101 protein-coding genes, 2 tRNA genes and 3 rRNA genes are annotated in these 106,674 nt (G+C 62.6%); 52 read left to right on the forward strand and 54 right to left on the reverse strand.

Annotated elements, in window-relative coordinates; genetic code table 11:
• Nucleotides 1–38: 38 nt before the first annotated feature.
• The 4 genes from trkA to def all read right to left on the reverse strand — a co-directional run bounded on the left by trkA (nt 39) and on the right by def (nt 4,294).
• Entirely contained in the window at nt 39–1,412 is a 1,374-nt protein-coding gene (trkA, locus tag ACTJKT_RS17320) for a Trk system potassium transporter TrkA (RefSeq protein ID WP_440787922.1), read from the reverse strand.
• A 24-nt stretch (nt 1,413–1,436) separates the two neighbouring features.
• The gene (rsmB, locus tag ACTJKT_RS17325) at nt 1,437–2,762 is read right to left on the reverse strand and encodes a 16S rRNA (cytosine(967)-C(5))-methyltransferase RsmB (RefSeq protein ID WP_440787923.1); all 1,326 of its coding nucleotides are present in this window, start codon (nt 2,760–2,762) and stop codon (nt 1,437–1,439) included.
• Nucleotides 2,759–3,718: a methionyl-tRNA formyltransferase gene (gene fmt, locus ACTJKT_RS17330; RefSeq protein WP_440787924.1), complete on the reverse strand. Its 960-nt coding sequence runs from the start codon at nt 3,716–3,718 to the stop codon at nt 2,759–2,761. Before fmt ends, rsmB begins: the two co-directional genes overlap by 4 nt.
• A gap of 69 nt (nt 3,719–3,787) precedes the next feature.
• Nucleotides 3,788–4,294: a peptide deformylase gene (gene def, locus ACTJKT_RS17335; protein WP_440787925.1), complete on the reverse strand. Its 507-nt coding sequence runs from the start codon at nt 4,292–4,294 to the stop codon at nt 3,788–3,790.
• Between the two features lie 152 nt (nt 4,295–4,446).
• Here def and ACTJKT_RS17340 point away from each other — a divergent pair, with 152 nt between their 5' ends.
• The 3 genes from ACTJKT_RS17340 to ACTJKT_RS17350 all read left to right on the forward strand — a co-directional run bounded on the left by ACTJKT_RS17340 (nt 4,447) and on the right by ACTJKT_RS17350 (nt 7,452).
• Nucleotides 4,447–5,472, forward strand: coding sequence for a LysM peptidoglycan-binding domain-containing protein (locus ACTJKT_RS17340; RefSeq protein WP_440787926.1), 1,026 nt, complete (start codon nt 4,447–4,449; stop codon nt 5,470–5,472).
• Between the two features lie 80 nt (nt 5,473–5,552).
• Complete coding sequence (gene dprA, locus ACTJKT_RS17345) at nt 5,553–6,662, forward strand: DNA-processing protein DprA (RefSeq protein ID WP_440787927.1); 1,110 nt, start codon at nt 5,553–5,555, stop codon at nt 6,660–6,662.
• 232 nt (nt 6,663–6,894) lie between these two features.
• Entirely contained in the window at nt 6,895–7,452 is a 558-nt protein-coding gene (locus tag ACTJKT_RS17350) for an L-threonylcarbamoyladenylate synthase (protein WP_097306356.1), read from the forward strand.
• Between the two features lie 50 nt (nt 7,453–7,502).
• On the opposite strand, the gene ACTJKT_RS17355 is transcribed toward ACTJKT_RS17350, so the two are convergent.
• Nucleotides 7,503–8,480, reverse strand: a complete 978-nt coding sequence (locus ACTJKT_RS17355; protein ID WP_440787928.1) for an NADPH:quinone reductase — start codon at nt 8,478–8,480, stop codon at nt 7,503–7,505.
• A 168-nt stretch (nt 8,481–8,648) separates the two neighbouring features.
• Between ACTJKT_RS17355 and hemF the strand changes: the two genes are divergently transcribed.
• Complete coding sequence (hemF, locus tag ACTJKT_RS17360; RefSeq protein WP_440787929.1) at nt 8,649–9,566, forward strand: oxygen-dependent coproporphyrinogen oxidase; 918 nt, start codon at nt 8,649–8,651, stop codon at nt 9,564–9,566.
• Between the two features lie 114 nt (nt 9,567–9,680).
• A complete protein-coding gene (gene aroE / locus ACTJKT_RS17365) occupies nt 9,681–10,502 on the forward strand; it encodes a shikimate dehydrogenase (RefSeq protein WP_025806858.1) in 822 nt (273 codons plus the stop codon).
• A gap of 72 nt (nt 10,503–10,574) precedes the next feature.
• On the opposite strand, the gene ACTJKT_RS17370 is transcribed toward aroE, so the two are convergent.
• From ACTJKT_RS17370 to betC, 3 genes are all read right to left on the reverse strand, one after another.
• Nucleotides 10,575–12,143, reverse strand: coding sequence for a SulP family inorganic anion transporter (locus tag ACTJKT_RS17370; protein WP_440787930.1), 1,569 nt, complete (start codon nt 12,141–12,143; stop codon nt 10,575–10,577).
• A 196-nt stretch (nt 12,144–12,339) separates the two neighbouring features.
• Entirely contained in the window at nt 12,340–13,272 is a 933-nt protein-coding gene (gene choX, locus ACTJKT_RS17375; protein WP_440787931.1) for a choline ABC transporter substrate-binding protein, read from the reverse strand.
• Nucleotides 13,273–13,287: 15 nt separating this feature from the next.
• Entirely contained in the window at nt 13,288–14,802 is a 1,515-nt protein-coding gene (betC, locus tag ACTJKT_RS17380) for a choline-sulfatase (RefSeq protein ID WP_440787932.1), read from the reverse strand.
• 114 nt (nt 14,803–14,916) lie between these two features.
• Between betC and ACTJKT_RS17385 the strand changes: the two genes are divergently transcribed.
• Nucleotides 14,917–15,867, forward strand: coding sequence for a choline sulfate utilization transcriptional regulator (locus ACTJKT_RS17385; RefSeq protein WP_440787933.1), 951 nt, complete (start codon nt 14,917–14,919; stop codon nt 15,865–15,867).
• Between the two features lie 95 nt (nt 15,868–15,962).
• Here the strand turns inward: ACTJKT_RS17385 and ACTJKT_RS17390 are convergent, their stop codons facing one another.
• Nucleotides 15,963–16,613, reverse strand: coding sequence for an NAD(P)-dependent oxidoreductase (locus ACTJKT_RS17390; RefSeq protein ID WP_440787934.1), 651 nt, complete (start codon nt 16,611–16,613; stop codon nt 15,963–15,965).
• Nucleotides 16,614–16,693: 80 nt separating this feature from the next.
• Between ACTJKT_RS17390 and ACTJKT_RS17395 the strand changes: the two genes are divergently transcribed.
• Nucleotides 16,694–17,020 (forward strand): DOPA 4,5-dioxygenase family protein, encoded by a 327-nt coding sequence (locus ACTJKT_RS17395; RefSeq protein WP_440787935.1) that lies wholly within the window; start codon nt 16,694–16,696, stop codon nt 17,018–17,020.
• Between the two features lie 121 nt (nt 17,021–17,141).
• Here ACTJKT_RS17395 and ACTJKT_RS17400 read toward each other — a convergent pair whose 3' ends face one another.
• The 3 genes from ACTJKT_RS17400 to trpB all read right to left on the reverse strand — a co-directional run bounded on the left by ACTJKT_RS17400 (nt 17,142) and on the right by trpB (nt 19,763).
• Nucleotides 17,142–17,609: an anti-virulence regulator CigR family protein gene (locus ACTJKT_RS17400; RefSeq protein ID WP_440787936.1), complete on the reverse strand. Its 468-nt coding sequence runs from the start codon at nt 17,607–17,609 to the stop codon at nt 17,142–17,144.
• 121 nt (nt 17,610–17,730) lie between these two features.
• Nucleotides 17,731–18,543, reverse strand: coding sequence for a tryptophan synthase subunit alpha (gene trpA, locus ACTJKT_RS17405; RefSeq protein WP_440787937.1), 813 nt, complete (start codon nt 18,541–18,543; stop codon nt 17,731–17,733).
• Entirely contained in the window at nt 18,543–19,763 is a 1,221-nt protein-coding gene (gene trpB, locus ACTJKT_RS17410; RefSeq protein ID WP_440787938.1) for a tryptophan synthase subunit beta, read from the reverse strand. The genes trpA and trpB overlap by 1 nt, the downstream gene beginning before the upstream one ends.
• A 128-nt stretch (nt 19,764–19,891) precedes the next feature.
• On the opposite strand from trpB, the gene ACTJKT_RS17415 reads away from it, so the two are divergent.
• The gene (locus ACTJKT_RS17415; RefSeq protein WP_053276818.1) at nt 19,892–20,785 is read left to right on the forward strand and encodes a LysR family transcriptional regulator; all 894 of its coding nucleotides are present in this window, start codon (nt 19,892–19,894) and stop codon (nt 20,783–20,785) included.
• On the opposite strand, the gene ACTJKT_RS17420 is transcribed toward ACTJKT_RS17415, so the two are convergent.
• Nucleotides 20,782–21,108: a DUF883 family protein gene (locus tag ACTJKT_RS17420; protein WP_053276819.1), complete on the reverse strand. Its 327-nt coding sequence runs from the start codon at nt 21,106–21,108 to the stop codon at nt 20,782–20,784. The genes ACTJKT_RS17415 and ACTJKT_RS17420 overlap by 4 nt on opposite strands.
• A 159-nt stretch (nt 21,109–21,267) precedes the next feature.
• On the opposite strand from ACTJKT_RS17420, the gene ACTJKT_RS17425 reads away from it, so the two are divergent.
• Nucleotides 21,268–21,483, forward strand: coding sequence for a dodecin (locus ACTJKT_RS17425; protein WP_025806847.1), 216 nt, complete (start codon nt 21,268–21,270; stop codon nt 21,481–21,483).
• Between the two features lie 130 nt (nt 21,484–21,613).
• On the forward strand, nt 21,614–21,838 hold the full coding sequence (locus ACTJKT_RS17430; protein ID WP_025806846.1) for a DUF1161 domain-containing protein: 225 nt from the start codon (nt 21,614–21,616) through the stop codon (nt 21,836–21,838).
• 154 nt (nt 21,839–21,992) lie between these two features.
• Here the strand turns inward: ACTJKT_RS17430 and ACTJKT_RS17435 are convergent, their stop codons facing one another.
• Nucleotides 21,993–22,994: an LLM class flavin-dependent oxidoreductase gene (locus ACTJKT_RS17435; RefSeq protein WP_440787939.1), complete on the reverse strand. Its 1,002-nt coding sequence runs from the start codon at nt 22,992–22,994 to the stop codon at nt 21,993–21,995.
• 242 nt (nt 22,995–23,236) lie between these two features.
• Here ACTJKT_RS17435 and ACTJKT_RS17440 point away from each other — a divergent pair, with 242 nt between their 5' ends.
• Both ACTJKT_RS17440 and ACTJKT_RS17445 read left to right on the forward strand, forming a co-directional pair.
• The gene (locus ACTJKT_RS17440; RefSeq protein ID WP_009046246.1) at nt 23,237–23,668 is read left to right on the forward strand and encodes an OsmC family protein; all 432 of its coding nucleotides are present in this window, start codon (nt 23,237–23,239) and stop codon (nt 23,666–23,668) included.
• Between the two features lie 215 nt (nt 23,669–23,883).
• Entirely contained in the window at nt 23,884–24,123 is a 240-nt protein-coding gene (locus ACTJKT_RS17445) for a DUF1161 domain-containing protein (protein ID WP_025806843.1), read from the forward strand.
• A 4-nt stretch (nt 24,124–24,127) separates the two neighbouring features.
• On the opposite strand, the gene ACTJKT_RS17450 is transcribed toward ACTJKT_RS17445, so the two are convergent.
• Together ACTJKT_RS17450 and ACTJKT_RS17455 are read right to left on the reverse strand one after the other, a co-directional pair.
• Nucleotides 24,128–24,547, reverse strand: a complete 420-nt coding sequence (locus ACTJKT_RS17450; RefSeq protein ID WP_440787940.1) for a PA0061/PA0062 family lipoprotein — start codon at nt 24,545–24,547, stop codon at nt 24,128–24,130.
• A 42-nt stretch (nt 24,548–24,589) separates the two neighbouring features.
• Entirely contained in the window at nt 24,590–25,003 is a 414-nt protein-coding gene (locus ACTJKT_RS17455; protein WP_440787941.1) for a PA0061/PA0062 family lipoprotein, read from the reverse strand.
• Between the two features lie 59 nt (nt 25,004–25,062).
• Between ACTJKT_RS17455 and ACTJKT_RS17460 the strand changes: the two genes are divergently transcribed.
• Nucleotides 25,063–26,142, forward strand: coding sequence for an aminopeptidase (locus ACTJKT_RS17460; RefSeq protein ID WP_440787942.1), 1,080 nt, complete (start codon nt 25,063–25,065; stop codon nt 26,140–26,142).
• Between the two features lie 100 nt (nt 26,143–26,242).
• Here the strand turns inward: ACTJKT_RS17460 and ACTJKT_RS17465 are convergent, their stop codons facing one another.
• The 3 genes from ACTJKT_RS17465 to ACTJKT_RS17475 form a co-directional block, all read right to left on the reverse strand.
• Complete coding sequence (locus ACTJKT_RS17465) at nt 26,243–26,701, reverse strand: REP-associated tyrosine transposase (RefSeq protein WP_440787943.1); 459 nt, start codon at nt 26,699–26,701, stop codon at nt 26,243–26,245.
• A gap of 179 nt (nt 26,702–26,880) precedes the next feature.
• Entirely contained in the window at nt 26,881–27,531 is a 651-nt protein-coding gene (locus ACTJKT_RS17470; protein ID WP_440787944.1) for an HAD family hydrolase, read from the reverse strand.
• 28 nt (nt 27,532–27,559) lie between these two features.
• On the reverse strand, nt 27,560–28,105 hold the full coding sequence (locus ACTJKT_RS17475) for a gamma carbonic anhydrase family protein (RefSeq protein ID WP_124323176.1): 546 nt from the start codon (nt 28,103–28,105) through the stop codon (nt 27,560–27,562).
• Nucleotides 28,106–28,207: 102 nt separating this feature from the next.
• Here ACTJKT_RS17475 and prlC point away from each other — a divergent pair, with 102 nt between their 5' ends.
• Together prlC and ACTJKT_RS17485 are read left to right on the forward strand one after the other, a co-directional pair.
• Nucleotides 28,208–30,259: an oligopeptidase A gene (gene prlC / locus ACTJKT_RS17480; protein WP_440787945.1), complete on the forward strand. Its 2,052-nt coding sequence runs from the start codon at nt 28,208–28,210 to the stop codon at nt 30,257–30,259.
• The gene (locus ACTJKT_RS17485) at nt 30,256–30,543 is read left to right on the forward strand and encodes a YheV family putative zinc ribbon protein (RefSeq protein ID WP_025806836.1); all 288 of its coding nucleotides are present in this window, start codon (nt 30,256–30,258) and stop codon (nt 30,541–30,543) included. Before prlC ends, ACTJKT_RS17485 begins: the two co-directional genes overlap by 4 nt.
• Nucleotides 30,544–30,667: 124 nt before the next feature.
• Here ACTJKT_RS17485 and ACTJKT_RS17490 read toward each other — a convergent pair whose 3' ends face one another.
• Nucleotides 30,668–31,324 carry a phosphatase domain-containing protein gene (locus ACTJKT_RS17490; protein WP_440787946.1) on the reverse strand — a complete coding sequence of 219 codons (657 nt, stop codon included), beginning with the start codon at nt 31,322–31,324 and terminating at the stop codon, nt 30,668–30,670.
• A gap of 306 nt (nt 31,325–31,630) precedes the next feature.
• Between ACTJKT_RS17490 and ACTJKT_RS17495 the strand changes: the two genes are divergently transcribed.
• From ACTJKT_RS17495 to ACTJKT_RS17520, 6 genes are all read left to right on the forward strand, one after another.
• Entirely contained in the window at nt 31,631–32,374 is a 744-nt protein-coding gene (locus ACTJKT_RS17495; RefSeq protein ID WP_440787947.1) for a gluconate 2-dehydrogenase subunit 3 family protein, read from the forward strand.
• A gap of 2 nt (nt 32,375–32,376) precedes the next feature.
• Entirely contained in the window at nt 32,377–34,161 is a 1,785-nt protein-coding gene (locus ACTJKT_RS17500) for a GMC family oxidoreductase (RefSeq protein WP_025806833.1), read from the forward strand.
• Nucleotides 34,162–34,173: 12 nt separating this feature from the next.
• Nucleotides 34,174–35,499 (forward strand): c-type cytochrome, encoded by a 1,326-nt coding sequence (locus tag ACTJKT_RS17505; RefSeq protein WP_440787948.1) that lies wholly within the window; start codon nt 34,174–34,176, stop codon nt 35,497–35,499.
• 163 nt (nt 35,500–35,662) lie between these two features.
• Nucleotides 35,663–36,721, forward strand: coding sequence for a PA0069 family radical SAM protein (locus ACTJKT_RS17510; protein ID WP_440787949.1), 1,059 nt, complete (start codon nt 35,663–35,665; stop codon nt 36,719–36,721).
• Between the two features lie 399 nt (nt 36,722–37,120).
• Nucleotides 37,121–37,855, forward strand: coding sequence for a carbonic anhydrase (locus ACTJKT_RS17515; RefSeq protein ID WP_124307333.1), 735 nt, complete (start codon nt 37,121–37,123; stop codon nt 37,853–37,855).
• Nucleotides 37,856–37,945: 90 nt separating this feature from the next.
• Nucleotides 37,946–39,514, forward strand: a complete 1,569-nt coding sequence (locus ACTJKT_RS17520) for a SulP family inorganic anion transporter (RefSeq protein WP_440787950.1) — start codon at nt 37,946–37,948, stop codon at nt 39,512–39,514.
• Nucleotides 39,515–39,639: 125 nt separating this feature from the next.
• Here the strand turns inward: ACTJKT_RS17520 and ACTJKT_RS17525 are convergent, their stop codons facing one another.
• Nucleotides 39,640–40,290, reverse strand: coding sequence for a hypothetical protein (locus tag ACTJKT_RS17525; RefSeq protein ID WP_025806830.1), 651 nt, complete (start codon nt 40,288–40,290; stop codon nt 39,640–39,642).
• 372 nt (nt 40,291–40,662) lie between these two features.
• Between ACTJKT_RS17525 and coxB the strand changes: the two genes are divergently transcribed.
• The 4 genes from coxB (at nt 40,663) to ACTJKT_RS17545 (ending at nt 45,095) form a co-directional block, all read left to right on the forward strand.
• Nucleotides 40,663–41,790: a cytochrome c oxidase subunit II gene (gene coxB, locus ACTJKT_RS17530; protein ID WP_440787951.1), complete on the forward strand. Its 1,128-nt coding sequence runs from the start codon at nt 40,663–40,665 to the stop codon at nt 41,788–41,790.
• 82 nt (nt 41,791–41,872) lie between these two features.
• Nucleotides 41,873–43,474, forward strand: a complete 1,602-nt coding sequence (gene ctaD, locus ACTJKT_RS17535; protein ID WP_007924322.1) for a cytochrome c oxidase subunit I — start codon at nt 41,873–41,875, stop codon at nt 43,472–43,474.
• A gap of 144 nt (nt 43,475–43,618) precedes the next feature.
• Entirely contained in the window at nt 43,619–44,173 is a 555-nt protein-coding gene (locus ACTJKT_RS17540; RefSeq protein ID WP_009046265.1) for a cytochrome c oxidase assembly protein, read from the forward strand.
• Between the two features lie 34 nt (nt 44,174–44,207).
• Nucleotides 44,208–45,095, forward strand: coding sequence for a cytochrome c oxidase subunit 3 (locus ACTJKT_RS17545; RefSeq protein ID WP_025806828.1), 888 nt, complete (start codon nt 44,208–44,210; stop codon nt 45,093–45,095).
• Nucleotides 45,096–45,103: 8 nt separating this feature from the next.
• Here ACTJKT_RS17545 and ACTJKT_RS17550 read toward each other — a convergent pair whose 3' ends face one another.
• Nucleotides 45,104–45,307, reverse strand: coding sequence for a twin transmembrane helix small protein (locus tag ACTJKT_RS17550; RefSeq protein WP_007924318.1), 204 nt, complete (start codon nt 45,305–45,307; stop codon nt 45,104–45,106).
• Nucleotides 45,308–45,376: 69 nt separating this feature from the next.
• On the opposite strand from ACTJKT_RS17550, the gene ACTJKT_RS17555 reads away from it, so the two are divergent.
• Genes ACTJKT_RS17555 through ACTJKT_RS17575 form a run of 5 tightly spaced genes read left to right on the forward strand, consistent with a single transcriptional unit; the run spans nt 45,377 to nt 49,285 of the window.
• The gene (locus ACTJKT_RS17555; RefSeq protein ID WP_440787952.1) at nt 45,377–46,117 is read left to right on the forward strand and encodes an SURF1 family protein; all 741 of its coding nucleotides are present in this window, start codon (nt 45,377–45,379) and stop codon (nt 46,115–46,117) included.
• Entirely contained in the window at nt 46,083–46,676 is a 594-nt protein-coding gene (locus ACTJKT_RS17560) for a hypothetical protein (RefSeq protein ID WP_440787953.1), read from the forward strand. Before ACTJKT_RS17555 ends, ACTJKT_RS17560 begins: the two co-directional genes overlap by 35 nt.
• Before the next feature lie 10 nt (nt 46,677–46,686).
• The gene (locus tag ACTJKT_RS17565) at nt 46,687–47,766 is read left to right on the forward strand and encodes a COX15/CtaA family protein (protein WP_007924313.1); all 1,080 of its coding nucleotides are present in this window, start codon (nt 46,687–46,689) and stop codon (nt 47,764–47,766) included.
• Entirely contained in the window at nt 47,754–48,653 is a 900-nt protein-coding gene (cyoE, locus tag ACTJKT_RS17570) for a heme o synthase (protein ID WP_009046269.1), read from the forward strand. Before ACTJKT_RS17565 ends, cyoE begins: the two co-directional genes overlap by 13 nt.
• On the forward strand, nt 48,650–49,285 hold the full coding sequence (locus ACTJKT_RS17575; RefSeq protein WP_440787954.1) for an SCO family protein: 636 nt from the start codon (nt 48,650–48,652) through the stop codon (nt 49,283–49,285). Before cyoE ends, ACTJKT_RS17575 begins: the two co-directional genes overlap by 4 nt.
• A gap of 158 nt (nt 49,286–49,443) precedes the next feature.
• Here the strand turns inward: ACTJKT_RS17575 and ACTJKT_RS17580 are convergent, their stop codons facing one another.
• The 7 genes from ACTJKT_RS17580 to zur all read right to left on the reverse strand — a co-directional run bounded on the left by ACTJKT_RS17580 (nt 49,444) and on the right by zur (nt 55,052).
• Nucleotides 49,444–50,217, reverse strand: coding sequence for a MetQ/NlpA family ABC transporter substrate-binding protein (locus ACTJKT_RS17580; protein WP_440787955.1), 774 nt, complete (start codon nt 50,215–50,217; stop codon nt 49,444–49,446).
• Nucleotides 50,218–50,272: 55 nt separating this feature from the next.
• Nucleotides 50,273–50,947, reverse strand: a complete 675-nt coding sequence (locus tag ACTJKT_RS17585) for a methionine ABC transporter permease (protein ID WP_007924307.1) — start codon at nt 50,945–50,947, stop codon at nt 50,273–50,275.
• Nucleotides 50,947–51,954 carry a methionine ABC transporter ATP-binding protein gene (locus ACTJKT_RS17590; RefSeq protein ID WP_440787956.1) on the reverse strand — a complete coding sequence of 336 codons (1,008 nt, stop codon included), beginning with the start codon at nt 51,952–51,954 and terminating at the stop codon, nt 50,947–50,949. Before ACTJKT_RS17590 ends, ACTJKT_RS17585 begins: the two co-directional genes overlap by 1 nt.
• A 298-nt stretch (nt 51,955–52,252) precedes the next feature.
• Nucleotides 52,253–52,966 carry a PA5502 family lipoprotein gene (locus ACTJKT_RS17595; protein ID WP_053276842.1) on the reverse strand — a complete coding sequence of 238 codons (714 nt, stop codon included), beginning with the start codon at nt 52,964–52,966 and terminating at the stop codon, nt 52,253–52,255.
• A 37-nt stretch (nt 52,967–53,003) separates the two neighbouring features.
• Entirely contained in the window at nt 53,004–53,792 is a 789-nt protein-coding gene (gene znuB, locus ACTJKT_RS17600) for a zinc ABC transporter permease subunit ZnuB (protein WP_009046274.1), read from the reverse strand.
• Complete coding sequence (gene znuC / locus ACTJKT_RS17605) at nt 53,785–54,570, reverse strand: zinc ABC transporter ATP-binding protein ZnuC (RefSeq protein ID WP_007924302.1); 786 nt, start codon at nt 54,568–54,570, stop codon at nt 53,785–53,787. Before znuC ends, znuB begins: the two co-directional genes overlap by 8 nt.
• Nucleotides 54,570–55,052: a zinc uptake transcriptional repressor Zur gene (zur, locus tag ACTJKT_RS17610; protein ID WP_007924301.1), complete on the reverse strand. Its 483-nt coding sequence runs from the start codon at nt 55,050–55,052 to the stop codon at nt 54,570–54,572. The genes znuC and zur overlap by 1 nt, the downstream gene beginning before the upstream one ends.
• Nucleotides 55,053–55,109: 57 nt before the next feature.
• Here zur and ACTJKT_RS17615 point away from each other — a divergent pair, with 57 nt between their 5' ends.
• Nucleotides 55,110–56,039, forward strand: a complete 930-nt coding sequence (locus ACTJKT_RS17615; RefSeq protein WP_440787957.1) for a zinc ABC transporter substrate-binding protein — start codon at nt 55,110–55,112, stop codon at nt 56,037–56,039.
• A 35-nt stretch (nt 56,040–56,074) separates the two neighbouring features.
• On the opposite strand, the gene ACTJKT_RS17620 is transcribed toward ACTJKT_RS17615, so the two are convergent.
• Both ACTJKT_RS17620 and ACTJKT_RS17625 read right to left on the reverse strand, forming a co-directional pair.
• Entirely contained in the window at nt 56,075–57,025 is a 951-nt protein-coding gene (locus ACTJKT_RS17620; RefSeq protein WP_440787958.1) for a homoserine kinase, read from the reverse strand.
• A 62-nt stretch (nt 57,026–57,087) separates the two neighbouring features.
• Nucleotides 57,088–57,375 (reverse strand): DUF2782 domain-containing protein, encoded by a 288-nt coding sequence (locus ACTJKT_RS17625; RefSeq protein WP_440787959.1) that lies wholly within the window; start codon nt 57,373–57,375, stop codon nt 57,088–57,090.
• 74 nt (nt 57,376–57,449) lie between these two features.
• Here ACTJKT_RS17625 and polA point away from each other — a divergent pair, with 74 nt between their 5' ends.
• Nucleotides 57,450–60,257 (forward strand): DNA polymerase I, encoded by a 2,808-nt coding sequence (polA, locus tag ACTJKT_RS17630; RefSeq protein WP_440787960.1) that lies wholly within the window; start codon nt 57,450–57,452, stop codon nt 60,255–60,257.
• Nucleotides 60,258–60,671: 414 nt separating this feature from the next.
• Here polA and yihA read toward each other — a convergent pair whose 3' ends face one another.
• Complete coding sequence (yihA, locus tag ACTJKT_RS17635) at nt 60,672–61,313, reverse strand: ribosome biogenesis GTP-binding protein YihA/YsxC (RefSeq protein WP_023967622.1); 642 nt, start codon at nt 61,311–61,313, stop codon at nt 60,672–60,674.
• Between the two features lie 191 nt (nt 61,314–61,504).
• Between yihA and ACTJKT_RS17640 the strand changes: the two genes are divergently transcribed.
• The 7 genes from ACTJKT_RS17640 (at nt 61,505) to ACTJKT_RS17670 (ending at nt 68,973) form a co-directional block, all read left to right on the forward strand.
• A complete protein-coding gene (locus tag ACTJKT_RS17640) occupies nt 61,505–61,795 on the forward strand; it encodes a c-type cytochrome (RefSeq protein WP_009041528.1) in 291 nt (96 codons plus the stop codon).
• Between the two features lie 45 nt (nt 61,796–61,840).
• Nucleotides 61,841–62,446 (forward strand): c-type cytochrome, encoded by a 606-nt coding sequence (locus tag ACTJKT_RS17645; RefSeq protein ID WP_009041529.1) that lies wholly within the window; start codon nt 61,841–61,843, stop codon nt 62,444–62,446.
• Between the two features lie 194 nt (nt 62,447–62,640).
• Entirely contained in the window at nt 62,641–63,270 is a 630-nt protein-coding gene (locus ACTJKT_RS17650; RefSeq protein WP_009041530.1) for a thiol:disulfide interchange protein DsbA/DsbL, read from the forward strand.
• Between the two features lie 13 nt (nt 63,271–63,283).
• Complete coding sequence (locus ACTJKT_RS17655; protein WP_440787961.1) at nt 63,284–64,162, forward strand: endonuclease/exonuclease/phosphatase family protein; 879 nt, start codon at nt 63,284–63,286, stop codon at nt 64,160–64,162.
• Entirely contained in the window at nt 64,159–66,393 is a 2,235-nt protein-coding gene (locus ACTJKT_RS17660; protein WP_440787962.1) for a diguanylate cyclase, read from the forward strand. The genes ACTJKT_RS17655 and ACTJKT_RS17660 overlap by 4 nt, the downstream gene beginning before the upstream one ends.
• Nucleotides 66,394–66,498: 105 nt before the next feature.
• Entirely contained in the window at nt 66,499–67,278 is a 780-nt protein-coding gene (locus tag ACTJKT_RS17665) for an N-acetylmuramoyl-L-alanine amidase (RefSeq protein WP_440787963.1), read from the forward strand.
• 72 nt (nt 67,279–67,350) lie between these two features.
• Nucleotides 67,351–68,973 carry an EAL domain-containing protein gene (locus tag ACTJKT_RS17670; RefSeq protein WP_440787964.1) on the forward strand — a complete coding sequence of 541 codons (1,623 nt, stop codon included), beginning with the start codon at nt 67,351–67,353 and terminating at the stop codon, nt 68,971–68,973.
• Here ACTJKT_RS17670 and ACTJKT_RS17675 read toward each other — a convergent pair.
• Together ACTJKT_RS17675 and algB are read right to left on the reverse strand one after the other, a co-directional pair.
• Nucleotides 68,970–70,757, reverse strand: coding sequence for a KinB sensor domain-containing domain (locus ACTJKT_RS17675; RefSeq protein WP_440787965.1), 1,788 nt, complete (start codon nt 70,755–70,757; stop codon nt 68,970–68,972). The two genes, ACTJKT_RS17670 and ACTJKT_RS17675, sit on opposite strands and share 4 nt — an antisense overlap.
• Nucleotides 70,758–70,767: 10 nt before the next feature.
• Nucleotides 70,768–72,114, reverse strand: a complete 1,347-nt coding sequence (gene algB / locus ACTJKT_RS17680; protein ID WP_440787966.1) for a sigma-54-dependent response regulator transcription factor AlgB — start codon at nt 72,112–72,114, stop codon at nt 70,768–70,770.
• A gap of 433 nt (nt 72,115–72,547) precedes the next feature.
• On the opposite strand from algB, the gene ACTJKT_RS17685 reads away from it, so the two are divergent.
• From ACTJKT_RS17685 to ACTJKT_RS17705, 5 genes are all read left to right on the forward strand, one after another.
• Nucleotides 72,548–72,835, forward strand: a complete 288-nt coding sequence (locus ACTJKT_RS17685; protein ID WP_440787967.1) for a hypothetical protein — start codon at nt 72,548–72,550, stop codon at nt 72,833–72,835.
• Nucleotides 72,836–72,908: 73 nt separating this feature from the next.
• On the forward strand, nt 72,909–73,073 hold the full coding sequence (locus tag ACTJKT_RS17690) for a DUF1328 domain-containing protein (RefSeq protein ID WP_003177151.1): 165 nt from the start codon (nt 72,909–72,911) through the stop codon (nt 73,071–73,073).
• A 2-nt stretch (nt 73,074–73,075) separates the two neighbouring features.
• Nucleotides 73,076–73,540, forward strand: a complete 465-nt coding sequence (locus tag ACTJKT_RS17695; protein ID WP_440787968.1) for an inhibitor of vertebrate lysozyme family protein — start codon at nt 73,076–73,078, stop codon at nt 73,538–73,540.
• Nucleotides 73,541–74,152: 612 nt separating this feature from the next.
• Entirely contained in the window at nt 74,153–75,484 is a 1,332-nt protein-coding gene (gene gltP / locus ACTJKT_RS17700; protein ID WP_007924276.1) for a glutamate/aspartate:proton symporter GltP, read from the forward strand.
• Nucleotides 75,485–75,690: 206 nt separating this feature from the next.
• Nucleotides 75,691–76,920 (forward strand): nucleoside recognition domain-containing protein, encoded by a 1,230-nt coding sequence (locus tag ACTJKT_RS17705; protein WP_440787969.1) that lies wholly within the window; start codon nt 75,691–75,693, stop codon nt 76,918–76,920.
• Between the two features lie 71 nt (nt 76,921–76,991).
• On the opposite strand, the gene ACTJKT_RS17710 is transcribed toward ACTJKT_RS17705, so the two are convergent.
• The 9 genes from ACTJKT_RS17710 to ACTJKT_RS17750 form a co-directional block, all read right to left on the reverse strand.
• Nucleotides 76,992–77,624, reverse strand: a complete 633-nt coding sequence (locus ACTJKT_RS17710) for an ABC-type transport auxiliary lipoprotein family protein (protein WP_440787970.1) — start codon at nt 77,622–77,624, stop codon at nt 76,992–76,994.
• Nucleotides 77,621–78,559, reverse strand: coding sequence for an MlaD family protein (locus ACTJKT_RS17715; protein WP_440787971.1), 939 nt, complete (start codon nt 78,557–78,559; stop codon nt 77,621–77,623). Before ACTJKT_RS17715 ends, ACTJKT_RS17710 begins: the two co-directional genes overlap by 4 nt.
• A gap of 1 nt (nt 78,560) precedes the next feature.
• Nucleotides 78,561–79,364: an ABC transporter ATP-binding protein gene (locus tag ACTJKT_RS17720; RefSeq protein ID WP_440787972.1), complete on the reverse strand. Its 804-nt coding sequence runs from the start codon at nt 79,362–79,364 to the stop codon at nt 78,561–78,563.
• Nucleotides 79,361–80,509 carry an MlaE family lipid ABC transporter permease subunit gene (locus ACTJKT_RS17725; RefSeq protein ID WP_440787973.1) on the reverse strand — a complete coding sequence of 383 codons (1,149 nt, stop codon included), beginning with the start codon at nt 80,507–80,509 and terminating at the stop codon, nt 79,361–79,363. Before ACTJKT_RS17725 ends, ACTJKT_RS17720 begins: the two co-directional genes overlap by 4 nt.
• Nucleotides 80,510–80,578: 69 nt before the next feature.
• The gene (locus tag ACTJKT_RS17730; RefSeq protein WP_440787974.1) at nt 80,579–81,610 is read right to left on the reverse strand and encodes a DUF5924 family protein; all 1,032 of its coding nucleotides are present in this window, start codon (nt 81,608–81,610) and stop codon (nt 80,579–80,581) included.
• Nucleotides 81,611–81,672: 62 nt separating this feature from the next.
• Nucleotides 81,673–83,058 carry a M16 family metallopeptidase gene (locus tag ACTJKT_RS17735; protein ID WP_440787975.1) on the reverse strand — a complete coding sequence of 462 codons (1,386 nt, stop codon included), beginning with the start codon at nt 83,056–83,058 and terminating at the stop codon, nt 81,673–81,675.
• Nucleotides 83,059–83,257: 199 nt separating this feature from the next.
• Nucleotides 83,258–84,916 (reverse strand): Na/Pi cotransporter family protein, encoded by a 1,659-nt coding sequence (locus tag ACTJKT_RS17740; protein WP_025806799.1) that lies wholly within the window; start codon nt 84,914–84,916, stop codon nt 83,258–83,260.
• A gap of 215 nt (nt 84,917–85,131) precedes the next feature.
• Complete coding sequence (locus ACTJKT_RS17745) at nt 85,132–85,899, reverse strand: TerC family protein (RefSeq protein ID WP_063433628.1); 768 nt, start codon at nt 85,897–85,899, stop codon at nt 85,132–85,134.
• 87 nt (nt 85,900–85,986) lie between these two features.
• On the reverse strand, nt 85,987–87,294 hold the full coding sequence (locus tag ACTJKT_RS17750; RefSeq protein WP_097306305.1) for a CitMHS family transporter: 1,308 nt from the start codon (nt 87,292–87,294) through the stop codon (nt 85,987–85,989).
• Between the two features lie 352 nt (nt 87,295–87,646).
• On the opposite strand from ACTJKT_RS17750, the gene ACTJKT_RS17755 reads away from it, so the two are divergent.
• Nucleotides 87,647–88,048 carry a GFA family protein gene (locus ACTJKT_RS17755; RefSeq protein WP_440787976.1) on the forward strand — a complete coding sequence of 134 codons (402 nt, stop codon included), beginning with the start codon at nt 87,647–87,649 and terminating at the stop codon, nt 88,046–88,048.
• A 54-nt stretch (nt 88,049–88,102) separates the two neighbouring features.
• Here ACTJKT_RS17755 and ACTJKT_RS17760 read toward each other — a convergent pair whose 3' ends face one another.
• The 11 genes from ACTJKT_RS17760 to ACTJKT_RS17810 all read right to left on the reverse strand — a co-directional run bounded on the left by ACTJKT_RS17760 (nt 88,103) and on the right by ACTJKT_RS17810 (nt 98,263).
• A complete protein-coding gene (locus tag ACTJKT_RS17760) occupies nt 88,103–90,064 on the reverse strand; it encodes a DUF7844 domain-containing protein (protein ID WP_440787977.1) in 1,962 nt (653 codons plus the stop codon).
• Nucleotides 90,061–90,381: a DUF2388 domain-containing protein gene (locus ACTJKT_RS17765; RefSeq protein WP_009046300.1), complete on the reverse strand. Its 321-nt coding sequence runs from the start codon at nt 90,379–90,381 to the stop codon at nt 90,061–90,063. The genes ACTJKT_RS17760 and ACTJKT_RS17765 overlap by 4 nt, the downstream gene beginning before the upstream one ends.
• Nucleotides 90,382–90,408: 27 nt before the next feature.
• Complete coding sequence (locus ACTJKT_RS17770; RefSeq protein WP_440787978.1) at nt 90,409–90,714, reverse strand: DUF2388 domain-containing protein; 306 nt, start codon at nt 90,712–90,714, stop codon at nt 90,409–90,411.
• Between the two features lie 107 nt (nt 90,715–90,821).
• Nucleotides 90,822–91,139 (reverse strand): DUF2388 domain-containing protein, encoded by a 318-nt coding sequence (locus ACTJKT_RS17775; protein ID WP_009046302.1) that lies wholly within the window; start codon nt 91,137–91,139, stop codon nt 90,822–90,824.
• 165 nt (nt 91,140–91,304) lie between these two features.
• Entirely contained in the window at nt 91,305–91,514 is a 210-nt protein-coding gene (locus tag ACTJKT_RS17780) for a DUF1127 domain-containing protein (RefSeq protein WP_440787979.1), read from the reverse strand.
• A gap of 277 nt (nt 91,515–91,791) precedes the next feature.
• The gene (locus tag ACTJKT_RS17785) at nt 91,792–92,007 is read right to left on the reverse strand and encodes a DUF1127 domain-containing protein (protein ID WP_440787980.1); all 216 of its coding nucleotides are present in this window, start codon (nt 92,005–92,007) and stop codon (nt 91,792–91,794) included.
• A gap of 319 nt (nt 92,008–92,326) precedes the next feature.
• On the reverse strand, nt 92,327–93,820 hold the full coding sequence (locus tag ACTJKT_RS17790) for an acetyl-CoA hydrolase/transferase family protein (protein ID WP_440787981.1): 1,494 nt from the start codon (nt 93,818–93,820) through the stop codon (nt 92,327–92,329).
• 180 nt (nt 93,821–94,000) lie between these two features.
• Nucleotides 94,001–95,452, reverse strand: a complete 1,452-nt coding sequence (locus tag ACTJKT_RS17795; RefSeq protein WP_440787982.1) for an NAD(P)(+) transhydrogenase (Re/Si-specific) subunit beta — start codon at nt 95,450–95,452, stop codon at nt 94,001–94,003.
• Complete coding sequence (locus tag ACTJKT_RS17800) at nt 95,452–95,775, reverse strand: NAD(P) transhydrogenase subunit alpha (protein WP_440787983.1); 324 nt, start codon at nt 95,773–95,775, stop codon at nt 95,452–95,454. The genes ACTJKT_RS17795 and ACTJKT_RS17800 overlap by 1 nt, the downstream gene beginning before the upstream one ends.
• Before the next feature lie 15 nt (nt 95,776–95,790).
• Complete coding sequence (locus ACTJKT_RS17805; RefSeq protein ID WP_440787984.1) at nt 95,791–96,912, reverse strand: Re/Si-specific NAD(P)(+) transhydrogenase subunit alpha; 1,122 nt, start codon at nt 96,910–96,912, stop codon at nt 95,791–95,793.
• Nucleotides 96,913–97,363: 451 nt separating this feature from the next.
• The gene (locus ACTJKT_RS17810; RefSeq protein WP_097306300.1) at nt 97,364–98,263 is read right to left on the reverse strand and encodes a LysR family transcriptional regulator; all 900 of its coding nucleotides are present in this window, start codon (nt 98,261–98,263) and stop codon (nt 97,364–97,366) included.
• Nucleotides 98,264–98,420: 157 nt separating this feature from the next.
• Between ACTJKT_RS17810 and ACTJKT_RS17815 the strand changes: the two genes are divergently transcribed.
• From ACTJKT_RS17815 to rrf, 7 genes are all read left to right on the forward strand, one after another.
• Nucleotides 98,421–99,602, forward strand: a complete 1,182-nt coding sequence (locus ACTJKT_RS17815) for an acyl-CoA dehydrogenase (RefSeq protein ID WP_025806792.1) — start codon at nt 98,421–98,423, stop codon at nt 99,600–99,602.
• A 14-nt stretch (nt 99,603–99,616) separates the two neighbouring features.
• Nucleotides 99,617–100,837, forward strand: a complete 1,221-nt coding sequence (locus ACTJKT_RS17820; RefSeq protein WP_016703894.1) for a CaiB/BaiF CoA transferase family protein — start codon at nt 99,617–99,619, stop codon at nt 100,835–100,837.
• 643 nt (nt 100,838–101,480) lie between these two features.
• Nucleotides 101,481–103,017 (forward strand): 16S ribosomal RNA (locus ACTJKT_RS17825).
• Nucleotides 103,018–103,082: 65 nt separating this feature from the next.
• Nucleotides 103,083–103,159: transfer RNA gene (locus ACTJKT_RS17830), tRNA-Ile, on the forward strand.
• Nucleotides 103,160–103,185: 26 nt separating this feature from the next.
• Nucleotides 103,186–103,261, forward strand: a tRNA-Ala gene (locus tag ACTJKT_RS17835).
• Between the two features lie 250 nt (nt 103,262–103,511).
• Nucleotides 103,512–106,403 (forward strand): 23S ribosomal RNA (locus tag ACTJKT_RS17840).
• A gap of 146 nt (nt 106,404–106,549) precedes the next feature.
• Nucleotides 106,550–106,665 (forward strand): 5S ribosomal RNA (gene rrf, locus ACTJKT_RS17845).
• The 16S, 23S and 5S rRNA genes sit together here with 2 tRNA genes alongside, the layout of an rRNA operon.
• Nucleotides 106,666–106,674 lie beyond the last annotated feature (9 nt).

Consider the following 106,674-nt stretch of genomic DNA (forward strand, 5'->3'; position numbering starts at 1 on the left):
CCCGCGATGACGCCAGGACCAACGACGCAGATTGCGGGTCAGAAGAAAGTCAGCCCCACGTGGAACAGCTTCTCCACATCGCGGATATGTTTTTTATCCACAAGGAACAGAATCACGTGGTCGCCGGCCTCGATCACCGTATCGTCGTGGGCGATCAGCACTTCCTCGTCGCGGATGATCGCGCCGATGGTGGTGCCTGGCGGCAGCGCGATGTCCTCGATGGCGCGGCCGATCACCTTGCTCGATTTGGCATCGCCATGGGCAATCGCCTCGATGGCTTCCGCCGCGCCACGGCGCAGCGAGTGCACGCTGACGATATCGCCGCGGCGCACGTGGGCCAGCAGGGTGCCGATGGTGGCCAGCTGCGGGCTGATGGCGATGTCGATATCGCCGCCCTGGATCAGGTCGACATAGGCCGGGTTGTTGATGATGGTCATCACCTTCTTCGCCCCCAGGCGCTTGGCCAGGAGCGAGGACATGATGTTGGCCTCGTCGTCGTTGGTCAGGGCCAGGAAGATATCGGCGTCGGCGATATTCTCTTCCATCAGCAGGTCGCGGTCCGAGGCGCTGCCTTGCAGGACCACGGTGCTGTCTAGGTTGTCCGAGAGGTAGCGGCAACGCGCCGGGTTCATCTCGATGATCTTCACCTGGTAACGGCTTTCGATGGCTTCGGCCAGGCGTTCGCCGATCTGTCCGCCACCGGCGATGACGATGCGCTTGTAGGATTCGTCGAGGCGGCGCATCTCGCTCATCACCGCGCGGATGTTGGCCTTGGCGGCGATGAAGAACACTTCGTCGTCGGCCTCGATCACCGTATCGCCCTGGGGCAGGATCGGCCGGTCACGGCGGAAGATCGCCGCGACGCGGGTGTCGACGTTGGGCATGTGCTCGCGCAGCTGACGCAGTTGCTGCCCCACCAGCGGCCCGCCGTAATAGGCCCTGACCGCCACCAGCTGGGCCTTGCCTTCGGCGAAGTCGATCACCTGCAGGGCGCCGGGGTGTTCGATCAGGCGCTTGATGTAGTTGGTCACCACCTGTTCCGGGCTGATCAGCACGTCGACCGGAATCGCCTCGTTGTCGAACAGGCCGGCGCGGGTCAGGTAGGCCGCCTCGCGGACCCGGGCGATCTTGGTCGGGGTGTGGAACAGGGTGTGGGCGACCTGGCAGGCGACCATGTTGGTTTCGTCGCTGTTGGTCACCGCCACCAGCATGTCGGCATCGTCGGCGCCGGCCTGGCGCAGCACCGTCGGGAACGAACCGCGGCCCTGCACGGTGCGGATGTCCAGACGGTCGCCGAGATCGCGCAGGCGTTCGCCATCGGTGTCGACCACTGTAATGTCGTTGGCTTCGCTGGCCAGATGCTCCGCCAGCGTGCCGCCCACCTGCCCTGCTCCGAGGATGATGATCTTCATCCAGTCACTCCCTTCGAACCTTTCTTAACCGCGCGTGGCGGCAATCTTGATCAGCTTGGCGTAGTAGAACCCGTCATGGCCGCCTTCTTGCGCCAGCAACTGGCGACCGTGGGGCTGCTTCAGGCCGGCCGGAGGCTGGCCCAGTTGCCCGGCGATGTCCAGTTCGCGAGCGCCTGGGGTCCGGGCCAGGAAAGCCTCGATCACCTCGGTGTTTTCGGTTGGCAAGGTCGAGCAGGTGGCGTACAGCAGGATGCCGCCGACTTCCAGGGTCGACCACATGGTGTCCAGCAGTTCGCCTTGCAGCTGCGCCAGGGCGGCGATGTCGTCGGCCTGGCGGGTGAGCTTGATGTCCGGGTGGCGACGGATCACCCCGGTGGCCGAACACGGCGCGTCCAGCAGGATGCGCTGGAACGGCTTGCCGTCCCACCAGGCGGCAGTGTCGCGGCCGTCGGCGGCGATCAGCTCGGCGTTCAGCCCCAGGCGGTCGAGGTTTTCCTGGACGCGCACCAGGCGCTTGGCTTCCAGGTCCACCGCGACCACGCCGGCCAGCGCGGGCTCGACTTCGAGGATGTGACAGGTCTTGCCGCCGGGGGCGCAGCAGGCGTCCAGCACCCGTTGTCCCGGCGCCAGCTCCAGCAGCTCGGCGGCCAGTTGCGCGGCCTCGTCCTGCACGCTGATCCAGCCTTCGGCGAAGCCCGGCAGGCTGCGCACGTCGGTGGCTTCATCGAGGACGATGCCGTCCTGGCTGTAGACGCAAGGCTTGGCGGCGACGCCGGCCTCGCTCAGCAGCTGGAGGTAGGCCGCGCGGGAATGATGGCGACGGTTGACCCGCAGGATCATCGGCGGGTGGGCGTTGTTGGCGGCGCAGATGGTTTCCCATTGCTCGGGCCAGAACGCCTTGAGGGACTTTTGCAGCCAGCGCGGATGGGCGGTACGCACCACCGGGTCACGCTCCAGCTCGGCGAACAACGCCTCGCTCTCGCGTTGGGCGCGGCGCAGCACGGCATTGATCAGCGCCTTGGCCCAGGGCTTTTTCAGCTTGTCGGCGCAGCCCACGGTTTCGCCGATGGCGGCGTGCGCCGGGACGCGGGTGTAGAGCAATTGATAGAGGCCCACCAGCAGCAGCGCCTCGACGTCGGCATCGGCCGCCTTGAACGGCTTCTGCAACAGCTTGGCCGCAAGCGCCGTCAGCCGGGGCTGCCAGCGCGCGGTGCCGAAAGCCAGGTCCTGGGTGAAGCCGCGATCGCGTACTTCGACCTTGTCCAGCAGGGTCGGTAGCGAGCTGTTGAGCGAGGCCTTGCCATTGAGGACCGAGGTCAGGGCCTTGGCGGCGGCCAGACGCGGGTTCATTGGGCGTCCGCCGCTTGTCCGAGCACGGTGCCGGTGGCGAACTTCTCGCGACGGCTGTTGAACAGGTCGCTGAAGTTCAGCGCCTTGCCGCCGGGCAATTGCAGGCGGGTCAGGCACAGCGCCTGCTCACCGCAGGCGACCAGCAGGCCGTCCTTGCTGGCGCCGAGGATCGTCCCCGGTGCGCCCTTGCCTTCGGCGAGGCTGGCGGCCAGCACCTTCAGGGCTTCGCCGTTGAGGGTGCTGTGGCAGATCGGCCAGGGGTTGAAGGACCGTACCAGGCGCTCCAGTTCCACCGCCGGGCGGCTCCAGTCGATCCGTGCTTCGTCCTTGTTCAGCTTGTGGGCGTAGGTGGCCAGGCTGTCGTCCTGCACTTCGCCTTGCAGGGTTCCGGCAGCGAGGCCGGCGATGGCCTGCACCACGGCTGGCGGGCCCATTTCGGCGAGACGGTCATGCAGGCTGCCGCCGGTGTCTTCGGCGCTGATCGGGGTGCTGACCTTGAGCAGCATCGGCCCGGTGTCCAGGCCGGCTTCCATGCGCATCACGGTCACGCCGCTCTCGGCGTCGCCGGCTTCCACGGCGCGCTGGATCGGCGCTGCCCCGCGCCAGCGTGGCAGCAGCGAGGCGTGGCTGTTGATGCAGCCCAGGCGCGGAATATCCAGCACCACCTGCGGCAGGATCAGGCCGTAGGCGACCACCACCATCAGGTCCGGCGCGAGGGCCGCCAGTTCGGCCTGGGCCTCCGCGTTGCGCAGGGTTGGCGGCTGCAGCACGGGGATGTCGTGTTCCAGCGCCAGCTGCTTGACCGGGCTCGGCATCAGCTTTTGCCCGCGCCCGGCCGGACGGTCCGGCTGGGTGTAGACCGCAACGATCTCGTAGGGGCTGTCGAGCAGGGCCTTGAGGTGTTCGGCGGCAAATTCCGGGGTGCCGGCAAAGACGATGCGCAGTGGCTCAGTCATGGGAATTCTCGCAAATAAATACGCAGAAAAGAAAAAGGCTTGCCGCTGCAAGCCTTTGGAAGAAGGGGATCAAGCCTGCTGACGATGCTGCTTTTCCAGCTTCTTCTTGATCCGGTCGCGTTTGAGCGTGGACAGGTAATCGACGAACAATTTGCCGTTGAGGTGGTCGCATTCGTGCTGGATGCACACCGCGAGCAGGCCTTCGGCGATCAGTTCGTAAGGTTGGCCGTCACGGTCCTGGGCCTTGATTTTCACGCGTTGCGGACGATCGACGTTCTCGTAGAAGCCCGGTACCGACAGGCAGCCTTCCTGATACTGGCCCATCTCGTCGGTGAGCGCTTCGAACTCGGGGTTGATGAACACCCGTGGCTCGCTGCGGTCTTCGGACAGGTCCATGACCACGATGCGCTTGTGCACGTTGACCTGGGTAGCGGCCAGGCCGATGCCGGGCGCCTCATACATTGTTTCAAACATGTCGTCGACCAACTGACGCACTTCGTCGTCCACTACGGCCACTGGTTTGGCGATAGTGCGCAGGCGCGAGTCGGGGAATTCGAGGATGTTTAAAATGGCCATAAGCGTAATTGCTACACGTGTGAAGTAAGTTCGGAGTCGGAGGCCTTGCGGGTTCTGGAAGGGCAACCGTTGTAAAACGTGCTCGATCAGGAGCAGGGAGCGCACAGGCGCTGGCGTTTCACGCGAGTACACATAATAAAGGGATTCACCGCATGAGGAAATCACTACTCGCCTTGCTGCTCGTGGGCTGGGCCGGTTTCGGCCAGGCGCAGGTGCCGCTCCGGGAGGGTTATCCACAGCGCTACACCGTGGTGGCGGGCGATACCTTGTGGAGCATCGCCAACCGCTTTCTGCGCGATCCCTGGCAATGGCCGGCGCTCTGGCAGGCCAATTCCAGCCTCGCCGACCCCAATTTGATCTACCCCGGCGACTCCCTGGCGCTGGTACAGATCAATGGCGAACCACGCCTGACCCTGGAACGCGGCGCCTCCCGGGGCACCCTCAAGCTGTCGCCCCAGGTGCGCCGCATGCCGCTGGTCGAGGCGATCCCGACCATTCCGCTGCAGGCCATCGACAGCTTTCTGCTGAGCAACCGCATCCTCGACCGGGCCGACTCCTTCGACAGTGCGCCCTACATAGTCGCCGGCGATGCCGAACGGGTGCTCAGCGGCACCGGCGACCGGATCTTCGCGCGCGGCCGCTTCGACCCGGAACAGTCGGCCTACGGCATCTTCCGCCAGGGCAAGACCTACACCGACCCGCAGAGCGGCGAACTGCTGGGCATCAACGCCGACGAGATCGGCGGCGGCGAGGTGGTCGCGGTCGAGGGCGATATCGCCACCCTGCAACTACAGCGCACCACCCAGGAAGTGCGCCTGGGCGACCGCTTGTTCAGCGGCGAGCCGCGGGTCATCAACTCGACCTTTGTCCCCAGTCCGCCGAGCCGGGCGGTCGAGGGCCTGATCATCGACGTGCCACGGGGCGTCACCCAGATCGGCGCGCTGGACGTGGTGACGCTGAACAAGGGGCGGCGCGATGGCCTGGCTGAAGGCAATGTGCTGGCGGTGCTGAAAACCGGTGAAACCGTGCGCGATCGGGTGGCTGGCGGCCAGGTGAAGATGCCGGATGAGCGGGCCGGCCTGCTGATGGTTTTCCGCACCTACGACAAGCTCAGCTACGGCCTGGTGCTCAACGCTTCCCGCTCCCTGGCGATCATGGACAAGGTGCGTAACCCGTAAAACCCTCAACAAGTTACCAACAGAGTTATCCACAGCTTATTCCTGCTTCAGCTGGGCTTATAACGATCAAGGATGATCCTATGTCACTGCCTGCCCAGGCTCCGGTTTCCCCCGCGGAACTGGAAGCCCGTCTACGTTTGCACCGTTTGCCGGACCTTGGCCCGAAGCGTTTTCAGCTGCTGCTCGAAGCCTTCGGTTCGGCCTCCAAAGCCATCAGTGCGCCGGCCAGTGCCTGGCATGCGCTGGGCCTGCCGACGGGCGCGGCCGAGGCCCGGCGCAACGCCGAGGTGCGTGATGGCGCCAGCCGTGCATTGGCCTGGCTGGAGCGTCCGGGCCAGCATTTACTAATGTGGGACCAGCCTGACTACCCGCCACTGCTGAATGAAATTGCCGATGCGCCGCCGCTGCTGTTTGTCGCCGGCGATCCGCGGATCCTGGAAAAGCCGCAGTTGGCGGTGGTCGGCAGCCGTCGCGCTTCGAGGCCCGGCATGGACACCGCTGCGGCCTTTTCCCGCAGCCTGGCCGCGGCCGGTTTTGTCATCACCAGTGGCCTGGCGCTGGGGATCGACGGCGCGGCGCACCAGGCCGCCCTGGAGGTCGGCGGGCAGACCGTCGGCGTGCTGGGCACCGGCCTGGAAAAATTTTATCCACAGCGCAACCGGCGTCTGGCCGACGCCATGATCGCCCAGGGCAGCGCGGTGGTTTCCGAGTTCCCGCTGGAGACCGGGCCCCACGCCAGCCACTTTCCCCGACGCAACCGGATCATCAGCGGCCTGTCCCTTGGCGTGCTGGTGGTGGAGGCCAGCGTCGCCAGCGGTTCGCTGATCACCGCCCGGCTTGCCGCCGAGCAAGGCCGCGAGGTGTATGCGATACCGGGGTCGATCCATCACCCCGGAGCCCGAGGCTGTCATCAGCTGATTCGCGATGGCGCAGTGCTGGTGGAGACCATCGAACATATCCTCGAAGCCTTGCGTGGCTGGCAACGGCTGCCGTTATCCACAGCCCCGCCACAAACCGCGCCCGCTCACCCGTTGCTGGCGCTGTTGCACGCCGCGCCGCAGACCAGCGAGGGCCTGGTGCAGGCCAGTGGCTGGAGCCTGCCCAGGGTGTTGGCGGCGCTCACCGAACTGGAGCTGGAAGGCCATGCGGTATGCGAAGGAGGTTGCTGGTATGCCCGAGCAAAAGGCTAGGCTCTGTACAAAAAGTGGCTGCGCGCTGGGCGCCTTCGGCGCTACGCAGGCCATGCTGCGTTAAAAACAGGCTCGGAATGCTCATTTAGGCCCCTACAGTCGAGCGCGACCCCGGCCGTTCCTCGCCTGTTTTTGCCTTGCCTGACCTTCGCTCGCCGACTTTTCGTACAGACCCTAGGCTTTATAGGCAGGATCGGTAAACTGCGCACAGCCTTAATCCGGAGAGTCAGCAATGGTCAGCAGTTGGCGTGTGCAACAAGCCGCACGAGAAATTCGCGCAGGGGCGGTGATTGCCTATCCAACCGAAGCAGTCTGGGGGTTGGGGTGCGACCCGTGGAACGAAGAGGCGGTGGATCGGTTGCTGGCCATCAAGTCGCGCTCCGTGGACAAGGGCCTGATCCTGATCGCCGACAACATTCGCCAGTTCGATTTTCTCTTCGAGGACTTCCCCCAGGAATGGCTCGATCGCATGGCCAGCACCTGGCCTGGCCCGAACACCTGGCTGGTGCCCCATCAGAATCTGTTGCCGGAATGGGTCACCGGGGTCCATGACACCGTGGCCTTGCGGGTCAGCGATCATCCACTGGTGCGTGAGTTGTGCGCGTTGGTGGGGCCGCTGATTTCCACTTCGGCCAACCCCCAGGGGCGCCCGGCCGCGCGCACGCGGATTCGTGTCGAGCAGTATTTCCGCGGGCAACTGGACATGGTCCTGGGCGGCAACCTGGGCGGGCGCAGGAACCCGAGCCTGATCCGTGATCTGGTGAGCGGCAGGATCGTGCGTCCGGCCTGAAACCGCGTCATCGTTTATCGCGGGNGAGCGAGGCTTGCCCGCGATGCATTTCAAGGCAGCAGAATGGTCGAACCCGTGGTGCGTCGCGCCGACAGTTCGGTCTGCGCCTTCGCCGCGTCCGCCAGTGGATAACGCTGGCCGATCTCGATCTTCAGCTGGCCGCTGGCGATCATGCCGAACAGATCGTCGGCCATGGCCTGCAGGTTCTCGGCGTTGTTGGCGTAGGTGCCCAGGGTCGGACGGGTGACGTACAGCGAGCCCTTGGCCGCCAGGATGCCCAGGTTGACCCCCTCCACCGCGCCGGAGGCGTTGCCGAAGCTGACCATCAGGCCCCGTGGCTGCAGGCAGTCCAGCGAGGTCAGCCAGGTGTCCTTGCCCACGCCGTCGTAGACCACCGGGCATTTCTTGCCGTCGGTCAGCTCCAGCACGCGCTTGGCCACGTCTTCATGGCTGTAGTCGATGGTTTCCCAGGCGCCGAGGGATTTCGCCAGCGCGGCTTTTTCCGGCGAACTGACGGTGCCGATCAGCTTCACCCCCAGGGCCTTGGCCCACTGGCAGGCGAGCAGCCCGACGCCGCCGGCGGCCGCGTGGAACAGCACGGTTTCGCCGCCCTTGAGCTCATAGGTCTGGCGCAGCAGGTACTGCACGGTCAGGCCCTTGAGCATCCCCCCTGCGGCCTGTTCGAAGCTGATGCTGTCTGGCAGGTGCACCAGATTGTCCGCGGGCAGTACATGCACCTCGCTGTAGGCGCCCAGCGGGCCGCTGCCATAGGCCACGCGATCGCCGACCTTGAAGCGGGTCACGGCGCTGCCCACCGCCTCGACCACCCCGGCCCCTTCGGCGCCCAGGCCCGATGGCAAGGCCGGTGGCGCGTAGAGACCGCTGCGGTAGTAGGTGTCGATGAAGTTCAGGCCGATGGCCTTGTTGCTCACCCGGACCTGCTGCGGGCCCGGTTCGGCGGGTTGATAATCCACATACTCGAGTACTTCCGGGCCGCCATGGGCCCGGAACTGGATACGTTTGGCCATCTGCAATCTCTCCTCGGTCGTGTCGTGAAAGTGCCTTATCGGACTCCTATGCTTGACCGCCGTCAACTGCGACCGGCCCCTGCGCAGTGTTATGCTACGCGCCCATTTGCGCAGGCCCCCTGCTGTATCCCTGGCGCCGCGTAGCTTTGCCCGATTCAAGGTGATGCCATGACTACCCGCACCGAGGCTGTAAAAGCCTACCTGCTCGACCTGCAAGACCGCATTTGCGCTGCCCTGGAAGCCGAAGACGGCGGTACGCGCTTCGTCGAAGACGCCTGGACCCGACCGGCCGGCGGTGGCGGGCGCACCCGGGTGATTGCCGAGGGTACGGTGATCGAGAAAGGCGGCGTCAACTTTTCCCACGTGTTCGGCAGCGGCTTGCCGCCGTCCGCCAGCGCCCACCGGCCCGAACTGGCCGGCCGTGGCTTCGAGGCGCTGGGCGTGTCGCTGGTGATCCATCCGCACAACCCCCACGTGCCGACTTCCCATGCCAACGTAAGATTCTTCATCGCCGAAAAAGAAGGCGAAGAGCCGGTCTGGTGGTTCGGCGGCGGTTTCGACCTGACCCCCTACTACGCCAACATCGATGACTGCGTGCACTGGCACCGCGTCGCGCAAAAGGCCTGTGCGCCCTTTGGCCCGGACGTCTACCCGCGCTACAAGGCCTGGTGCGACAGCTATTTCCACATCAAGCATCGCAATGAACCGCGCGGCATCGGTGGCCTGTTCTTCGACGACCTCAACGAGTGGGACTTCGACACCAGCTTCGCCTTCATGCGCGCCATCGGCGATGCCTACCTCGAGGCTTACCTGCCGATCGTCCAGCGCCGCAAGGCCCTGGCTTATACCGAGAAGCAGCGCGAGTTCCAGGAATACCGTCGCGGCCGCTATGTCGAGTTCAACCTGGTCTACGATCGAGGCACCCTGTTCGGCCTGCAATCGGGCGGGCGTACCGAATCGATCCTCATGTCCCTGCCGCCGCAGGTCCGTTGGGGCTACGACTGGAAAGCCGAGCCGGGCAGCGAAGAAGCGCGCCTGACCGAATATTTCCTGCAGGATCGCGACTGGCTGGCGGGCTCCGCGTAAAGCGTTGCAGCCGGTTGGCCGGCGCTGGACGATAATGCGATTGAACAGAACAGCGCAGCGCCCCTGTCGCCAGCAAGCTGGCTCCTTCAGGGGCGTGCATGAGGGTTTTATTGGATGGATCAGTACGTCGTTTTTGGTAACCCGATCGGCCACAGCAAGTCGCCGCTGATTCATCGGCTGTTCGCCGAGCAGACGGCGCAGCGGCTGGTCTACACCACCCTGCTGGCGCCCCTCGACGATTTCGCCGGCTGCGCCCGCGGGTTCTTCGTCGACGGGCGTGGCGCCAACGTCACGGTGCCGTTCAAGGAAGACGCCTACCGCCTGGCCGACAGCCTGACCGCCCGCGCCCAGCGCGCCGGCGCGGTGAACACCTTGAGCAAACTCGCCGATGGCAGCCTGCTGGGCGACAACACCGACGGCGCCGGCCTGGTGCGCGACCTGAAGGTCAACGCCGGCTTCAGCCTCAAGGGCAAGCGCATTCTGCTGCTGGGTGCCGGTGGTGCGGTGCGCGGGGCGCTGGAACCCTTGCTGGCGGAGCAGCCGGCGTCGGTGATCATCGCCAACCGCACGGTGGAAAAGGCCGAGCTGCTGGCCGAGCTGTTCGGCGATCTGGGGCCGGTGTCCGCCAGCGGTTTCGACTGGCTGCGCGAGCCGGTGGACCTGATCATCAACGCCACCTCGGCCAGCCTCACCGGCGATGTGCCGCCGATCGCCGCCAGCCTGATCGAGCCGGGCAAGACGGTTTGCTACGACATGATGTATGGCAAGGAGCCGACCGCCTTCTGTCGCTGGGCCAGCCAATACGGCGCGGCGATTTCCATGGATGGCCTGGGCATGCTCGCTGAACAGGCGGCGGAAGCCTTCTTCCTGTGGCGCGGCGTGCGCCCGGACACCGCGCCGGTGCTGGCGGAGCTGCGGCGCCAGCTGGCGCTCTGACAGATCGCGTCATCGTTCATCGCGGGCAANCCCGCGATGGGATCGCCGCTATAACCGCGCTGCAACCGGCGATCAATCCTCAAAGCGGATCGGGCATCTCTCCGCGCCTTCGAGCTTGCGCAATTCTTCGATCACCGAGGCCCGCGCGCGGCGCAGGGTCAGGCTGCGGTTCTGCCGCAGCAGGCGGCGGGCTTCCTGGTGCAGCATGGCCACCCCGGAATAGTCGATGAAGTTGATCTGCCGGGCGTCGATCACCAGGCGTGGCGCATGGCAGCGCTGCATGCGCACTTGCAGGTAGTGGCTGGCGCCGAAAAAGATCGAGCCGCCGACCCGCAGGATGTCCTCGTCGCCTTCCCGGCCATGCTGCACGCGCGGTTGCGAGGTGCGCTTGAGGTAGAAGAACAGCGACGCCAGGACCCCGGCATAGATCGCCGTCTGCAACTCCAGCAGCAAGGTGGCGACACAAGTCAGGCTCATCACCACGAACTCGGCGCGGCTGACCCGGAACAGCGCGCGAATGCCGCGATGGTCCACCAATCCCCAGCAGATCAGCAGGATGCTCCCGGCCATGGCCGGGATCGGGATATGGGCGATCAGCGCCGCGCCGGCCACGGCGAACAGGGCCACCCACAGCGCCGAGAACACCCCCGCCAGCGGCGAACAGGCGCCGGCTTCGTAGCTCAGGCCAGAACGGGTAAAGGAGCCGGACGACAGATAGCCGGAGAAGAACGCGCCGGCGATATTCGACAGGCCTTGGGCGCGGACTTCCTGGTTGGCATCGAGCAACTGCTCGGAGCGTGCCGACAGCGAGCGGGCGATCGACAGGCTGGTCACCAGCCCCAGCATGCCCACCGCCACGGCGCTGGGCAGCAGGCGCAGGATCATGTCCAGGTCCAGCGGCAGCGGGCTGAACGGCGGCAAGCGCCCGGTAAAGGCGCTGACCAGCTTCACTTGGCCGAACAGCGCCGGCCACAGCCACACCACCAGAGCGCTGAGGATCAGGCTGATCAGCAGCGACGGCCAGCGCGGTACCAGCAGCTTCAGGGCCAGGCCAACGACCAGCGTGCCCAGGCCGAGGATCAGCGAGGGCTTATCCACGGCATCGAGATGGGCGAACAGCGAGGTCAGGCTGTTCAGCGCGGTAGCCTCGCTCGGCAAGTCCAGGCCCAGCAGGTTGGGCAACTGCCCCAGGGCGATCACCACTGCGGCGCCGAGGGTGAAGCCGAGCACCACCGAGTGGGACACGAAGTTCACCAGCGCGCCGAAGCGCAACAGCCCCAGCAGCCACTGGAACAGGCCGGCGAGCAGGGTCAGCAGCAGGATCAGGGTGATGTAGTCCTGGGACGCCGGCACCGCCAGGGGGCTGACGCTGGCGTAGAGGACGATGGAAATCGCCGCGGTCGGGCCACAGATCAGGTGCCAGGAAGAACCCCAGAGGCAGGCGATCAGCACCGGGACAACGGCGGCATACAGGCCGTATTCCGGGGGCAGGCCGGCGATCAGGGCATAGGCGATGGATTGCGGCAGGGCGAGGATGGCGCCGCTCAGGCCCACCAGCAGGTCGCGCCCGACGCTGGCGCGGGTCTGCCGGGGCAGCCAGCTCAGGAAGGGCAAGAGTGAATGGCGATTGGGCCAGGCCATGGGTCCTCGCGGTCAGCTTGTTCAGAGGCGTCAGGGTAAAGCATTACCAGAGGGCTGGCCCCATTCCGAAAGGTTCTCTGTAGGAGCGAAGCTTGCTCGCGATGCGGGCGACGCGTTCTCCCAGATGGAACGCGTGCGCAGGTTCTGGGGCTACTGCGTAGCCCATCGCGGGCAAGCCTCGCTCCTACCATGGGCGTTAGAGTTTGGCCTGCACCGCCGGCAGCGCATCCTTGCCGTCGAGGGTCTTCACCCCGTCCAGCCACTTGTCCAGCACCGCCGGGTTGGCCTTGATCCAGGCCCTGGCTGCATCCAGGTTGCTGAGCTTCTTGTTGGCCACCTCGGCCATGATGCTGTTCTCCATGTCCTGGGTGAAACTCAGGTTGCTCAGCAGTTTGCCGACGTTCGGGCAGGCCTGTGCATAACCCTTGCGGGTCAGGGTGTAGACGCTGCCGGTGTCGCCGAAGTACTTCTCGCCTCCCTTGAGGTAATGCATCTTCAGCTGCACGTTCATCGGGTGCGGGGTCCAGCCGAGGAAGGTGACGAACTTCTGCCTTTTCACCGCCCGCGAGACTTCGGCGAGCATCGCCTGTTCGCTGGACTCGATCAGCTTCCACTGGCCGAGCTCGAAGTCGTTCTTCTTGATGATCTCTTGCAACGACAGGTTGGCCGGGGCCCCGGAGCCGATGCCGTAGAGTTTCTTGTCAAACTTGTCGGCGTATTTGTTCAGGTCGTTGAAGTCATGCACGCCGGCGTCCCAGACGTAATCCGGCACCGCCAAGGTGAACTCGGTGCCGTCCAGGTTCTTCGCCAACTGGGTGACATCGCCATTGGCCACGAACTTGTCGTAGAAGCCCTGCTGCGCCGGCATCCAGTTGCCCAGGAACACATCCACCTGGCCGTCCTTGAGCCCGCCGAAGGTGATCGGCACCGCCAGGGTATCGACCTTGGCCTTGTAGCCCATGCCGTCCAACAGAAAGCTGGTGATGGCGTTGGTGGCAGCGATGTCGCTCCAGCCCGGGTCGGCCATCTTCACGGTCTCGCACCCCTGTTCGGCCCAGGCCAGGGCCGGGATCGAAGCACTGCCCAGCGCCAGAAGCGCGGCCGTCACTGCTGTGGATAACCTTTGCATGCTCTTCCCCTTACGTTATTGGTTTTGGCAGGGTTGTGGATAACGAGCCTTGCGCTCCAGATCGTCGAGGTCGATGTGGTTGCGCATGTATTGCTGGCTGGCGTCGACCAGTGGCTGGTGGTCCCAGCTCTTCAGCTTGCCGAGGCTCAAGGCGCCTGCGACGAAACGACGGCGGCGCTGGCTGGCGAGTACCTGTTGATGAATGTGCGGGATATCCCATTTGGCCCGCGCTTCGCGGAGAAAATCCTCGAATAGCTGGCGATGTTGCGGCGATTGGCTGAGTTCTTCCTGCTCGCGGGGGTCGTTGGCCACATCGAACAGCAGGCAGGGGTCGTCTTCGCTGTAGATGAACTTGTAGCGGCCGCGGCGAATCATCATCAGCGGACTGATGGTGCCTTCGGCCATGTATTCGCCGAAGACTTCGTCATGCCCGCCCTGCCCTTGCAGGTGCGGCACCAGGGAACGGCCATCCAGCGGCAGATCCGCTTGCAGTTGGCCACCGGCCAGTTCCACCAGGGTCGGCAGCAGGTCGGCGGTCGAGACCGCCTGGGCTACCCGGCCGGCGGCGAACTGCCCCGGCGCGCTGACCAGCAGCGGCACCCGCGCGGCCATTTCGAACCAGTGCATTTTGTACCAGAGGCCGCGCTCGCCGAGCATGTCGCCGTGATCGCCGGAGAAAACAATGATGGTGTCGTCGATCAGCCCGGTTTCCTCCAGGGTTTCCAGGAGTTTGCCGACGTTGCTGTCGATATAGCTGCATGCGCCGAAATAGGCGCGACGCGCGTCGCGAATCTTATCCACAGGCAGCGGCTTGTCCCACAGGTCGTAGACCTTGAGCAGGCGCTGGGAATGGGGGTCAAGCTCGCCTTGGGCCGGGGTCTGCGGCAGCGGAATATCCTCGTCGCGGTACAGGTCCCAGAAGGCTTTGGGAATGGTGTAGGGATCGTGGGGGTGGGTCATCGACACGGTCAGGCAGAACGGCTGGTCGCCGTCTTCGCGAACGTGATCGAACAGGTACTGGCGGGCCTTGAACACCACTTCTTCGTCGAAATCCAGCTGATTGGTGCGCACGCATGGCCCGGCCTGTAGCACCGAGGACATGTTGTGGTACCAGCTCGGGCGCACGTCCGGCGCGTCCCAGTTCACTGCCCAGCCATAGTCGGCCGGGTAGATATCGCTGGTCAGGCGTTCTTCGTAACCGTGCAACTGGTCCGGGCCGCAGAAATGCATCTTGCCCGACAGCGCGGTGCGGTAGCCCAGGCGGCGCAGGTAGTGGGCGTAGGTCGGGACGTCGGCGGGGAAGTCGGCGGCGTTGTCATAGGCGCCGATCTTGCTCGGCAACTGGCCGCTGACCAGGGTGAAGCGCGAGGGCGCGCACAGCGGGCTGTTGCAGTAGGCGGCGTCGAACACCACGCCTTGCGCGGCGAGACGGCTCAGATGCGGCAGCTTGATGGGTGATGGACCGTAGAACGGCAACATTGGCGCGGCCATCTGATCGGCCATGATGAAAAGAATGTTCTTGCGCTTCATGTATTCGCGGCATTCCATAGTGGGCAGTTATGCGAAAGTGCTGCGATTGAGCATGTAATCCGTGGCTTTCGCGGTAAAGCCCATGTGCGGCAATGACTAGGATAAGTACAGCTTATGTATGAAGCGCTTGGCGATCTGTCCCTGGACCTGTTCCGCGTATTCGAGGCGGCGGCGCGCCAGCGCAGCTTTACCGCCGCAGCGGTGGAGCTGGGCACCACCCAACCGGCCATCAGCCAGCAGATCAAGCGGTTGGAGGAGCAGCTCGGCACCCGGCTGTTCGACCGCATCTACCGTGGCATCCAACTGACCGAGGCCGGCAGCCAGTTGTTCGAACAGGTGCAGGCCGGCTTGCAGAGCATCGACAGCGGCCTGAGCGCCATCACTGCCCAGCACCAGCACGAGGTGCTGCAGGTGGCCACCGACTTCGCCTTTGCCGCCTATTGGCTGATGCCTCGGCTGCACCGCTTCCACACCGCCAATCCACAGGTGGACGTGAGCCTGGTCACCAGCGAGCGTAGCCACAACATGCTGCGCAGCGATATCGACGTGGCGGTGCTGTTTGGCGATGGCCGTTTCAAGCAGGGGGAAAGCCATTGGCTGTTCAACGAGGAAGTGTTTCCGGTGTGCAGCCCGCTCTTGCTCAAGGAACGGCCACTGCCCCTCGGCGCCCAGTCGCTGCTGGAGTTTCCGCTGTTGCACCTGAAGGGGGAAAACAGCAGCCACTGGTTCGACTGGAGCGGCGTGTTTCGCGAGTTGGGGATCGCCACCCCGCCGGCGCCGGGGCAGTTGCGTTTCGACAACTACACCCTGCTGATCCAGGCGGCGATCGGCGGCCAGGGCGTGGCCATCGGCTGGCGCCACCTTGTGGATAACTTGCTGGCGCAAGGTCTGTTGTGCCGGCCGATCAGCGAAACGGTGATTTCCCGCTACGGCTATTACGTGGTCCTGCCCCAGCGCAAACGTCGAGGGGCGCTGATCCAGCGGTTTTTCGACTGGCTGATGGCCGAGCAGGCCGACAGTGCGCAATCCCTGACCGGGCTGGCTTTGCCTTCGATTGCTATCTGAGGTTTAGGGTTGGCGCGCAAGCCATCGCGAGCAAGCTCGCTCCTACATGGGATCGCATAACCTTCAGTAGGAGCCAGCTTGCTCGCGATAAGGATTCAACACACGAAGTTCACATGCTCGCCCACATGCAGGTTCAGCTGCTGTTCATCGGCAATGCCGGCGGCCACTCGCGCCAGTCGCTGCACTGGCTCGTCCAGTTTCGGCGGGAGGCTGCCGGCGGGCTGGCTGAAATGTTCCAGGGTCAGCCCGGGGACGCTCTGCGGCGCATTCACCAGGGTCCAGCGCAAGCTGCTACCTTGCAGCGCATCGAGGATGGCTTCGGCCGCCTGGCGGTCTGGGTAAGCTTCCATCTCCGGCTGGTCCAGCACCTCGAAATTCCCCACCAGAAACAGGCGTCGGACGCCTGCAGTCTGCATGCCGGCGATCAGCGCTTCGACCGCGCGGACTTGCTCCCGGGGTTCGAGCAGCAGGTTTTCCTGCTGTTCGAGGCCCATGGGCAGCCCCGGGGCGTCCAGCAGGCAGGCCACCACATCGCCCCCGGCCACGCTTTGCCTGACCCGCGGGGCGTCGAACAGGTCACCGCATTTGGTACGCAAACCGGGAAGGGGCTCGAGGGCCGTCAGGTCGTCGAGGATGGCGATGACCTCATGCTGGCGCCGCATGAATTCCGCCATCAGCGCGCTGCCCAGGCTGCTCATGGCACCATAGAGCACCAGCTTGACCACCGGGGTTTCGGCATTTTTCATGGCGCGGCTCGTTTCTTTACACTGGTGATATTTTGACCCGTAGGCAGTCGCCAGGGTTCGACTTCAGTCACGAGGTTTCCATGCAACGCATCAAGGGCTATCACGCCCACGTGTATTTCGACGCCAGCACCATCGACCAGGCGCGGGCCCTGTGTGAACAGGCGGCGCAATTGTTTCCGTTGAAGATGGGGCGGGTGCATGAACGGCCGGTCGGCCCGCACCCGGACTGGAGCTGCCAGCTGGCGTTCGAGCCGCAGTACCTGGGTGTGGTGCTGCCGTGGCTGGCGCTCAATCGCAACGGGCTGGTGGTGTTTCTGCACCCGGATACCGGGGACGACCTGAAGGATCACACGGAGCATGCGATCTGGATGGGGGCGATCAGGCCGCTGGATCTGTCGATTTTTTGAGCTTTTCGTAGGAGTGAGCGGGCGGCGATCCGACTTGCCCGCGATGAACGATAGCGCGTTGTGACAGATGCACCGCATCGCTTTCATCGCACGCAAGCTGTGCTCCTACAGGAGCGAGCGGTCAATACAGCACGCCGTCGAGGATCTCGTAGACGATCCCGCTGCCCACCGCGATCAGCACGATATCGGCGCCCATGCGCCGCCATTCGTAACCCTGGTAGTACGGCAGGTGTGCCAGGGCGCGGTTGTCCAGGCGTTCGCCGTAGTAGCCGCGAGGCAGCGGCTGGCCGCGCACCAGATGGATGCCGTGGGGCGGCGGCGCGCCGCGTACGAAGTAGGCGTGATTGTCGCGAATGGTCTCGCGCACCGGGCCGAAATCCCGGGGCGGGCCGCCACGCCGATCGGCCTGGGGACCGCGATACTCATCGCCCCGATTGTCCGCGCGATTGTCTCCTCGATTGTCGTAGCGACCCTGTTGCGGGCCGCCGCGATCCTGGTCGTCGCGTGGGTCGGCGACCGCGTGCAACAGCGGGCTGGCGCTGAGCATCAGCACGCCGAGACCGGCAATCAGGCGTTTGGGCATTTTCATCGGGTCTTCCTCAGAACACGAACAACAAAAAGGGGTTCAGAACCTGGTCCTGAACCCCTTGGTCTTGCTGGCTTAGTCTGTGGATCCCGAGGCTAATTCCTCTGTATCAGGAACTTTACCCTCAGCTGACACGGGCTTGACGCACCCCTTCGGCGAGGGAAGCGCACAGGCTCAGCACGCCGTCCACAGCCTGCTCGGAGCTGGTGGCATTGGCGATCTGGTCGATCAGCGCCGAACCCACCACCACGCCGTCGGCCAGGCGGGCGATAGCCGCGGCCTGCTCCGGGGTGCGGATGCCGAAACCGATGCTGATCGGCAGGTCGGTGTGGCGACGCAGGCGGGTCACCGCCTCTTCCACGTGCTCCAGGGTGGCGGAACCGGCACCGGTGACACCGGCCACGGAGACGTAGTAGACGAAGCCCGAGCTGCCGTTCAATACCTTCGGCAGGCGCACGTCGTCGGTGGTCGGCGTGGTCAGGCGGATGAAGTCGATGCCGGCGGCCTGGGACGGGTCGCACAGCTCGGCGTTGTGCTCGGGCGGCATGTCGACCACGATCAGGCCGTCGACGCCGGCTTCCTTGGCTTCGGCAATGAAGCGCGGCACGCCGTAGTGGTGGATCGGGTTGAAGTAACCCATCAGCACCAGCGGCGTGTCGTTGTTGCTAGCGCGGAACTCGCGAACCATCTGTAGGGTTTTCGCCAGGTTCTGCTTGGCCTCCAGGGCGCGGATGTTGGCCAGCTGGATCGCCGGGCCGTCGGCCATCGGGTCGGTGAAGGGCATGCCCAGCTCGATCACGTCGGCGCCGGCTGCCGGCAAGCCTTTGAGGATCGCCAGGGAAGCGTCGTAGCCCGGGTCGCCGGCGGTGACGAAGGTCACCAGGGCGGCGCGGTTCTGTTGCTTAAGCTCGGCAAAGCGAGTTTGCAGGCGGCTCATCAGTGTTTCTCCTGCTTGGACTGTTGCATGTGGTGCATCACGGTTTGCATGTCTTTGTCGCCGCGGCCCGAGAGGTTGACCACCATCAGGTGATCCTTGGGCAGGTTCGGCGCGCGCTTGAACACTTCGGCCAGGGCGTGGGCGCTTTCCAGGGCCGGGATGATGCCTTCCAGGCGGCAGCACTGGTGGAACGCGGCCAGGGCTTCGTCGTCGGTCACCGAGGTGTATTCGACGCGGCCGATATCGTGCAACCAGGCGTGCTCAGGGCCGATGCCCGGGTAGTCGAGGCCGGCGGAAATCGAGTGGGCGTCGATGATCTGGCCATCCTCGTCCTGCAGCAGGAAGGTGCGGTTGCCGTGCAGCACGCCTGGCAAGCCGCCGTTCAGGCTGGCCGCGTGCTTGCCGGTCTCGATGCCGTAGCCGGCGGCTTCGACGCCGATGATCTGCACGCTCTTGTCGTCGAGGAACGGATGGAACAGGCCCATGGCGTTGGAACCACCGCCGATGCACGCCACCAGGCTGTCCGGCAGGCGGCCTTCCTGGGCTTGCAGCTGCTCGCGGGTTTCCTTGCCGATCACCGCCTGGAAGTCGCGGACCATGGCGGGATAAGGGTGCGGACCGGCCACGGTGCCGATCAGGTAGAAGGTGCTGTCGACGTTGGTCACCCAGTCACGCAGGGCTTCGTTCATCGCGTCCTTCAGGGTGCCGGTGCCGGCGACCACCGGGATCACTTCGGCGCCCAGCAGCTTCATGCGGAACACGTTGGCCTGCTGGCGCTCGATGTCGGTGGTGCCCATGTAGATCACGCAGTCCAGGCCGAAACGCGCTGCCACGGTGGCGGTGGCCACGCCGTGCATGCCGGCGCCGGTCTCGGCGATGATGCGTTTCTTGCCCATGCGCCGCGCCAGGAGGATCTGGCCGATGCAGTTGTTGATCTTGTGCGCGCCGGTGTGGTTCAGCTCTTCGCGCTTGAGGTAGATCTTGGCGCCGCCGCAGTGTTCGGTCAGGCGCTCGGCGAAATACAGCGGGCTTGGACGGCCGACGTAGTCGCGCTGGAAGTAGGCCAGTTCCTTGAGGAACTCCGGATCTTCCTTGGCCGCTTCGTATTCGCGGGCCAGGTCGAGGATCAGCGGCATCAGGGTTTCGGCGACGTAACGGCCGCCGAACGCGCCGAACAGGCCGTTGGCATCAGGACCGTTGCGCAGGTTGGTCTGGGTCATGGGGCGCTCCCGGTGATTCGTCAAAAGGGTGAATGCGTGGACAGGCAATGGCGTTCACTCTACCCCTGACGCCCCAGGCTGAAAACCGATAAGATCGCCACAACCTGTCAGGAAAACTCACATATCCCATGAGCCACGACCTGCCCCCGCTGAACGCCCTCCGGGCCTTCGAAGCCACCGCCCGCCTGAACAGCGTCAGTCAGGCGGCCGAACAGCTGCACGTCACCCATGGCGCGGTCAGCCGCCAGTTGAAGGTGCTCGAGGAGCATCTTGGGGTGAGCCTGTTCGTCAAGGAAGGGCGCGGCCTGAAACTCACAGATGCCGGGGTGCGTCTGCGCGATGCCAGCAGCGATGCCTTCGAGCGCCTGCGCACGGTCTGCGCCGAGCTGAGCCAGAGCACCGCCGATGCGCCCTTCGTGCTCGGTTGTTCCGGCAGCCTGCTGGCGCGCTGGTTCATTCCGCGCCTGGGGCGGTTGAATGCCGACCTGCCGGACCTGCGCCTGCACCTGTCGGCCGGCGAAGGCGACCTCGATCCGCGCCGGCCGGGGCTGGATGCCTTGCTGGTATTCGCCGAGCCGCCGTGGCCGGCGGACATGCAGGTCTATGAACTGGCCAGCGAACGCATCGGCCCGGTGCTCAGCCCGCGTTACAGCCGCTACGAGCAACTGCGCGAGGCGCCGGCCAGTGCGCTGCTCGGCGAGGCACTGCTACAGACCACCTCGCGCCCGCAGGCCTGGCCCAGCTGGGCCCGCCAGAACGGCATCGACGCCGGGGCGCTGAAGTTCGGCCAGGGTTTCGAGCATTTGTATTATTTGCTGGAGGCCGCGGTGGCCGGGCTGGGCGTGGCGATCGCGCCGCAGCCGCTGGTGGCCGAGGACCTGCGTGCCGGGCGCCTGGTTGCCCCCTGGGGTTTCTGTGAAACCCCGGGGCAACTGGCGTTGTGGCTACCCAAGCGCGCCGCGGATGGGCGCGCCCGGCAACTGGCGCAGTGGCTTAGCAACGAGCTGCGCCAGACGCCTTAATTGCCGCGCTTGCACAGCAGGTAAGCGGCCAGCAGGCCCAGCGCGCCCACGGCGACGCCGGCGGTGGTCCAGGGGTGTTGCTGGGCATAGTCGCGGGTGGCGATCCCGGTTTCGCGGGTTTTCACTTTGACGTCTTCATAGGCATCGCTGAGCAGGCTGCGCGAATGTCTCAGCGCATTCTCGGCGTTGCTTTTCAGCGTCTTGAGGGTTTTGCGCGACTCGTCCGAAGCGTCGTCCTTGAGGCTTTCCAGGGACTTGAGCAGACTTTCGATCTCGGCTTCCATGCTTTCCAATGAGGCTTTGCGTAATGAAGTGTTGGCCATGGCGGCTCTCCTGCATTGTTGATTGAGGGGTCTGTAAGGGTCCGACTGCGTGGCCTGGCGAAAGTGCATTAAATCTGAGCGCCGATCGGCCGGGGCTTGCCCAAGTATTGCCGGTAATCGCTGCTAGGCTTTGATCTACCTCATCAAGGAGAGAACGCCATGTCTGATCATCACACCTACAAGAAAGTCGAACTGGTCGGCTCGTCCCCTACCAGCATCGAAGACGCCATCAACAATGCGCTGGCCGAAGCCAACAAAAGCATCAAGCACCTGGAATGGTTCGAGGTCACGGAAACCCGCGGGCACATCCGCGATGGCAAGGCCGCGCATTTCCAGGTGACGCTCAAGGTCGGCTTCCGGATTGCCAACAGCTGAACCTGGGCTAGGCTGTTGAACTTGGGCGCTGGCCGATTGCCATAGGGAATGGCGAAGCGCTATATCTGCCTCGAAGCCGAGCAGGCCGAGGCTTGACGCTTATTTTTGACTCGACCAGAGAATGTGACCGATGAAAAAACTGGTAATGGCTTTAGCGTTGTTGAGTGTCGCGGGAACAGCCCTTGCTGCCGGCAAGCCATGCGAAGAGCTGAAAGGCGAAATCGCCGCGAAGCTCGATGCCAAAGGCGTGTCGGGTTATTCGCTGGAAATTGTCGACAAAGGCAGCGCGGCTGGCGGCAAAGTGGTCGGTACCTGCGAAGGCGGTACCAAGGAAATCGTCTACAAGCGCGGCTGAGCCCTTGTAGCAATGAACAAGCCGACGCGATGCGTCGGCTTTTTTGTGCCCTCAGGCCAGGCGTGCCCCCTGTAGCCGCTGCCGCAGGCTGCGATCGCGCCCGAAGGGCGCGCCACGCCTCTGGATCACACAGCCCTTCAGCCCGATTGCAGACTCAACCCTTCATCACTTGCGCCAGCAACTCGTAGGAATGCAGGCGGTCGGCGTGTTCGTACAGGTCGCAGGTGAAGATCAGCTCATCGGCGCCGGTCTGTTCGATCAGCACTTCGAGCTTGGCGCGGATCTTCGCCGGGCTGCCGATCATGGCCAGGCCGAGGAAGCTGCCCACGGCGTCTTTTTCATGGGGCAGCCACAGGCCGTCCATGCTCTTCACCGGTTTGCGCTGCACCAGGCTCTGGCCGCGCATCAGCGCGAGGATCCGCTGGTACACCGAGGTCGCCAGGTAATCGGCCTGTTCGTCGGTATCGGCCGCCACCAGCGGCACGCCGAGCATCACATAAGGCTTGTCGAGCACGGCCGAGGGCTTGAAGTGATTGCGGTACACGCGAATCGCCTCGTGCATGTAGCGCGGTGCGAAATGCGAGGCGAAGGCGTAAGGCAAGCCGCGCTCACCGGCCAGTTGCGCACTGAACAGGCTGGAACCCAGCAGCCACACCGGCACCTGGGTGCCGGTCCCTGGTACCGCGATCACCCGTTGCTCCGGGGTGCGTGGGCCGAGGTAGGCCATCAGTTCGGCCACGTCTTCAGGGAAGTCGTCGGCGCTGCCGGAACGTTCTCGGCGCAGGGCGCGGGCGGTCATCTGGTCGGAACCCGGCGCGCGGCCCAGGCCCAGGTCGATGCGCCCCGGATACAGGCTTTCCAGGGTGCCGAACTGCTCGGCGATCACCAGCGGCGCATGATTGGGCAGCATCACGCCACCGGAGCCGACGCGAATGCTTGAGGTGCCGCCGGCCAGATAGCCCAGCAGTACCGAGGTCGCGGAGCTGGCGATACCGTCCATGTTGTGGTGCTCGGCGACCCAGAAGCGGGTGTAGCCGAACTTCTCTACATGGCGGGCCAGGTCCAGGGAATTGCGCAGCGATTGCGCCGGGCTGCCGTCCTCGCGCACGGGGACCAGGTCGAGGGTGGAAAACTTAACGTCGGACAGTGGTTTCATAAGCCTGCTTCTCCAGTGGTGTGCAGGCCTTTGTCATGAGCCAAAACCTGCCGAATGCTGTAAGCCTGTTTCATGCAATGTGGGCATATACCCGAGTTTCAATAGCCAAGCTGAATTTGCTGTCCGGATAAACGGTGGATTCAGGCAGGATGAACTTCGCCGGGCCTTCTATCCTCTAGAACCCTGAGTAGCAGAAAACCACAAGGGCGCGGCCTTTCGCGCCCGTTCTCGAGGAGACAGACATGAGCATCACCAAGAAAGCATCGGCTCACTGGGAAGGGGATCTGAAAACCGGCATCGGCTCGATTTCCACTGAAACCGGGGTGCTGCGCGATGCGCCCTACGGCTTCAAGGCACGTTTCGAAGGCGGCAAGGGCACCAACCCGGAAGAACTGATCGGCGCCGCGCACGCGGGATGTTTTTCCATGGCCTTCTCGATGATTCTCGGCGAGGCCGGGCTCAAGGCCGACAGTATCGATACCAACGCCGAAGTGACGCTGGACCAGGTCGATGGCGGTTTTGCGATCACTGCGGTGCACCTGATCCTCAAGGCGAAGATTCCTGGCGCCAGCCAGCAGCAGTTCGATGAACTGAGCAAGAAGGCCAAGGAAGGTTGCCCGGTATCCAAGGTGCTGAACGCGAAGATCAGCCTGGATGCGACGCTGGTCAGTTGATGGTGCCTTAACCTGTTGCATCGCTTCGCGAGCAAGCTCGTTCCTACAGGGCCTGTGTCGTTCGGTAGGAATGGGCTTGCCCGCGATGGCGTTTGCGCTGACATCCCCGTGCCAGATATGCGTGGTATCAGAACTCGCTTCATGAAAATGTGGTCGAATGCATGACTGCAGGCTCAGCCCATGACCTTGGGCGCTGCATCAAGGGAGCTCCACACATGAAACGTTTTGCCCTGGCAGTTGTTTGTTGCGCGCTGGCCACCTCGGCCCTGGCGGACCCGAAGGACTGCGAAGAACTCAAGAAAGAGATTGAAATCAAGATCCAGGCCAACGCCGTGCCCTCCTACACCCTGGAGATTGTCAGCAAGGAGGAAGCCGAGAAACATGACGTGGCCATGGTGGTCGGTACCTGCGAAAACGGCACCAAGGCGATCATCTATCAGCGAAACGACAGCTGATCGATCAGATCACGCAGTTGACCATATGGTCTTCGGCCAGCAGCTCACGCTTGGCGTTGTACAGCCGGGCACTGGGAGAGAAACCCAGCGAGCGGGCTTCCAGCAGGTAACGCTGGCCGGCTTCGAAATGGTCGTAGCGTATGCTCAGGTAGCACAGACGCTCGGCCGGATCGTTCATCATGCCGATGCGCCCGCTGAACACCTCGAAATCGAAACGCACCATCAACTCATGACTGCCCGGGGTGACCTGGAAGTAGCGGCCGTCGGTCAGGCGCTGGTTGTCCAGGCGCTCGGCCATCAGCAGCTTGCCGCCCGGCGTCGGGGTGGCGAAATCGACCCAGGCCTGTTGCGGGTCCACCGCCGGCAGGGGGCTGGAGCAGGCAACGAGGCCGGTCAGGGCAAGCAGCAGCAAGGGTTGGCGCATGAGGTCGGGCCGTCCGGGGAAAGGCCTCAAGCATAGCGCCGATCAGGTGCGCTGGCAGCCCGCCGGTTGGCCGGTACCCACCAGATTGCGCTGCTGGTCATAGAGCTTGGCCCAGGGGCGGAAGCCGATATTGCCGGTCTGCAACTGGTAGCGCTGGCCGGCGTTGAAGTCCTTGTACTTCACGCTCAACTGGCAGTCGCGCCACAGGGGTTCGCTGTCCGGGCCGATATTGGTGGGCTCCACGGCGAACTGGTAGCGCACCTTCAGCTCATGGTTGCCGGGCTGAACCTCGAAATATCGGCGGTCCACCCAGGCCTTTTCGTCGACCTCCAGCGCCTGCAGCGCGGTGTCCTGGTGGCTGTCGAGGTCGATCCAGGCTTGCGTCGGATCGGGGGCGGGCAATCCGGCACAACCGCTCAGGGTCAAGAGTCCGGTGGTCAGCAGCAACACGCGCATAGCGAAACTCCAGGCAGGCGAGATAGTCTTGGGGACAGACTCTCGAAGGATGATTCGATTTGATTAGGCCGCGTTCAAGCCATGGGTTACTTGATCATCTTTTACACTTTTTGTTTCCGGGCCTGGCGCTTTTGCTGCTCAACGGTTGTTCCAGCCTGGGTTACTACGGCCAGCTGGCCAGCGGCCAGTGGCAGCTGTTGCAGGCCCGCACGCCCGTCGAGCAGGTGATCGCCGACCCGACCCGCGACCCGCTGTTGCGCGCCCATCTGGCCCAGTCGCAGAAGGCCCGGCGCTTCGCCAGCCAGCACCTGCACCTGCCGGACAACCAGAGCTACCGCCTCTACGCCGACATCGGCCGGCCCTACGTGGTGTGGAATGTATTCAGCACCCCCGAGTTTTCCCTGAGCCCCAAGACCCACTGCTTCCCGATTGCCGGCTGCGTGGCCTATCGCGGTTACTACAGCCAGGGCGCGGCCCGCGGCGAGGCGGCCTTGCAGAAGCAGCAGGGCATGGATGTGGCCATCGGCGGGGTGGAGGCCTATTCGACCCTGGGCTGGTTCAACGACCCGATCCTCAGTTCGATGCTGCATTGGGGCGACGAACGCCTGGCGACCCTGATCTTCCACGAGCTGGCCCATCAGCGCTTTTATGTGAAGGACGACACCGAGTTCAACGAGTCCTTCGCCACCTTCGTCGAGCAGGAAGGCACCCGGCAATGGCGCGCGGCCCGGGGCCTGGCGCCGGCCAGCGATGCCCTGGTCAAGCAGAAGGACCAGTTCATCCAGTTGATCCTCGATACCCGCCAGCGCCTGGAACGCCTGTATGCCCTGCCGCTGCCCGCCGAGCAGATGCGCCAGCGCAAGGCCGCCGAGTTCGAACGGCTGCGCCGGGATTACCGACAGCTGAAGGACAGCCAATGGCACGGCGACTCGCGCTACGACTTCTGGATCAACACCCCGCTGAACAATGCCAGGCTGCTGCCTTTCGGTCTGTACGACCAGTGGGTGCCGGCGTTTGCCGCCTTGTTCAAGCAGGTGAAGGGGGATTGGCCGGCGTTTTACCAGGCTGTGGAGAAACTCGGTGTGTTACCGGTTGAAGAGCGCAAGGCGGCGTTGCAAGCATTGATGGATGGCGCCTGAAAGGACGCCATCGCGGGCAAGCCTCGCTCCTACAAGGGGCCTGCGTGCTTCTGTAGGAGAGGCCGGTCGACGCTCGATTGCCCGCGATGAGGCCGGATCGTCAAACCCATATCGCATCCCAAAGCGAATAATCCCCCACCCGCTTCACCAACCCCGCGCGTAACGGGTTGGCCACGATATACCTTGCGACAGCCTGTAAATCCTCTTCCTTGCGAATGCCCCGATCATGGTAACCACGTTGCCAGACTGCCCCTTTGCGCCCCCGCTGGCGATTCACCGATACGCAAATGCGCGAGCGAGTCCTGCCCATCAGCACTGGCAAGGTGGCGCCATGCAGTTCGACCAACCAGTGAAAATGATCGGGCATGACGACAAAGGCCAGTGAGTGGGCGAGTTGCTCCTGCTCGGCCTGTTTGAACGCAGCCACTACCAGGCGGCCCGAGTGGAAGTCGTTGAATAGCGGTTCCCGGTTCTGGGTGACGGAGGTGAGGACGTAGATTTGACCGGGCTGCGAGTAACGCCCGGTACGCAGGCGATGGGAATGGGGTTTGCTGGGCATGGGAGATCCTCCTTGATCGTGTTTTTCAGGCTAGATCGAAGAAGGACGGGACGGGGTTTGTCTGTTGTGCGGGATGTGTCTGGGGGGACGCCATCGCGGGCAATCGAGCGTCGACCGGCCTCTCCTACAGAAGCACGCAGCCCTTGTAGGAGCGAGGCTTGCCCGCGATAGCGATCGGCTCAGCGCTGCAGGAACGCCTGATGCAGCTCATCCAGGGTCTGGAAGTGATAGGCCGGTGCCTCGGCGCTCAGTTCTTCGTGGCTGCCGAAGCCATACCCCACCGCCGCCGCATCCAGCCCGTTGTTTCGGGCGCCGATCAGGTCGTGTTTGCGGTCGCCGATCATCAGGGTGTCGCCTGGGTCCAGGCCTTCTTCGCTGATCAGGTGGCGGATCAGCTCGACCTTGTCGGTGCGGGTGCCGTCCAGTTCGCTGCCGTAGATCACCTTGAAATGCCGGGCGAAATCGAAATGCCGGGCGATTTCGCGGGCGTACACCCAGGGTTTGGACGTCGCGATGTACAGCTGGCGGCCCTGCCCGCTTAGGGTTTCCAGCAGCGGCGTGACGCCATCGAACACGCGGTTTTCATACAGGCCGGTGACCTTGAAACGCTCGCGGTAGAAATTCACCGCCTCCCAGGCCTTGGCTTCGTCGAACCCGTAGAACTGCATGAACGCCTGCAACAGCGGCGGGCCGATGAAGTGTTCCAGCTTGCTCAGATCGGGTTCGTCGATGCCCAGCTTGCCGAGGGCGAACTGGATCGAGCGGGTAATGCCTTCGCGCGGGTCGGTCAGGGTGCCATCGAGGTCGAACAGAAGGGTTTGGTAATGCATGGGGATTCCTGGGCAGTGGGTCGGGGGCTCAAGCCTGGTCGTAGCCTTCGGCCAGGTGCAGGTCCTTGAGCTTCACGTAGTTGGCGGCGCTGTAGGTGAAGAACGCACGCTCCTTGTCGGTCAGCGGGCGGGCCTGTTTCACCGGGCTACCCACGTAGAGAAAGCCGCTTTCCAGGCGTTTGCCAGGCGGTACCAGGCTGCCGGCGCCGACGATCACCTCGTCTTCCACCACCGCGCCGTCCATGACGATGCTGCCCATGCCGATCAGCACCCGGCTGCCGACGCTGCAACCGTGCAGCATCACTTTGTGGGCGATGGTCACGTCGTCGCCGATCAGCAGCGGGAAGCCGTCCGGGTTGAAGGGGCCTGCGTGGGTGATGTGCAGCACGCTGCCGTCCTGCACGCTGGTGCGGGCGCCGATGCGGATGCGGTGCATGTCGCCGCGGATCACCGTCAGTGGCCAGACTGAGCTGTCGGCGCCGATTTCGACGTCACCGATCACCACCGCCGAACTATCGACGAAGGCCCGCGGGCCAAGGATGGGCGTGTGGTTCTGATAGCTGCGAATGGCCAAGTTGGATACCTGCTCTGACATTTATTAATGGGGGCGATAGCTGCGGTGTGCGTCGATTGTAATTAAGATGGGGCCACGTTTCTTCCAGCCAAGGTGCCAACCGTGAGTGTGAACAACCCTCTTCTGCAGCCCTACGACCTGCCGCCGTTTTCGGCGATCCGCGCCGAGCACGTACAGCCGGCCATCGAACAGATCCTGGCTGACAACCGCGCCGCCATCGCTGAAATCCTCAAGAACCAGGGCACGCAACCGACCTGGGCCGGCCTGGTATTGGCCATGGACGAACTCAACGACCGCCTGGGCGCGGCCTGGAGTCCGGTCAGCCACCTCAATGCCGTGTGCAACAGCGCCGAACTGCGCGAGGCCTATGAGTCCTGCCTGCCGGCCCTGAGCGCCTACGCCACTGAGCTGGGGCAGAACCCTGAGCTGTTCCAGGCCTTCGAAGCCCTGGCCAGCAGCCCGGAAGCCGCCGGTTTCGAGGTGGCGCAGAAAACTATCCTGGAACACTCCCTGCGTGACTTCCGCCTGTCGGGTATCGACCTGCCGCCCGAGCAGCAGCAGCGTTACGCCGAAGTGCAGAGCAAGCTCTCCGAGCTGGGCAGCCGCTTCTCCAACCAGTTGCTCGACGCCACCCAGGCCTGGACCAAGCACGTCACCGACGAAGCGGCCCTGAACGGCCTGACCGCTTCGGCCAAGGCGCAGATGGCTGCCGCGGCCCAGGCCAAGGATCTGCAAGGCTGGCTGATCACCCTGGAATTCCCCAGCTACTACGCGGTGATGACCTACGCCCAAGACCGCGCGCTGCGCGAAGAAGTCTACGCCGCCTACTGCACCCGCGCCTCGGACCAGGGCCCGAATGCCGGCCAGAACGACAACGGCCCGGTCATGGAAGAAATCCTCGACCTGCGCCAGGAGCTGGCCCAGCTGCTGGGCTACGCCAACTTCGCCGAGCTGAGCCTGGCCACCAAGATGGCCGAGTCCAGCGATCAGGTGCTGAGTTTCCTGCGGGACCTGGCCAAGCGCAGCAAGCCGTTCGCCACCCAGGACCTGCAACAGCTCAAGGCCTACGCCGCCGAACAGGGCTGCCCGGACCTGCAAAGCTGGGACAGCGGTTTCTACGGCGAGAAGCTACGCGAGCAGCGCTACAGCGTGTCCCAGGAAACCCTGCGCGCCTACTTCCCGATCGACAAGGTGCTCGGCGGCCTGTTCGCCATCGTCCAGCGCCTGTACGGCATCGAGATCGCCGAACTGAAAGGCTTCGACACCTGGCACCCGGACGTGCGCCTGTTCGAGATCAAGGAAAACGGCCAGCACGTGGGCCGCTTCTTCTTCGACCTGTATGCCCGCGCCAACAAGCGTGGCGGTGCCTGGATGGACGGCGCCCGCGACCGTCGCCGCACTTTCGAAGGCGTGCTGCAAAGCCCGGTGGCCAACCTGGTGTGCAATTTCACCCCGGCTGACAGTGGCAAGCCTGCCCTGCTGACCCACGATGAAGTCACCACCCTGTTCCACGAATTCGGCCATGGCCTGCACCACCTGCTGACCCGTGTCGAGTACTCCGGCGTTTCCGGTATCAACGGCGTGGCCTGGGATGCGGTGGAGCTGCCGAGCCAGTTCATGGAGAACTGGTGCTGGGAGCCGGAAGGCCTGGCGCTGATCTCCGGTCACTATGAAACCGGCGAGCCGCTGCCCCAGGATCTGCTGGAAAAAATGCTCGCGGCGAAGAACTTCCAGTCCGGCCTGATGATGGTGCGCCAGCTGGAGTTCTCGCTGTTCGACTTCGAACTGCATGCCACCCACGGCGACGGCCGTGCCGTGCTGCAAGTGCTCGAAGGCGTGCGCGACGAGGTCTCGGTGATGCGTCCGCCGGCCTACAACCGCTTCCCCAACAGCTTCGCGCATATCTTCGCCGGCGGTTACGCGGCGGGTTACTACAGCTACAAGTGGGCCGAAGTGCTGTCGGCCGATGCCTTCTCGAAGTTCGAGGAAGAAGGCGTGCTGAATGCCGAGACCGGTCGCGCGTTCCGCGAAGCGATCCTGGCTCGCGGCGGTTCCCAGGAGCCGATGGTGCTGTTCGTCGACTTCCGCGGACGCGCACCGTCGATTGACGCACTCTTGCGTCACAGCGGCCTGAGCGAGGACGCAGCGGCATGAGCGAGGGGCCAGTGAAGACGAAAAAACGCTTTATCGCCGGGGCGGTCTGCCCGGCGTGCAGCGAGCAGGACAAGTTGATGATGTGGAGCGAAGACGAGGTTCCCCATCGCGAGTGCGTGGCCTGCGGTTATTCCGACACCCTGAATGAACAGGGCCTGTCGGTGCCCAAGGAGCTGGGCACGCGGGTCAACACCACGGCCCTCAAGGTGCCGGATGCCAAGGTCCAGTCGGTGCAGTTTTTCCCCAACCCCAAGTTGAAGAAAAAGACCGACGAGCCCAAGTAGTTCCACGTTCCTGTAGGAGCCAAGCTTGCTGGCGATCAAGGCGCCGCGGTAGGTCTGGCACACCGCTATCGCGAGCAAGCTTCGCTCCTACAGAGGGCATCAAGCCAATTTCCCCACCTCGCGATCAATTCGCCGGCTTGCTGGCGCTCACCGTCTCGAACCAGCTCTTCACCGAACAGGTGGCGAACACGCTGGTGCTGCAATCACCATTGGCCAGGGCGGTGCGCAACTTGTCGACATCGGCCTGCATCATGTAGCGAATGCCGTCCTTGAAGTGGGAACTGTCGCCAAACCCGCCTTCGGTCATTTCATTCAGCGCCTCCTCCTTGCTCCAGCCCTGAACCACCACCCGGTACATCGCCGACATCAGGCCGGTGCGGTCCGAGCCGTGCTTGCAGTGCATCAGCACCGGCCCGTCGCTTTCGGCGCTCTGGATCGCGCGCAAGGCCGCCAGCACGTCGGCGTCATCCACGTGATTGGTCCGGTAAGGCAGTTGCACCTGCTTGATTCCCGGGGCCCGCAGCCAGCTGGAATCGGACTCCGGCAGGAAGTTGATCACCGTGCCCACCTTGAGCTTTTCCAGCAACGGCACGGCGCGGCTGTCCGGCAAGGCGCTGCGGTACAGCGTCGGCGACATCTGATACAGGTTGTAGTGGGTTTCCACGGGCTGGGCCCACTGGGCCGGGCGGGTCGCGCCGGTTTCGGTGGCTTGCGCCTGGGGCCAGGCGAGCAGCGTCAGCAGGGACAGGCAGAGGGCGGGAAGGATACGAAAGTTGTGCATGCAAAAGGCCGTGACCGGAAAGGGGGATGGAGGGAGCCTAGCTTCCATCCGGGCCGGTCAACGCCCTGTGAGGGGCTCGTCAAAGAAACGTGAAGCAGACGCGATGCAGTTTTTTTCCCGCTAATCGGTACTTTTTTCCTACTGAAGCGATTCATTTGAATGCTTAGCCTGCTACCATTTGTAACCAAAGTTTGCTGAACTGTGCTTTTCCCGGCGTCGGGATCGACCCGTTGCGCCGCCAGAACGACAAGCCACGCCATGACGCGGCTGCCCAACCCGTGAATGCCTAGTGTGAGGTGTCCCCCCATGTCTGATCACGATCAAGACAACCCGCGGCGTGAGTTTTTGCGCAAATCCCTGACCTTGATCCCGGTGGTCACGGTCGCCAGTACCGGCCTGGGCAGCTCGATGCTGATGGCCGCCCCCGAAGCGCCCAAGCCGGTGGAGCCTGCCCGAACCCCGGCCAGCACCGAGGCTTACCAGCCGACCTACTTCACCGCCGAAGAATGGGCCTTTGTCCAGGCCGCGGTAGAGCGCCTGATCCCGGCCGACGAACAAGGCCCGGGCGCCCTGGAAGCCGGCGTGCCGGAATACATCGACCGGCAGATGAACACCCCTTACGCCGCAGGTGCCCTGTGGTACATGCAAGGCCCGTTCAACGCCGACGCCGCGCCGGAGATGGGCTGGCAGAGCAAGCTGGTACCCAAGGAGATCTATCGCCTGGGCATTGCCGCGACGGATGCTTGGTCGAAAGCCTTCAACGGTAAAACATTTGCCGCGCAAGACAGCGCTACCCGAGACGATTTGCTCAAGCAGCTCGAAGCGGGAAAACCCCAGTTCGACAGCGTTCCGCCGAAGATTTTCTTCAATCTTTTGCTGCAAAACACCAAGGAAGGGTTCTTCTGCGACCCGATCCACGGCGGCAATAAAGGCATGGTCGGCTGGACGTTGATCGGCTTCCCCGGCGCGCGCGCCGATTTCATGGACTGGGTGGAACGCAACGAGCAATACCCTTTCCCGGCAGTGTCGATTCGCGGCGAGAGGGCTTGAGCATGGCAACGGTAATGAAGAAGGTCGACGCGGTGATCGTCGGGTTTGGCTGGACCGGCGCGATCATGGCCAAGGAGCTGACCGAGGCCGGGCTCAACGTGCTGGCGCTGGAGCGCGGGCCGATGCAGGACACCTACCCGGACGGCAATTATCCGCAGGTGATCGACGAGCTCACCTACAGCGTGCGCAAGAAACTCTTCCAGGACATCTCCCGGGAGACGGTGACCATTCGCCACAGCGTCAACGACGTGGCCCTGCCGAACCGCCAACTGGGCGCGTTCCTGCCGGGCAATGGCGTCGGCGGCGCCGGCCTGCACTGGTCCGGCGTGCATTTTCGCGCCGACCCGATCGAGCTGCGCATGCGCAGCCACTATGAAGAGCGCTACGGCAAGAACTTCATCCCCAAGGACATGACCATCCAGGACTTCGGCGTCACCTACGAAGAGCTGGAGCCGTTCTTCGACTACGCGGAAAAAGTCTTCGGCACCTCGGGCCAGGCCTGGACCGTGAAAGGCCAACTGGTCGGCGAAGGCAAGGGCGGCAACCCTTACGCGCCGGACCGCTCGGACCATTTCCCGCTGGAGTCGCAGAAGAACACCTACTCCGCCCAGCTGTTCCAGAAAGCCGCCGGCGAAGTCGGCTACAAGCCGTACAATCTGCCGTCGGCCAACACCTCGGGGCCCTACACCAACCCCTATGGCGCGCAAATGGGGCCGTGCAATTTCTGCGGGTTCTGCAGCGGCTACGTCTGCTACATGTACTCCAAGGCTTCGCCGAACGTGAACATTCTGCCGGCCCTCAAGCCGCTGCCGAATTTCGAGCTGCGCCCCAACTCCCACGTGCTCAAGGTCAACCTCGACAGCACCAAGACCAAGGCCACTGGCGTCACCTATGTCGACGGCCAGGGCCGCGAGATCGAGCAGCCGGCGGACCTGGTGATCCTCGGCGCTTTCCAGTTCCATAACGTGCGCCTGATGCTGCTGTCCGGCATCGGCAAGCCATACGACCCGATCACCGGCGAAGGCGTGGTGGGCAAGAACTTCGCCTACCAGAACATGGCCACCATCAAGGCCTACTTCGATAAGGACGTGCACACCAACAACTTCATCGGCGCCGGCGGCAATGGCGTGGCGGTGGACGACTTCAACGCCGACAACTTCGACCACGGCCCCCACGGCTTCGTCGGTGGTTCGCCGTTCTGGGTTAACCAGGCCGGCAGCCGGCCGATCGCCGGCACCTCCAACCCGCCGGGCACCCCGGCCTGGGGCAGCGCCTGGAAGAAGGCCACCGCCGACTACTACACCCACCAGGTGTCGATGGACGCCCACGGCGCCCACCAGTCCTACCGCGGCAACTACCTCGACCTCGATCCGGTGTACCGCGACGCCTATGGCTTGCCGCTGCTGCGCATGACCTTCGACTGGCAGGAAAACGACATCAAGATGAACCGCTTCATGGTCGAGAAGATGGGCAAGATCGCCGAGGCGATGAACCCCAAGGCCATCGCGGTGCTGGGCAAGAAGGTCGGTGAGCACTTCAACACGGCGTCCTACCAGACCACCCACCTCAACGGTGGCGCGATCATGGGCACCGACCCGAAAACCAGTGCCTTGAACCGTTACCTGCAGAGCTGGGACGTGCACAACGTGTTCGTCCCGGGCGCTTCGGCCTTCCCCCAGGGCCTGGGCTACAACCCGACCGGCCTGGTGGCCGCGTTGACCTACTGGTCGGCCCGCGCGATCCGCGAGCAGTACCTGAAGAACCCCGGCCCGCTGGTCCAGGCATAAGGAGCGATGACCATGAAAACCCTCGTTATCGCGACCCTGGCCCTGCTCGGCAGCGCTTCCCTCAGCGCCGCCGAAACCGATCAGCAAGCCTTGATCAAACAGGGCGAATACCTGGCCCGCGCCGGTGACTGCGTGGCCTGCCACACCGCCAAGGACGGCAAGCCGTTCGCCGGCGGCCTGCCGATGGAAACCCCAATCGGCACCATCTATTCCACCAACATCACCCCGGACAAGACCGGCATCGGCGAGTACAGCTTCGACGACTTCGACAAGGCCGTGCGCCATGGCGTGGCCAAGAGCGGCAGCAGCCTGTACCCGGCCATGCCCTATCCGTCCTATGCGCGGGTCAGCGACGCCGACATGCAGGCGCTGTATGCCTACTTCATGCAAGGCGTGGCGCCGGTGGTCCAGGAGAACCGCGACAGCGACATCCCCTGGCCGCTGAGCATGCGCTGGCCGTTGGCGGGCTGGCGCTGGATGTTCGCGCCGAGCGTGGCGGGCCTGCAAGGCAACGGCCAGGCCAAGGTCGGCGAAGACCCGGTGGTCAGCCGCGGTGCCTACCTGGTGGAAGGCCTCGGCCACTGTGGCGCCTGCCACACGCCGCGCGCCCTGACCATGCAGGAGAAAGCCCTGAGCGCCAGCGAAGGCAGCCATTTCCTGGCCGGCAGCGCGCCGCTGGAAGGCTGGATTGCCAAGAGCCTGCGCGGCGACCACAAGGACGGCCTCGGCAGCTGGAGCGAAGAGCAGCTGGTGCAGTTCCTCAAGACCGGTCGCAGCGACCGTGGCGCGGTGTTCGGCGGCATGAGCGACGTGGTGGTGCACAGCATGCAGTACATGTCCGCGGAGGACCTGACGGCCATCGCCCGTTACCTCAAGTCGTTGCCGGCGGTGGATGCCAACGACCAACCGCACCAGTACGACAAGGCGGTGGCCGAGGCGTTGTGGAAAGGTGACGACAGCAAGCCGGGGGCGTCGGTGTACATCGACAACTGCGCGGCGTGCCACCGTACCGACGGCCATGGCTATACCCGGGTGTTCCCGGCGCTGGCGGGCAACCCGGTGCTGCAAAGCGCCGATGCCACGTCGCTGATCCATATCGTGCTCAAGGGCGGCACCTTGCCGGCCACCCACACCGCGCCATCGACCTTCACCATGCCAGCCTTCGCCTGGCGCCTGTCGGACCAGGAGGTGGCCGATGTGGTCAACTTCATTCGCACCAGCTGGGGCAACCAGGGCTCCGAGGTGAAAGCCGCGGATGTGGCGGGGCTGCGCAAGGGCGACCTGCAAAGCACCTCGAATGACGATCTGGGGCAGATGACCAAGCACAGCGGTGGCTGACCGGCCTTTTTCGCGAGCAAGCTCGCTCCTACAGGGATGCATGTGTTCTCTGTAGGAGCGAGCTTGCTCGCGATCAGCGCCGAAGGCGCGCTCCGCCCGACGGCGCTTTGCAGAAATTCGAAGCTCCGATACTGTATATGAATACAGTATCGGAGCGCCTCCCATGTTCAGCCCCCTGCCCCCACGCGGCCGTGGCACCGCGACCAACCCGCACAACCGTTTTGCGCCCCAGCGCTCGGTGGCCTTCGACGACGGCTGGTACCAGGAAGCCCCGCTGACCCAGGGCACCGAGGTGCGCCTTGAGACGGCGAAATCCATCATCACCCGCAACAGCTCGCCGGACCTGCCCTTCGATCGCTCCATCAACCCCTATCGCGGCTGCGAGCATGGCTGCATCTATTGTTATGCGCGGCCCAGTCACGCCTATTGGGATATGTCGCCGGGGTTGGATTTCGAGACCAAGCTGATCGCCAAGACCAATGCCGCGGCGATGCTGGAACAGCAGCTGTCCAAGCCCGGTTACAAGTGCGCGCCGATCAACCTGGGTTCCAACACCGACCCCTACCAACCTATCGAACGCGAGCACCAGCTGACCCGCCGGACCCTGGAGGTGCTGCTGCGCTACCGGCACCCGGTGACCATCGTCACCAAGGGCTCGCTGATCCTGCGCGATCTCGATCTGTTGGTCGAACTGGCCGAGCAGCGGCTGGTGGCGGTGATGATCAGCCTGACCACCCTGGACGACGAGCTCAAGCGCATCCTCGAACCCCGGGCGGCGGCGCCCAAGGCGCGGTTGCGGGCGATCCGGGTGATGCGCGAGGCGAGGATTCCCGTGGGGGTGCTGTGTTCGCCGATGATCCCGATGATCAACGACAGCGAGCTGGAAAGCCTGCTCGCCGAGGCCCATGCCGCGGGTGCGCAAAGCGCGGCCTACATGATGCTGCGCCTGCCCCTGGAAGTGGCGCCGCTGTTCGAGGAATGGCTCAATGCCCATTACCCGCAGCGGGCGACCCATGTCCTGAGCCTGATCCGCCAGTGTCGCGGCGGCGAGCTGTACGACAGCCGTTTTGGTGCACGGATGCGCGGCGAAGGCCCCTTCGCGGCCCTGCTGGCGCAGCGTTTCGCCAAGGCCAGCAAACGCCTGGGGCTCGATCGGCGCGAAGGCTACAACCTCGACTGCACGGCCTTCTGTCCGCCGGGTGGGCAGATGTCGTTGCTGTAGGGGTTATTGGCCTATGGTGGAGTAGTGTCGGTGCACCCGCTTCTATAGGCTGGTCACCTTTTTGCATCGCCAATAGTGGCGTTTTAGAGCGCTCCGTTCAGTTTGAGTTAAGTTTGGAAGGCTACTTTGTTCATCGAGTGACCTTTGGGTCGCTGTCAGCGGGCTGGTTGTTTTTTAATCAATCGCTGGCGTCGTGCCGGATAAAACTGGAAAATTCACCTAAGGGTCTGAGCGAAAAGTCGGCGAGCGAAGGTCAGGCAAGGCAAAAAAAGGCGAGGAACGGCCGGGGTCGCGTTCGACTTTAGGGGCCTACATGAGCATTCCGAGCCTGTTTTTAACGCAGCATGACCGAGTGCAGCCACTTTTCGACAGAGCCTAATCCGTCGAAGAGGATGAATCATGAGTGACAAGGATAAACAGCCGTTGGCTGCGTCGGCTTCAGCGCCCACAGAGGTCGCCGAAAGCGCCGACGCAGCGCTGCAGATAATAGTTGACGGCTTTTTGCATTTTCATCACGAGGTCTTCCCGCAGCAGGAAGAACTGTTCAAGAAACTCGCCACGGCCCAGCGGCCGCGGGCGATGTTCATTGCCTGCGCGGATTCGCGCATCGTTCCCGAACTGATTACCCAGAGCGCCCCGGGCGACCTGTTCGTGACCCGCAACGTCGGTAACGTGGTTCCACCTTACGGGCAGATGAACGGCGGCGTGTCCACGGCCATCGAATACGCGGTCATGGCCCTGGGCGTGCACCACATCATCGTTTGCGGCCATTCCGACTGCGGCGCCATGCGTGCGGTGCTCAACCCGCAGAGCCTGGAAAAGATGCCGACGGTCAAAGCCTGGCTGCGCCACGCCGAAGTGGCCAAGACCATGGTCCAGGAGAACTGCGACTGCGCCGACGAGAACGCCAGCATGCATGTGCTGACCGAAGAGAACGTCATCGCCCAGTTGCAGCATTTGCGCACCCACCCTTCGGTGGCTTCGCGCATGGCCAACGGCCAGTTGTTCATCCATGGCTGGGTGTACAACATCGAAACCAGCGAAATCAAAGCCTACGACGCGGATCAAGGGTGTTTCCTGCCGTTGGACGGACGCCATCCGATCCCGGTTGCGACGCCTAAAGCGCGCTTCTAAATCCTCCTAAATCCCAGTGGGGTTCAGCCATGACTGCCGTCAGCGCGGTCAGGCTTTGCCACGCCTGAAGAAAGCTTCGGGAGAATCATCATGCGTGCAGCACAACTGAAAGCTGTTTTGCCACGGGAGCTGCTCGCTTCCGTGGTGGTGTTTCTGGTGGCCCTGCCCTTGTGCATGGGTATCGCCATCGCTTCCGGCATGCCGCCGGCCAAGGGTTTGATCACCGGGATCATCGGTGGCCTGGTGGTGGGCTGGCTGGCCGGCTCGCCCTTGCAGGTCAGCGGTCCGGCCGCGGGGCTGGCGGTGCTGGTGTTCGAACTGGTGCGCCAGCACGGTATCGCCATGCTCGGGCCGATCCTGTTGCTGGCGGGTTTCCTGCAACTGGTGGCCGGGCGCCTGCGCCTGGGCTGCTGGTTTCGGGTCACGGCGCCGGCGGTGGTCTACGGCATGCTTGCCGGGATCGGGGTGTTGATCGTGCTCTCCCAGGTGCATGTGATGCTCGACGCCCAGCCCCAGGCGTCCGGCCTGGATAACCTCGCGGGCTTCCCCGAGGCGCTGGCCCAGGCCCTGCCGAGCCTGGGCGGCGGCTTTGGCTGGCAGGCCGGGTTGCTCGGCCTGTCGACCATGGCGGTGATGTTCCTGTGGGAAAAACTGCGCCCGCATTCGCTGCGCTTTATCCCTGGCGCCCTGCTGGGTGTCGGCCTGGCGACCTTTGCCAGCCTGGTCCTGGCGCTGCAGGTCAAGCGGGTCGAGGTGCCGGAAAACCTCGCCGAGGCGATTGACTGGCTGCGTCCGGCCGACCTGCTCAACCTGGCGGACCCGACGCTGCTGATCGCGGCCTTTGCCGTGGCCTTTATCGCCAGCGCCGAAACCCTGCTGTCCGCCGCCGCGGTGGATCGCATGCACAGCGGAACACGTTCGGATTTCGACCGTGAACTGTCGGCGCAAGGGATCGGCAACATGCTCTGCGGGTTGCTCGGCGCCTTGCCGATGACCGGGGTGATAGTGCGCAGCTCGGCCAACGTCCAGGCGGGCGCGACCACGCGGCTGTCGGCGATCTTCCATGGCCTGTGGCTGTTGGCGTTCGTGCTGTTGCTGTCCAGCGTGCTGCAAAGCATTCCGGTGGCCAGCCTGGCGGGCGTGCTGGTGTACACCGGCTTCAAGCTGGTGGACCTCAAGTCGTTCCGCAAGCTGGGCCGTTATGGGCCGATGCCGATGCTGATCTACGGCGTGACCGCGCTGGCGATTGTCTTCACCGACCTGCTGACCGGTGTGCTGATCGGTTTTGGCCTGACCCTGGTGAAGCTGGCCTGGGGCGCTTCGCGGCTGAAGATCAGCCTGGTGGACCTGCCGGCCGCAGGCGAAATGGAGCTGCGCCTGGTGGGCGCCGCGACCTTCCTCAAGGTGCCGGCCCTGACCCAGGCCCTGGGCAACATCCCGCCGGGCACTACGGTGCATGTGCCGCTCAATAACCTGGGCTACATCGACCATGCCTGCCTGGAGTTGCTCGAGGAGTGGGGACGGGCCAATGCGGCCAAGGGCTCGAAGCTGGTGATCGAGTCGCGCGGGTTGAAGCGCCGGCTGGAGGGGCGCTTGCACACCAACGTGGGCGTGAGTCCGGCATCGAAACTGGAGGCCAAAGGCCTGAGCCGGGCGTAAGTTTTGTAGCCGCTGCCGAAGGCTGCGATAAGGTCCGAAGGGCCTTCAGCGTCGGTGATATCGCTGCGACCGTGCCGGTCGATCGCAGCCTGCGGCAGCGGCTACAGGGCCGCCACCTGCAATCCTCAGGCCGCCGGCTGGTCGAGTTCCAGCTCCACGCCCAACTGGCGCGACAGGCACGGCCAGCGTTTCCAGGCGGCGTCGGTGTCGGGGCTGTTGAGCTTCTCACGGTAGGCCTCGACCGACTCCAGGGCGAAGCTTTCTTCATTGAGCATCGCGTCGACCGCATGGTGCACCGCTTCGTCCAGCTGGTTGGCGAAGGTTTCGCCGATCAACTGGTGGGCGATCAGGTTGGCCACCGTGGTGTCCAGCGGGATCAGCGGCTGGCCGAAATGGGTGATGTACAGGTCGTTGACCTCTTCCACCAGGCGATGGGCCAGATAGGCTTCGTCCAGCAGGCCGTCCAGGCCTTCGTGGCCGGCCATGATGGCGGGCGGCTGGAGGAAGAACTGCTCGGCGATCTTCAGCACCGGCTTGATCTGCGACTCGATGCCGGCTTCGCGCGCGACTTCGTTGGCGGCGTCCAGCAGGTCGGGAACCTGATCTATATACGCGGCGACAAAACGGGTCATCACCCCCTGGGCGTCCACTTCGGGGAGCAGGATGGCGGGGTGCAGGTGCGGCAATTGGGTTTCCAGCTGGCGGCGCAAATGCCCGGTGCTGGACTCATGTTGATGGGCTCGTTGGATCTGCTCGCGCAATGCGGCGGTGTTCATGAATACTCCAGGAAACAAGGGCAATTAATTAGGGAAGACATAAGTTAGCCTGCTCACGAAATCGATTAAGACGTATTTCTCATAATTATTTCATGGTTAGTCGTCTGAGTTATATCGCTTCGCCATCATTCATCCCCTATCCCTTTCCAACCGTGGCCTATAAGGACGCGGCAAACTGTTTCAGTGGATTTACGGCACCGCGTTGCGAGGTCGAAGTCGCTGTCTATACTCGGGTCTGTATGAAGTTAGCTGATGACGCCCGACTGCATGTGCAGCGAAGGCTCGGCGGTTTAAGTTCGTAGTCTGGGCAGCCGATCCCTTGGCCGCAGGTGAAAGCCGGCGGGATAACAAGAACGATAAGGGGAACCCGCAATGATGCGACATCCACAAGTCTGGATGGGCCTCCTGTTGTGGTCGGTATTCAGCCAGGCGCATGGCGCCTGGACCGTGAATATGGCGCCTGGAGCGACTGATATAAGTCACGCGGTATTCGACCTGCACATGACCATCTTCTGGATCTGTGTGGTGATCGGCGTCATTGTCTTCGGCGCCATGTTCTGGTCGATGATCGTGCACCGCCGCTCCACCGGCCAGGTGGCCGCCAAGTTCCATGAAAGCACGACGGTGGAGATCCTCTGGACGGTGGTGCCGCTGCTGATCCTGGTGGCCATGGCCGTTCCCGCTACCGCGACCCTGATCAAGATGTACGACGCCAGTGAGCCGGATGTGGACATCCAGATCACCGGCTATCAGTGGAAGTGGCACTACAAATACCTGGGTCAGGATGTCGAGTTCTTCAGCAACCTGACCACCCCCGCCGAACAGATTCATAACCAGAGCGCCAAGGGCGAACATTACTTGCTGGAAGTCGATCAGCCGCTGGTGCTGCCGATCGGCGCCAAGGTGCGCTTTCTGGTGACCTCCGCCGACGTCATCCATTCCTGGTGGGTCCCGGCCTTCGCGGTCAAGCGCGATGCGATCCCCGGTTTCGTCAACGAAGCCTGGACCCGGGTCGACAAGCCCGGCCTGTATCGCGGCCAGTGCGCCGAACTGTGCGGCAAGGACCACGGCTTCATGCCGATCGTGGTCGATGTGAAGACCCAGGCCGACTACGACACCTGGCTGGGCGAACGCAAGGCCGAAGCCCTCAAGCTCAAGGAACTGACCAGCAAGGAATGGACCCTCGAAGAGCTGGTGGCCCGCGGCGACAAGGTCTACCACACCACCTGCGTGGCCTGTCACCAGGCCGAGGGCCAGGGCCTGCCGCCGATGTTCCCGGCGCTCAAGGGCTCGAAGATCGCCACCGGGCCGGTGGCGGATCACCTGAACATCGTCTTCCACGGCAAGCCTGGCACCGCCATGGCGGCCTTCGGCAAGCAGCTGTCGGAAGTCGACCTGGCAGCGGTGGTCACCTACGAACGTAACGCCTGGGGCAACAACAAGGGCGACATGGTGGCGCCCAAGGATGTCCTGGCTCTGAAACAGGCGGAAAGCAAATGACCCGGTCCATTGCGTGTTCCCGCAGCCGCTCGGGGCGTGCCGCCCTCGATCGTCCAGCCCAACCGTTTACAGGAGACAGGCCATGAACGCTGTGAGCGATGAGCACGGTCATGCAATCGTGGGCGATCACGACCACACCCACGGCCCCGCCAAGGGCCTGATGCGCTGGGTGCTGACCACCAACCACAAGGACATCGGCACCCTGTACCTGTGGTTCGCCTTCTCCATGTTCCTGCTCGGCGGCTCGTTCGCCATGGTGATCCGCGCGGAGCTGTTCCAGCCCGGCCTGCAGATCGTGCAGCCGGAATTCTTCAACCAGATGACCACCATGCACGGCCTGGTGATGGTCTTCGGCGCGGTGATGCCGGCCTTTGTCGGCCTGGCTAACTGGATGATCCCGCTGATGGTCGGCGCGCCGGACATGGCCCTGCCACGGATGAACAACTTCAGTTTCTGGTTGCTGCCGGCGGCGTTCCTGCTGCTGGTCTCGACCCTGTTCATGCCCGGTGGCGGACCCAACTTCGGCTGGACTTTCTACGCCCCGCTGTCCACCACCTACGCGCCGGAAAGCGTGACCTTCTTTATCTTCGCCATCCACCTGATGGGCATCAGCTCGATCATGGGCGCGATCAACGTGATTGCCACCATCCTCAACCTGCGCGCCCCCGGCATGACCCTGATGAAGATGCCGCTGTTCGTCTGGACCTGGCTGATCACCGCCTTCCTGCTGATCGCGGTGATGCCGGTGCTGGCTGGCTGCGTGACCATGATGCTGATGGACATCCACTTCGGCACCAGCTTCTTCAGCGCGGCCGGCGGCGGTGATCCGGTGCTGTTCCAGCATGTGTTCTGGTTCTTCGGCCACCCCGAGGTGTACATCATGATCCTGCCGGCCTTCGGCGCCGTCAGCGCAATCATCCCGGCCTTCTCGCGCAAGCCGCTGTTCGGCTACACCTCGATGGTCTACGCCACGGCATCGATCGCTTTCTTGTCGTTCATCGTCTGGGCGCACCACATGTTCGTGGTCGGCATTCCGCTGGTGGGCGAGCTGTTCTTCATGTACGCCACGATGCTTATCGCGGTGCCGACCGGGGTCAAGGTCTTCAACTGGGTCAGCACCATGTGGCAGGGCTCGCTGACCTTCGAGACGCCGATGCTGTTCGCCGTGGCCTTCGTGATCCTGTTCACCATCGGCGGTTTCTCCGGGCTGATGCTGGCCATCGCCCCGGCGGACTTCCAGTACCAGGACACCTATTTCGTGGTCGCGCACTTCCACTATGTGCTGGTGCCGGGTGCGATCTTCGGCATCTTCGCCTCGGCCTATTACTGGCTGCCGAAGTGGACCGGGCACATGTACGACGAAACCCTGGGCAAGTTGCACTTCTGGCTGTCTTTCATCGGCATGAACATGGCGTTCTTCCCGATGCACTTCGTCGGCCTGGCGGGGATGCCACGGCGGATCCCGGACTACAACCTGCAGTTCGCCGATTTCAACATGGTGTCGTCCATCGGCGCGTTCACCTTCGGCGCGACGCAGATCTTCTTCCTGTTCATCGTCATCAAGTGCATCCGTGGCGGCCAACCCGCACCGGCCAAGCCCTGGGATGGTGCCGAAGGGCTGGAGTGGAGCGTGCCGTCGCCGGCGCCGTACCACACCTTCACCACGCCGCCGGAAGTGAAATGAACAGCCTGCCGCGATACCCGCTGACCTCCTCCTGTAGGAGCGAGCTTGCTCGCGATAGCCACGAAGTGGCGCTCCGTCAGCCACATCGCGTCATCGTTGGTGAATTTTTCGCGAGCAAGCTCGCTCCTACAGGGGGGCGCGCTCATGGCTGAGATCTCGATGAAGAAGCTGGTCACCCGCCTGTTGCTGGTGGTGGCGGCGATGTTCGTCTTCGGTTTTGCCCTGGTGCCGATCTACGACGTGATGTGCAAGGCGCTGGGCATCAACGGCAAGACCGGCGGGCAGTATTCCGGCGAGCAGCAGGTGGATGTCTCGCGCCAGGTGCGGGTGCAGTTCCTGTCGACCAACGCGATCGACATGGTCTGGGATTTCTATCCCAAGGCCGACGACATCGTGGTTCATCCAGGCGCGGTGAACGAGATGATCTTCATCGCGCGCAATCCCAGCGATCGCCCGATGAGCGCCCAGGCGATCCCGAGCATCTCGCCGAGCAGCGCCGCGATGTATTTCCACAAGACCGAATGTTTCTGTTTCACCCAGCAAGTGCTGCAGCCCGGTCAGCAGATCGAGATGCCGGTACGTTTCATCGTTGACCGCGACATGCCCAAGGATGTGAAGCACCTGACGCTGGCTTACACGCTGTTCGATATCACCGCGCGTCATCCACCGGTGGCCGTGAGCACCAACACCGGCGGTTAAGACGTTCAAGCGTGCCCGATAAGGAGAACAATAAATGGCAACTCATGAGCATTATTACGTTCCCGCCCAGAGCAAGTGGCCGATCATCGCCACGGTGGGCATGTTCGTTACCGTGTTCGGCCTGGCCACCTGGTTCAACGACCTCAAGGCCGCGCGCCCGGAATCCCATGGCCCGCTGATTTTCTTCGTCGGTAGCCTGCTGCTGGCCTACATGCTGTTCGGCTGGTTCGGCGCGGTGATCAAGGAAAGTCGCGCCGGCCTGTACAGCGCCCAGCTGGATCGCTCGTTCCGCTGGGGCATGAGCTGGTTCATCTTTTCCGAAGTGATGTTCTTCATCGCCTTCTTCGGCGCGCTGTTCTACGTGCGCCATATCGCCGGCCCGGCCCTGGGCGGCGAAGGCAGCAAGGGCATCGCGCACATGCTCTGGCCGAACTTCGAGTTCGTCTGGCCATTGCTCGAAAACCCCGACTCGAAGCTGTTCCCGCCGCCCAAGGAAGTCATCAGCCCCTGGGGCCTGCCGTTGCTCAACACCGTGCTGCTGGTGAGTTCCAGCGTCACCGTGACCATTGCCCACCACGCCCTGAAGAACGGCCATCGCGGCGCGCTGAAAATCTGGCTGGTGATCACCGTGTTGCTGGGCTGTGCCTTTCTCGGCTTCCAGGCCGAGGAATACCTGCACGCCTACCACGAGCTGGGGCTGACCCTGGGCTCGGGCATCTACGGCGCCACCTTCTTCATGCTCACCGGCTTCCACGGCGCCCACGTGACCATCGGCACGCTGATCCTGTTCGTGATGCTGATGCGCATCATGAGGGGGCACTTCGACGCCGAGCATCAGTTCGGTTTCGAGGCGGCCAGTTGGTATTGGCACTTTGTCGATGTGGTGTGGATCGGCTTGTTTGTCTTCGTCTACGTGCTCTGAGCGCGGCGTTACCAGGGCGCGTGGGACACCAGCTGGCCGCTGAAGAAGCCCCAGGCGATCAAGCCGACGGTGAGCGCGGCCAGGCACACCCGAACGGTCAGCGACCTGAGCAGGCGATGGGAGCTGCTGTCGTCCTTGACCAGAAAGAACAGGCCGCTGAACAGGCTGATGAGCGTGGCTATCAGCAACAGGACGATTGCCGCTTTAAGCATGGTGGGCTCCAGGGGAAACGCGATGCGCTTGAGTATAGCCAGTCGATCTCGCCACTTTCGGGCGCTGCCATGAGCGGCTTTCGCCCGGGCGTGCTGCCGACTCTGGTGGTGCTGGCGTTGCTGCCGGTGCTGGTGACGCTCGGGTTCTGGCAACTGGGCCGGGGCGAACAGAAGCGCGAGCTGCTGGCCAGCTACGCCGAACGGCGAGTGGCCGAGCCGCTGACCCTGGATGAGCTGCAGGCTGCCAGCGATCCGGCGTTCCGCCGGGTGCAAGTGCATGGCCGCTTCGATGCGGCCCACAGCCTGCTGCTGGATAACCGCATGCATGAGGGCAAGGTCGGGGTCGAGCTGCTGCAACCCTTTCTCGACCAGGCCAGCGGCCAATGGCTGTTGCTCAACCGTGGCTGGCTGCCCTGGCCGGACCGGCGCACGCCACCCGCATTCAACACCCCGGAACAGTCCCTGAGCCTCGACGCCTGGGTCTATGTCGCCCCCGGCGCGACCTTTCAACTGCATGCCGATCCGCTGAATGCCCAGTGGCCGCGGCTGGTGACGAGGGTCGATCCGGCCAGGCTCTGGAGCGAGCTGGGGCGCAGCGGTTTTGCCTACGAGCTGCGCCAGGAGGCTGGCCCGGGCGCCTACATGACCGCATGGCCGGTGGTGGCCATGGGGCCGGAAAAACATCTGGGCTACGCCGTGCAGTGGTTCGCCATGGCGCTGGCCCTGTGCGCTTTGTACCTCTATCTCGGATGGCATAACGCAAGGGAGAAACAGCATGGGAGCGGCCATGAATCCACCCAACATTACTGAGGCCCAGGCGCCGCACAACCGGCGCCGCGGACGCTGGCAACTGCTGCTGATCGTGGCCATGGTGATCGGCCCGATGATCCTCGCCACCGGTATGTACAAGTTGCAGTTCTGGGTGCCGGAAAGCCGCAGCTACCACGGTGAGCTGATCGGCAACGGCCAGAGCCGCGCCGACATCGGGGTCCAGGCTGATGAGAAGCGCTGGCAGATCCTGGTCACGGCACCCAGGGACTGCTCCGTGGATTGCCAGCAGCTGGTGTACCTGGCGCGGCAGATCCAGATCTCCCTGGGCCGCGACGCCTCCCGGGCCAGCCACGCCCTGGCCGCCGCCCAGCCGCTGGACGCCGACTACCAGGCCAAGCTGCAGCGCGAGTACCCGCAACTGCAACGCTACCCACTGGACCTGCCGACCTTCACCAAAGGCGCCAGCGACCAGAGCGCGCCGCTGCTGTGGATAGTCGACCCGCACGGCAACCTGGTCCTGCGCTACGACGCCCGGGTCAAGGGCAAGGATCTGCTCAACGACCTGCGCCATCTGCTGAAACTGTCGAACATCGGATAAGGGCATCGTCATGGCCAAACCTGGATTTCGCCTCGCCTTGTTTGCCACCTTGCTGGCGCTGATCGTGGTGCTGCTCGGCGCCTATACCCGGCTGACCCACGCCGGCCTCGGCTGCCCTGACTGGCCGGGTTGCTACGGTTTTATCAGCGTGCCGAAAAGCGAAGCCCAGCTGGCCCATGCCGAGCTGCATTTTCCCGACACCCCGGTGGAAGCCCACAAGGGCTGGAACGAGATGATCCACCGCTATTTCGCCGGCACCTTGGGCCTGCTGATCGTGCTGCTGGCGGCACGCTCCTGGACCCATCGGCATCATCCCGGACAACCGCTGAAACTGCCGCTGTTCCTGCTCTCGGTGGTGTTCGCCCAGGCCTTGTTCGGCATGTGGACGGTGACCCTCAAGCTATGGCCGCAGGTGGTCACCGCGCACCTGCTGGGCGGCTTCGCCACCCTGAGCCTGCTGTTCTTGCTGACGCTGCGCCTGTCCGGGGTGCTGCCGGCGCTGATCGTGCCGCGCCGCCTGCAATACTGGGCCACGGCCGGGCTGGTGCTGGTGATCGGGCAGATCGCCCTGGGCGGCTGGGTCAGCTCCAACTACGCGGCGGTGGCCTGCATCGACCTGCCGACCTGCCACGGCCAGTGGTGGCCGGCGGCGGATTTCGCCAACGGCTTTCACCTGACCCAGCACATCGGCCCCAACTACCTGGGCGGGCAGCTCGACAGCGACGCCCGCACGGCCATCCACCTGACCCATCGCATCGGCGCGCTGCTGGTGACCCTGGTGTTGCTCGGCCTGGCCTGGCAACTCAAGCATGTGGGCATGACCCGCCTCGCCGGGCTGGTGCTGGTGGCGCTGGCAGCGCAGATCGGCCTCGGCATCAGCAATGTGCTGTTCCACCTGCCACTGCCGGTGGCCGTGGCGCACAACGCGGGCGGCGCGGCGCTGCTGCTGACCCTGGTGCTGGTCAACTATCACGCCCGCACCAGCCTGGTCCGCGCCCGCTCGCACCTGCCGCTGGGCTGGCGCCTGAGCCCGCGTAAACACGCCGCCGGGCCCATAACCATAAAAGGAGAGATGCCATGGCGACTCTGATCGGCGAGCGTCACCGCCAGGCGATCTGGCGTGACTACCTGGAGCTGACCAAGCCCAAGGTGGTGGTACTGATGCTCATCACTTCGCTGGTGGGCATGTTCCTCGCCACCCGCGCCGGGGTGCCGTGGACGGTGCTGGTGTTCGGCAACCTGGGCATCGCCCTGTGCGCCGGCGCGGCGGCGGCGGTGAACCATGTGGTGGACCGGCGGATCGATGCAGTCATGGCGCGCACCCATAAACGGCCGCTGGCCGAGGGCCGGGTATCGCCGCCGGCGGCGCTGGGTTTCGCCCTGCTGCTGGCCATCGCCGGGCAAGCCTTGCTGCTGGCGTTCACCAATCCGCTGACCGCCTGGCTGACCCTGGCGTCGCTGCTCGGTTATGCGGTGATCTACACCGGCTTCCTCAAGCGGGCGACCCCGCAGAACATCGTGATCGGTGGTTTGGCCGGGGCCGCGCCACCGCTGTTGGGCTGGGTTGCGGCCACCGGGCATGTGACGGCCGAACCGCTGTTGCTGGTGCTGATCATCTTCGCCTGGACCCCGCCGCACTTCTGGGCCCTGGCCATTCACCGCAAGGAGGAGTACGCCAAGGCCGATATCCCGATGCTGCCGGTGACCCATGGCGAGCACTACACCAAGGTGCATATCCTGCTCTACACCTTCGCCCTGCTGGCGGTCAGCCTGCTGCCCTATGCGATCCACATGAGCGGCCTGCTCTACCTGATTTGTGCCCTGGGCCTGGGCGCGCGCTTTCTGCAATGGGCCTGGGTGCTGTACCGTGGCAGTCGGCCGCACGCGGCGATCAACACCTTCAAGTACTCTATTTATTACTTGTTCCTGCTGTTTATCGCGCTGCTCGTAGACCACTACCTATTGTTGAACCTATGACTCGAACTCAGAAAACCGTCTTTATTCTCGTGGCGCTGGTGGCCCTGGTGCTGGGGCTCACCGTCAACAAAGTGCTGACCGGCAAGAACCAGGGGGACCCGACCGCGTTGATCGACGCCGGGATCATCCTGCTGCCCCAGAGCCGCAACCTGCCGGACGTGAAAATGACCGACCAGGAAGGCCAGCCGGTGGTGCTCAATGAGCTCAAGGGCAAATGGAGCCTGCTGTTCTTCGGCTACACCTTCTGCCCGGACATCTGCCCGACCACCCTCGCCCAGCTGCGCCAGATCAAGAGCGAGCTGCCCAAGGAGGCGGTGGACAACCTGCAGGTGGTGCTGGTCAGCGTCGACCCGAACCGCGACACGCCGCAGCAGCTGAAGCAGTACCTGGGCTACTTCGACAAGGACTTCAAGGGCCTGACCGCGACCTCGGTGGCGGACGTGCAGAAGCTCGCCAATGCGGTGAGCATCCCCTTCATTCCGGCGGACACCAGCAAGCCCAACTACACCGTGGACCACAGCGGCAACCTCGCGGTGATCGGCCCGGACGGCACCCAGCGCGGCTTCATCCGCGCGCCGCTGAACAACCAGAAACTGGTGGTCCAGCTGCCGGTGATGTTGCAGCGCAAGTAACCTGAACCCTGTAGCCGCTGCCGCAGGCTGCGATCGGCTCCGCAGGAGACGTGCTTTTGAGGGCCTCGGAAGGCGCTTCGCGCCTTATCGCAGCCTGCGGCAGCGGCTACAACGAAACGGGGCGCCTTGAGGCGCCCCGTTTGTGTTTCTGCAACCGATCAGAACGCTGGAACCACGGCGCCTTTGTACTTCTTGAGAATGAATTGCTTCACTTCCGGGCTGTGCAGGGCGGCAACCAGCTTCTTCATGGCGTCCGAATCCTTGTCGTCAGGACGGGCCACCAGGATGTTCACGTAAGGCGAGTCCTTGCCTTCGATCACCAGGGCGTCCTTGGACGGGTCCAGCTTGGCTTCCAGGGCGTAGTTGGTGTTGATCAGCGCCAGGTCGACCTGGGTCAGCACGCGCGGGATGGTCGCGGCTTCCAGCTCACGGAATTTCAGGTCCTTGCTGTTCTCGGTGATGTCTTTGACCGTGGACAGGATGTTGTTGGAATCCTTGAGCTTGATCAGGCCGGCCTTGGCCAGCAGCAGCAAGGCACGGCCGCCGTTGGTGGCGTCGTTGGGGATCACCACGGTGGCGCCGCCTGGCAGTTCTTCGAGTTTCTTGAACTTGTTGGAGTAGGCGCCCAGCGGCTCCAGGTGCACGCCGGCAACGCTTACCAGGTGGGTGCCCTTGGCCTTGTTGAACTCATCCAGGTACGGCTGGTGCTGGAAGAAGTTGGCGTCCAGGCGCTTTTCGGCGACCTGCACGTTCGGCTGGATGTAGTCGGTGAAGACCTTGACCTTCAGGTCCACGCCTTCCTTGGCCAGCGCCGGCTTCACGAATTCGAGGATCTCGGCGTGGGGCACCGGGGTGGCGGCCACGGTCAGGGTGTCAGCGGCGTGCGCGGAGAACGCGGCAACGGCGGCGAAAGCGACGAGTAGTTTTTTCATCCAGCTAGCTCCTTGTGAGGCGCCCGGTGCCGGACGCCTGCCGGCCAGGGCCGACTTATTTTCGGGAAAAGTGCACCACCAGCTTGTCGCCGACGGTTTGCAGAACTTGAACCAGCACCAGCAACAGCACCACGGTGACCACCATCACATCGGTCTGGAAGCGCTGGTAGCCGAAGCGGATCGCCAGGTCGCCGAGACCGCCCGCGCCTACCACGCCCGCCATGGCGGTGTAGGAAACAAGGGTAATCGCTGTCACGGTAATTGCCGCGAAAATACCCGGACGGGCTTCCGGCAGCAAAGCGTTGGTGATGATCTGCCGGGTGGTAGCGCCCATCGATTGGGTGGCTTCGATGATGCCGCGGTCCACTTCGCGCAGGGCGGTTTCCACCAGGCGGGCGAAGAACGGCGTGGCGCCGACCACCAGAGGCGGAATCGCCCCGGCGACACCCAGCGAGGTGCCGGTGATCAGCACGGTGAACGGGATCATCACGATCAGCAGGATGATGAACGGCAGCGAGCGCAGGATGTTCACCAGCAGCGACAGCAGGGCGTAGAGGCTCTTCTGCTCCAGCAGCTGGCGCGGGCTGCAGAGGAACAGCAGCACGCCCAGGGGCAGGCCCAGCAGCACGGTGAACAGCAGCGAGCCACCGAGCATCAGCAGGGTGTCGCCGGTGGCCAGCCAGATTTCGTACCAGTCGATATTGGCGAAGAAACTTGTCAGCAGTTCCATTAGCGCAGCACCTCCATGTGGACATCCGCCGCGGTGAAGTGGGCAAAGGCCGCCTCCATGTCACCGCCGGTGATGGCCAGGGTCAGTTGCCCGTAAGGGACGTCTTTGATGCGGTCGATGCGGCCGGCGAGGATGCTGTAGTCCACCCCGGTTTCGCGGGCCACGGTGCCCAGCAGCGGTGCGTAGGTGGCATCGCCCTGGAAGGTCAGGCGCACGATGCGGCCTGGTACATGGGCGAAGTCGTCGCGCTGTTCGCTTTCGTCGATCTGCTCGTCTTCCTGGACGAAACGCTTGGTGGTCGGGTGCTTGGGATGCAGGAACACCTCGGCCACCGAACCCTGCTCGACGATCACTCCGGCATCCATCACCGCCACCTGGTCGCAGACGCGACGGATCACGTCCATCTCATGGGTGATCAGCACTATGGTCAGGTTCAGTTCGCGGTTGATCTCGGCCAGCAGTTGCAGGACCGACGCGGTGGTCTGCGGGTCCAGGGCGCTGGTGGCTTCGTCGCACAGCAGGATCTTCGGTTTGGTTGCCAGGGCGCGGGCGATGCCGACGCGCTGTTTCTGTCCGCCGGACAGCTGGGCTGGGTACTTCTTGGCGTGATCGGACAGACCGACGCGGGCCAGCAGCTCGGCCACGCGCTGGTCGATCGCGCTGCGCGACAGCTCGCCGGCCAGGGTCAGCGGCAGCGCGACGTTGTCGGCCACGGTCTTGGAAGCCAGCAGGTTGAAGTGCTGGAAGATCATCCCGACCTGCTGGCGGAAGCGGCGCAGGCCGTTGGCGTCCAGGGCGGTGACTTCTTCGTCGTCGACGATGATCTTGCCGCCGCTGGGGTTTTCCAGGCGGTTGATCAGGCGCAGCAGGGTACTTTTGCCCGCGCCGGAATGGCCGATCAGGCCAAATACCTGGCCATTCTCGACCTTCAGGCTGGTCGAATGCAGGGCGGGAATATCCTTACCGGCGACCCGGTAGGTTTTATGGACGTTTTGAAACTCGATCACGTAGCGAACCTTGTGGGGCGCGTTAGAAAAGGATCAGCGGTTAGCCGGGCGCGCATTTTAGCCTGTCCGTATAGAGGTTCTTAGCATTTATTTTGTATTCATCCTTCGATTTGGCAATAACGCGATCAAAGGTCATGGCATCGGCTCTGGGAGCGGGAGCCCAAGGCGATTGCGGCGAGATGTTTGTGTAGGAGCACAGCTTGCGTGCGATGGGGGTGCCGCGGTCTATCTGTAGTACCGCGTTAGCGTTCATCGCGGGCAAGTCGGACGCCGCCCGCTCGCTCCTACGGGAGCGGGCTCATTGGGGTTTGCGCGGGCTCAACACCATCTGTGCCGGGACGTGGCGCAGGATCTGCCGTTCGATTGTCAGGTCGTAGTCGGCATCGAGCTTCTTCACCCGCTTGCTCAGCAGGGTCTTCAGCCAGGGGTAGTCCTCGGTGCGTGGCGCCTGGATGCTCACGTCGCACTGGTAATTCACCACATCGGCGGCGATCCCATCGAGTTGCCGGCGCAATTGCTTGATATCGCTGAGGTTCAGCGCAATGGTGGTGCTCTCGGCGGCCGGGTCGATCAGCTTGGCCGGCGGCCGGGCTTCAGCGGCCTTGAGCGCTGCTTCGGCTTTTTCCAGTTCGGCTTTACGGGCCTGGGTGATGGCGCCATCGACGCCACCGGTCAGGGCCGGTGCCTTGGGCATCAGCGCGCGGGCGCGGCTCAGGGCCGTGGCGGCGGCGTTGACATCACCCTTTTGCAGCACGATCTGGCTGCGCTGCAGGTAGGCTTCGGCCAGCTGGCGCTGGTATTGCTCGAGCTGCGGGTCGTTGGGCGACTGGGCCTGCAAGGCGCTCAGCTGGTCTTCGGCGGTGGCCAGCTCGCTGCTGGCGATGTTTTGTTGCAGCTGTGCGATGGCCGTGGCGCGGGCGTCGGGAACTTCCGCCGGCGGCGTGCTCTGGCAGGCGCCCAGCAGCAGGGAAAATGCGACAAGGAGCAGATAACGGGAGGCGAACGGCTTCATTCCTGCGACTCTCTAATTGCGCAAAAAGCGAGCAAGTCTACACCCCTCGACGGGGCAGGACAAAACTCAGCAGAAACAATGCGGCCGCCGTGACCACAATCGACGGCCCCGCGGGGGTGTCCTTGAACCAGGACAACGCCAGCCCGCCACAGACCGCGAGTATGCCCAGCAGGCTTGCGCCCAGTGCCATCTGCTCCGGGGAGCGGGCGTGACGTTGAGCCGCAGCCGCGGGGATGATCAGCAGCGAGGTGATCAACAATACTCCGACGATCTTCATCGCCACCGCGATCACCACTGCGATCAACAGCATCAGCGCCAGGCGCAACGATGCCACCGGCAAGCCTTCGACCCTGGCCAGCTCCTCGTGCACGGTGATCGCCAGCAACGGTCGCCACAGGGCCACCAACAGCAGCAGGACCGCGGCGCTGCCGCCGAGAATCCACGCCAGGTCGCCGGGGCTGATCGCCAGCAGATCGCCGAACAGATAGGCCATCAGGTCGATCCGCACGTCATGCATGAAGCTTAGTACCACCAGCCCGAGGGAGAGCGTACTGGGGGCGAGAATCCCCAGCAGCGTGTCGGAAGCCAGCGGCTGGCGCTGTTGCAGGGTGACCAGCAGCACCGCCAGCAGCAGGCAGCCGACGGTCACCGCCACCGCCGGGCTGACATCCAGCAGAAAGCCCAGGGCCACGCCGAGCAAGGCGGCATGGGACAGGGTGTCGCCGAAATAGGCCATGCGCCGCCAGACCACGAAGGATCCCAGGGGACCTGCCACCAGCGCCAGCGCCAGACCTGCGAGCAGGGCGTAGAACAGAAAATCAGCCATGCTTGCAGCTATCTCCGTGGACATGAACGTGGCCGGCCGCGGCCCCGGTGACTACCGAGCCGTGCAGGTCGTGGGCGTGGTCGTGATGGTGGTGGTAGATCGCCAGGCTTGGCGCGTTCTGGCCGAACAGCTCGACGAAGGCCGGGTCGCCGCTGACCTGTTCCGGGTGGCCGGAGCAGCACACGTGGCGATTGAGGCAGACCACCTGGTCGGTGGTGCTCATCACCAGGTGCAGGTCGTGGGAGACCATCAGCACGCCGCAGCCGTGGCGGTCGCGCAAACGAGTGATAAGGCTGTACAGCTCGGCCTGGCCGGCGACGTCCACGCCTTGTACCGGCTCGTCGAGTACCAGCAGTTCCGGCTCGCGCAGCAGGGCGCGGGCCAGCAGCACACGCTGCATCTCGCCGCCGGAAATGCTCTGCACCGGGCTGTCGATCACCTGTTCGGCGCCGACTTCGTTCAGCGCGGCCAGGGCTGTCGCGCGGTCCACGCCGGGAACCAGGCGCAGGAAGCGCAGCACCGACAGTGGCAATGTCGGATCGACGTGCAGCTTCTGCGGCATATAGCCGACCCGCAGCTTCGGCTTGCGCCAGACGCTGCCGCTGTCGGGCTTGAGCAGGCCGAGCACGGCGCGCACCAGGGTGGTCTTGCCGGCGCCGTTGGGGCCGATCAGAGTGACGATCTGCCCTGGCTCGACACTGAGCTGGATGTTGTCCAGCACGGTCTGCCCGGCAAAGGTCACCGCGACCTGATCGAGGCGGATCAAGGCATTGCTCATCAAGCCCCCTGGCAACCCGAGCAGAGGCCGACCACTTCGACGGTCTGGCCTTCGACGACGAAGCCGACATCGCGGGCGCTGCTGATGATCGCGTCGCTGATGGACTTCTGTTCAAGCTCGATGGCGGCGTGGCACACGCGGCAGATCAGGAACTGGCCCTGGTGCGCGTGTTCCGGGTGGTTGCAGCCGACGAAGGCGTTGAGCGAGGCGATGCGGTGCACCAGGCCGTTTTCCAGGAGGAAATCCAGGGCGCGGTACACGGTGGGCGGCGCGGCGCGGCGACCGTCCTGTTCGCTGAGCACGGCGAGGATGTCGTAGGCACCCAGCGGCTTGTGGCTTTGCCAGACCAGCTCCAGCACCCGCCGACGCAGGGCGGTCAGGCGCAGGCCTTGGCGCGCGCACAGGGCATCGGCCTCGGACAATGCGCTGTGCACGCAGTGAGAGTGGTCGTGGGGGCGACTGGCGAGAGGGGTTTTAGGCATGAGCGGCGACGATAATTGTGAGAGACGTTATTATGTTACCCGTTCTCGCCTCTTCGAGTGGTCATCGTGTCCCGACTTTTTGCCCTTTTTGTCGCTTTTACCGCCAGTTTGTTCGTGATCAGCTCGGCCCAGGCCGAAGTCCGGGTCCTGACCAGCATCAAACCCCTGCAATTGATCGCCGCCGCCGTCCAGGATGGCATCGCCGTGCCCGAGGTTCTGTTGCCGCCGGGTGCCTCGCCGCACAACTATGCGCTGCGTCCTTCCGATGTGCGCAAGGTGCAGTCAGTGGAGTTGCTGTACTGGATCGGCCCGGACATGGAGAGCTTCCTGCCGCGGGTGCTCAAGGGCCGCACGCTGCCATCGCTGGCGATACAGGACTTGCCAGGCCTGAAACTCCGTCATTTCGCCGAAGATAACCACTCGCATGCCGAAGAAGCCGACGAGCATGACCACGATCACCGTCCGGGCAGCCTCGATGCGCACCTGTGGCTGTCGCCGGTCAACGCGCGAGTCATCGCCGACCGCATGGCGGCCGACCTGAGTGCCGCGGACCCGGCCAACGCCGCGCGTTACCAGAGCAACGCCAAGGCTTTCGACGCACGCCTGGATGCCCTGGATGCCCGTTTGAAAGCCCGCCTGGCCCCAATCGCCGGCAAGCCTTATTTCGTCTTCCACGAAGCCTTCGATTACTTCGAAGAGGCTTATGGCCTCAAGCACGCAGGCGTATTCAGCGTCGCCGCCGAAGTGCAGCCGGGCGCGCAGCACGTAGCGACGATGCGCAAGCGCTTGCAGGAAGTCGGCAAGACCTGTGTGTTCAGCGAACCGCCATTGCGCCCACGCCTGGCCGAAACCCTGGTGGCGGGCTTGCCGGTGAAGCTGGCGGAACTCGATGCGTTGGGCGGCTACACCCCGGCTACCGCGCAGGGTTACGAGCAGGTGCTGGAGAAGCTGGGCAACGATCTGGCGGGCTGCCTGGAATCGTTGTAACGGCTGCTGATGCTATCGCGGGNCCCGCGATGCGTTCAGATGGCGAACGGCAATGGTGCGCTGACCTGCTGGCGCTGGGCCAGGCGCAGCTGGAACTCCATCGGGTCGTGAATCAGCACGTCTTGCCCGGCGAAGGACTCGGCGGCGATCAGGCGTGACAGCCAGAAGCGCACGCAGGCCACCCGCAGCATGGTTGGCCACAGCTCGGCTTCGGTGGCGGTGAACGGGCGCAGGGTCGCGTAGGCGCCCAGCAGGGCCCGGGCCCGCGGACCGTCGAGCAGGCCGTCGGCGTCGGAGCACCAGTCGTTCAGGGCAATCGCCACGTCATACAGCATCGGCCCGGAGCAGGCGTTGTAGAAGTCGATCAGTCCGGTCAGGTGCGTGCCTTCGAACATCGCGTTGTCGCGGAACAGGTCGGCGTGGATATTGGCCCGCGGCAGTGCGAGGATCCTGGTCTTCTGCTCGGCGATTTCATCCAGCGCCCGCTGCAGCAGATCCCGCGCCTGCGGGTCGAGATGGGACAGCATCTGCGCGCCTTCTTCCTGCATCCAGTCCAGGCCACGATCGGTCTTGCGCTTGATCATGTTGTCCCTGGTGGCCAGGTGCAGATGGCCCAGCAACTCGCCGACCTGCGCGCAATGCTGGGCATTGGCTTGCTTGATGTGCTTGCCGGCCAGGCGCGGCTGCAGCAGTGCCGGCTTGCCGGCCAGCTCGCGCAGGGCCACGCCGTCGGTGGTGCGCAGGGCGTAAGGCACTGGCAGGTTGGCGTCGTGCAGCACGTCCAGCAGTTCGATGAAGAACGGCATTTCCTGGACCGGGCCACGCTCGACCAGGGTCAGGACGAACTCGCCCTGTTCCAGGCTGATGAAGAAGTTGGTGTTTTCGCTACCAGCGGCAATCCCCTGGAAGTCAAGCAGGCGGCCGAGCCCGTAGGGGGCGAGAAAGGTTTCCAGCTCGGGCCGAGCCAGGGGAGTAAACACAGACATGGTTAAAAACTGCCAGTACGGGCGCCGCTGTCGAGCCAGCGCCGATTGAAGTTAGGAGCGGCTTACCACTCGAAAATTTTCCACGCCGGAATCAGCATATCCGGCTGGTCCGAACGAATGAAATTGCCATCGGAACCGTCGGCGCGCACCAGAAAGTAGGGTTTGCCGACCTTCGGTGTGACCTTGATGGCGTACAGGAAACCGTTCTGCCGGTATTCCTGGATGGTCTTGTCGCCTTCCGTGCGAATGGTCACTTCCGGATCCGCCGACGGCGCATCCTCCGCGGCAATCACGGCCATCGGCGTGATTGCAATCAAGCTGGCCAGCAGCAAGCGATTTAGTGTGCGCATGATAACCTTGTCCCTTTGTCGTCAACGGTCCCGCTATTCTAGCGCCGGACCCGCCGAAAAGGTTGATCCTGCTCATGAGCCAAGCCCCCCTCGTCCTGGTGGACGGTTCGTCCTACCTGTACCGCGCCTTCCACGCGCTGCCACCTTTGACCACTTCCAAAGGCATGCCGACCGGTGCGGTCAAGGGCGTGCTGAACATGCTCAAGAGTCTGCGCAAGCAGTACCCGGACAGTCCGTTCGCCGTGGTGTTCGACGCCAAGGGCGGGACTTTCCGCGATGACATGTACGCCGAGTACAAGGCCAATCGCCCGAGCATGCCCGACGACATGCGCGTACAGATCGAGCCGCTGCACGCCAGCGTGATCGCCCTGGGCTTTCCGCTGCTGTGCGTCGAGGGCGTCGAGGCGGACGACGTGATCGGCACCCTGGCCCGCAGCAGCGCGGCGGCCGACCGGCCGGTGGTGATCTCCACCGGCGACAAGGACATGGCGCAGCTGGTGGACGGGCACATTACGCTGGTCAACACCATGTCCGGTAGCAGCATGGATGTGGAGGGCGTGAAGGAGAAATTCGGTGTCGCTCCCGAGCAGATCATCGATTACCTGGCGCTGATGGGCGACTCCTCCGACAACATCCCGGGTGTGCCGGGTATCGGCCCGAAGACCGCTTCCGGCCTGTTGGTGGGGGTCAATGGTGGCTTGAACGAGCTGTATGCACAGCTCGATATCGTCCCGAGCCTGCCGATTCGCGGGGCCAAGACCCTGCCGGCCAAGCTCGAAGAGCACAAGGAAATGGCTTTCCTCTCCTATCAGCTGGCGACCATCAAGGTCGATGTGCCGCTGGATGTCGGCCTGGATGACCTGCACCTGGGTGAGCCAGACCGTGACAAGCTGGTCGAGCTGTACAGCCTGCTGGAGTTCAAGAGCTGGCTCGACGAGCTGCAGCGCGACGCCAAGCGCCTCGAGCTGAGTACTGCCGCAGCGCCCGAGCCGGTGGCCGACCTGTTGACCCAGGCCGAGGCTGAGGTCGAAGCGCCGGTGGCCGTTGAAGCGCAGTACGAAACCATCCTCGATCAGGCGCGTTTCGATGTCTGGCTGGAGAAACTGAAGAACGCCAAGCTGTTCGCCTTCGATACCGAAACCACCGGCATCGACGCTCAGCAGGCGCAGCTCGTGGGGCTGTCCTTCGCCGTGCAGGCCAACGAAGCGGCTTATATTCCGCTGACCCACTCTTACATCGGCGCGCCGGAGCAGCTGGACCGCGACAGCGTCCTGCGGGCCCTGAAGCCGATTCTCGAAGACCCGAACAAACTCAAGGTCGGCCAGCACGCCAAGTTCGACATGAACATCCTGGCCAACTGTGCCATCGGTGGCGATCAGGCCAATGGCATCACGGTGCGCGGGGTCGCCTTCGACACCATGCTCGAATCCTACGTGCTCAACTCCACAGCTACCCGGCACGACATGGACAGCCTGGCGGAGAAATACCTGGGCTACACCACCGTGAGCTTCCAGGACATCGCCGGCAAGGGCGCCAAGCAGCTGACATTCGACCAGATCGCCCTTGAGCAGGCCGGGCCTTATGCCGCCGAGGACGCCGATGTGACCCTGCGTCTGCATCAGGCCCTGCATGAAAAGCTGGCCGCGATCCCGAGCCTGGCCAGCGTGCTCAGCGATATCGAAATGCCCGTGGTGCCGGTGCTGGCGCGGATCGAGCGCCAAGGAGCGCTGGTGGATGCCGACCTGCTGGGCGTGCAGAGCATCGAGCTCGGCGACAAGATGGTGGCGCTGGAGCGTGAAGCCTTCGAGATCGCCGGTGAAGAATTCAACCTCGGCTCGCCCAAGCAACTGGGGGTGATCCTCTACGACAAGCTCGGCCTGCCGGTGCTGAAGAAGACCGCCAAAGGCCAGCCGTCCACCGCTGAAGAAGTATTGGCCAAGCTGGCCGAGGACGACTACCCGCTGCCCAAGGTGCTGATGCAGTACCGCTCCATGAGCAAGCTCAAGAGCACTTACACCGACCGCCTGCCGGAGCAGATCAACCCGCGGACCGGGCGGATCCACACCTCCTACCATCAGGCGGTGGCGTCCACTGGGCGCTTGTCTTCCAGCGATCCGAACCTGCAGAACATCCCGGTGCGTACCGCCGAAGGCCGGCGCATCCGCCAGGCCTTTATCGCGCCACCTGGCTACAAGCTGCTGGCGGCGGACTATTCGCAGATCGAGCTGCGGATCATGGCGCACCTGTCCCGCGATGAAGGCTTGATGAATGCCTTCCGCAATAACCTCGACGTGCACACGGCCACTGCGGCCGAAGTGTTCAAGGTCGAGCTCAAGGATGTCAGTTCCGACCAGCGTCGCAGCGCCAAGGCAATCAACTTCGGCCTGATCTACGGCATGGGCGCACAGAAGCTCGGCAAGGACATCGGCGTCGACACCAAGACCGCCAAGGCCTATATCGACACCTACTTCGCCCGCTACCCAGGCGTGCGTGAATACATGGACCGCACCCGTGCCCAGGCCGCGGACCAGGGGTATGTGGAAACCCTGTTCGGGCGTCGCCTGTACCTGCCGGAGATCAACTCCAACAAGCCGCAGGAACGCGCCGGCGCCGAACGCACGGCGATCAACGCGCCGATGCAGGGCACGGCGGCCGACATCATCAAGAAAGCCATGGTGGCGGTGGACAACTGGCTGGCGGCCTCAGGCCTGGATGCCAAGGTCATCCTGCAGGTGCACGACGAACTGGTGCTGGAGGTACGCGAGGACCTGGTGGACCAGGTGAGCGAGGAGATTCGCGGCTACATGAGCAAGGCCGCGACCCTGGATGTGCCGCTGCTGGTCGAAGTCGGGGTGGGCAGCAACTGGGATGAGGCTCACTGAGGCGAGATGACCGTCGCTTTCGCCGCGGCATAGTGCCGCGGCAAAGGCTGGCGAAGAGCTATTAGTGCGGAAAATTTCATCCACTATTACCAATAGTTTTTGAAAGCTCCCGGAACTTAATCGGCGAAAGCCCACTCAGAGTATCTGAATGGCTGGTGAAGCCCTTCGATGCTCCTATGTTGTGTTAAGTGTTGGCAGATATCTGGACCCCGCCCTAGCGGTCCGGAACTTGGACCCCGAACTTCCCCTCCCCATACGAAGTCCGGGGTTTTTTTTGCCCCAAAACTGCCTGTGGAATGACCATGCTGCGTTAAAAGCGCGGCCCGAAATGCTCATTTACAGCCAGTAAACTCCGCTTTCGTGCCGCGCTTTTGCCTTGCCTGATCATCCCACAGACAGTTTTGCCTATGTCTTTCAGGCTTCGATTTCGGCGCCTTTGTCCGCCAGTTCCATCCAGCCCGCCAGTACAGTGTAGGCCTCTTCCAGGCCCATGCGTTTTGGCGCCGAGAACAGTTGGATGGTGACGTTGTCGCCCCAGCCTTTACGGATTTGCGACTGGACCTTGAGCAGGGTGTTCTTGGCCGCGCCGTAGGTCAGTTTGTCGGCCTTGGTCAGCAGGATGTGCATCGGCATGCCGCTGGCGACGGCCCAGTCGAGCATCAGCAGGTCGAAGTCGGTCATCGGATGGCGGATGTCCATCATCAGAATCAACCCTTTCAAACTCTCGCGGCTGCCCAGGTAGGCTTCCAGGTGACGCTGCCAGTGCTGCTTGAGCGGGATCGGCACTTTCGCATAACCGTAACCCGGCAGGTCGACCAGACGGCGATCGTCGTCTAGCTTGAAGAAGTTCAACAGCTGCGTGCGGCCCGGAGTTTTCGAGGTGCGTGCCAGGCTGGCATGGGTCAGGGTATTCAGGGCGCTGGATTTGCCGGCGTTGGAACGCCCGGCGAAGGCCACTTCGAAGCCTTCGTCGTCGGGGCATTGATCGACTTTGGCGGCGCTGAGCATGAAAGTGGACTGTTGGCACAGACCAAGAATGGGATTTTTGAGTTGCATGGGATTTCCGATAGGGGCGGTGCCGGGAATGGACGCGGCGAGCGGTGTCGTTTCCGTTTCAGTAGCGCCAGTATATAATGCCGCAGATTTTGTGTGCGCTTTGTCCCAGCGTAGGATGAAGTTCACGAGAGCGATAGACCTTGATTGCGCATTAGAACGCAGCACGCTCTCAACCCTGAAAAGGTCGTTTTATGACGAAATGGCTGCTGGCTGCCGGCGTCCTGATACCGCTTTACAGCGCTCAGGCTACACAGGATCCGGAAGCTGTGTACAACCGTGTTTGTGGGGCTTGTCATTCCGGCCAACTACCAACGGCTCCCCGCAAGGGGGACCAGGGAGCTTGGGCGCCGAGGCTGGCGCAAGGTATGGAGACGCTGGTGCAACACGTGACCCAGGGTTTCAAGGCGATGCCGCCGCGTGGTTTGTGCATGGACTGCAGTGCCGAGGATTACCGAGCCATCATCCTTTGGATGAGCGAGTGATCCCGGTCCATAACTCTTAACCCTTAGCCGTAGTTGGATTAGCTGATGAACAAATTACTCGTGAGTCTGCTGTTGACCTTGGGCATCACAGGTGTCGCCCATGCTGCAGGCGACGCTGCTGCCGGTCAGGCGAAAGCCGCTGTATGTGGTGCTTGCCATGGTCCGGATGGGAACAGCATGGCGCCTAACTTTCCAAAGCTGGCAGGTCAGGGTGAGCGTTACCTGAACAAGCAGTTGCACGACATCAAGTCCGGCAAGCGCCAGGTGTTGGAAATGACTGGCCTGCTGACCAACCTGAGCGATCAGGACCTGGCCGACCTCTCCGCCTACTTCGCCAGCCAGAAAGGCAGCGTCGGCGCGGCAGACCCGAAAGTCGTGGCTCGCGGTGAAGAATTGTTCCGTGGCGGCAAGCTGGATCAAGGCATGCCTTCCTGCACCGGTTGCCACTCGCCAAATGGCACGGGTAACGCCGCTGCCGGCTTCCCGCACCTGGGTGGCCAGCACGCTCAGTACGTAGCCAAGCAGTTGACCGACTTCCGCGAAGGCAACCGCACCAACGACGGCGACACCATGATCATGCGCAGCATCGCCGCCAAGCTCAGCAACAAGGATATCGAAGCAGTATCCAGCTACATCCAGGGCCTGCACTGAGGCCGGCGATCATGTTGCGAAAGGGTCTATCTTGCGCAACGTTAATGATCGATTAATCTGTCGATGAAAGCATAAAGGGTGGCTCAGGCCGCCCTTTTTCATGGCGTCTGCCGCTACACTAACGAACTCAAGCCCCGCCATGACCTGTCTGCGACAGGCCGCGCGAGGCGACCTTACTTGTTCAGGAGTAAAGCATGCGTAATCTGATTCTCAGCGCCGCTCTCGTCACTGCCAGCCTGTTCGGCATGACGGCTCAAGCCGCCGAACCCCTCGAAGCCGGTAAACAATATGTAGAGCTGAGCAGCGCCGTTCCGGTTGCGGTGCCTGGCAAGATCGAAGTGGTCGAGCTGTTCTGGTACGGCTGCCCACACTGCTACGCCTTCGAACCGACCATCAACCCATGGGCGGAAAAACTGCCGGCCGACGTCAACTTCGTGCGCATCCCGGCGATGTTCGGCGGTATCTGGAACGTTCACGGCCAACTCTTCATCACCCTGGAAGCCATGGGTGTCGAGCACAAGGTCCACAAGGCCGTATTCGAAGCCATCCATGGCGGCAAGAAACTCGCTTCCCCAGAGGAAATGGCCGAGTTCCTGGCCGGCGAAGGCGTCGACAAGGACAAATTCCTGAGCACCTACAATTCGTTCGCCGTCAAAGGCAAGGTCGAGGACGCGAAGAAGAAGGCCCAGGCCTATCAGATCTCTGGCGTACCGACCATGGTCGTCAACGGCAAGTACCGCTTCGACCTGGGCACCGCCGGTGGTCCTGAAGGTGCCCTGAGCGTCGCCGACCAGCTGATCGCCAAAGAGCGGGCGGCCAAGTAAGCGAGCCCCTGCCATGCGACGTTGGAGTACGGAACGCATCGTTGGCCTGCATGATCCGCGGGTCAACGAGCACCATGTGGCGTCCTCCGGCCTGCCGGCAGACAGCCGTCTGCGGCTGCTCAGTTTCAATATCCAGGTCGGTATCAGTACCGAACGTTATCGGCATTACCTGACCCGTGGCTGGCAGCACCTGCTGCCGCACAACGGGCGCGCCGACAATCTGCAGAAGATCGGCGATCTGCTGGGCGACTTCGATCTGGTCGCCCTGCAGGAAGCCGATGGCGGCAGCCTGCGCTCGGGCTACGTCAATCAGGTCGAGCACCTGGCCCATCTCGGCGCCTTCCCCTACTGGTATCAACAGCTCAATCGCAACCTCGGCCGTCTGGCCCAGCACAGCAATGGCGTGCTCAGCCGCCTGCGCCCCTGGGCGATCGAAGATCATCCGCTGCCTGGCCCCAAGGGCCGCGGTGCGATCCTCGTGCGCTTCGGCGATGGGCCCGAAGCCTTGGTCGTGGTGATGATGCACCTGGCCCTCGGTGCCCGTACGCGCACCCGGCAGCTGGCTTATATCCGTGAGATGATCGGCGGCTACAAGCATCAGGTGCTGATGGGCGACATGAATACCCATGCCAGCGATCTGCTGGAGCATTCGCCCTTGCGTGACCTCGGTTTGCTGGCGCCGCAATTGGAAGCGACTTTCCCCAGCTGGCGCCCACAACGCTGTCTTGATCATATTTTGCTCAGCCCCAGCCTGACGCTGGAGCGGGTCGAGGTTCTGGCCCAACCGATTTCCGATCACCTGCCGGTCGCGGTAGAGATTCGTCTGCCGGGTTCGCTCACGGCCGATGCATTGCCCGCGTTGAGTCCTGCCCCTCGCGGAACCCATGAATGAGCGACGACGCCCAGCGCTGGAAAGAGAAATACCTCAAAAGCATCGAACAACAGGAAAAACTCGAACGGCGCTGGAATGCCCGTCTCGACCTGCTTCGTCGTGGCCTGGTGCGCAGCACGCTGGCAGCCGAGGGCACTGACCGCGCTGTCGACCAGTGCATGAAGGAAATGCGCGAAGTAGTGCGCACCGACGACATGGACGCGGCCTTGGCGGCCCTGTTGCCGCGCCTGGAAAAAGCCGTGCTGGACTCCGAACAGCGCCGCGAGACCCGCGTCGAGCAAATGAGCACGGCCCTGACCTCGCTGGTCAGCCAGTTGCAGAAGTTGCCGCTGCCCCGTGAGGTGAGCCGGCCGCTGAAAAGCTTCGCCAAGCAACTGGATGGCCGGGTCGGCCAGGCCCGGGAAATTCCGCTGTTGCTGGGCGAACTGAGCGGCCTGCAAGGCAAGGCGCTGAGCCTGTTGGAGAGCCCCGCGGAGCCGAGCCGCCCAGGCTTGTTGCAGCGCCTGTTTGGTGGACGCGACGCTGACGAAGCGGCGGTACCGCCCGAAACTGCACCGCTTGCGGTGGTGGCGAGCCCGGCACCAGCTCCAGCTCCGGCACAGTCGCCGGCAACGCCTGAAACAGTCACGGCTGACATGCTCTCGCCTCAGGCCGAGGCCGCGCTCGCGCGGTGGTCCGAAGCGTCGGAACCGGTGTCCCCTCCTTCGGTGGAAAAGGCTGTTGCTGCCAGCCAGGCGCTCGAACTGCCGCTGGAGTCGCCGCCCGAGGAAGCCGCGACTCCCCAGGTCACGGCCTTTGTACCGCCGGTGCTCGAGCCGGAGAAAACCGTCGTCGCGGAGCCGGCGCCACAGGTGCCAGACTTGTCCGCACCAGCACCAGCACCAGCACCAGCACCAGCACCAGCACCAGCACCAGCACCCGCAGTTGTACCTGCCCCCGCGCCGCAGCCATCAGCCGAGTCTGAACCCGCCGATTCGCTGCCGCCCGCGCAGCCCCCGGTTACCAAAGCTTCGGTCAGCAATCCGGACGAACTGATCGTTGCCGCACCCGCCGAGGCGGCTCCTGCGGCCCTGTTGCTCGACCGCTTGCCACTGCCGGCAGCCATGGCCGAGGCGCTGGCGGTGATCGACCCGCAGCAGGCCGAGCAGGATGTGCTGTATGCCCTGCCCGACTCGCCGGAGCCGTCCTACAGTTCGGTGGCCAAGCATATCGAACATACCCTGCTCGGCCTTCTGGATGACCTGAGCCTGCCAGAGCGTCATCGGCCGCAAGCCGAGTCCATGCGCGACCGCTTGCAACATGGGCTGAACTGGTACGAATTGCTGCCGATCCTCGACGATCTGGCGGTCTTGATGCTGGCGATCACCGATAGCGGCCAACATGAGTTCGAGGCCTATCTCAAGCGGCTCAACGAGCGCCTGGAATCCTTCCAGAGCAACTTGCAGGCCGCCAGCGAGGGTCATGCCGACAGCAGTTCGGCGGCGCGGGAGATGGACTCGCAGATCCGCGAACAGGTCGATGGCCTGCAAAGCAGCGTGCAGGAGGCGGCCGATCTGGACGACCTCAAGCAGGTGCTGGAAAGCCATCTGGAAGGCCTGCTCGGCACCATGGACCATCACCAGAAGCAGCGTGACGAACGCGAGAAGGAAGTGGCCGCACGCCTGCAGAGCCTGGCCGAGCGGGTGTCGAGCATGGAACAGGAAGCCCTGGGCTACCGCGAGCACCTGGAAGAGCAGCGGCAGAAAGCGCTGATCGACCCTCTTACCGGTCTGCCCAATCGGGCGGCCTGGAGCGAGCGCCTGGAGCATGAAGTGGCGCAGTGGCAGCAACACGGCAACACTTTGCTGCTGGCGATGCTCGACCTCGATCACTTCAAGAGCATCAACGACAACTACGGTCACCTGGCCGGCGACAAGGTGCTGAAGATCATCGCCGGCGTGCTGCGCAAGCGCCTGCGCGGCAACGATTTCATCGCCCGTTTCGGCGGTGAGGAGTTTGTCCTGCTGATGCCCAATACCACATGGCCGATCGGGGCGCGCCTGGCGGAAACCTTGCGAGCGGCCATCGAAGCCTGTCCGTTCCACTTCAAGGGCGAGCGCGTGACCATCACCATGTCCATCGGCATGAGTGCCTTCAAGCCGGGAGAACGCAGCGATCTGGTGCTCAAAAGAGCCGATCAGGCGCTCTATCGGGCCAAGGAGGCGGGGCGCAACCGGGTAGAACTGGGCTGACGCGTAATTTGTTCCATTTTGTATAAACCGGTGCTTTCGCCGGTTTTCCGCCAAGGCAGTACGTTACACTGTTGCATTATTTTCCCCAGCGTACTGCCTTTTGCCATGAAAGTTCTTGCCCTCGCCTTGTCCCTTCTGTTGCTGGCCGGTTGCGCCAGTGGCCCGCGTTTCAATACCAGCCACCCTTCGGTCAACTTCGATGAACGGGTGCAATTCGTGGTGGTGCATTACACCTCGGCCTCGATGGAGCGCTCCCTGCAACTGCTGACCCACGGCCAGGTCAGCAGCCACTACCTGATCGGCGACGACAAGGCGGCGACCATCTACAAGCTGGTGGACGAGCAATACCGCGCCTGGCACGCCGGCGAGAGCCAGTGGCAAGGCCGTACCTGGCTGAACTCCAGCTCCATCGGGATCGAGATCGTCAACCCGGGCTTTCGCGACCTGCCCACCGGCCGTGTCTGGTACCCCTACAGCGAAGCGCAGGTCCAGAGCCTGATCGTGCTGCTCAAGGACATCAGCAAGCGCAACAACATCGCGCCACAGCACATCATCGGCCACAGCGATATCGCTCCCCTGCGCAAGCTCGACCCGGGCCCGCTGTTCCCCTGGAAGCGCCTGGCCGAAGCCGGGTTGGGCCGGTGGCCGAATGCCCAGGCGGTGGCGCGCCAGCAGGCGTTCTTTGCCGCGCAGTTGCCGAGCATCGCCTGGTTCCAGCAAGGCCTGGCGCGTCTTGGTTATGAAACACCGCAGACCGGCGAACTGGATGTGGCGACCCGCCATGTGCTGGCCGCGTTCCAGATGCATTACCGGCCGTCGAATTTCGATGGCCAGCCGGATGCGCAAAGCGCCGCGATCCTGCAGGTTCTCAACCAGACAAAATAATGACGCCCGCCCGACGGTCAGGGTTTTTTCTCAATCAGTAGCTATAACTCATTGGTAACCCTCGGATATCCAATGATGCCGGCCGCTCGCGAACCCCTGCGCAGTTGGTTCTATCGCCCCTGGCTGTTGGCGATGTGCGCGGCTGTGCTGAGTGCGGCCCTGCTGCTGGCGGCAAGCCTGGGCATCGTGATGCACGAGGTGCAACTGCGCGAAAGCGAGCAGATGAATGCTCAGGGCCAGCGTTTTCTCGAACGCCTGGAGCAACTGTTCGGGCAGTTGCGTGAAGGCCTGGACGTACTCGAGGCGCAGCCCCTGCGCGAATGCAGTCCCGAGATGGTCGTGACCCTGCAGCAGATCAGCTTCAGTTATCGCTTCATTTATGAAGCGGCTTACATCGATGCTGCCCAGGCCTGCACCAACTGGCCACGCCAGGACAACCTGGCCGTGGTCCGGCCGCCGGATATCCGCGGCCCGACTTACAGCTACTGGCTGAACACTTCCGCCGAACCCAATGAAAACCGCGCGGCGCTGATGCTCGGGCGCGGCAACTTTCGCGTGGCGACGTCTCGCGGGCATCTGACCGATATGGTCGACCTGCCCGCCAACAGCAGCCTGATGGTGGTCCTCGACCATGGCACGCGGGCCATTCCGGTGCTGGGGCCGGCGCTGGACTGGCCGCTGATGGAGCCTTGGTCGCCAACCAGTCGCAGCCCGCTGCAGGTGACCGAGGACCAGTTGATCTACCGGATGCCCACCATCAACCCGGAGTATCAGCTGGTACTCGTCACCCCCCGCACCAACATGCAGCGAGAAATGTTCGAGGGCTGGTGGTGGCTGCTGCCCAGCAGCCTGGTGCTGGCGACCTTCATCGGTGGCCTGGTCTTTCAGTTGGCCCGACAGCGCCAGACTCTGGGCGCGGAGTTACAAGGTGCGCTGCGCCGTGGCGAGCTGCAGGTGCTGTATCAACCTATCTTCGATCTGCAAACGCGTCAGTGTGTCGGCGCCGAGGCCTTGCTGCGCTGGCGCCGTCCGGACGGCACCCTGACCAGTCCGGATCTGTTCATTCCCATGGCGGAGAACACCGGGCAGATCCGCCCCATCACCGATTTTGTCCTGCAACGCCTGCTCGAACAGTTGGGGCATCTGTTGCGGGCCAACCCGCACCTGTACATCTCGGTCAACCTGGCGGCCTGCGATGTCATGGTGCCGCGGATCGGCAAGGTAATGGCGCGCCTGTTGGCGCTGCATCGGGTGGCGGCGCGACAGATCGCCTTCGAAGTCACCGAGCGCGGGCTGATCGATGTGGTGGTCGCCCGGCATAACCTGCAAGCCTTGCGGGACGTCGGCCATCAGGTGCTGATCGACGACTTCGGCACGGGTTATTGCAGCCTGGCGTACCTGCAGACCCTGCCGGTGGATTACCTGAAGATCGACAAGGCATTCATCGATGCCCTGGGGCATGACGCGGCCAGCAGCGGCGTCGCCCCGCACATCATTCGCATGGCCCATGCCCTGCAGCTCAAGGTGATTGCCGAGGGCATCGAATTCGAGGATCAGGCGCTGCTGCTGAGCAGCGAGGGCGTGCGTTTTGGCCAGGGCTGGCTGTTCGCCCATGCGTTGAGCGCGGTGCAGTTCATCGACCTGATCACCCGCGGGCGCCGCCTGGGCCCGCGGCGCCTGGATGACGAGGCCTAGAGCGGCAGGGCCAGGTAAAACTGGGTTCCCTGCCCAGGCCGCGAATAGACCCCCATGCGCCCGCCGTGCAGTTGCACGATTTCCTTGCACAGCGCCAGGCCCAGGCCGGCGCCGCCTTTCTTGCGCCCGACCTGGACGAAGGGTTCGAAAATCCGCCCCTGTTGCCCGTAGGCGATGCCTTCGCCATTGTCTTCGACGCTGATGATCACCCGCTCGCCATGCCGGCGTGCCTGCAAGCGGATCAAGCCACCCTCGGCGGTATGCCGCAGGGCATTGTCGATCAGGTTGTCCAGCACCCGCTCCAGTTGCACGCGATCGGCATGCAGCCGTGGCAGCGGCGCCTGGATCTCCACCCGCAACTCGATGCCCTGCGCCGTGGCAGCGCCGATGAAGCGGTTGCGCGCCTGCTCCAGCAGCTCCTCCAGGGTGCAGGGCGCCAGGGTGAGTTTCTGCAGGCCGTTCTGATAACGCGAGAAGTTCAGCAGGTCGTTGATCAGCTGCATCAGGCGCTGCATTTCTTCGTTGACGGTGTTCAGCAGGTCGGCTTCGCGGGACTCCTCAGGGAAGCGCAGGCGTTCCTGCAACAGGCCGAACGCCATGTGCATGCCGGTGACCGGGGTGCGCAACTCATGGGAGGCACGCAATACGAACTCGCTGCGCACGCGCTCGAAGGCCCGCTGCTCGGTGACATCGTGCAGCACCATCACCGCGCCGAGGATATGCCCCTGGGGATGGCTGACCGGGGTCAGGCTGTACGTCAGCAGGCGCGACTCGCCGTCGACCTCGATGCTGAGGTCTTCCGGCGCCCGTTCCAGGTTGCCGCCGCGCAGCACCAGTTGCAGCTGCTCGTCCAGCTCCGGACGCTGCAGGGCGCTGCCCAGTCCTTGTCCAAGGCGTTCCTCGTCCCAGCCCAGCTGACGCTGCGCCACCGGATTGAGGTGTTCCAGGCGGCCCTGGCGGTCGATCATCAGCAAGCCGTCGTCGATGCTGTCGAGCACCGATTGCAGGCGCTGCTGGCCGGCGAGCAGTTCGTCGACATTGGTGGCCTGATGCTCGCGCAGGGCTTCGGCCATGATCCCGAAGCGCCGGGTCAGCAAGTTCATCTCGGCCGCCGAAGAGAGGGGCAGGGTCACGTCGAAGTTGCCCTGGCCGATATTGTCGGCGGCCTTGGCCAGGGCTTCGATGGGGCCGCCAAAGCGCTGGGCGATGCCGTGGGCGGTGATGAAGCCGATGACCAATACGGCCAGTCCGACCAGGCCGAGCAGGCCGGCGATCATCAAGGCGCGATCGCGGGCCTGGTGTTCGATGTCATTGATGTTGTCCAGGGCCTGCTGGTGCTCGCCGATCAAGCCATTGCGCAGGGTATTGAAGCTGTGGGTCAGTTCCGTATTGCCATTGACCCCGGCCGAGGTCCCGTCGGCGCGCTCGAAGGCTTCGAAGAAACGCTGGTAGTCGTCGCGTGCCTGGCTGAAGCCGTTGCGTATATGGTTTTGCCGTTCATGCGCGATGCCCTGGTCGAGCAGGGCCAGGTATTGCTGCCTGGAGTCGTCCAGCGCCGCTCGGTCGGGGTTGTGGTTGAGCATGATGATCAGCTGGTCGCCCAGGGTCTGGCGCAGCTTGAGCCCCAGGTCCAGGGTGATGAAGTTGTCGCGGATCAGCGCTTCCTGGGTCTTGGCCATCTGCATCACGCTGACCAGCCCGAGCAGCAGGCCGAGCAGCGCCACGGTGATCAGCGCCGAGATGCTCAGGAACAGTCTCGTGCGCAGTTTCATCGCCAGCTTCATGAGGTGCGGCTCACAGGTTGTACTGTTTGCGTTTGCGGTACAGCGTCGAGGCGTCGATGCCGAGCGTCTTGGCCGCCTGGTCGAGGGTATCGCTGGTGGCCAGCACGGCGCCGATATGGGCTTTCTCCAGCTCGTCCAGGCTCAAGGCGGCGCCGATGCGCGGGGTGTTGTTGGTGGGTTGCTCGGCCATGCCCAGGTGGCTGATCTCCACCTTCTCCTGGGGACAGATGATGCTGGCACGTTCCACCACGTTGCGCAGCTCGCGGATATTGCCCGGCCAGCGGTAGTTGAGCAGCGCTTCGCGGGCCTCGTCGCTGAAGCAGCGGGCGGGACGGGCATACTCCTTGACGAAGCGTGCGAGGAAACGGTCGGCCAGGGTCAGGATGTCTTCGCTGCGTTCGCGCAGCGGTGGCAAGTGCAGGGTGATCACGTTCAGGCGGTACAGCAGGTCTTCACGGAAGCGTCCGTCGCGCACCATGTCCTCGAGGTTGAGGTTGGTCGCGGCGAGGATGCGCACGTCGGCGCGGCGGGTCACCGGGTCGCCGACCCGCTCGTATTCCTTGTCCTGGATGAACCGCAGCAACTTGGGTTGCAGGGTCAGCGGGAAGTCGCCGATCTCGTCGAGGAACAGCGTGCCGCCGTCAGCCTGGTTGACCCGGCCAAGGGTGCTTTCGCTGGCGCCGGTGAAGGCTCCGCGGCTGTGACCGAACAGCTCGCTCTCCATCAGCTCGGCGTTCAGCGACGGGCAGTTGATGGTGACGCAGGATTTCCTGGCGCGCTTGCTCCAGCCGTGAATGGCCTGGGCCAGCTCGCCCTTGCCGGTCCCGGACTCGCCGAGGATCAGGATGTTGGCGTCGGTGCCGGCGACCTGGCGGGCGGTTTCCAGCACCACTTTCATCGCCGGACTGTGGGAGTCCAGGCCGTCCTTGGGTTTGCGCACTTCGCCTTCGAGGGCCTCCAGGCGCGCCGAGAGCTGGCGGACTTCCAGTTGCTTGGCGGTCGCCAGGCGCAGCTGATCGGGGCTGCAGGGCTTGACCAGATAGTCGGCGGCGCCGGCCTGGATCGCATCCACCGCAGTGTCGACGGCCGAATGGGCGGTGACTATGACCACCCGCATCCAGGGGGCCTGGATGCGCATCTGGGCCAGTACGTCCAGGCCGTTGTCCTCGCCCAGGCGCAGGTCGAGGAAACACAGGTCGAATACCTGGCGTTGCAGCAAGGCATCGGCCTGAGCGGCGCTATTGGCCGTGGCGACGGTATAGCCCTCGTCTTCCAGGCAATAACGGAAGGTACGAAGGATCGCGGACTCATCATCTACCAGAAGAATGCGGCCTTGATTTTCCGGTGCTGATTCCATGTCCGAGGCTCCTGAAGTGGGTGATCTTATTTAGTCCCGGAAAAATCGGGCAAGTTGCATGGTTAATTCTGGTCGATTCCCAAGCGTGCAGGTTAGTCATCTCCTGGGATCTCTACTAATCGATTGAAAATGTTAGGTTTTCTATCGTTTTTCAGGTCTTGCCCACAGTCCTTAGGCCATGCATGTTCAATCGCGTTTTTGTCCTCAAGTACCGGGCCAATCGTGCAATTCGCACGGTATCCAGGGCGGCATCGTGCAGGATGGCGTATGGAAAACCTCCCTGATTGATATCAACTCATTGTTTTTATTGAATTTGTTTCAGCTTTGAAAGCTGGCATGCAGGCTGCAACGGTCTGGTCAGGCTCGGCTGAACAAGCCGCAAGCGCAGCAACAGGCGCTTGAGAACAATGAACCGCGTGGGAGGAGCTTCCGGATGAAACGCCAACGTCTCGCTCCATTCTCTATTTCGCCCCTGCACCTGCAGCAGGGGTTGGTCGCCAGCCTGGCATTGCTGGTGACCTTGATTGGCGGTCAGCAGTTTTCACGTTGGGAGCAGAGCCAGCAGCAAGAGGCTGTGAGGTTGCCGGCTTATCACACCACTCAAACCCACTTCAGTGCAGTCAGCACTGGGTTTGCGGATTCCGCCCCGATGTTTCTGATGGACGTCGACCAGGCCCGGCCTGTCGCCGATACGGCTTATCAGGAGCGCTGGGTGTTCTAGGCAGGACAGCCGGCGCGCAACTGGGCGGGCCGGCCAGGCAATACCTCTAAATAGAAGCGTAAGGAGAATGACCATGTTGAGCTGGGCAATCACATTCCTGATCATTGCCATCATCGCCGCAGTACTGGGCTTCGGTGGTATCGCGGGCACCGCCACGGGTATCGCCAAGATTCTCTTTGTCGTTTTCCTGGTGATGTTCATTGCTTCCTTCTTCTTTGGCCGTCGTGGTCGAGGTTGAACATGAGCCTTTCTTTAAAAGCATTGGCCGCCGCCCTGCTGCTGGGCGGCGGCGCCACGGCGATGGCGGCCAACGACGGTCAGGCCCGGGTCAACGAGTTGTTGAACAGTGACCCGCAATACCGTGATACCTGGCAGCAAGTCGTCGAAAAGGAAGAGCGCCTGCCGGAATGGGTGATGAACCTGTCCGGTGATGCGCAGCAGATGAATGCGCTGGAAGAGGACGGCGACAAGTACCTGGTCGGCCCGCTTTGCGAAACCCGCGATACTTGTCGCAACCAGCGCCTGATCGTGGCGTTCAGTTTCGACAAAAAACACGCCTACGCCATGCTGGTCGAAGTGCCGGCGGGCCTGCCCGCGGACAAGTCGCCGACCCGCCATGCCGAATACCGCTTTCTCGGCACGCCGGACGCTGGCGTGCAGGGCTTGCTCAAGGAACAGCTGAAAAAGGACCCGAACTGGTACTGACTTGGACCCAGGGCTACAGGGCGTGCTTCCGCGAGGGCCGGGTCAGGAAAACTGCGGTGCAAGCTCGCCAGCCGCCGAGGCTTGACGACTTGCGCCGTGTTTGAATGCCACAAACCTTTGCGGCAGAGCGCTGGCCTGCTTTTTCAGGCAGGGTTTCGCGGCAACCATTCCCAGAAGTGCGGCCTAACCGTTTCACGGTGTTTCTTTGCGACCGTACATCGAGAAACTTTTGGTTTTTTCCAGATGAGATTTCTGGTTCTAACGTAAGAACTTTCCCTTCTTTCAAAGGTCATTCCCAACCCGCCCAAAAGCGCTGAATGCCGCCTGAAATGGCCGTTTCACGGTAGGTGGCCAGGCCGAAATGTCGCATTCGAACCGGTTGGGACGCCCGTTTTGTTTAGAAAAACTCATGCCGATTCGGCATAGGGTAGGCGTTTACGGCATTAGACGCGCTCCCCTTGCGTCGGAATAGTTGCGCCTTTTTTCGCCTGCAGAGAGCCGTAAATGCTCGCTCGGGATGACCTTATACGGGGGCCGATGCACAGACTTTTCCGCCATTGAGCGTTCCAGTTCGCGCATCAGCCCGAGTCCAACTGAAGTAAGGGTAATGATATGAAGAAGGCAAAACTAAGCCTCGCCTGGCAGATCCTCATCGGTCTGGTGCTGGGGATTGCAATTGGTGCGCTGCTCAACCATTTCAGTGCCGAAAAAGCCTGGTGGATCAGCAACGTCCTGCAACCTGCGGGCGATATCTTTATCCGCTTGATCAAGATGATCGTGATCCCGATCGTGATCTCCTCGCTGATCGTCGGTATCGCCGGCGTGGGCGACGCGAAGAAACTCGGGCGTATCGGCCTGAAGACCATCATCTACTTCGAAATCGTCACCACCATCGCGATCCTGGTCGGCCTGGTGCTGGCCAACGTGTTCCACCCGGGCGCCGGCATCGACATGAGCACCCTGGGTACCGTGGATATTTCCAAGTACCAGGCGACCGCCGCCGAGGTACAGCATGAACACGCGTTCATCGAAACCATCCTCAACCTGATCCCATCGAACATCTTCGCGGCCATGGCCCGCGGCGAAATGCTGCCGATCATCTTCTTCTCGGTGCTGTTCGGCCTCGGTCTGTCGAGCCTGCAGGCCGACCTGCGCGAGCCGCTGGTGAAGATGTTCCAGGGCGTCTCGGAAAGCATGTTCAAAGTCACCCACATGATCATGAACTACGCCCCGATCGGCGTATTCGCCCTGATCGCGGTGACCGTGGCCAACTTCGGTTTCGCCTCCCTGCTGCCGCTGGCCAAGCTGGTGATCCTGGTTTACGTGGCCATCGCTTTCTTTGCCTTTGTGGTCCTGGGCCTGATCGCTCGCCTGTTCGGCTTCTCGGTGATCAAGCTGATGCGCATCTTCAAGGATGAGCTGGTGCTGGCCTACTCCACCGCCAGTTCGGAAACCGTGTTGCCGCGGGTGATCGAGAAGATGGAAGCCTACGGTGCGCCGAAAGCCATCTGCAGCTTCGTGGTGCCGACCGGTTACTCGTTCAACCTCGACGGCTCGACCCTGTACCAGAGCATCGCGGCGATCTTCATCGCCCAGCTGTACGGCATCGACCTGTCGATCAGCCAGCAACTGCTGCTGGTCCTGACCCTGATGGTCACCTCCAAAGGCATCGCTGGCGTACCGGGCGTGTCCTTCGTGGTCCTGCTGGCGACCCTGGGCAGCGTGGGGATTCCGCTGGAAGGCCTGGCCTTCATCGCCGGTGTCGACCGCATCATGGACATGGCCCGTACTGCCCTGAACGTGATCGGCAACGCCCTGGCGGTACTGGTCATCGCTCGTTGGGAAGGCATGTACGACGACGCCAAGGGCCAGCGCTACTGGAACTCCCTGCCGCACTGGCGCAGCAAGGAGCCGCTGCCGGCCGGTGAAGTCACCAAAGGCTGATACCTGTAGCCGCTGCCGAAGGCTGCGATAGGCTCCGAAGGAGCTTCGCGATCCAGACCGCTGCGCCTCCTGCGGAGGCGATCGCAGCCTACGGCAGCGGCTACACATGTTCTGCACTGTCATCATCGACAAACCCCGGTCAATCCGGGGTTTGTCGTTTCTGTCTGCCCCGCTATCATTCGCCGCATCTTTTGGGGGAATAACTGATGCTCAATGGCCTGTGGCTTGGCTTCTTCATCGTGGCGGCCGTTTCAGCGCTGGCGCAGTGGCTGGTTGGCGGTAACGCCGGGATCTTCTCGGCGATGGTGGAAAGCATCTTCGCCATGGCCAAGCTGTCGGTGGAAGTGATGGTGCTGCTGTTCGGCACCCTGACCCTGTGGCTGGGCTTTTTGCGGATCGCCGAGAAGGCCGGGATCGTCGACTGGCTGGCCAAGGCCCTGGGCCCGCTGTTCACCCGCCTGATGCCGGACGTGCCGCCAGGGCACCCGGCCATTGGCCTGATCACCCTGAACTTCGCGGCCAACGGCCTGGGGCTGGACAACGCCGCCACGCCGATCGGCCTCAAGGCCATGCGCGCCCTGCAGGACCTCAACCCCAGCGCGACCACGGCGAGCAATGCGCAGATCCTGTTCCTGGTGCTGAACGCCTCGTCCCTGACCCTGCTGCCGGTGACCATCTTCATGTACCGCGCCCAGCAAGGCGCCCCCGATCCGACCCTGGTGTTCCTGCCGATCCTGCTGGCCACCAGCGCCTCGACCCTGGTCGGCCTGCTGTCGGTCGCGGTGGTGCAGCGCTTGCGCCTGTGGGACCCGGTGGTGCTGGCCTATCTGGTCCCCGGCGCTCTGGTCCTGGGCGGTTTCATGGCCTTGCTGGCAACGCTGTCGGCCACCGCGCTGGCGTCGCTGTCGTCGATCCTGGGCAACCTGACCCTGTTCGGCCTGATCATGCTGTTCCTGGTGATTGGCGCGTTACGCAAGGTCAAGGTCTACGAGGCCTTCGTCGAGGGCGCCAAGGAAGGTTTCGACGTCGCCAAGAACCTGCTGCCGTATCTGGTGGCCATGCTCTGCGCGGTGGGCGTGCTGCGTGCCTCCGGGGCCCTGGACTTCGGCCTGGACGGCATCCGGCATCTGGTGGAGTGGGCCGGCTGGGATACGCGCTTCGTCGATGCCCTGCCGACGGCCCTGGTCAAACCCTTCTCCGGCAGCGCCGCGCGGGCCATGCTGATTGAAACCATGCAGACCCAGGGCGTGGACAGTTTCCCGGCGTTGGCCGCGGCGGTTATCCAGGGCAGTACCGAAACCACCTTCTACGTGCTGGCGGTGTACTTCGGTTCGGTCGGCATCCAGCGCGCGCGCCATGCCGTCGGCTGCGCCCTGCTGGCCGAGCTGGCCGGGGTGGTGGCGGCGATTGCGGTGTGCTACTGGTTCTTCGGCTGATCGCGAGCAAGCTCGCTCCTACAAGGACGATAAAAACCCCGTAGGAGCGAGGCTTGCCCGCGATGAGGCCGTCAGCGCCTGACCAGCTGACTGCCCTGCTTCACCGTCCACTCCACCACCTGCCGGTTCAGGGCATCCCCCGCCTGGCCAAACCCGGCGACCACCGCTGGCACCTTGGTATCGCTCAGCGGCTGGCGCACTTCGAAGCGCTGGCTGGCCAGGATCTTCTGGTCGTAGCCGCGCACCAGGCGCGCATCCAGGCGGATCACCACCGCCACGGCCTTGCCCTGGTATTCGCTCTGGAACGCCTGCAGGTTGCCGCCCAGTTCGAGATCGGTCTGCACATCGCTGTCGTCGGTGCCCAGCAGCTGCACCCGACCGTCGGCGAGGAATCCGTCCAGCAGCCGATTGCGCAGCAGTACCGGCGCCGGATCGCTCCAGCGCGCGTCCTTGTAGCTGCTGATCACATCGCCCTGGGGGATCACAGCGATTCTCGCGCTGTTCAAGGCGTCGCTCGCCAGGGGTTTGGTCAGGCGCAGGGACCAGGGCTGTGCGTGGCCCTGAGGCTGGGCTGTGGCGCTCTGGGCCGTGGGCAGGCGATAGATATCCACCGGGTCGGCCTGGGGCAGGATCGAGCAGGCGCCGCTCAAGGCGAAGCCGGCGGCCAGGGCCAGCCGGCCGAATGGGCGATAGGCACGCTTCATGGCGTGAACTCCTTGTTCTTGTCACTGCCCAGCAGGTAGCCGCTGGGGTTGGCTTCCAGGCGGCGCGAAATGGCCCGCAGCGAGCTCAGGGTGTCGCGCAATTCGCGCACGGCCGGCGCCAGGCCGTTGAGGCCCTGGATACCGTTGTTCAGCGAGTCCTGGTTGTCGGTCAGCAGTTTGTTGATGGTGGCGCTGCTCTGTTCCAGCGATTGCATGGCTTGTTCGGCGCTGCCGAACATCTGCTTGCCCTGCTCGTTGAGCAGGCCGTTGGCGTTGCGCATCAGCGCGGTGGTCTGCTCCAGGGTGGCGCTGGCCTGCTTGCCGATGGACGCCAGTTGCTGCATGGCCTGACGCACGTCGCCGCGCTGTTCGGCGATGGCCCCGGTGGTCTGTTCCAGGTGTTCGAGGGTGTTGCTGATGCGCTCGACGTTGTCTGGCGAGAACATGCTGTTGGCGCTGTGCAGCAGCAGGTTGACGCTGGTCATCAGGTCATCGCTGTTGTTCAGCAGGCGGGCGATCGGCGAAGGCGAAGCGACGATCACCGGCAGCTTGCCGTCCTTGCCCTGGAGCGGCTGGCTTTGCGGGGTGCCGCCGCTGAGCTGGATGATCGAGGTCCCGGTGATGCCGGTCAGGGCCAGCTTGGCCTGGGTGTCTTCCTTGATCGGGGTTTCGCCGCTCAGGCGGATCCGCGCCAGGACCCGGCGCGGGTCGTTCGGGTCCAGGCGCAGGCTGACCACATCGCCGACCTTGATCCCGCTGTACTGCACGGAGCTGCCTTTGGACAGGCCGCTGACGGCCTCGTTGAACACGACCTCGTAGTCCTCGAACTCCGTGTCGACGCTGGACTTGGCCAGCCACAGGCCGAACAGCAGGGCACCGACCACCACAATCACGGTGAACAGGCCGATCAGTACATGATGGGCTCGGGTTTCCATGTCATACCTCGTTGAGCTGTGTAGCGGCCTGATACGCCGCGCGGCCGCGAGGGCCATGGAAGTACTCGTGAATCCAGGCGTCGTCGGTCTCGGCGACCTGGTCGATGGCATCCGCCACGAGCACCTTTTTCTGCGCCAGCACCGCCACCCGGTCGGTGATGGTGTACAGCGTATCCAGGTCGTGGGTGACCAGGAACACGCTCAGGCCCAGGGCGTCACGCAGGGTCAGGATCAATTGGTCGAACGCCGCGGCGCCGATCGGGTCGAGGCCGGCGGTGGGTTCGTCGAGAAACAGGATGTCCGGGTCCAGGGCCAGCGCCCGGGCCAGGGCGGCGCGCTTGATCATGCCGCCGGACAACGAGGCCGGGTACTTGTCGGCCGCCGACAGCGGCAACCCGGCCAGCGCCAGCTTCACCGCCGCCAGGTGCTCGGCGTCGGCGCGGCTCAGGCCGGCATGCTCGATCAGCGGCAGGGCGACGTTTTCGGTGACGGTCAGCGACGAGAACAGCGCGCCCTTCTGGAACAGCACACCGAAGCGCCGTTCGATCAGCGAGCGCTCATGTTCCGCCAGGCTTGGCAGGTTCTGCCCGAATACCCGCACCGAACCTTCGCTGGGCTGGCGCAGGCCGATGATGCTGCGCAGCAGCACCGACTTGCCGCTGCCCGAACCGCCGACCACGGCGAGAATCTCGCCCTTGTACAGGTCCAGGTCGAGGTTTTCGTGCACGCTCTGCGGGCCGAAGCGATTGCACAGGCCGCGGACTTCGATCACCGCCTCGGCGGGCGGACGGGTTGAAGGGTTCACCAGCCCATCTCCATGAAGAACAGCGCGGCGACGGCATCGAGGACGATCACCACGAAGATCGATTGCACCACGCTGGACGTGGTGTGGGCGCCCACGGACTCGGCGCTGCCGCTGACCTTGAAGCCTTCCAGGCAGCCGATGGCGGCGATCAGGAAGGCGAAGATCGGCGCCTTGACCATGCCCACCAGGAAGTGCTGCACGCCGATGTCCGATTGCAGCAAGGCGAGGAACATCGCCGGCGAGATATCCAGCGACAGCGCGCAGACCACCCCGCCACCGACTATCCCCGAGAGCATCGCCAGGAAGGTCAGCATCGGCAGGGCCACCAGCAGCGCCAGGACCCGTGGCACCACCAGCAGCTCCATCGGGTCCAGGCCCAGGGTACGGATGGCGTCGATTTCCTCGTTGGCCTTCATCGAGCCGATCTGCGCGGTAAAGGCGCTGGCGGTCCGCCCGGCCATGAGGATCGCCGTGAGCAGCACGCCGAATTCACGCAGGAAGGAAAACGCCACCAGGTCCACGGTAAAGATGCTGGCGCCGAAACTCTGCAACACCGTGGCGCCGAGGAAGGCCACCACGGCGCCCACCAGAAAGGTCAGCAAGGCGACGATGGGCGCGGCGTCGAGGCCGGTCTGCTCGATATGCGCGACCATCGGCGTGATGCGCCAGCGCTTGGGACGCAGCAGGCCACGGACCAGGGTTTCCAGGATCAGGCCGACGAAGCCCAGCAGCTTCAGGCTGTCTTGCCAGATGGCGTCGACCGCCTTGCCGATCCGTGTCAGCAACAGGATGCCGACCGATACTTCCGGCTCCTTGAGCGGCACGCAGAAGTCGGTCAGCGAGCAGTAGACGGTCTGCAGCAGCGCGCGGTCGGCCGAAGACAGGGTGCAATCGGGGTGTTCGGCGGACTTGCCGAGACGCTCGGAGCCCAGCAGCTCGACCAACAGCGAGGCGCCCGCGGTGTCCAGGGCGCCGAGACCGTTGAGGTCGATGTGGGTGCTGCTGTCGTACTGTCCGGTGAGCTTTTCGCAGAGGTGCTTGAGCTCGGTGTAATGGACGAGCGTCCAGTCCCCCGTGACTCGCAACCGCGAGGGGGAATTCGACGTATCCAGTTGGGCACTGCCGGCCGTCGTGCTCTGGGTCATAAGCTCCGTGCTTGTATGGTTTTTACGCAGTGCTACGTAATACCACGATCGAGACGACTTTGCCTTGTACTAAGGTGCTGAGTTTTGTCCGTTGGTGCCGATGATCTTGAAGCGCAGCACGCCGATTACCTGCCCGTCTTCGGTCAGCACCCGGACCTGCCAGCTGCCGGTCGGATCGCCGGGGAAGTTCTGCTTGTGCGACCAGGCGCGGTAGCCCTCCTTGCGTCCGCCGTGGATGTCCAGGGCCACCCGGTCGACCTCTTTGCCGTTGAATTGCCAGACGTGATAAATGCGTTCGTCCAGCCCGCGCGGCGCATTGATCGCGGTGTAGGCATACAGCCCAGTGCTGCGCACGTCGTTGGCGCTGACCACCTTGAGGCTGGCGCCAGGGGTGCGGTCCTGCAACTGGGTGCTGATGGCTTCCTCGGCGATCCACAAGGTCGCCGGCGGGACCCAGGAACGCAGCAGCCAGCCAGTGCCGCCGATAGCCAGGGTCATGCCCAGCAGCATCAGTGCGCCGCGCAGGTTGCGGATCGGGAAGATCGACGCGAGGCTGGGGAACGACAGCAGCATGGCGATGCCCAGGGCCAGCTTGAAGCTCTGCGCGGTGGTCAGGTGCAGGATGATCGGCAGCGCGGTCAGCAACGCGGCGAACAGTGTCAGGGTGTGCAGGGCGAGGAACAGCCAGCGCCGTGGGGCCAGCCACTTGTAGTACAGCGGGTCGATGATCGAGACCAGTGCCGAGGCGCCCAGCAGGCCGGTGAATACCAGCTGCCCGCTGTTCCAGGCGGTGGTGATGAAGAAGAACGGCAGGACGAAAAACAGGCTTTCCTGGTGAATCATCTGCGTGGCGTAACGCAGCAGCGGCTGGGGGATTTCCCGCTTGAAGATCTTGGTGAACAGCTGGGTCAGGCTGTTTTCCAGCATCAGCCAGATCCAGCTCACCAGCATGATCACGGCGATCCAGGTGGCCAGGCCCTGTTGGCGGTCCACCAGGATGAAACTGCCGACACCGGAAATGAAACCGCCGAGCGCAATGACCCCTGGGTAGCGCTTCATCAGTTCCAGGATGCGCTGCATGAAATGAGTCAGGTTTGGCATTCGGCGATCACACTAGAAAAAAATCCCCGACAGAATAACGGTTTAGCGTGACAAAAGACGCATCAGCCACGGATTCGTTGGCGATAAGCGCGCCAGCCGAACAGCGCCAAAACAATCGATAGCAGGGCGCCGAGGAGCAACCCGCTCAAGGCCGCGTAGCTCAGCAGCGGTTTTTCGATCCGCAGGTAACCGGGCTGCTCCAGCAGCTTGCGCATGGCCAGGTTGGCCTGCTTCAGGCTGACGGCTTTCAGGCGCTTGGCCGGGTCGCTGAAACGCCCGTCCGCATAGTCGCTCAAGGCGCCCCAGTAGTAATCCGCCAGGGCGCTGTTGCCCTGCACCGCCCAGGCCTGGCGGGCAATGGCGGCCTGTTGCAGGCGGGCGAAGGTGGCGGGCTCCAGGCCGTCCTTGAGCAGTTGTGCCTTGAGCTCATCGATCGCCTGTCGGGCCTGGGGCAGGTCCGCGCGTTCCAGGTCGGCATTCAGGCTGAGAAAACCGACGCCGCCAAACACCTCGCGTTCGCTGTTCGGTCCGTAGGACAGCTCGTGCTGCAGGCGCAGCTTCTGGTACAGCGCCCAATCCAGGTAATCCTTGAGCAGATCGAAGGTTTCATCGTGCTGCCGGTCGAGGGTCGGTTCGGGGAACAGCCAGTGCAGTTTGGCGCTGTCGCCGACCCAGCCGTGGATCAGGCTGCGCTCGGCGGCGGCCGTTTGTTGGATGTCCGGCAGGCCCTGGTGCTCGCTGGGCTCCACCGGTTCCAGCGCGCCGTAGCTGCGCTCCAGGTAGGCCGGCAACAGGCGGTCAAGGTCGCCGACGACGATCAGGGTCATGTTGTTCGGCGCGTACCAGTCCTTGCGCAGCTGCTCCAGCTGTTCCAGGGTCAGTTGATCGACTTCGGCCCGTTCGGCGCACTTCAGGCCCAGCTCCACCGCCAGCTGGTTGCTGGCGGTATGGCCCAGGTCCTGGCGGTCCAGCCAGCGTTGCAGGTGCGAGTAGTGCCCGCCGTCTTCGCGCTCGACCACCCGTTTTGCCGTTTGCAGGGCGTTGTCGTCGAGTTCGGTGCGGGTCAGCAGGGCCAGCAGCAGGTCGAGTACCTTGCGCTGGTTTTTTGCCGGGGCCTCGATGACGAAGGTAGTGTCGGCATTGCTGGTATAGGCGTTCCACTCGCCACCCAGGGCTTGCATGCGTTCTTCCAGCCCGCCCTCGCCGCTGGCGTCGATGCCGCTGAACAGCAGGTGTTCGAGCAGGTGCGGCAGCTCCTTGTCGGCGCAGCCGAAGTCGTCCAGCCCTACCCCGACCACCAGGCGAATCGCCACGTGGCCGCGTTCGCTGCCCGGCTTGAGCAGCAACTGCAGGCCGTTGGGCAGCATGTAGCCTTCGACCTGGAAGCGATCCAGGGCAAACGAATGGGCTGATCCGAGCAGCAGACAGGCGAATAACAGGCAACGCATAACAGGTTTCCTTACGACGGGCGTAAGTTCTAGGTTCTGTACGTAAACTGCCTGCGCGTCGATCATGCCGCGTTAAAAACAGGCTCGGAATGCTCATGTAGGCCCCTACACTCCGCTTCCTCGCCCGTTTTTGCCTTGCCTGATCGCCGCTCGGCGACTTTCCGTACCGAACCTTCAGACTTCGAGTAACTGTGGACGTTCAGGGTGAATGGGTGATGTCAGCCATATCGTCCACGGCGAGCGCGCCGGTTTCGGACGTTCCCAGCACCACATAGGCGCTGCCGCAGAACAGTGAATTCAGGCGTTTCATATCGGCGATCAGCTCCAGGTGCAGCGAGCTGGTCTCGATGCTCTGGACGATTTTACGTTGCAGGCGGCTGACATGGGCATGGGCCAGGCGACGTTCCTGAGCGCGAAAGCGGCGTTTTTCCCGCAGCAGTTGCCGGGCGCTTTCCGGATCGGCGCTGAGAAACACCGAAAGCCCCAGGCGCAGGTTGGCAATCAGCTGTTCATGCAGGCCGGCCAGTTCTTCCAGGCCGACTTCGGAAAAGGAGCGGCGTTGCGCGGTCTTCTGCTGCTGGACCTTGCGCAGCATGCGTTCGATCAGGTCGCTGGCCAGTTTCAGGTTGATCGCCAGTTCGATGATCTCGGCCCAGCGCCGGCTGTCCTGTTCGCCGAGGTCTTCCCGGGGCATCTGCGCCAGGTAGAGTTTGATTGCGTTGTAGAGCACTTCGACGTCGTCGCTGAGATTGCGCATTTCCTGGGTGATCGCGGTCTGCTTGCCGTGCAGCACATCGCGCATGGCCTCGAGCATGTTATCGATCAGGTCGCCGATGCGCAGGGTTTCCCGCGCCGCGTTGGCCAGGGCCAGGCTGGGGGTGGTCAGGGCGGTCGGGTCGAGGTGGCGAGGCTTGGCCCGGCCATTGGTTTCCGGGCGCTCCGGCAGCAGCCAGGCACAGACCTTGGCCATCGGCTCGACCGTCGGCAGCAGCACCAGGCAACGCAGGGTGTTGTAGAGCAGGTGGAAACCGATCACCACCTCTTGCGGACTGAAGTCCAGGCTGTCCATCCAGTGGGCGAGCGGGTCGAGCACCGGAATGATCAGCAGCAGGCCGATCAGCTTGTACAGCAGGCTGCCCAGCGCCACCTGGCGGCCGGCGGCGTTCTGCATGTTGGTGCTGAGAAAGGCCAGCACCCCGCTGCCGATGTTGGCGCCGATCACCAGGCCGATGGCCACCGGCAGGCTGATCACGCCGGCACCGGCCAGGGTCGCGGTGAGCAGCACGGCGGCCAGGCTGGAGTAGGAAATCATGGCGAACAGCGCGCCCATCAGGGCGTCGAGCAGGATGTCGCCGGTCAGCGAGGCGAACAGGACTTTCACGCCCTGGGCATGGGTGATGGGCGCGGCGGCTTCGACGATCAGTTGCAGCGCCAGGATGATCAGCCCCAGGCCGATCCCTACCCGCCCGAGCTGGCCGGCGCGGGTCTGTTTGCGCGACAGGAAGAAGATCACCCCGAGAAAGATCAGCAGCGGCGACAGCCAGGACAGGTCGAAGGTCAGCACTCGGGCCATCAGCGCGGTGCCGACGTCGGCGCCGAGCATGGTCGCCAGGGCGGGTGTCAGCGCCATCAGCCCCTGGCCGACGAACGAGGTCACCAGCATCGCCGTGGCGTTGCTGCTCTGGACCATGGCGGTGACGAGGATCCCGGCGACGAAGGCCAGCGGACGCTTGGCCATGTTCTGGCCGATCAGGTGACGCAGGTTCGAGCCATAGACCCGCAGGATGCCGGTGCGGACGATATGTGTGCCCCAGATCAGCAAGGCCACGGCGGACAGCAAATTGAGCAGGGTGAGCATAACGGCCCCCTGTGGTGAATAGCGCCCCAGAGGGGCAAGTTAACGGTGCCGCGCGTCGTTCTACGTTCTGTACTTAAGCTGTAGTTGGCTAACGGTCTGTGCGCCAGCATCGCATAGCCGATGTATCGATTGAAACAAAACTGTCATAAAGAAAACGGCTTTTTGCGGGCATGAAAAAGGGGCTCGAAAGCCCCTTTTTCTGCTGCGCTCTCGGGTTATTGACCCGGGATGTCCTTGCGCAGTTTCACCGGGTCCTGCTGCTTTTTCTTTTTCGCGATGGCGGTGCGCATCTTGATGTTGATCGCCTCCACCGCCAGCGAGAAGGCCATGGCGAAGTAGACGTAGCCTTTTGGCACGTGCACTTCGAACGCCTCGGCGATCAGTACGGTACCGACCACCAGCAGGAACGACAGCGCCAGCATCTTCAGCGACGGGTGCTTGTCGATGAACTCGCTGATGGTGCCGGAAGCCAGCATCATCACCAGTACCGCGACGATGATCGCAGCGACCATGACCGGCACATGGGAGACCATGCCGACGGCGGTGATCACCGAGTCCAGGGAGAACACGATGTCGATGATCGCGATCTGGATGATGGTGTAGAGGAAGTTGCCGCCCTTGCCGCCTGGTTCATCGGCGGTTTCGTCCTCGCCTTCCAGGGCGTGGTACATCTCCTGGGAGCTTTTCCAGAGCAGGAACAGGCCACCGAAGAACAGGATCAGGTCACGCCCGGAAATACCCTGGTCGAAGACCACGAACAGGTCGGCGGTCAGGCGCATGACCCAGGTGATCGACAGCAGCAAAAGGATCCGCGTGATCATGGCCAGCGCCAGACCGAAAATCCGGGTCCGTGCCTGCATGTGTTTGGGCATGCGGCTGACCAGGATCGAGATCATGATGATGTTGTCGATACCCAGGACGATTTCCAGGGCGGTCAGGGTAAAGAAGGCAACCCAGATTTCCGGGTTGGTCAGCCATTCCATGTGTATTCCTTTGAGCGAGTGTTGTACCGCGCCAGTCGAGATTTCAGAGAGCGAAGTCTAGCGGCCGACGCGGTGAGTCATTGCTTTTTATAGAGTGCTGAACAGCGGAAAAATCCCCATCAGCAAGGCGGCGAACATTATGCACAGGCAAACCAGTACTGCCCACTTGAGGGTGAAGCGCTGGTGATCGCCGAACTCGATACCGGCCAGGGCCACCAGCAGGTAGGTGGATGGTACCAGCGGGCTGAGCAAGTGGACGGGTTGGCCGACGATCGAGGCACGTGCCATTTCCACCGCGGTGATGCCGTAGTGACTGGCAGCCTCGGCGAGAACGGGCAGCACACCGTAATAGAAGGCATCGTTGGACATGAAGAAGGTGAACGGCATGCTCACCAGCGCGGTGATTACCGCCAGGTACGGGCCCAAGGCATCCGGAATCACGGCCAGCAGGCTTTTCGACATGGCGTCGACCATGCCGGTACCGGTCAGGATGCCGGTGAAGATACCGGCGGCGAAGATCAGCCCGACTACCGACAGGACGCTGCCGGCATGGGCCGCGACACGGTCTTTCTGCTGTTGCAGGCACGGGTAGTTGACGATCATCGCGATACTGAAGGCCACCATGAACAGCACCGGCAGCGGCAGCAGGCCGGCGATCAGGGCGCACATCAGGGCGAAGGTCAGGGCGCCGTTGAACCAGATCAGCTTCGGACGGCGGGCGTCCGGGAATTGCGAAACGCTGATTTCGCTGTGGTCGATCTCGTCGCCCTGCAGGTGCAGTTCACCCAGGCGCGCACGTTCGCGCTTGCCGTACATGTAGGCGATCACCAGGATCGCCACCACGCCGGCCAGCATCGCCGGGATCATCGGCACGAAGATGTCCGACGGGTCGACATGCAGCGCACTGGCGGCACGGGCGGTCGGGCCACCCCAGGGGGTCATGTTCATCACGCCGCCAGCCAGGATGATCAGGCCGGCCATGATCCGCGGGCTCATGCCGATGCGGCTGTACAGCGGCAGCATGGCCGCCACGCAGATCATGTAGGTGGTGGCGCCGTCACCGTCCAGGGACACCACCAGCGCGAGCACGGCGGTACCGACCGAGACTTTGAGCGGGTCACCCTTGACCAGCTTGAGGATCTTGCGCACGGCCGGGTCGAACAGGCCGGAGTCGATCATCAGGGCGAAATACAGGATGGCGAACATCAGCATCACGCCGGTCGGCGCCAGCTTGGTGATGCCTTCGAGCATCATCGGGCCGATCTTCGGGGCGAAGCCGCCGAACAGCGCGAACAGGATAGGAACGATGATCAGAGCGATCAGCGCGGACAGGCGCTTGGTCATGATCAGGAACATGAAGGTGATGACCATGGCGAAGCCAAGGAAAGTCAGCATGGGAATACTCCAGGCGTAGCGCGGCTAGGGAATGGCGAACCGGATGGGGTCAGCGCAGAACGGGAAGCGCGGGACGGGCTGGAGGAAGCGGGGCGAAAAGGCGGGTACGAACGGACATCAGAATCACCATTGTTGTTGTTAATTGGGCCTGGAGGCGTGAAAAAACGCCCATTGGCCAACCGGTCTGTTGCCGGCAGTGGAGGCGATCCTAATCGCGGAAGCTTTCAGCTACCTTTCGTTGTAGAAAGCAATGTTCGGATGCGTCGCGAGCCGACGTGCGGTTAAAAAACAACCAGATCGACCTGCCGGCGGAGTTTTCCGCTGGCCCGGCCATTCGATGGGAGGTCCTTGTATGAGCCTGTTGCATACCGGTGGTTGCCACTGCGGCCGACTGCGTTATCAGTTCAGTGGGCCGCTGCGCGATATCGCCCATTGCCATTGTTCGATCTGCCGGCGGGTCAGCGGCGGCCTGGTGACCACCTGGATCACCCTGCCCCGCCCGGCTTTCCAGTGGCTGGCCGGGACGCCGGCGTGTTACCACTCCTCGCCGGGCTGCGCGCGGTATTTCTGCCCGAACTGCGGGGCGCATTTGGCGTTGGTCACCCAACTGAGCCCGGACAGCATCGATGTGACCATCGCCACCCTGGATCATCCGGAGCTGGCGCCGGCCGAGCGGCATATCTGGACCGACAGCCGTTTGCCCTGGCTACACCTGGATGAGCAGTTGCCGGGAGAGGCCGAGGAGACGTTGTAAAGTGCGGGCAATGCATCCTTGTAGGAGCGAGGCTTGCCCGCGATGCTTTTAGCGTCAGGGAAGCTCCAGCCCGCCCGCGGCCTTGTGCAAGGCCCGCAAATGTTCGCCCAGCTGTTTCAGGTTGGCTTCGTTTGCGGCGATTTCAGCGGCGCGGTTCGGCTCCAGCAAGGCCCGCACTTCCTTGTCCAGATCGCCGGTCAGGGCCTGCAACTGTTTCTGGCGCAGGCTGCTTTCCGATTCCAGGCGTTGCCATTCGCTCGGCTGTGGCAAGCCGTAGCCGCCGCTACCCAGCAACTCGGCCGGGCGGCTGAGGAAGCCGCTGTTGGCGAGGATTTCCTGCAGGGTCTTGTTGGCCTTGTCCATGCCGCCGTTCTGCAGGTCGCGGGCCCCCAGGTAACGCTGTTTGACCTCGTCCTGGGCCAGCAACAGCTGGCGCCGGAAGCTCGCCTGTTCGAGCAGCAGCAAGGCGGCGCTGGTGCGCAGATCCGCCTGGTCGAACCACTGGCGGCGCTCTGCGGCGCTCAGGGATAGCCAGTCTTCGACGCTGTTCTGCTTGATCGGCAGGTGTTTTTTCAACACCTCGAACATCGCCTGGTAACGGTCGCGGAAGGAGTCGAAACGATACCCCAGGCGCAAGGCTTCGCGAGGGTCGTCCAGTACGCTGGTGTCGGCCAGGCCGCGGCCCTTGAGCACTTCCAGCAGGCCGTTGGGCATGATGCTGTCCAGTCCGGTGAGCTGGGCATTGTTGCTGCCGCTGCGCAGCAGCTTCAGGCTTTCCACCGCGCAGTTGTTGGACAGGAAGTAATAGTTGCCGTCGTAACTCCAATGCATCTCGGCGGCACGCTCGACCACCTCTTCGATCTCGTTGCGCGACAGGTTCAGCGGCACCGAAGCCAGGCTGCGCAGCTCGGTCTTGGTGTATTCATCGATGACCTGGGCCAACGGCAGGATAAACAGGCGGGACGGGTATTTGCCGACCAGGCCATCCCAGCTCGACAGCTGCACGTCACCGACAAAGGCGCGGTAGGACAGCACCAGGTGCTGCTCGAGGTCCAGCCGGCAGTCCGGTCCGCGTGGCCGGCCGGGCGCGCAGATCACCAGGCGCAACATGCTGTGCCCCCAGCGGCTGACCCAGTTCTGGTTAGCCTCGGCCAACAGGTAATCCACGGCATAGACCCGCTCCGGGTCGACCTTGCCCAGCGGCTGTTTGGCGAAGTCGTTGCCGGCGTTGAGGAAGGCGAAGGACTGGGTGCAAGTGTCCTTGGCCTTCGGCGCCCAGCTGAAGTGTTCCTGGTAATAACGGTACAGCGCTGGTCGGCGGCAGGCGTAGCTCGGGTCCAGGAGGAAGTACTCCATGTTCACCGCGACGAACTCTTTCGGGTTGGTCGTTTCGTAGATATCCGGGCTGCGGGCGACCTGGCGGTTGTACTGCTCGCGCTCGCCCCGGCGGCCGACGTATTGCGGCCAGCCGGCGAGGTCGAGCAGGCGCGGGTCGTCGCTGAGGGTGAAGCGGCGCGCGGTCTGGCCGCGGCACTGGTCTGGCAGCCCGATCAGGCCCGAGGCGCTGTTCTGGCGGCTGCAACGCTGGATCAGCGTGCGTTCGGCGCCCGACCACAGGCGCGAACGGTCATAAATATGGGTGAGTTCGTGCAGCACGGTGGCGAGCATTTCCCGGCGCACGGTGCCATGGGGGCGATGGGTTTTCTGGGTGGCCGCGCTGCCGTCGGTGAGGCTGGCCAGCAGTTTGCGATTCAGGTCGAGTTCGTCGACCAGCGATGCCTGGCCATAGGCGTTGTGAGGCATGTCGTCGGTCCAGCCGACATCGATGCGACGGTCCAGTTGTTCGATGAAGTGCGGCGGCAGCGCTTGCATCGCTTCATCCAGCAGCGCCTGGCTGGCGTGCTGCTGCTCCGGGCTCAAGCCTTCGGTCTTGAGCCGCAGTTGCAGGTCGGCCTGAGCGCTGTTGCCCAAGAGTAACAGCGCTGCACCCAGCAGCCAGGCAGCGAGCGGCCTCACAGTGCGAGGATGGCTTCGGCGAGAACCTGATCACTGGCGTCGCGGGCTTCCGGCACGCGGTTACGCAAGGTATCGAAGGCGGCTTCCAGCTGGGCGCCACGAATATCGCCGTCGCTGGCGACGAAGCTGGCGGCGTCGTCATGGGCGGCTCGCACGATTTTCGAGTCGCGGATGGAGGTGGTGGTGTCCGAGGTGAAATCGATGGTACGACCAAAGGCTCGAACGATGATGTTACTGGTGGCTACCAGGGTTTGCGCCTGGGCCACATCGGCCAACAGCAATAGGCCAAGGGTGGCAGCAATCAGCGGGCTACGCATGGAACGACTCCGGGATGACAGGGATATTTATTGGACGAGAATTGCCTGCGCCAGTTCAAGGTCGCCGGCATGAAGTTGTGGCTGGGTTTTACGCAGGTATTTCAGGGCTGATTCCAGCCGGGCTCCGCGCAGGTGGCCGTCAGTGGCAACGAACGCCGCGGCATCATCCTGGGCTGCCAGTAGGCGTTTGTTGTCGAACGGTGCGGAGGTCACCTTGCTGGTGGCGTAGCCAGTGATGACCAGGCCTTGTGTGCTCAGGTCGAAAGCGGTGGCCGAGCCAGTCCAGCACAGGGCAATCAACGAAGGGACGGTAAGCAAGGTGGAAAAACGCATGAGTCTCGACAGCTGAAAAACCAGCGGCAAGGCTAGCGCAATGCCCGGGCGAGAGCCAGCGCCCAGGGTTTCGGGTGCGTTGGGCGCACCCGTCACCGGACCGGCGGTCAGATCGTCAGGATGGCCTGGGCGAGCTGGGCGTCGGTGGCGCTCAGTTGTGGCAACTGTTGGCGGATGTGGTCAAACGCGCTTTCCAGTTTCACACCGCGAATGGCGCCTTCGGTGGCGACAAAACTGGCGGCGTCGTCACGAGCGGCGCGCACGATCTTGTCGTCACGGAACGAGGAGGTGACGTCGGAAGTCGCATCGGAAGTGGCCTTGAGTGCGCCGACTACCGCATCGGTGGTGACGATAAAGCTGGAGGCGTGGGCGTTGGAGGCCAAGGCCAGCAAGGCAGCAGCACTGAGCAGGCGAAGACGGGACATAGGTAAAAACTCCTTGATAACAGATAGGGTGGTGCTGAGTGGGCACCGGGTAGCCACTGTGGGGCAGATGAATCAGACGCCCCTTCAGGAAAATCGCTATCCACTACGGGATATTAGGCCCACCCCATCTGTTCGAATAGCCCTCTTCTGCTGTCCTGGTGCGAACTAGCGCCAGAAGGGTTTATCCAGTTCGGCCATGCGATCGCTGTGGCTGATACCTACATCGGATAATTGCTGATCGTTGAGCCCTGCCAGCACACGACGTGTTCGGGCGTTCTGCTGCATCTGGCACAAGGCGCGGAACAAGCGTTTCCACAGGCTTATCTGAGGATGGGAAAAGCTGAGAGGTGCGATACGTCCTGGTATGTGGTTCATGGTGCGGTCCTTTCGGCAGGCCGAAGTCAGGGACTTGGGACACCATGTTGCTATTCACGCAGGCGCGTATACAGATACACCAGCGTGAAATTGTACTGGTCCAGTTTTATTTATATTTAAACTGTACCTGTCGAGCTTTACCCTTTCTGTACCGGCTGCTTCCAGCATTGCCGAGCCTTAAACGACAAAACCCGTCGCGGTTGCCCGCGACGGGTTTTGTTTTTTCAATTCGGGGTGCTGGCGGTGGACCCGGTGGGTCAGGGCCAGCGACGCTAACTTAGCGCCAGAACGGCTTGCTCAGCTCTTCGTAGCGTTGAGCTTCGCTGATACCTGCGTCAGCCAGCAGACGCGAATCCAGGCGAGCCAGTTGGTGGCGGCTGGAGATGCGGCGCTGCCACAGCATCAGGTTGGCGAGAACGCGCAGAGGCAGGGAAGCCTGGGTTTTTACAGCTTTGTCTTCGAAGAACAGTTCGGAACTGAGTGTACGTTCCATGGTGTGCATCCTTCCGCTTGTGGCGGGATTAGGTAGTGGTTTAACTGGTGCCCATGATCCTCCTCTCGCGCCAGTCTCTGTAGATACAGTTCATCTGTATTGTGAGGGACCAGTTAACTGTTTATAGGTGCTGTACTGTTCGGAAATGATGCAACTGTACCTGTCGGCACCATTTAGGTGCGTTTGCAGGTGTTTTCTCGAAAAAGGCAGGGGCTGGAGGGGGTAAATGACCGGTACAGTAGTACAGTTTTTGAAAGTCGTTTGGAGGATGTCGATGGGCTGACGCAACTGTGCTTGCGTCAGCCATCGACTGTACCCATCACACAGCGAGCATGCGCCCGGTTTCTTCCAGGTTCATGTGCCAGCGCAGGGCATCGCGCAGGATGTGCGGCGTGTGGCCGCCCAGGGCGCAGGCTGCGGTGAAGTAGTCATTCAGGGGCTGGCGATAGTCGGGGTGTACACAGTTGTCGATGATCACCCGTGCCCGCTCCCGTGGCGCCAGGCCACGCAGGTCGGCCAGGCCGACTTCGGTCACCAGGATGTCGACGTCGTGTTCGGTGTGGTCGACGTGACTGACCATCGGCACCACGCTGGAAATCGCCCCGCCCTTGGCGATGGACTTGGTGACGAAGATCGCCAGGTGCGCGTTGCGCGCGAAGTCACCCGAGCCACCGATGCCGTTCATCATCCGCGTGCCGCAGACGTGGGTGGAGTTGACGTTGCCGTAGATGTCGAACTCCAGGGCGGTGTTGATGCCGATGATGCCCAGGCGGCGCACTACTTCCGGATGGTTGGAGATCTCCTGCGGGCGCAGCACCAGCTTGTCCTTGTAACGCTCCAGGTTGCCGAACACATCGGCGTTGCGCCGGCTCGACAGAGTGATCGAGCTGCCCGAGGCGAAGCTCAGCTTGCCGGCGTCGATCAGGTCGAAAGTCGAGTCCTGCAGCACTTCGGAGTACATGGTCAGGTCTTCGAACGGCGACTCGATCAGGCCGCACATCACCGCGTTGGCGATATTGCCGATACCCGCCTGCAGCGGGCCGAGCTTGTTGCTCATGCGCCCAGCGTCCACTTCCTGCTTGAAGAAGTTGATCAGGTGGTTGGCGATTCCCTGGGTCTCGCTATCTGGCGTGGAAACGGTGGATGGCGAGTCCGCCTGGTTGGTGATGACGATGGCGACAATCTTCTCCGCCGGGATCGGGATGGCGGTGCTGCCGATACGGTCGTCGACCTTCACCAGCGGGATCGGCGTGCGGGTCGGCCGGTAGGTCGGGATATAGATGTCGTGCAGGCCTTCCAGGTTCGGGTTGTGCGCCAGGTTGATCTCGACGATCACGTGCTTGGCGAAGATCGCGAAACTGGCAGAGTTGCCTACCGAGGTGGTCGGCACGATATGGCCCTGCTCGGTGATCGTCACGGCTTCGATGACGGCGATGTCCGGCAGCTTGAGCTGCTGGTTGCGCAGCTGCTCCACGGTTTCCGATAGATGCTGGTCGATGAACATCACCTCGCCGGCATTGATCGCCTTGCGCAGGGTGCTGTCGACCTGGAACGGCATGCGTCGGGCCAGGACACCGGCCTCGGTGAGTTGCTTGTCGAGGTCGTTGCCCAGGCTGGCGCCGGTCATCAGGCTGATTTTCAGTGGGGTTACCTTGGCGCGCTCGGCCAACGCATGGGGCACGGCCTTGGCTTCGCCGGCGCGGGTGAAACCGCTCATGCCGACGGTCATGCCGTCCTGAATCAGAGCGGCAGCGTCGGCGGCGCTCATCACCTTATCCAACAACGAAGGCAAGCGGATACGATCACGGTACATGGATTGTTATCTCGGGCAGCGGAAGCAAGATGCGCAGTCTAGTGATTTCAAAAAAATTCGTCCCGCTACCAAGGTCGAATGAAAGGCCGCGATTTAGAGCCTTTTGTCGGGTTTGTGCGGGAAATAAAAAACCCCAGCCTACTAAAGGCTGAGGTCTTGGGTGTTGCGCTGGAGCAGGTTTTACTCGACGGCTTTGACCATGTCTTCGATGACTTTCTTGGCGTCGCCGAACACCATCATGGTCTTGTCCAGGTAGAACAGTTCGTTGTCCAGGCCGGCATAGCCGCTGGCCATCGAACGCTTGTTGACGATGACGGTCTTGGCCTTGAATGCTTCGAGAATCGGCATGCCGGCGATCGGCGATTTCGGATCGTTCTTCGCCGCCGGGTTGACCACGTCGTTGGCACCGAGCACCAGCACCACGTCGGCCTGGCCGAACTCGGAGTTGATGTCTTCCATCTCGAACACCTGGTCGTACGGCACTTCGGCCTCGGCCAGCAGTACGTTCATGTGGCCGGGCATGCGCCCCGCTACCGGGTGGATCGCGTATTTCACGGTCACGCCACGGTGTACCAGTTTCTCGGTCAGCTCCTTCAGCGCGTGCTGGGCCCGCGCGACTGCCAGGCCGTAACCCGGAACGATGATCACGGTATCGGCGTTGGTCAGCAGGAAGGTCGCGTCGTCGGCCGAGCCGGACTTCACCGGACGGGCCTCTTGCGCGCCCGCCGGGCCACCAGCGTCGGCAGTGTTGCCGAAGCCGCCAAGCAGTACGTTGAAGAACGAACGGTTCATCGCCTTGCACATGATGTACGACAGGATCGCACCGGACGAACCCACCAGGGAGCCGGCGATGATCAGCATCGAGTTGTTCAGCGAGAAGCCGATGCCCGCCGCTGCCCAGCCCGAGTAGCTGTTGAGCATCGACACCACCACCGGCATATCGGCGCCGCCGATCGGGATGATGATCAGCACGCCCAGCACGAAGGCCAGGACCAGCATCAGAGCGAAGGCGCTGAGGTTGCCGGTGAACATGAAGGTCACGCCCAGGCCCAGGGTCGCCAGGCCGAGAATCAGGTTCAACTTGTGTTGGCCGCCGAACTGTACCGGTGCGCCCTGGAACAGGCGGAACTTGTACTTGCCCGACAGCTTGCCGAAGGCGATCACCGAACCGGAGAAGGTGATGGCACCGATGGCTGCGCCGAGGAACAGCTCCAGGCGGTTACCGGCCGGAATCGAGTCCCCCAGCTGCTTGACGATGCCCAGGGACTGCGGCTCGACCACGGCAGCGATGGCAATGAACACCGCCGCCAGACCGATCATGCTGTGCATGAAGGCCACCAGCTCCGGCATCTTGGTCATTTCCACGCGCTTGGCCATGATCGAACCGGCGGTGCCGCCGATCAGCAGGCCGACGATCACGTAGCCGATGCCAACGGTCGCCCCGCCTTGTTCTAAAGAGAGTGCGCCGAGCTTGAACACCAGGCCGACGGTGGTGACGATCGCCAGGGCCATGCCGAGCATGCCGAACAGGTTGCCGCGCCGCGAGGAGGTCGGGTGCGACAGGCCTTTGAGGGCCTGGATAAAGCAGATCGACGCGATCAGGTAGAGCGTCGTTACCAGATTCATGCTCATTACTGGGGCGCCTCTTCTTTTACGGCTTTCGGGGCTTTTTTCTTGAACATCTCAAGCATGCGGCGGGTTACCAGGAAGCCACCGAACACATTGACTGCGGCCAGGGCCACGGCCAGCGTGCCCATGATCTTGCCCAGCGGCGTCACGGTCAGGGCGGCGGCCAGCATGGCGCCGACGATCACGATCGCCGAAATGGCGTTGGTTACCGCCATCAGCGGCGTGTGCAGTGCGGGTGTAACGTTCCAGACCACGTGGTAACCGACATAAATCGCCAGCACGAAGATGATCAGGTTGTAGATACCGGGGGAGATAAGCTCTTCCATCGTCTGAATCCCTGCTTAGGCGTTTTTACGGATGACTTGGCCGTCGCGGCACATCAGGCACGCGGCGACGATGTCGTCTTCTAGGTTGACCTCGAACTGACCTTCTTTGGTGAAGACGAGCTTCAGGAAGTCCAGCAGGTTGCGGGCGTACAGCGCCGAGGCGTCGGCAGCGACAGCACCGGCCAGGTTGGTCGGGCCGACAATGGTCACGCCATTCTCGACGACCACCTGATCCGCCACGGTCAGCGGGCAGTTGCCGCCCTGGGCTGCGGCAAGGTCGATGACCACCGAGCCTGGCTTCATCTGGGCCACGGTTTCGGCGCTCAGCAGTACTGGCGCCTTGCGGCCTGGAATCAGGGCGGTGGTGATCACGATGTCGGCCTGCTTGGCGCGCTCGTGCACGGCCTGGGCCTGGCGCTGCATCCAGCTGGCAGGCATCGGGCGCGCGTAGCCACCGACACCGACGGCGCATTCGCGCTCTTCATCGGTCTCGTAAGGCACGTCGACGAACTTGGCCCCCAGGGATTCGATCTGTTCCTTGACCGCCGGACGCACGTCCGAGGCCTCGATCACGGCGCCCAGGCGCTTGGCGGTAGCGATGGCCTGCAGACCGGCAACCCCGGCACCGAGAATCAGCACGCGAGCGGCTTTCACGGTGCCCGCGGCGGTCATCAGCATCGGCATGAAGCGCGGGTAATAGTGGGCAGCCAGCAACACTGCCTTGTAACCGGCGATGTTGGCTTGCGAGGACAGCACATCCAGGCTCTGGGCCCGCGAGGTACGTGGCGCTGCTTCCAGGGCAAAGGCGGTAATGCCGCATTCGGCCATCTTGGCAATGGTTTCATTGCTGAACGGATTGAGCATGCCCACCAGGACGGTGCCGCTCTTGATCAGGGTCAGCTCGCTGTCGCTGGGAGCCACGACCTTGAGAATCAGCTCCGCGCCGAATGCATCGTTGGCGCTGCCAATGGTTGCACCTGCCGCTTCATAGGCACTGTCGACAACACTGGCATTGATGCCGGCGCCACTCTGCACAGTGACTTTATGACCCTGGCCGATCAGTTTCTTGATGGTTTCCGGGGTTGCAGCAACCCGTGTTTCACCCGTTTGGGTCTCGAGAGGAACACCAATGTGCACGTCAAATCTCCTGCGTGATCTTATTGCTTTCGATCTTTTTTAGAAGGCCAGCGCACTACGGATGGTGCAGCTGGGGCGGCCGATCAGCACGATCCCGCCAGAATCAAGGCGGGGCGCGGCATTTTGCAGGCGAACATTACGCCCTTCAAGGGATTATGAGGGGTGACGGAAAATTAACTACAAGTCACCCCGTGACCGAATGTCGCAAGGGTAGGGCTCAATCCCTTGTAAGCCGTGCCTTGTAAGGATTTCGACGGAAAATAAAACAATTTTCACATTGCTCATGTGAATGAGCGTTCATGACCCTCAAAAAGCCCTACAAGCCGCGTGGTTAGGCGCTTATAGGACGGTTGTTCCGCCTATCGATACAGTCTGTCTTAATGCGACATTTAGTTATATCTGTAGTGCTCTATTTTATTTGACTACGAAGTCAATTTATCGCCCTGCCCTGCTATTTCTCAAGGCTGTAGCTCTGTGCCTGCTCCACCAGCCAATCGCGAAAAGCCCGTAAAGACGCTGATTCCACCTTGCGCTCGGGAATCATCAGGTAATACGCCTTGATGCTCGCCAGTGCTTCGGGGTTGGCGATCACCAGGCGCTTTTCCCTCAGCTCCCGTTGAATAAGGAATGGCGGGATCAGAGCGATACCCATGTCGTGCATGGCGGCCTGCGCCAGCATGGAGAATAGTTCGTAACGCGGGCCTGTCATGTCTCGCGGGATATTCAGGTGCTGTGAGTTGAACCATTGCCGCCAGGCATAAGGGCGCGTGGTCTGCTGCAGCAGCGGCAACTCGGCGATTTCCTCGGCGCTTAGCCGGGTGCGGCTGCCCAGGGTTGCGGGGCTGCACACCGGCATCGGGTTTTCTCCCATCAGGCGATGGGATTGGGTGCCCGACCAGTCGGCATCGCCAAAGTAAATCGCGGCGTCGAAGTCGGTATCGGCGAACAGGAAAGGCCGGGTGCGGTTGGTCAGGTTGACCGTGACTTCCGGGTGTCGCTGCTGAAAATCCTTGAGGCGGGGCAACAGCCATTGGGTGCCAAAGGTCGGGACCACCGCCAGCTCGATGACGTTGGCGCCCTGCTGGCCCATGACGGAAAGCGTGTCGCGTTCCACCGCGTCCAATTGGGTGGCCACACGGCGGCTATAGGAGAGCCCCGCCTCGGTCAGCTTGACGCCGCGTCGGGATCGGCGGAACAGCTCGACCCCGAGAAACTCTTCCAGGCTGGCGATCTGTCGGCAAATTGCACCTTGCGTCAGCGAAAGCTCCTGCGCCGCCTTGGTAAAGCTCTCGTGACGTGCGGCAGCTTCGAAGCTGATCAGGGCGGCGGTGCTGGGGATCTTTCTGCGCATGTACGGCAATCTCACTAATGGAATCGCTAAAAGCCGCTTTCGGCTGTTACGGAGTGAGAAATTAGCACAACAGTATGCAAAATCCTCGTTTGCCGCGCCCGCAAAGCCGGCCTAGGATCAACCCACGAACGTTGACCTACTTCACGAGGACTCACTCATGGGCGGTAAAGCAAGCTTCAACTGGATCGATCCCCTTCTGCTGGATCAACAGCTCACTGAAGAAGAGCGCATGGTGCGCGACAGTGCCGAGCAATTCGCTCAAGGCAAGCTGGCGCCGCGTGTGCTCGAAGCTTTCCGTCATGAAAAGACCGACCCGGCGATCTTCCGCGAAATGGGCGAAGTCGGCCTGCTGGGTGCCACCATCCCCGAGCAGTACGGTGGCAGCGGTCTGAACTATGTCTGCTACGGCCTGATTGCCCGTGAAGTGGAGCGTGTGGACTCCGGTTACCGCTCGATGATGAGCGTGCAGTCCTCCCTGGTGATGGTGCCGATCAACGAGTTTGGTACCGAAGCCCAGAAGCAGAAGTATCTGCCGAAGCTGGCCTCTGGCGAGTGGATCGGCTGCTTCGGCCTGACCGAGCCTAATCATGGCTCCGATCCGGGCGCGATGATTACCCGTGCTCGTAAGGTGGACGGCGGTTACAGCCTGACCGGCAGCAAGATGTGGATCACCAACAGCCCGATTGCCGATGTGTTCGTGGTGTGGGCCAAGGACGATGCTGGCGATATCCGCGGCTTCGTACTGGAGAAAGGCTGGAAAGGTCTGAGTGCTCCGGCGATTCACGGCAAGGTCGGCCTGCGCGCTTCCATCACCGGCGAAATCGTCATGGACAACGTCTTTGTGCCGGAAGAGAACATCTTCCCGGACGTGCGTGGCCTGAAAGGTCCGTTCACCTGCCTGAACTCTGCCCGCTACGGCATTTCCTGGGGCGCTCTGGGTGCGGCTGAGTTCTGCTGGCACACCGCTCGCCAATACACCCTGGACCGTCAGCAATTCGGTCGCCCGCTGGCGGCTACCCAGCTGATCCAGAAAAAACTGGCGGACATGCAGACCGAGATCACCCTCGCCCTCCAAGGCTGCCTGCGTCTGGGCCGGATGAAGGATGAAGGCACGGCGGCGGTTGAAATCACCTCGATCATGAAGCGCAACTCCTGCGGCAAGTCGCTGGATATCGCTCGCATGGCCCGCGACATGCTGGGTGGTAACGGTATCTCTGACGAGTTCGGTATCGCCCGTCACCTGGTCAACCTGGAAGTGGTGAACACCTACGAAGGGACCCATGACGTCCATGCGCTGATCCTGGGGCGCGCGCAGACCGGCATCCAGGCGTTCTACTAAATAGGAGAACGACCATGGGCGCGTTATCTCATTTGCGGGTGCTGGACTTGTCGCGAGTGCTGGCCGGGCCTTGGGCCGGCCAGATCCTGGCGGACCTGGGGGCCGAGGTGATCAAGGTCGAGCGTCCGGGCAATGGTGACGATACGCGCGCCTGGGGGCCGCCTTTCCTCAAGGACGCTTATGGCGAGAACACCACGGAGGCTGCCTATTACCTGTCGGCCAACCGCAACAAGCAATCGGTGACCATCGACTTCACTCGACCGGAAGGTCAGCGCCTGGTGCGCGAGCTGGCGGCCAAGTCCGACATTCTGATCGAGAACTTCAAGGTTGGCGGTTTGGCGGCCTATGGGTTGGACTACCAGTCGCTGAAGGCGCTCAACCCTGACCTGATCTATTGCTCCATTACCGGCTTTGGCCAGACCGGGCCTTATGCCAAGCGTGCCGGCTACGACTTCATGATCCAGGGACTAGGCGGACTGATGAGCCTGACCGGACGTCCCGAGGGCGACGAAGGCGCCGGGCCGGTGAAGGTCGGGGTGGCGTTGACGGATATCCTGACGGGGCTGTATTCGACGGTGGCGATTCTTGCCGCACTGGCGCATCGGCAGCACAGCGGTGGCGGGCAGCACATCGATATGGCGCTGCTGGATGTGCAGGTTGCGTGTCTGGCCAACCAGGCGATGAATTACCTGACCACTGGAGTCGCTCCCAAGCGCTTGGGTAATGCTCACCCGAATATTGTGCCTTATCAGGACTTTCCTACGGCGGATGGCGATTTCATCCTTACCGTGGGGAATGATGGGCAGTTCCGCAAGTTTGCCGAGGTGGCGGGTCAGCCGCAGTGGGCGGACGATCCACGCTTTGCGACTAATAAGCTGCGGGTTGCCAATCGGGCGGTGCTGATCCCACTGATTCGTCAGGCCACTGTGTTCAAGACCACTGCTGAGTGGGTCACCCAGTTGGAGCAGGCGGGAGTGCCTTGCGGCCCTATCAATGACCTGGCGCAGATGTTCGAGGATCCGCAGGTCAAGGCGCGCGGGCTGGCGATCGAGCTGCCCCATGCGTTGGCCGGGCTGGTGCCTCAGGTGGCGAGTCCGATCCGTCTCTCCGAAACGCCGGTCGAGTACCGTCATGCTCCTCCTCTATTAGGAGAGCATACCGCCCAGGTTCTGCAGCGGGTGCTGGGGCTTGAGCTGGAGTCCGTGGATGCCTTGCGAGCCTCGGGGGTGCTGTGAATGCGCTCTTCTATATAGAGAGCAACTGTCCCCTTCTATATACGGGGCCTGAAAACACCCCTTTTGGGGTGTTTTCAGGTTTATTCATAGTAAAAGCAAATTAGGGGTTGACGGCAGATTCTACAGGTCTATAATTCGCCCCACTTCCGGCGCAGTCGAAACGGAAAACTCCTTGATATTCAACGAGTTATGCAGTTTTCGACAGCGGTCACGCTTCAGTTCATCGAGGCCCGAAGGAGTCGGTTCGGCAGTGTGTTTTCGCCGGATTGACGGTTCGATCTTCTCGGTCGAAAGCGGAGAAAAAGAGGTGTTGACAGCAGCGTGTAACGCTGTAGAATTCGCCTCCCGCTGACGAGAGATCGGAAGCGCAAGTGGTTGAAGTTGCAAAGGAAACTTTGAAAACTTCTTAAAATAACCGCTTGACAGATACAGAGGCTGCTGTAGAATGCGCGCCTCGGTTGAGACGAAAGACTTAACCAACCGCTCTTTAACAACTGAATCAAGCAATTCGTGTGGGTGCTTGTGGAGTCAGACTGATAGTCAGAAAGATTATCAGCATCACAAGTTACTCCGCGAGAAATCAAAGATGTAACCAACGATTGCTGAGCCAAGTTTAGGGTTTTCTCAAAACCCAAAGATGTTTGAACTGAAGAGTTTGATCATGGCTCAGATTGAACGCTGGCGGCAGGCCTAACACATGCAAGTCGAGCGGTAGAGAGAAGCTTGCTTCTCTTGAGAGCGGCGGACGGGTGAGTAATGCCTAGGAATCTGCCTGGTAGTGGGGGATAACGTTCGGAAACGGACGCTAATACCGCATACGTCCTACGGGAGAAAGCAGGGGACCTTCGGGCCTTGCGCTATCAGATGAGCCTAGGTCGGATTAGCTAGTTGGTGAGGTAATGGCTCACCAAGGCGACGATCCGTAACTGGTCTGAGAGGATGATCAGTCACACTGGAACTGAGACACGGTCCAGACTCCTACGGGAGGCAGCAGTGGGGAATATTGGACAATGGGCGAAAGCCTGATCCAGCCATGCCGCGTGTGTGAAGAAGGTCTTCGGATTGTAAAGCACTTTAAGTTGGGAGGAAGGGTACTTACCTAATACGTGAGTATTTTGACGTTACCGACAGAATAAGCACCGGCTAACTCTGTGCCAGCAGCCGCGGTAATACAGAGGGTGCAAGCGTTAATCGGAATTACTGGGCGTAAAGCGCGCGTAGGTGGTTCGTTAAGTTGGATGTGAAATCCCCGGGCTCAACCTGGGAACTGCATCCAAAACTGGCGAGCTAGAGTATGGTAGAGGGTGGTGGAATTTCCTGTGTAGCGGTGAAATGCGTAGATATAGGAAGGAACACCAGTGGCGAAGGCGACCACCTGGACTGATACTGACACTGAGGTGCGAAAGCGTGGGGAGCAAACAGGATTAGATACCCTGGTAGTCCACGCCGTAAACGATGTCAACTAGCCGTTGGGAGCCTTGAGCTCTTAGTGGCGCAGCTAACGCATTAAGTTGACCGCCTGGGGAGTACGGCCGCAAGGTTAAAACTCAAATGAATTGACGGGGGCCCGCACAAGCGGTGGAGCATGTGGTTTAATTCGAAGCAACGCGAAGAACCTTACCAGGCCTTGACATCCAATGAACTTTCCAGAGATGGATTGGTGCCTTCGGGAACATTGAGACAGGTGCTGCATGGCTGTCGTCAGCTCGTGTCGTGAGATGTTGGGTTAAGTCCCGTAACGAGCGCAACCCTTGTCCTTAGTTACCAGCACGTTATGGTGGGCACTCTAAGGAGACTGCCGGTGACAAACCGGAGGAAGGTGGGGATGACGTCAAGTCATCATGGCCCTTACGGCCTGGGCTACACACGTGCTACAATGGTCGGTACAGAGGGTTGCCAAGCCGCGAGGTGGAGCTAATCCCATAAAACCGATCGTAGTCCGGATCGCAGTCTGCAACTCGACTGCGTGAAGTCGGAATCGCTAGTAATCGCGAATCAGAATGTCGCGGTGAATACGTTCCCGGGCCTTGTACACACCGCCCGTCACACCATGGGAGTGGGTTGCACCAGAAGTAGCTAGTCTAACCTTCGGGAGGACGGTTACCACGGTGTGATTCATGACTGGGGTGAAGTCGTAACAAGGTAGCCGTAGGGGAACCTGCGGCTGGATCACCTCCTTAATCGACGACATCAGCTGCTTCATAAGCTCCCACACGAATTGCTTGATTCATTGAAGAAGACGATTGGGTCTGTAGCTCAGTTGGTTAGAGCGCACCCCTGATAAGGGTGAGGTCGGCAGTTCGAATCTGCCCAGACCCACCAATTACTGGTGCACCCTGTAGCGATACGGGGCCATAGCTCAGCTGGGAGAGCGCCTGCCTTGCACGCAGGAGGTCAGCGGTTCGATCCCGCTTGGCTCCACCATTACAGATTGGTCTCCATCGTTTAAAGCTTAGAAATGAGCATTCCGCCAGAACGGCGATGAATGTTGATTTCTGATCTTTATCAGAATCGTTCTTTAAAAATTTGGGTATGTGATAGAAAGATAGACTGAATGGCACTTTCACTGGTGTTTATTCAGGCTAAGGTAAAATTTGTGAGTTGCTCTCATGAGCATTGCGAATTTTCGGCGAATGTCGTCTTCATAGTATAACCAGATTGCTTGGGGTTATATGGTCAAGTGAAGAAGCGCATACGGTGGATGCCTTGGCAGTCAGAGGCGATGAAAGACGTGGTAGCCTGCGAAAAGCTTCGGGGAGTCGGCAAACAGACTTTGATCCGGAGATGTCTGAATGGGGGAACCCAGCCATCATAAGATGGTTATCTTGTACTGAATACATAGGTGCAAGAGGCGAACCAGGGGAACTGAAACATCTAAGTACCCTGAGGAAAAGAAATCAACCGAGATTCCCTTAGTAGTGGCGAGCGAACGGGGACTAGCCCTTAAGTGGCTTTGAGATTAGCGGAACGCTCTGGAAAGTGCGGCCATAGTGGGTGATAGCCCTGTACGCGAAAATCTCTTAGTCATGAAATCGAGTAGGACGGAGCACGAGAAACTTTGTCTGAATATGGGGGGACCATCCTCCAAGGCTAAATACTACTGACTGACCGATAGTGAACTAGTACCGTGAGGGAAAGGCGAAAAGAACCCCGGAGAGGGGAGTGAAATAGATCCTGAAACCGTATGCGTACAAGCAGTGGGAGCAGACTTTGTTCTGTGACTGCGTACCTTTTGTATAATGGGTCAGCGACTTATATTCAGTGGCGAGCTTAACCGAATAGGGGAGGCGTAGCGAAAGCGAGTCTTAATAGGGCGTTTAGTCGCTGGGTATAGACCCGAAACCGGGCGATCTATCCATGGGCAGGTTGAAGGTTAGGTAACACTGACTGGAGGACCGAACCGACTACCGTTGAAAAGTTAGCGGATGACCTGTGGATCGGAGTGAAAGGCTAATCAAGCTCGGAGATAGCTGGTTCTCCTCGAAAGCTATTTAGGTAGCGCCTCATGTATCACTGTAGGGGGTAGAGCACTGTTTCGGCTAGGGGGTCATCCCGACTTACCAAACCGATGCAAACTCCGAATACCTACAAGTGCCGAGCATGGGAGACACACGGCGGGTGCTAACGTCCGTCGTGAAAAGGGAAACAACCCAGACCGTCAGCTAAGGTCCCAAAGTTATGGTTAAGTGGGAAACGATGTGGGAAGGCTTAGACAGCTAGGAGGTTGGCTTAGAAGCAGCCACCCTTTAAAGAAAGCGTAATAGCTCACTAGTCGAGTCGGCCTGCGCGGAAGATGTAACGGGGCTCAAACCATACACCGAAGCTACGGGTATCACGTAAGTGATGCGGTAGAGGAGCGTTCTGTAAGCCTGTGAAGGTGAGTTGAGAAGCTTGCTGGAGGTATCAGAAGTGCGAATGCTGACATGAGTAACGACAATGGGTGTGAAAAACACCCACGCCGAAAGACCAAGGTTTCCTGCGCAACGTTAATCGACGCAGGGTTAGTCGGTCCCTAAGGCGAGGCTGAAAAGCGTAGTCGATGGAAAACAGGTTAATATTCCTGTACTTCTAGTTATTGCGATGGAGGGACGGAGAAGGCTAGGCCAGCTTGGCGTTGGTTGTCCAAGTTTAAGGTGGTAGGCTGGAATCTTAGGTAAATCCGGGATTCTAAGGCCGAGAGCTGATGACGAGTTACCTTTTAGGTGACGAAGTGGTTGATGCCATGCTTCCAAGAAAAGCTTCTAAGCTTCAGATAACTAGGAACCGTACCCCAAACCGACACAGGTGGTTGGGTAGAGAATACCAAGGCGCTTGAGAGAACTCGGGTGAAGGAACTAGGCAAAATGGCACCGTAACTTCGGGAGAAGGTGCGCCGGTGAGGGTGAAGGACTTGCTCCGTAAGCCCATGCCGGTCGAAGATACCAGGCCGCTGCGACTGTTTATTAAAAACACAGCACTCTGCAAACACGAAAGTGGACGTATAGGGTGTGACGCCTGCCCGGTGCCGGAAGGTTAATTGATGGGGTTAGCTAACGCGAAGCTCTTGATCGAAGCCCCGGTAAACGGCGGCCGTAACTATAACGGTCCTAAGGTAGCGAAATTCCTTGTCGGGTAAGTTCCGACCTGCACGAATGGCGTAACGATGGCGGCGCTGTCTCCACCCGAGACTCAGTGAAATTGAAATCGCTGTGAAGATGCAGTGTATCCGCGGCTAGACGGAAAGACCCCGTGAACCTTTACTATAGCTTTGCACTGGACTTTGAATTTGCTTGTGTAGGATAGGTGGGAGGCTTTGAAGCGTGGACGCCAGTTCGCGTGGAGCCATCCTTGAAATACCACCCTGGCAACTTTGAGGTTCTAACTCAGGTCCGTTATCCGGATCGAGGACAGTGTATGGTGGGTAGTTTGACTGGGGCGGTCTCCTCCTAAAGAGTAACGGAGGAGTACGAAGGTGCGCTCAGACCGGTCGGAAATCGGTCGTAGAGTATAAAGGCAAAAGCGCGCTTGACTGCGAGACAGACACGTCGAGCAGGTACGAAAGTAGGTCTTAGTGATCCGGTGGTTCTGTATGGAAGGGCCATCGCTCAACGGATAAAAGGTACTCCGGGGATAACAGGCTGATACCGCCCAAGAGTTCATATCGACGGCGGTGTTTGGCACCTCGATGTCGGCTCATCACATCCTGGGGCTGAAGCCGGTCCCAAGGGTATGGCTGTTCGCCATTTAAAGTGGTACGCGAGCTGGGTTTAGAACGTCGTGAGACAGTTCGGTCCCTATCTGCCGTGGACGTTTGAGATTTGAGAGGGGCTGCTCCTAGTACGAGAGGACCGGAGTGGACGAACCTCTGGTGTTCCGGTTGTCACGCCAGTGGCATTGCCGGGTAGCTATGTTCGGAAAAGATAACCGCTGAAAGCATCTAAGCGGGAAACTTGCCTCAAGATGAGATCTCACTGGAACCTTGAGTTCCCTAAAGGGCCGTCGAAGACTACGACGTTGATAGGTTGGGTGTGTAAGCGCTGTGAGGCGTTGAGCTAACCAATACTAATTGCCCGTGAGGCTTGACCATATAACACCCAAGCAATTTGCTTAAGAGCGAGTTGCGGTGTGTGAAGACGAAATGAACCGAAAGTTTGCACCGCTCACAAAACACCACAAAGCTATTACATACCCAATTTGCCGAAGCGTCGAAAGACGAGTCGGCACACCGAATTTCTTGACGACCATAGAGCATTGGAACCACCTGATCCCATCCCGAACTCAGAAGTGAAACGATGCATCGCCGATGGTAGTGTGGGGTTTCCCCATGTGAGAGTAGGTCATCGTCAAGATTAAATTCC

The organism is Pseudomonas sp. 22526 (genome assembly GCF_052044735.1).
GTDB classification, from domain to species: Bacteria; Pseudomonadota; Gammaproteobacteria; order Pseudomonadales; family Pseudomonadaceae; genus Aquipseudomonas; species Aquipseudomonas piscium.

Coding starts and splice junctions, on each gene's coding strand:
- ACTJKT_RS17690 (WP_003177151.1), top strand. CDS start 72,909: ATGTTGAGCTGGGCAATCACATTCCTGATCATTGCCATCATCGCCGCA.
- ACTJKT_RS17440 (WP_009046246.1), top strand. CDS start 23,237: ATGAGCATCACCAAGAAAGCATCGGCTCACTGGGAAGGGGATCTGAAA.
- ACTJKT_RS17580 (WP_440787955.1), bottom strand. CDS start 50,217: ATGAAAAAACTACTCGTCGCTTTCGCCGCCGTTGCCGCGTTCTCCGCG.
- znuB (WP_009046274.1), bottom strand. CDS start 53,792: ATGGCTGATTTTCTGTTCTACGCCCTGCTCGCAGGTCTGGCGCTGGCG.
- trpB (WP_440787938.1), bottom strand. CDS start 19,763: ATGACCCAGACCAACCTGCGCAACGGTCCTGATGCCAACGGCCTGTTC.
- ACTJKT_RS17640 (WP_009041528.1), top strand. CDS start 61,505: ATGACGAAATGGCTGCTGGCTGCCGGCGTCCTGATACCGCTTTACAGC.
- ACTJKT_RS17510 (WP_440787949.1), top strand. CDS start 35,663: ATGTTCAGCCCCCTGCCCCCACGCGGCCGTGGCACCGCGACCAACCCG.
- ACTJKT_RS17515 (WP_124307333.1), top strand. CDS start 37,121: ATGAGTGACAAGGATAAACAGCCGTTGGCTGCGTCGGCTTCAGCGCCC.
- ACTJKT_RS17765 (WP_009046300.1), bottom strand. CDS start 90,381: ATGCGTAGCCCGCTGATTGCTGCCACCCTTGGCCTATTGCTGTTGGCC.
- aroE (WP_025806858.1), top strand. CDS start 9,681: ATGGATCAGTACGTCGTTTTTGGTAACCCGATCGGCCACAGCAAGTCG.
- ACTJKT_RS17370 (WP_440787930.1), bottom strand. CDS start 12,143: ATGGCCTGGCCCAATCGCCATTCACTCTTGCCCTTCCTGAGCTGGCTG.
- algB (WP_440787966.1), bottom strand. CDS start 72,114: ATGGAATCAGCACCGGAAAATCAAGGCCGCATTCTTCTGGTAGATGAT.
- ACTJKT_RS17485 (WP_025806836.1), top strand. CDS start 30,256: ATGAGCGAGGGGCCAGTGAAGACGAAAAAACGCTTTATCGCCGGGGCG.
- ACTJKT_RS17545 (WP_025806828.1), top strand. CDS start 44,208: ATGGCAACTCATGAGCATTATTACGTTCCCGCCCAGAGCAAGTGGCCG.
- ACTJKT_RS17665 (WP_440787963.1), top strand. CDS start 66,499: ATGAAAGTTCTTGCCCTCGCCTTGTCCCTTCTGTTGCTGGCCGGTTGC.
- ACTJKT_RS17470 (WP_440787944.1), bottom strand. CDS start 27,531: ATGCATTACCAAACCCTTCTGTTCGACCTCGATGGCACCCTGACCGAC.
- ACTJKT_RS17675 (WP_440787965.1), bottom strand. CDS start 70,757: ATGAAGCTGGCGATGAAACTGCGCACGAGACTGTTCCTGAGCATCTCG.
- ACTJKT_RS17550 (WP_007924318.1), bottom strand. CDS start 45,307: ATGCTTAAAGCGGCAATCGTCCTGTTGCTGATAGCCACGCTCATCAGC.
- ACTJKT_RS17490 (WP_440787946.1), bottom strand. CDS start 31,324: ATGCACAACTTTCGTATCCTTCCCGCCCTCTGCCTGTCCCTGCTGACG.
- ACTJKT_RS17355 (WP_440787928.1), bottom strand. CDS start 8,480: ATGGCCAAACGTATCCAGTTCCGGGCCCATGGCGGCCCGGAAGTACTC.
- ACTJKT_RS17800 (WP_440787983.1), bottom strand. CDS start 95,775: ATGGAAGAGCTTATCTCCCCCGGTATCTACAACCTGATCATCTTCGTG.
- ACTJKT_RS17415 (WP_053276818.1), top strand. CDS start 19,892: ATGAGCCACGACCTGCCCCCGCTGAACGCCCTCCGGGCCTTCGAAGCC.
- ACTJKT_RS17620 (WP_440787958.1), bottom strand. CDS start 57,025: ATGTCTGTGTTTACTCCCCTGGCTCGGCCCGAGCTGGAAACCTTTCTC.
- ACTJKT_RS17780 (WP_440787979.1), bottom strand. CDS start 91,514: ATGAACCACATACCAGGACGTATCGCACCTCTCAGCTTTTCCCATCCT.
- ACTJKT_RS17725 (WP_440787973.1), bottom strand. CDS start 80,509: ATGACCCAGAGCACGACGGCCGGCAGTGCCCAACTGGATACGTCGAAT.
- ACTJKT_RS17455 (WP_440787941.1), bottom strand. CDS start 25,003: ATGCGCGTGTTGCTGCTGACCACCGGACTCTTGACCCTGAGCGGTTGT.
- def (WP_440787925.1), bottom strand. CDS start 4,294: ATGGCCATTTTAAACATCCTCGAATTCCCCGACTCGCGCCTGCGCACT.
- ACTJKT_RS17420 (WP_053276819.1), bottom strand. CDS start 21,108: ATGGCCAACACTTCATTACGCAAAGCCTCATTGGAAAGCATGGAAGCC.
- polA (WP_440787960.1), top strand. CDS start 57,450: ATGAGCCAAGCCCCCCTCGTCCTGGTGGACGGTTCGTCCTACCTGTAC.
- gltP (WP_007924276.1), top strand. CDS start 74,153: ATGAAGAAGGCAAAACTAAGCCTCGCCTGGCAGATCCTCATCGGTCTG.
- ACTJKT_RS17400 (WP_440787936.1), bottom strand. CDS start 17,609: ATGAAAATGCCCAAACGCCTGATTGCCGGTCTCGGCGTGCTGATGCTC.
- yihA (WP_023967622.1), bottom strand. CDS start 61,313: ATGCAACTCAAAAATCCCATTCTTGGTCTGTGCCAACAGTCCACTTTC.
- ACTJKT_RS17730 (WP_440787974.1), bottom strand. CDS start 81,610: ATGCCAAACCTGACTCATTTCATGCAGCGCATCCTGGAACTGATGAAG.
- ACTJKT_RS17445 (WP_025806843.1), top strand. CDS start 23,884: ATGAAACGTTTTGCCCTGGCAGTTGTTTGTTGCGCGCTGGCCACCTCG.
- ACTJKT_RS17815 (WP_025806792.1), top strand. CDS start 98,421: ATGGGCGGTAAAGCAAGCTTCAACTGGATCGATCCCCTTCTGCTGGAT.
- choX (WP_440787931.1), bottom strand. CDS start 13,272: ATGCAAAGGTTATCCACAGCAGTGACGGCCGCGCTTCTGGCGCTGGGC.
- ACTJKT_RS17770 (WP_440787978.1), bottom strand. CDS start 90,714: ATGCGTTTTTCCACCTTGCTTACCGTCCCTTCGTTGATTGCCCTGTGC.
- ACTJKT_RS17775 (WP_009046302.1), bottom strand. CDS start 91,139: ATGTCCCGTCTTCGCCTGCTCAGTGCTGCTGCCTTGCTGGCCTTGGCC.
- ACTJKT_RS17505 (WP_440787948.1), top strand. CDS start 34,174: ATGAAAACCCTCGTTATCGCGACCCTGGCCCTGCTCGGCAGCGCTTCC.
- ACTJKT_RS17465 (WP_440787943.1), bottom strand. CDS start 26,701: ATGCCCAGCAAACCCCATTCCCATCGCCTGCGTACCGGGCGTTACTCG.
- zur (WP_007924301.1), bottom strand. CDS start 55,052: ATGCCTAAAACCCCTCTCGCCAGTCGCCCCCACGACCACTCTCACTGC.
- ACTJKT_RS17495 (WP_440787947.1), top strand. CDS start 31,631: ATGTCTGATCACGATCAAGACAACCCGCGGCGTGAGTTTTTGCGCAAA.
- trpA (WP_440787937.1), bottom strand. CDS start 18,543: ATGAGCCGCCTGCAAACTCGCTTTGCCGAGCTTAAGCAACAGAACCGC.
- ACTJKT_RS17520 (WP_440787950.1), top strand. CDS start 37,946: ATGCGTGCAGCACAACTGAAAGCTGTTTTGCCACGGGAGCTGCTCGCT.
- ctaD (WP_007924322.1), top strand. CDS start 41,873: ATGAACGCTGTGAGCGATGAGCACGGTCATGCAATCGTGGGCGATCAC.
- ACTJKT_RS17435 (WP_440787939.1), bottom strand. CDS start 22,994: ATGAAACCACTGTCCGACGTTAAGTTTTCCACCCTCGACCTGGTCCCC.
- ACTJKT_RS17340 (WP_440787926.1), top strand. CDS start 4,447: ATGAGGAAATCACTACTCGCCTTGCTGCTCGTGGGCTGGGCCGGTTTC.
- coxB (WP_440787951.1), top strand. CDS start 40,663: ATGATGCGACATCCACAAGTCTGGATGGGCCTCCTGTTGTGGTCGGTA.
- ACTJKT_RS17670 (WP_440787964.1), top strand. CDS start 67,351: ATGATGCCGGCCGCTCGCGAACCCCTGCGCAGTTGGTTCTATCGCCCC.
- ACTJKT_RS17655 (WP_440787961.1), top strand. CDS start 63,284: ATGCGACGTTGGAGTACGGAACGCATCGTTGGCCTGCATGATCCGCGG.
- ACTJKT_RS17705 (WP_440787969.1), top strand. CDS start 75,691: ATGCTCAATGGCCTGTGGCTTGGCTTCTTCATCGTGGCGGCCGTTTCA.
- ACTJKT_RS17625 (WP_440787959.1), bottom strand. CDS start 57,375: ATGCGCACACTAAATCGCTTGCTGCTGGCCAGCTTGATTGCAATCACG.
- ACTJKT_RS17795 (WP_440787982.1), bottom strand. CDS start 95,452: ATGAGCATGAATCTGGTAACGACGCTCTACCTGATCGCGTCGATCTGC.
- ACTJKT_RS17560 (WP_440787953.1), top strand. CDS start 46,083: ATGGGAGCGGCCATGAATCCACCCAACATTACTGAGGCCCAGGCGCCG.
- ACTJKT_RS17790 (WP_440787981.1), bottom strand. CDS start 93,820: ATGTACCGTGATCGTATCCGCTTGCCTTCGTTGTTGGATAAGGTGATG.
- ACTJKT_RS17695 (WP_440787968.1), top strand. CDS start 73,076: ATGAGCCTTTCTTTAAAAGCATTGGCCGCCGCCCTGCTGCTGGGCGGC.
- ACTJKT_RS17425 (WP_025806847.1), top strand. CDS start 21,268: ATGTCTGATCATCACACCTACAAGAAAGTCGAACTGGTCGGCTCGTCC.
- ACTJKT_RS17555 (WP_440787952.1), top strand. CDS start 45,377: ATGAGCGGCTTTCGCCCGGGCGTGCTGCCGACTCTGGTGGTGCTGGCG.
- ACTJKT_RS17685 (WP_440787967.1), top strand. CDS start 72,548: ATGAAACGCCAACGTCTCGCTCCATTCTCTATTTCGCCCCTGCACCTG.
- ACTJKT_RS17715 (WP_440787971.1), bottom strand. CDS start 78,559: ATGGAAACCCGAGCCCATCATGTACTGATCGGCCTGTTCACCGTGATT.
- ACTJKT_RS17645 (WP_009041529.1), top strand. CDS start 61,841: ATGAACAAATTACTCGTGAGTCTGCTGTTGACCTTGGGCATCACAGGT.
- ACTJKT_RS17810 (WP_097306300.1), bottom strand. CDS start 98,263: ATGCGCAGAAAGATCCCCAGCACCGCCGCCCTGATCAGCTTCGAAGCT.
- ACTJKT_RS17395 (WP_440787935.1), top strand. CDS start 16,694: ATGCAACGCATCAAGGGCTATCACGCCCACGTGTATTTCGACGCCAGC.
- ACTJKT_RS17585 (WP_007924307.1), bottom strand. CDS start 50,947: ATGGAACTGCTGACAAGTTTCTTCGCCAATATCGACTGGTACGAAATC.
- ACTJKT_RS17500 (WP_025806833.1), top strand. CDS start 32,377: ATGGCAACGGTAATGAAGAAGGTCGACGCGGTGATCGTCGGGTTTGGC.
- cyoE (WP_009046269.1), top strand. CDS start 47,754: ATGGCGACTCTGATCGGCGAGCGTCACCGCCAGGCGATCTGGCGTGAC.
- ACTJKT_RS17750 (WP_097306305.1), bottom strand. CDS start 87,294: ATGCTGACTTTCCTTGGCTTCGCCATGGTCATCACCTTCATGTTCCTG.
- ACTJKT_RS17595 (WP_053276842.1), bottom strand. CDS start 52,966: ATGAAGCCGTTCGCCTCCCGTTATCTGCTCCTTGTCGCATTTTCCCTG.
- ACTJKT_RS17525 (WP_025806830.1), bottom strand. CDS start 40,290: ATGAACACCGCCGCATTGCGCGAGCAGATCCAACGAGCCCATCAACAT.
- ACTJKT_RS17735 (WP_440787975.1), bottom strand. CDS start 83,058: ATGCGTTGCCTGTTATTCGCCTGTCTGCTGCTCGGATCAGCCCATTCG.
- trkA (WP_440787922.1), bottom strand. CDS start 1,412: ATGAAGATCATCATCCTCGGAGCAGGGCAGGTGGGCGGCACGCTGGCG.
- ACTJKT_RS17350 (WP_097306356.1), top strand. CDS start 6,895: ATGGTCAGCAGTTGGCGTGTGCAACAAGCCGCACGAGAAATTCGCGCA.
- ACTJKT_RS17565 (WP_007924313.1), top strand. CDS start 46,687: ATGGCCAAACCTGGATTTCGCCTCGCCTTGTTTGCCACCTTGCTGGCG.
- ACTJKT_RS17650 (WP_009041530.1), top strand. CDS start 62,641: ATGCGTAATCTGATTCTCAGCGCCGCTCTCGTCACTGCCAGCCTGTTC.
- ACTJKT_RS17390 (WP_440787934.1), bottom strand. CDS start 16,613: ATGAAAAATGCCGAAACCCCGGTGGTCAAGCTGGTGCTCTATGGTGCC.
- ACTJKT_RS17745 (WP_063433628.1), bottom strand. CDS start 85,899: ATGGAATGGCTGACCAACCCGGAAATCTGGGTTGCCTTCTTTACCCTG.
- ACTJKT_RS17755 (WP_440787976.1), top strand. CDS start 87,647: ATGAGCCTGTTGCATACCGGTGGTTGCCACTGCGGCCGACTGCGTTAT.
- fmt (WP_440787924.1), bottom strand. CDS start 3,718: ATGACTGAGCCACTGCGCATCGTCTTTGCCGGCACCCCGGAATTTGCC.
- hemF (WP_440787929.1), top strand. CDS start 8,649: ATGACTACCCGCACCGAGGCTGTAAAAGCCTACCTGCTCGACCTGCAA.
- ACTJKT_RS17740 (WP_025806799.1), bottom strand. CDS start 84,916: ATGCTCACCCTGCTCAATTTGCTGTCCGCCGTGGCCTTGCTGATCTGG.
- ACTJKT_RS17575 (WP_440787954.1), top strand. CDS start 48,650: ATGACTCGAACTCAGAAAACCGTCTTTATTCTCGTGGCGCTGGTGGCC.
- ACTJKT_RS17710 (WP_440787970.1), bottom strand. CDS start 77,624: ATGAAGCGTGCCTATCGCCCATTCGGCCGGCTGGCCCTGGCCGCCGGC.
- ACTJKT_RS17660 (WP_440787962.1), top strand. CDS start 64,159: ATGAGCGACGACGCCCAGCGCTGGAAAGAGAAATACCTCAAAAGCATC.
- ACTJKT_RS17430 (WP_025806846.1), top strand. CDS start 21,614: ATGAAAAAACTGGTAATGGCTTTAGCGTTGTTGAGTGTCGCGGGAACA.
- betC (WP_440787932.1), bottom strand. CDS start 14,802: ATGAAGCGCAAGAACATTCTTTTCATCATGGCCGATCAGATGGCCGCG.
- ACTJKT_RS17385 (WP_440787933.1), top strand. CDS start 14,917: ATGTATGAAGCGCTTGGCGATCTGTCCCTGGACCTGTTCCGCGTATTC.
- rsmB (WP_440787923.1), bottom strand. CDS start 2,762: ATGAACCCGCGTCTGGCCGCCGCCAAGGCCCTGACCTCGGTCCTCAAT.
- dprA (WP_440787927.1), top strand. CDS start 5,553: ATGTCACTGCCTGCCCAGGCTCCGGTTTCCCCCGCGGAACTGGAAGCC.
- ACTJKT_RS17785 (WP_440787980.1), bottom strand. CDS start 92,007: ATGGAACGTACACTCAGTTCCGAACTGTTCTTCGAAGACAAAGCTGTA.
- ACTJKT_RS17540 (WP_009046265.1), top strand. CDS start 43,619: ATGGCTGAGATCTCGATGAAGAAGCTGGTCACCCGCCTGTTGCTGGTG.
- ACTJKT_RS17450 (WP_440787940.1), bottom strand. CDS start 24,547: ATGCGCCAACCCTTGCTGCTGCTTGCCCTGACCGGCCTCGTTGCCTGC.
- ACTJKT_RS17820 (WP_016703894.1), top strand. CDS start 99,617: ATGGGCGCGTTATCTCATTTGCGGGTGCTGGACTTGTCGCGAGTGCTG.
- znuC (WP_007924302.1), bottom strand. CDS start 54,570: ATGAGCAATGCCTTGATCCGCCTCGATCAGGTCGCGGTGACCTTTGCC.